The following is a 113,524-nucleotide window of genomic DNA, read 5'->3' as shown; positions in this document are numbered from 1 at the left end:
AGGTGGAGTTCAAGGACGGCAAGCTGGAGCAGAAGGCCGGCACCGAGCGGGTCATCCCGGCCCAGCTCGTCACCCTGGCCATGGGCTTCACCGGCACCGACCAGGCCAACGGCCTCGTCCAGCAGTTCGGCCTGGAGCTCGACGCCCGCGGCAACATCGCGCGCGACGAGGACTACGCGACCAACATCGGCGGCGTCTACGTCGCCGGTGACGCCGGCCGCGGCCAGTCCCTCATCGTCTGGGCCATCGCCGAGGGCCGCTCCGCGGCGCGCGGCGTGGACCGGTTCCTGACCGGGACCAGCGCTCTGCACGCCCCGATCCGCCCGACGGACCGTTCTCTGACGGTCTGATCCACGGCACACAGACGTCCCGTACAACGGCGTACGGAACTGAACGCGGCGCCCGCCCCCGTCCCCGACCGGACAAGGGAGGGCGCCGTGGCGCGTCCTCGTGCGCACCGGCCGGGAACGGCCGGGCCGGCCGGCTCCGGCGCGGACACCGCCGCCAGGGAGCCCCTGCACCCGCCGGCCCCCCGACCCCCCGGCCCCCGCCCCCTGTTCGCCCGTTCGCGCCGGAGTGGGATCTCTCACCACGGGGCGACGGTCGCAGGACGCGGACCCGGGTCACGGACCGGCGAGTTCGCCGTCAGGCTCCCGTCAGGGCGGCCGTCCGTACGGCGACCACCGCGGCCAGCAGCACGACCAGGACCACCCCGCCCGCCAGCTGCGTCGCGGACGTCCGCAGCCTGGCCGGGGCGTAGGCCAGCCCGTACGTCACCAGGCCGCCGGTCAGCAGGCCGCCCAGGTGCCCCTCCCACGAGGTGAACGCGGCGGAGATCACCATCCACAGCAGGAAACCGGCCATGAAGCGGTTGACCGCCCGCATGTCCCGGCCCAGACGCCGGCTGATCACGTAGAACGACGCCGCCAGACCGAAGATCGCACCGGACGCGCCGACCGCCGTCGTCTCCGGCGAGACCAGGTACACCAGCACCGAACCGCCCACCGCGGACAGCAGGTACAGCGCGAGATACCGGGCCCGGCCGAGCTGACCCTCCACGACCCGGCCCAGATTCCACAGCGCGAGCATGTTGAAGACCAGGTGCATCACACCGAACGACGCGTCGGGAGGCAGATGGAGGAAGGCCCCCGTCAGCAGCCGGTACCACTCACCGTCCGCCACCCCCGTCAGCTCGAAGCCGGGGTAGGTCTCCCCCTTGTAGTAGTACTGGCCGCCCGACGGATCGACCAGCACGGCCCCGAGCATCCCGAACCGGTCCACCGTCTCCGACCGGACCACCTCGACGACGTACGCGGCGATGTTCAGCACCATCAGCACGTACGTCACGACCGGCGTCGCGGCGCTCGGCACCGCGCCGCCGAACAGCGACCGGGCCTGACGGACCGAACGCTGCCCCTCCTTCACGCACTCCACGCAGTGGTGCCCGACCGACGCCTCACGCATGCAGTCAGGGCAGATGTAGCGGTCGCAACGCGTACAGCGCACATACGTCTCGTACGACGGGTGGCGATAACACGTGGTGGCGGCCTCCATGGCCGGCTCCTTCATTCGTGGACGGCGATACGTGGACGGGAGGAGGGGCCGCCGGGGCGGCGGCGCTCAAGATAGCGAACGCCGGTGAAGAGCGGCGCACCTGGGTGCGCCCGGGTGCCCTACGCTCGGAACCGCCGTAACCGCCAGGGCAGAAGCCCGTGCCCGATCGGAGACCCACATGACAGGCTCGCCCGGCGCCGCAGGTCCGGCCATCGGTCCGCGGAAGGTGCGGGAACGGGCACCGGCGCTCGCCGGCCACTACGAGAGCGCCCGGGTGTCCCTGGAGAAGCACGGGATGAGCGGCGGACGGGCCGCCGTCTACCTGGTGCTCGACCACTCCGGTTCGATGAGGGACTACTACAAGGACGGCAGCGTCCAGGCCCTCGCCGACCGGGTGCTCGGGCTCTCGGCCCATCTGGACGACGACGGACGGGTTCCCGTCGTCTTCTTCTCCACGGACATCGACGCCGTCACCGACATATCCCTCGACAACCACCACGGCCGCATCGACACCATCGTGGCCGGCCTCGGACACATGGGAAAGACCAGCTACCACCTGGCCATGGACGCCGTCATCGACCACTACCTCGACAGCGGCTCGACCGCGCCCGCCCTCGTCGTCTTCCAGACCGACGGCGGCCCGATCAGCAAGCACGCGGCGGAACGCTATCTCTGCAAGGCGGCGAAACTGCCGCTGTTCTGGCAGTTCATCGGCTTCGGCAACAAGCGGAGTTCGCAGTTCGATTTCCTGCGGAAGCTCGACGAACTCGCGGTCCCGGCCAGGCGCCCCGTCGACAACGCGGGCTTCTTCCACGCCGGGCCCGACCCCCGCACCCTCCCGGACGCCGAGCTGTACGACCGGCTCGTCGCCGAATTCCCGCACTGGCTGGCGGCGGCCCGCGCCCAGGGGTTCGTCAGGTGACACCGCCGCACGGCGATCGCGACAAGGAGGCGTCCGATCCGGTGAAGCCCGAAGAACCACGACAGAGGATGTCCTGATCACCGGGTTCGATGGCACCCATGACATCGAGCGTGACACCCAGTTCGTGGCAGGACTTCCGCACGGCGGAGCCGGCCTTCGCCGCCACCGTGCAGCAACGGTTCCAGCAGTACAGGCATCACGTCCTCGCGACCCTGCGCGTGGACGGCTCGCCCCGGGTCACCGGCCTGGAGGTGAACTTCCGGATGGACACGCTGTGGTTCGGCATGATGCCGAACTCGCGCAAGGCGCTCGATCTGCGGCGCGACCCGCGCTTCGCCATCCAGGCCAACCCGGGGCCGGACGCGGAGATGGCCGACGGGGACATCCGCGTCTCCGGACGGGCGGTGGAGATCACCGACGACGCGGTGCGGGCCCGCTTCGTCGAGGAGGTGACCCCACCGGAGCCCTTCCTCCTCTTCCGCGCCGACCCCACGGAGGTGGTCCGCACCGGGATCGACGATGAGGACATCGTCGTCCAGCTCTGGCGCCCCGGCCACCCGCTGCGCACCCTGCGCAGGAAGGGCGACGAAAGCCCGGTCCGCGAGTCGTGACGCCCGTTCGGCGTAACCCCTGCCGTGGAAGCCCGCTGCCCGCGGTGCGTGGTCCGGATGGCCGCCGCTACGGCAATCAGGTGAACCGGCCGCTCGTACGAGCGTGCCCGGTTCCCGCCGAACCGCCCCGGCCGGTCGGCGGAGTGCGAGGTTCCGCCACCCGGTGAAGGTCCGGAGCCCTTGGGGGGACGGGGCAGGAAGCATCCGCGAACGATTCCGGAACAGGTCGTGAACAGACCCCGCGACCGTGCTGGTCAGCGGATCTTCCGACGCGCCGGGGCGGAGTGATCTGCCGTTCGCCGACAGAACGTGCTACGGTTGCCGAGTTGCAGTTTTGGTACCCATGAACTTTATGTGCGCCTGACGGGAACCCTCCTCAGGCGCTTTATTGTTTTCCGGCTTTCTCCGGGTGGGGCTCAATGCGGCGACTTGGAATTCGTAAAGTGCGGATTTCCGGCACTGCACCTCTTTTAGGAGAATGACATGGCTACTGGAACCGTGAAGTGGTTCAACTCGGAAAAGGGCTTCGGCTTCATCGAGCAGGACGGCGGCGGCGCCGACGTCTTCGCCCACTACTCGAACATCGCCACCCAGGGCTTCCGTGAGCTCCAGGAGGGCCAGAAGGTCTCCTTCGACGTCACGCAGGGCCAGAAGGGCCCGCAGGCGGAGAACATCGTCCCGGCCTAATTGCCGGACGCGTACCTCGCGACCGGGGCCCGCACCGTGAAGGTGCGGGCCCCGGTTTGTGCTGTTTCCGACTCCTCCTTTCCCGGTTCGGCTCCGCCGACGGGACATCTGCAATGTGCTTGCATCCTGGGGCGCACATCAAGCAGTCCACAGCAGTCGGCAGTAACCCCAGGAATCCCCCAGGAGGGCAATTCCGTATGACCCGCTCCGAACGCCAGGACCGACCGACCCGTAACCGCCCGATAAAGGGGCGCGGAACGGACCGGGCACAGACGAACACCCGAGGATCCGGCAAGGCGCCGGCCCGCCGCAGGACCGCACCCGCCCAGGGCGGCGAGTTCGCCCTGCCGGAGACCCTGACCCCCGCGCTGCCCGCCGTCGACGCGTTCGCCGACCTGGACATGCCCGCCGCGCTGCTGAAGACCCTCGCCGCACAGGGCGTGACCGACCCCTTCCCCATCCAGGGCGCCACCCTGCCGAACTCGCTGGCCGGCCGGGACATCCTCGGCCGTGGCCGCACCGGCTCGGGCAAGACCCTCGCCTTCGGCCTGGCCCTGCTCGCCCGCACCGCGGGACGCCGCTCCGAGCCGCACGCCCCGCTGGCCCTCGTCCTCGTCCCCACCCGCGAGCTCGCCCAGCAGGTCACCGACGCCCTGACCCCGTACGCCACCTCCGTGAACCTGCGCGTCGCCACCGTCGTCGGCGGCATGTCGATCAGCAGGCAGTCCGGAGCGCTGCGCCGCGGCGCCGAGGTGCTCGTCGCCACGCCGGGCCGGCTCAAGGACCTCATCGAGCGCGGCGACTGCCGTCTCGACCAGGTGTCGATCACCGTCCTCGACGAAGCCGACCAGATGGCCGACATGGGCTTCATGCCGCAGGTCGTCGCACTGCTCAAGCAGGTCGAAGCGGACGGGCAGCGGATGCTCTTCTCCGCGACCCTCGACAAGAACATCGACCGGCTGGTCAAGATGTTCCTCACCGATCCGGTCGTGCACTCGGTCGACCCGTCGGCCGGTGCCGTCACCACCATGGAGCACCATGTGCTGCACGTGGCGGACGAGACCGACAAGAAGGCCGTCGCCACCCGCATCGCCGCCCGTGACGGCCGGGTGATCATGTTCGTGGACACCAAGCGTGCCGCCGACCGTTTCGCCAAGCGGCTCCTCGCCAGTGGCGTACGGGCCGCGGCGCTGCACGGCGGCCGGTCCCAGCCGCAGCGCAACCGGACGCTGGACCAGTTCAAGAACGGTCAGGTCACCGCGCTCGTGGCGACGAACGTGGCAGCCCGAGGCATCCACATCGACGACCTGGACCTGGTCGTCAACGTGGACCCGCCGACCGACCACAAGGACTACCTCCACCGTGGCGGACGCACCGCGCGCGCCGGGGAGTCCGGCAGCGTCGTCACGCTCGTGCTGCCGGAGGAGAAGCGCGAGATGACCCGGCTGATGCAGGACGCGGGCATCGCGCCGCGCACCACCCGGATCAAGTCCAGCGACGAGGAGCTCAGCAAGATCACGGGGGCCCGCGAGCCGTCCGGCGTCGCGATCGTCATCGAGGTGCCGCAGCCGACGCAGCCCAAGCCGCGTACGCGCGGCGGGAGTCAGGGCTCCGGCTCGGCGGCCGGCGGGGCCTTCCGCGCGGGCAGCCGGGGCCGTGGGCGACGCGGTGGAGCCGGTGCGAACACGGGCGCCGCACAGGGCGGCACCGGCGGTGCGGCCCGTGGCGGATCCGGCGGCGGCGCGGCCCGCAGTGCCGGCGGCGCGGGCGGATCCGCCCGAGGTGCCGGCGCCGGCCGGGCCGGCGGTACCGGGCGCGGCAGCGCACCCGGCCGTGGCCGCCGGGCAGCGTGACCACAGGGTGCGGTGACCGGCTCCCGCCGGTCACCGCACCCATTTCTTTCATTCCCCGGGCGCACCCGCGTACCGGTCGAGCGCCCGCGCCGCCGCGTCGGCCACCGCCGGGTCCGGAGACCCGGTCAGCTCCCGCAGCAGCGGAACCGCACGCGCGGCGAACGGCTTGTCGCCGGTACGGAATCCGAGCCGCGCCAGCACATCCACACCGAACGCCTGCCGCAGCGGATCCTCGCCCGCCGTCCACGCGGACGCCGCCTGGAACGTCTCCTCGTCGCCGCGCAGCCACAGTGTCCCGACCGTCACCAGCCAGTTGTCCAGACCGGGGCCCCCGCCCCGCAGCGCCCGGGCGGCCAGCTCCTCGAACGGGGCCCGCAGACCCAGCTCGTTCTCCAGGAGCGTCGCGATCGCACCGTGCCCCGTCTGCAGGTCCTGGGACGCGAACGGCTCCCCGCCCCGCAGTAGTTCGACCGTGACGGTCACCCCACCGTCCACCGGTGCCCGGCGCACCGCACTCTCGTGGCCCCCGTCCCCGTACGCGCGCCGCAGCCCGTCACGCAGCTCCTGCTCCACGTCCACCGTGAGCATGCGCCTGGCCTCGTCCAGCGCGGGGGAGAGGCCACGGGCGCCGTGCCGGAGCAGCGCCCGCACAGTCTGCACCGATCCCCGCCGGGCCGCGACCACCAGCGGCACCTCGCCCTGCGGGCCGGGAAGACCCGGGTCCGCGCCGTGGGCGAGGAGGGCCTCCGCGACCCGCGCATGACCGAGGCCCGCCGCCCAGCGCAGCGCGGTGAAGCCGAACGCCTCACTCAGGTCCGGATCGGCCCCGGCGGACAGGAGCGCCCCGACGACCTCCGCCTGGCCGGCGCACGCCGCCCCGCACAGCGGAAGATCACCGGCCTCCGGGCCGCTCGCCCGGTTCGGGTCCGCGCCCGCGGCCAGGAGCAGCCGGACCGTGCCGGGCAGGTCCTGCACGGACGCCAGGTACAGCGCGGTCGTCCCCTCCTCGTCGCTCGACTCGGCGGAAGCGCCCGCACGGAGCGCCCGTACGACGGCGTCCTCGTCGTCGTACAACGCCTCGAAGAGGCTGCTCGCACCCCCCGCCGGACCGTTCGTCATACACCGACCCTACGACCTGCCCGGTACGGGCCGGTTCCTCAGGTGTCGCATTCCAGGACGGTGCGGCACAGGCCGCACCGGGCCCGCGTCCGGCCCCGGACCGGGACCCGGACGCGCTGGTGGCAGGTGGGGCAGGCGAAGGAGACCCGGAGCCCGTCCGCCCCGCTCTCGAAGGAGTACGGAACGGACGGGTCGGGTGCGAGGCCCGGGTGGTCCCCGGCGTAACGGCGGTCCTTGGCGTAACGGCGCCTGCCCGCCCACCCCGCCGTCGTCAGCGGCGGCCGCTGAAGGTCACGCAGCGCCTCGGCCCGGCCCTTGGTGTACGCCGTGTACGCCTGGGGGCTGGTGAACCACACGGACGGGTCCTCACCGAAGACCATCGCGCGCTTGGCGAGGACGTATCCGAATTCCTCGGGCGTGAGATAGCCGAGTTTCTGGCTGGAGACCGCGTCCTGACGGAAGGCGTCCAGCAGGAGCCAGCCCGTACCGAGATAGGCCGTCACGGTGTCCGTGAGGATCTCGTTGTCGCGGGTGCCGGGGAGCTCCAGGCCCAGCCGGTGCAGCAGCACATGGGTGATCTCGTGCGCCAGCGCGGCTCCGATGTCCCTGCGGTGCGTACGGAAACGGTCGTTGAGTTCGATGAAGTACTCCGGCCCTGCGGTGAGTTCGACGCTCGCGGCGTGGTCCATCGGCCGGAAGCCGACGACGATCCGGGCCTGCGGCAGACGCAGGTGCTCCACCAGGGCGCCGGCCACCCGCTGGGCGCCCGGATACAGCTCGTCCACGTCGGAGAAGGCGGCGTCGGCCGGGGTGAGGCTCGTGGAGTAGGCGCGCACACCGTCGGGGGAGAGCCTCCGGTAGAGCGCGGTGATCGCGGACCGGACCGCGTCGAGGTGCGGGAACCCGTGGACGACCGGGCCGCCGTTGCTGCCGTCGCTCACGTCGGGACCCCCATCGATGACGTTCAACGGACCTTCACTTTAGAGGTCGCGCGGCTAGGTGGGGCGGCGTCGCGTGCCGATGGGCCGGCGGTGTTGTCGTCACTCGACGACGCTCCGCGTCGCTTCCCTCCTCCGCCGTGCCGGACTTGCCCCTCGCCCCGCTCCTTCCTCCACCCCACCTGTCCGCGCGGCCTCTGAGGCCGGTCCGGGCGGAACCGGCCCATCGGGCAGTAGTTGATCTTGGCTGAAAACCCTGCCTTGTGGCAGCGGTGATCGCATCCCGATAATCGGATCGCTCTTGTCGGGGGCATGTCTAAAAATTGTTCGGTTCTGTGCCCCTGACCAGGACACGCATGCCCGCACGCCTGCAGCAACACCCACCCCGGCCCCCACCCGAAAGCAGGCTCAAGCCGTGAAGCAGCTTCTGCGCACCCTCAAGAGATGCTCCGTCATAGCCGCCGTGGCCCTCGCCACCCTCAGCCTCCAGCCGTCGAACGCCTCCGCCGCCCCCGCACCCGTCGTCGGCGGAACCCGCGCCGCCCAGGGCGAGTTCCCCTTCATGGTCCGGCTCTCCATGGGCTGCGGCGGCGCCCTCTACAGCCCGACCGTCGTGCTCACCGCAGCCCACTGCGTCAGCGGATCCGGCAACAACACCTCCATCACCGCCACCGCCGGAGTCGTCGACCTCCAGTCGTCCTCCGCCGTCAAGGTCCGCTCCACCAAGGTCCTCCAGGCACCCGGCTACAACGGCGTCGGCAAGGACTGGGCACTGATCAAGCTCGCCCAGCCCATCAACCAGCCCACCCTGAAGATCGCCACCACCACCGCCTACGACACCGGCACCTTCACCATCGCCGGCTGGGGCGCCGCCACCGAGGGCGGCGGCCAGCAGCGCTACCTCCTCAAGGCCAGCGTCCCCTTCGTCTCCGACGCCACCTGCCAGCAGGCCTACGGCAGCGACCTCGTGGCCAGCCAGGAAATCTGCGCCGGCTACGTCAGCACCGGCGGCGTGGACACCTGCCAGGGCGACTCCGGCGGCCCCATGTTCCGCAAGGACAACGCCGGAGCCTGGATCCAGGTCGGCATCGTCAGCTGGGGCCAGGGCTGCGCACAGCCCGGCTACCCCGGCGTGTACACCCAGGTCTCGACGTTCGCCTCCGCCATCGCCTCGGCGGCCGCGACCCTCTGACCCGGATCACCCCAGCTCCTCCCCGGGGGCACCCGTCCTGACGGGTGCCCCCGGACCCAGCTCCACGAACGGCTCCCCGGCCTCCTCCAGCTCCAGCACCCACACCTCGTTGACACCCTCACGGAGCACCGGCCCCGGGACGTACAGCACCCGCCCGGGCCCCACCGACCAGTAACGACCCAGGCAGAAACCGTTCACCCAGACGAACCCCCGTGCCCAGCCCGGGAGCTCCAGCCCCGCGTGACCGGTCCCCGATACGTCGGACACCTCGAAGAAGCCCCGGAACAGACCCGTACGCCCCACGCCCCCGGCATCCCCGAACCGCACCCCGGCCACCGCCCCCGGCTCGTCGAACGCATCCAGACGCAGCGCCCGCGCCCGCACCCCGTGCAGGAACTGCCGCTCGTGCAGCACCCCGCCCGTGATGCCCTTCGACTCACCCAGCCGCGGCCCGTAATTGACCCGGCCCAGCGACTCCACCCACAACTCCACCTCGGCCGGACCCGCCACCGGCTCCGCCAACGTGTGCTCCTCCTCCGTCAGCACCCCCGCCCGCACCCCGTCGACGTACACCACCGCCCGGTCCCGCAACCCCGCGACCCGCAACGGATACGCCTGCCGCGGCCCCGGCACACCCACCCGGTAACGCACCAGACCACGATCCACACCCAGCTCCTCGAACGTCGGCGGAACTCCCCACTCCGCCGTCTCCGGATCGCCCAGCACCTCCAGCACATCCGGCAACGCCGCACCCTGCGTCAACTCCACCCGCACCGGGCGCAACCCCACCGGCTCCGCGGGCAACGCAGGCAGCGGCCCCTGCCCGTACTCCTCCAGCACCTCCCGCATCGCCCAGAACTTCTCCGTGGGCCGCCCGTACTCATCGATCGGCGCGTCGTAGTCGTACGACGTCACCGTCGGCACCAGCCCCTGATCCTGCAACGGGCCGGAACGGTTCGCCCCCGACCACCCGGCGAAACTCGTCCCCCCATGAGCCATGTACACATTCACCGAAGCCCCGCACTCCAGGATCTCCCGCAACGCCCGCGCCGTCTCCGCCGGATCACGCACCACAGGCTCGGCACCCCACTGCCCGAACCAGCCGCACCAGAACTCCATACACATCAACGGCCCCCTCGGCCGATGACGCCGCAGCACCCCGAACGCCTCCCGCGCCCCCGAACCGAAATTCGCCGTGGCGAGCAGACCCGGCACCGAACCACCCGACAGCATGTGGTCCTCCGGCCCGTCCGACGTGAACAGCGGAACCGTCACCCCACACTGCCGCAACAACCCCGCCAACCACTCCAGATGCACCCGGTCCGAGCCATAACTCCCGTACTCGTTCTCCGCCTGCACCATGATCACCGGACCACCCCGGGTGATCTGCCGGCCCACCACCTGCGGCAACAACTCCCCGAACCAGCGCTCCACCGCCTCCCCGTACCCCACGTCCCGGGTCCGCACCCGCCGGCCGAACCGCCCCGTCACCCACGCGGGCAGACCCCCGTTCTCCCACTCGGCACAGATGTACGGACCCGGACGCACGATCGCCCGAAGCCCCGCCCCGTCCACCGCGTCCAGGAACCGGCCCAACGCACCCACATCCCGGAACACACCCGGCCGCGGCTCATGAAGATTCCACGGCACATACGTCTCCACACAGGTCAGCCCCATCGCCCGCATCATCGACAGACGGTGCCCCCACTGCGCCTCATGCACCCGGAAGTAGTGCAACGCCCCCGACAGCAACCGCACCGGCTCCCCGTCGAGCAGAAAGTGATCGTCCCCCACGCTGAAATCAGTCATCGCGCTCGTACGCTCCTGTGTGCGAGATCCATAACGGCCCCACAGCATCGCGTCCCGACACCCCACCGGTCCACGCCCCCACCCGCCGGAGGCGACAGAAGACAGCCCGCCCCCGCCGTCACCCACCCCACACCCGGTGCGTCTAAGCTCGCTGACCATGACCACGAGCGACACCGACGAGTACGTCACCGCCGAACTGAACCGGCTGCGCGGGAGCATCGACAACATCGATGCCGCAGTCGTCCACATGCTCGCCGAGCGTTTCAAAGCCACCCAGCAGGTAGGCCACCTCAAGGCCGAACACCACCTGCCCCCCGCCGACCCCGCCCGCGAAGCCCGCCAGATCGCCAGACTGCGGCAGCTCGCAGAGAGCGCCAGACTCGACCCCGCCTTCGCCGAGAAGCTCCTCAACTTCATCGTCGCCGAGGTCATCCGCCACCACGAACGCATCGCCGAGGAAACCGCAACACCCGACGCCTGACCCCACGGCGGGCCCGACGCCCCGGCCTGGGCCCCCGCAACACACCCGCACACCCCCGCCGGCCGACCCCCACCGCCCGCCGTCAGCCCTGCGAGAACCCACTGCACAGCCCCGGACCCGTACGGCAGCATGGGCGCCATGTCCGTACTGACGCGCAACGAAGCGCAGACCCGCGCCCAGCTCCTCGACGTACACCGGTACACGGTCGACCTCGACCTCACCACAGGCCAGGAGACCTTCGACTCCAGAACCGCCATCCGGTTCACCGCCCACACGGCCGGAGACACCTTCGTCGAGATCAAGCCGGAAACCCTGCGCTCCCTCAGCCTCGACGGACAACCGCTGGACCCCGAACGCCTCGACGGCAACCGCTACCCCCTGGACCGCCTCACCACCGGCCCCCACGAACTCACCGTCGACGCCACCATGCGCTACTCCCGCACCGGCGAAGGCATGCACCGCTTCACCGACCCCGCCGACGGCGAAACCTACGTCTACACCCAGCTCTTCATGAACGACGTCCAGCGCGTCTTCGCCGCCTTCGACCAGCCCGACCTCAAATCCGTATTCGACCTCACCGTCACCGCACCCACCGGCTGGACCGTCCTCGGCAACGGCACCACCACCCAGGCCACCGAAGGCCGCTGGACCATCACCCCCACCCCACCCATCTCCACCTACCTCGTCGCCGTCGCAGCAGGCCCCTGGCACTCCGTCACCACACACCACGCCGGCCTCCCCTTCGGCATCCACTGCCGACGCTCCCTCGCCCCCCACCTCGACACCGACGCCGACGAGATCCTCGACATCACCCGCGCCTGCTACGACCGCTACCACGACAAATTCGACGAACCCTACCCCTTCGACTCCTACGACCAGGCGTTCGTCCCCGAATTCAACGCCGGCGCCATGGAGAACCCCGGACTCGTCACCTTCCGCGACGAATACATCTACCGCTCCGCCGTCACCGACACCGAACGCCAGACCCGCGCCATGGTCATCGCCCACGAAATGGCCCACATGTGGTTCGGCGACCTCGTCACCCTCACCTGGTGGGACGACATCTGGCTCAACGAGTCCTTCGCCGAATACATGGGCTACCAGACCCTCACCGAAGCCACCCTCCCCCAAGCTCCCAACTCCGATCGAGCAGGGCAGACCCCATTCCCCGACACCTGGGTCGAATTCGGCGTCTCCCGAAAGGGCTGGGGCTACGACGCCGACCAGCGCCCCACCACCCACCCCGTCGCCCCCGACCCCGACGCCGTCCCCGACACCGCCTCCGCCCTCCTCAACTTCGACGGCATCTCCTACGCCAAAGGCGCCTCCGCACTACGCCAACTCGTCGCCTGGCTCGGCGAGAAGGACTTCCTCGCCGGCATCAACACCCACTTCGCCCGGCACAAATTCGCCAACGCCACCCTCGCCGACTTCATCGACAACCTCACCACCGCCACCGACCGCGACGTCCACACCTGGGCCGCCTCCTGGCTCCGCACCACCGGCATCGACACCCTCACCGCCCACGTCGAAAACACCGGCAACAGCTGGAACCTCACCGTCGACCACGCCGGCAACCGCCCCCACCGCATCACCGTCGGCGCCTACGACCACAGCCTCGACACCCAGACCGGCACCGAACAACTCACCCTGCGCCGCCGCTTCGACCTCGACATCCCCCAGGACAACGCCCCCACCACCCAGCCCGGCCGGCGCCCCGACCTCGTCGTCCTCAACGACAACGACCTCACCTACGCCAAAATCCGCCTCGACCCCGACTCCTGGAACACCGCCCTCACCCACCTCTCCGGCATCCCCGACCCCCTCACCCGCGCCCTCCTCTGGAACACCACCCGCGACATGGTCCGCGACGGCGAACTCCACCCCACCGTCCACCTCACCGCCGCCCGCACCCACCTCCCGCACGAAACCGACCCCGCCCTCGTCCAAGGCGTCCTCGCCTTCGCCGCCACCCACATCGCCGACCGCTACCTCCCGCCCCAGGACAGGCCCACCGCCCTCACCACCCTCACCTCCCTCTGCCGCGACCTCCTCCGCCGCACCGAAGGACTCACCGCCAAGGACTGGGAACAAGGTTCCGGCACCACCACACCCGGCAACCCCGCCCCCGGCCTCCGCCTCACCGCCGTACGCCACTTCATCGACGCCGCCACCCAACCCGACACCATCCAGGACTGGCTCCGCGAAGGCACCGTCCCCGGCGGACCCGAACTCGACCCCGAACTCCGCTGGCGCATCCTCACCCGCCTCGCCGTCCTCGGCGCCACCGACGAGACCGCCATCGCCCACGAACTCGACAAGGACCCCAGCGCCACCGGCCAGGAAGGCGCCACCCGCTGCCGCGCCGCCCTCCCCACCCCCGAAACCAAAGCAGCCGCCTGGCACGCCATGTTCACCGACGACACCCTGTCCAACTACCTCTTCACCGCCACCGCCCAAGGCTTCTGGCAGCCCGAACAGAGCGAACTCCTCCACCCCTACACCGCCCGCTACTACCCCGACGCCATCGCCCTCGCCGCACGCCGCGGCCCCGCCATCGCCGAAGCCGCCGGACGCCACGCCTTCCCCGCCCACGCCATCGACCCCGACAGCCTCCACCTCGGCGAACAAGCCCTCCACAACCCCGCACTCACCCCCGCCCTGCGCCGCAAACTCACCGACCAGCTCGACGACCTCCGCCGCGCCCTCGCCGTACGCAACGCCCACTGACCAGCACCCACCACCCACCGCCACCGTGCCCGGCCCCTCACGAAGGGAGCCGGGCACAGCCGTACGAACAACGAACGCTTATACCAGCCCCGCAGCCCCCAACACCCCCACACCGAACCGCAGTACCCCTTTCGAGTTCAGATCGTTGGGCTCTGCGGCCGCCCCCTCCGCACCCCGGACAAGCTGGCACCACCACCCATGCCCACCCGAAGGACCACCCCCCCATGCCCACCCCACCACCCCTCGCCGGAGGCACCGCAGGCCCCACCCACCTGCGCCCCCTCATCGACACCGTCCTCGCCGCACTCCACGACGGCGCCACCCGCCGCAACGGCCCCCTCCCCGCCGGCGGCCCCGACACCGTCACCGAAAAACTCCACCACACCACCGGCCCCCTCATCCCCGACCACGGCACCGGCGCCCACCACGCCCTCCGCACCCTCGTCACCGCACTCACCGAAGGCGCCGCCGACCCCGCACACCCCCACTGCGCCGCCCACCTCCACACCCCACCCCTCGCCCTCGCCGCAGCAGCAGACCTCGCCGCATCAGCCCTCAACCCCTCCATGGACTCCTGGGACCAAGCCCCAGCCGCCTCCGCCCTCGAAACCGCCCTCACCACCGCCCTCGCCGCCGAGATCTACCCCCAGACCCCCCACCCCGACGCCCTCGTCACCACCGGCGGCACCGAAGCCAACCAACTCGCCCTCCTCCTCGCCCGCGAACGCCACGGCCCCGTACAAACCATCTGCGCCGCCAACGCCCACCACAGCATCACCCGCGCCGCCTGGCTCCTCGGCCTCCCCCAACCCGTCGTCATCCCCGCCCCCACCGGCGTCATGAACCCCACCGCACTCCACGACGCCCTCACCCACCACCAAGGCCCCCTCCTCGTCACCGCCACCGCAGGCACCACCGACACCGGCCAGATCGACCCCCTCACCGACATCGCCGACCTCACCACCACCCACGGCGCCGAACTCCACATCGACGCCGCCTACGGCGGCCCCCTCCTCTTCAGCCCCACCCACCGCCACGCCCTCCGCAGCCTCCACCGCGCCCACAGCGTCACCCTCGACCTGCACAAACTCGGCTGGCAACCCGCCTCCGCCGGCATCCTCGCCGTACCCCACCACCACGACCTCCACCCCCTCCACCACCACGCCCCCTACCTCAACGCCGACGACGACACCGACGCAGGCCTCCCCGACCTCCTCGGCCGCTCCCTCCGCACCACCCGCCGACCCGACGCCCTCAAAATCGCCGTCACCCTCCAAGCACTCGGCCGCGACGGACTCGCCGACCTCATCGACCGCACCATCGCCACCGCCCACCACCTCGCCGACCTCATCGAACGAAACCCCACCCTCGAGCTCTACGACCGCCCCACCATCAGCACCGTCCTCTTCCGCCCTACCCACACCGACGACACCACCGTCGCCACCATCCGCCGCACCCTCCTCAACCAAGGACACGCCGTACTCGGCCGCGCCCGAACCGACAACCGCCTCTGGCTCAAAGCCACCCTCCTCAACCCCCACACCACCCCCGACGACCTCCAGCAGCTCCTCACCCTCGTCACCCACACCCACACCCGCACCACCACGGAAGGCAGCACCCCCCGATGACCGACCGGACCACCCCCGAAGGCCACCGGACCCACGACCTCATCGGCATCGGCCTCGGCCCCTTCAACCTCTCCCTCGCCGCCCTCACCCACGGCATCCCCACCACCCCCGGCAACACCCCCCTCACCACCGCCTTCTACGAACAACGCCCCGCCTTCCACTGGCACCCCGGCCTCCTCATCGAAGGCGCCACCCTCCAAGTCCCCTTCCTCGCCGACCTCACCACCCTCGCCGACCCCACCAGCCCCTGGACCTTCCTCAACTACCTCCGCACCCGCGACCGCCTCTACCCCTTCTACTTCGCCGAGCAATTCCACATCCACCGCGCCGAATACGACGCCTACTGCCGCTGGGTCAGCGAACAACTCCCCACCATCCACTTCAACCACCAGGTCGACGCCGTCCACTGGAACGCCGACCACTCCCACTTCGAAGTCGACTACACCCAACTCGACCCCGACGGCGAAGCCGAAGCCCGCGGCCGCACCCACACCCGCCACATCGCCCTCGGCGTCGGCACCGCACCCTTCATCCCCGAACCCCTACGCCCCCTCGCCGAAGCCCCCGACATCCCCGTCATCCACTCCGCCGACTACCTCCACCACCGCGAAGAACTCCTCCGAGCCGACCACATCACCGTCATCGGCTCCGGCCAGTCAGGCGCCGAAATCTTCCTCGACCTCCTCCGCGCCCGCCCCCGAGGCATCGAAAAAATCCACTGGCTCGCCCGCACCCAGGCCTTCGCACCCATGGAGTACTCAAAACTCGGCCTCGAACACTTCACCCCCGACTACACCCAGTACTTCCACGCACTCCCCGAACACGTACGCGACACCCTCGTCCCCCAACAATGGCAACTCCACAAAGGCATCGACACCGACACCATCGCCGCCATCCACGACGAGCTCTACCGACGCACCCTCCACGGAGGCTGGCCCGACGCCACCCTCACCCCCGGCGTCAGCGTCCGCACCGCAGGCCGCCTCTCCGGCAGCGGCACCCGCATCGAACTCCACCTCGAACACACCCAACAAGCCACCCGAAGCCGCCTCACCACCGACGCCGTCGTCCTCGCCACCGGCTACCGCGAACGCCCCCTCGACACCCTCCTCACCGGCATCGCCCCCCACATCCGCCGCGACACCCAAGGACGCCCCCGCATCCACACCGACTTCCGCCTCGACCTCGACCCCGCCCTCACCGGCAACATCTACGTACAGAACGCCGAACGACACACCCACGGAGTCGGCGCACCCGACCTCGGACTCGCCGCCTGGCGCAGCGCCACCATCCTCAACAACGTCACCGGCACCACCCCCTACCCCCTCCCACAGCGCACCGCCTTCACCACCTTCGGCCTCACCCCCCACACCGCCCCCGCCACCCCGGCCACCCCCATTCCCGGACAAGGCACCCCACCCACCCCCCTCACCCAGGACCACTGACCACTGACCACTGACCACCGACCACTGACCACGCAAAAGGCGGCCGCCCTCCCGAAAGAGAACGGCCGCCACCCCACCACCTGCCACAACCCGCTCAGAACACCCGCTCAGAACACCCGCTCAGAACACCCGCTCAGAACACCGGCTCAGAACACCGGCACACCATCCCGCGTCAGACGCCAGCCCACCGAAGCGAACTCCGCCGGATCCACCGACCCCCTCGCCTGAACCCACCCGATGATCGTGTTCCGAATCTCATCCGAATTCGCCCACAACTGCTTCGCACCCGGCACATGCGGAAAATTACCGCCACCACTCGCCCGATAATTGTTCACCGCAAACACGAACTGCGCCGCCGGATCCACCGACGCACCATCGAACGACAACCCCACGATCCGCGAACCAACCGGCTGTGCGATATCGACGTCATACGTCACACCCGACACCACATCATAGTTGTAATCCGGAATACCCCCCGCATTCGTCAACTCCGACGTATCCACCGGCACACCCGCAGCCGTCCGCACGTAATACGCCGCCGAGAACTCAAGATAATCCTTCAACTGCGCACCCGTCAGGAGCCGCGCCTCCAACGTGTTCTCGAACGGATACAACCCCGCCGCATCCTTGATCGTCACCTCACCCGCAGGAATCCCCGCCGTACGCGAGAAACACGCCGCCTGCGACAGCACCGGCAACGCCGCATACTCCCCACCGGCCAACGCCGCCTTCACCGTCTCCGCCTGCACCAGATTGATCAGATCGATGACCGGCTCGTCCTTCCACGGAGCATCCGCCGTCGACATCGCCGCCACCGACGTACCGATCACCTGATTGACATACGCCACCACCTTCTCGTGCTCAGCCCCGAGCAACGACGTGATCCGCGAATCCTCCTCCACCGTGTTCGAGTTCAGCACCGAAGCACCAACCTTCTCGACCACCCAGCGACCCTTCCCCCACACCAGATCGAAGTCGAACAGCGTCAACCGCTGCCCCCACTTCAACGGCTCCGAAAGAACAACCCGCTTCCCCGTCTCCTTGTTCGTCACGAAATACTCAGGAATCTCCGAGTGCGCGTGACCCACCAGAATCGCATCGATCCCCGGCACCTGCTCCGCCACCAGACCCGCCGCATTCTCGACGTACGGCAACTGATCCCCGTACGACGACGTACCCGACGAACCCGAATGCGCCGAAACAATCACCACATCCGCACCCAGCGAACGAAGCTTCGGCACCCACTTCGCCGCCTGCTCCTCAAGACCCGGGAACACCATCTTCCCGCCCACATTCGCCTTGTCCCAGATCGCGATACCAGGATTCGTCAACCCCAGCACCGCCACCCGCACATCACGACCGAACGGCGTACGCACCCGCTTGATCACATACGGGGCGAACGCCGGCCGGAGCGTCTTCGCGTCCAGCGCATTCGCACCCAGCAGCGGAAAATCACACTGCTCCTCGAACTTCCGCAGAACCGGAATGCCGTAATTGAACTCGTGATTCCCGAGCGCCGCGGCGTCATAACCGATCTTGTTCATCGCCTGCGCCATCGGATGCACCGGACCACGCTTCGCGGTGATCGGGTCGACCTTCGCGTAGTAGTACGACAACTGGGTGCCCTGGATCGTGTCACCCGCATCGATCAGCAGCGTGTTCCGGCGGCCCCGGTCCTCACGGATCTGATCCACCAGCGTCGAGATCTTCGCCAGACCGACGTCGTTGTGCGCCTTGTCGTCGAACTCCTGATCAGTGAAGTAGTCCCAATTGAAGACATTGCCGTGCAGATCCGTCGTCCCCATCACCGTGAACGAGTACCGCTTCGACGGACGCCCATGGCCCCGCGCCTCCGGCTCCGAGGCAGCCGCAGGCCCCGCACCGACCCCACCCGCCAGCGCCACACCCGCACCGGCGACAGCCGAACGGCCCAGAAACGTCCTACGGTTCAACGGCATCCTTGACTCCTCGTTCGAGCGAACAACGCGCGTAGATTCTGGCCCAGCCACCCCCACCCGCAACACCCCGCACAGGTTTCGATCTGGTGACCGACAATCACCGCACAGCCCACCTGCGCGGCCGGCGCACGCTCATCGGAGCACCCCTCCGCACAATTCAACAGTCAGCAACAACCCTTCACTCAAAGGCCGTTGAGCAGTCATGCGCAGACAAATACCTACCCGCAGGTAAGGTCTAGGCTCGAACCATGCGCCGAGCGAAAATCGTTTGTACTCTGGGACCCGCAACCGACACATACGACCAGATCAAGGCACTCGTCGAAGCGGGAATGGACATCGCCCGCTTCAACCTCAGCCACGGCACCTACGCCGAACACGAAGAGCGCTACCACCGCGTACGCAAAGCATCCGAAGAAACCGGCCGCAGCGTAGGAATCCTCGCCGACCTTCAAGGCCCGAAGATCCGCCTCGGCCGCTTCGCCGAAGGCCCCGTACTCCTTGAACGCGGCGACGACTTCACCATCACCGTCGAACCCATGGAAGGCGACCGCACCACCTGCGGCACCACCTACGACGGCCTCGCCGCCGACGTCACCGCAGGCGAACGCATCCTCATCGACGACGGCCGCGTCACCCTCGAAGTCACCGCAGTCGACGGACCCCGCGTCCACACCACCGTCATCGAAGGCGGCATGGTCTCCGACCACAAGGGACTCAACCTCCCCGGCGTCGCCGTCTCCGTCCCCGCACTCTCCGAGAAGGACATCGAAGACCTCCGCTGGGCCCTGCGCACCGGCGCCGACGTCATCGCCCTCTCCTTCGTACGCACCGGACGCGACATCGACGACGTCCACCGCATCATGGACGAGGAGGACCGCCGCCTCCCCGTCATCGCCAAGGTCGAGAAGCCTCAGGCCGTCGACAACATCGACGACATCGTCGCCGCCTTCGACGGCATCATGGTCGCCCGCGGCGACCTCGGCGTCGAAATGCCCCTGGAGCAGGTCCCGATCGTCCAGAAGCGCGCGATCAAGCTCGCCAAGCGCAACGCCAAGCCGGTCATCGTCGCCACCCAGATGCTCGACTCGATGATCGACAACTCCCGGCCCACCCGCGCCGAAGCCTCCGACGTCGCCAACGCCGTCATCGACGGCACGGACGCGGTGATGCTCTCCGGCGAGACCAGCGTCGGCAAGTACCCCGTCGAGACGGTCCGCACGATGGCCCGCATCGTCGAGGCGGCCGAGGAGGACATCCTCGCCAAAGGGCTCCCGCCCCTCACCGACCGCAACAAGCCCCGCACCCGGGGCGGCGCGGTCGCCCGCGCGGCAGCCGAGATGGGCGACTTCCTCGGCGCGAAGTTCCTGGTGGCCTTCACCCAGAGCGGCGACACGGTCAAGCGCCTCTCCCGCTACCGCTCCCCGATCCCGCTCCTCGCCTTCACCCCGGACAAGGCCACCCGCGCGCAGCTGAACCTGACGTGGGGTGTGGAGACGTTCCTGGGGCCGCACGTGGAGTCGACGGACGCGATGGTGGCGCAGGTGGACGAGGAACTGCTGCGGATCGGCCGCTGCCAGAAGGGCGACATCGTGGTCATCACGGCCGGCTCCCCGCCCGGAGTCGCCGGCTCCACGAACCTGGTGCGCGTGCACCACATCGGCGAGGACGACAGCCCGAAGTAGGTAACGGTCGTCAGTACTTCGGCCCGACGTGAGCGTCCATGAGTGCCACGGACGCCCGTCGGGCTACGGAGATGTTGTACTTCCTGCCTGCACGGGTGCAGTGCGTCCACTCGATGCCGAGACTGTCCAGAGTGTCGGTGTAGAGCTGCCGGATGTCGTCGGAGACGTTCGTGAACCAGTACCGCGGGTACTCGTACCGTTTGCGGATGCCGCCGACCATGCGGGTCGTCCAATTCATGCTCCGGCAACCGTCGGAGTGGACGAGTCCGCGGACGAATTCCCATGGGTGCGCGTCGACGATCTCCTGTTGCCAGACTTGGAGGACGATCGGACGTTCGTGCTTCTTACCCGGGCCATGCTGAGGGAAGACGCATGTCCAGTGCTTGCCGTAGGACTTCACTTCGACGCAGCCGCCTTTATGGCGTCGCCCGGTACGTGGCATGGTCATCACCCTGCGCATTGCCGACTCCGCCTCATCGACCAGCCCGGGCCAGGTCTCGTCACAGAAGATCGACAAGTGGTGCTGCTTGGGCTTCGAAGTGATGTGGCCGTCGCCCAGATAGAGGCCGAGAAGGTACGCGTAGGCGACGCGGTCAACGTCCCGGCCGGTGCAGACCGGGCAGTCTGCGGGCTGCGCGTACGGCACGCCACGTCTTTTACGGTCCTCGTGCAGCCACCAGCCGATCGTTCCACGAGGCACGCTGAGGAGTTCTGCGGCCGCTCGATTGGTGATCCCGCTCCGCAAGAGCGTGAGCGCTTCGTCACGTAACGATGGATTGTGCTGTTCCATGCGACGGAGTCTCGTGCGACGTCCGTCCGTCTGTGTCAGATTCGAAGGCGCGTTCACTGGCAAGAATGAAGATCGCCAATTGGCTGATCAACCTTGGAAAAGAAGGAGAAGTGCCCCGAGTCGGATTCGAACCGACGCTGTATGGGTTTTGAATCCATCGCCTCTGCCGCTGGGCTACCGGGGCTCCTTCGAAACGAAGGACTCGGAAGACCCTCCGTGCCTCAAACATACCGTAACTAGGTAGGCTCTTGGGAGCTGCACCCCTGTCTTGACCAAGGAGCCCCGTGACCACCCCCGAGTCGCCCCAGCCCGTAGACGCCGCCGACGACGACAAGTCGCACGTCCCGCCGCTGACGACCCGCGTCGTCATCGCCGAGGACGAGGCGCTCATCCGCCTCGACCTCAAAGAGATGCTGGAGGAAGAGGGCTACTCGGTCGTCGGCGAGGCCGGGGACGGGCAGCGGGCCGTCGAGCTGGCTCGGGAGCACCGCCCGGATCTCGTGATCCTCGATGTGAAGATGCCGGTGCTCGACGGTATCTCCGCCGCCGAGAAGATCACCGAGGAGTCCATCGCCCCGGTCCTGATGCTGACGGCGTTCTCGCAGCGGGATCTGGTCGAGCGGGCGAGGGACGCCGGGGCGATGGCGTACCTCGTGAAGCCATTCAGTAAGAGCGACGTGGTCCCGGCCATCGAGATGGCCGTGTCCCGGTTCGCGGAGCTGAAGGCGTTGGAAGACGAGATCGCGGATCTTTCGCAGCGGCTGGAGACCCGGAAGCTGGTGGACCGGGCGAAGAGCATTCTGCAGACGGACTACGGGTTGTCCGAGCCGGCGGCGTTCCGCTGGATCCAGAAGACGTCGATGGATCGCCGGATGTCGATGCAGCAGCTGGCGGAGGCGTTGATCGAGGACGCCGAGGAGAAGAAGAAGGCGGCCGAGTAGCCGGTACGGACGTACGAGAAGGGCCCGCCCCGGGGGGGCGGGCCCTTCTCGTTGTGTGGGGTGCTCAGTCCTCGCCGAGGTAGGCCTTGCGGACCGACTCGTCGTGGAGCAGGTCGGCGCCGGTGCCGGAGAGGACGACCTTGCCGACCTCCATGACGTGGCCCTGGTCCGCGAGGGAGAGGGCTGCCTGGGCGTTCTGCTCGACGAGCAGGATCGTGGTGCCCGACGCCTTGAGTTCGACGATGGTCTCCATGATCTTCTGCATCATGATCGGCGAGAGGCCCATGGAGGGTTCGTCGAGCATGAGCAGCTTGGGCTGGGACATGAGTGCGCGTCCCATGGCGAGCATTTGCTGCTCGCCTCCGGAGAGGGTTCCGGCGGCCTGCTTCCGGCGTTCCCCGAGGATGGGGAAGAGGTCGTAGGCGCGCTGGACGTCCTTCTCGATGCCTGCCTTGTCGGTGCGGAGGAAGGCGCCGAGCTGGAGGTTCTCCGCGATGGTGAGGCGGGGGAAGATGTGGCGTCCCTCGGGGGAGTGGGCGAGGCCCAGTGCCACGATCTTGTGGGCGGGGATGCCGGTGAGGGGCTTCCCGTCGAAGAGGATTCGGCCGCCGGAGGGCTTGAGGAGGCCGGAGAGGGTGCGCAGGGTGGTGGTCTTGCCCGCACCGTTGGTGCCGATGAGGGTGACGACCTGGCCGGCTTCGACGCTGAAGGAGATTCCCTTGACGGCTTCGATCTTGCCGTAGGCGACCCTGAGGTCTTCGACCTCGAGCAGTGCGGTCACTGGCCTTCCCCTTCTGTGCTGGTGGTGCGCTTCGCCTTGTCCGCCCCAGGGGTTTCGGCCTCGGCGGGTGCGGGAATGTCCGCCTTCTCGGGGGAGTCCCCTTCGAAGGGGGTGCCGAGGTAGGCGGCGACGACGCGTTCGTCGCCCTGGACGACGGCGGGTGTGCCTTCGACGAGCTTCTCGCCCTGGACGAGGCAGGCGACGCGGTCGCAGAGGTTGAAGATGAAGCGCATGTCGTGCTCGATGACGAGGACGGCGATGCCCATGTCGCGGATGGCGAAGATGAGTTCTTCGGTGACGCGGGTTTCCTGCGGGTTCATGCCGGCGGTGGGCTCGTCCAGGAGGAGGAGGCCGGGGTCGCTGGCGAGGGCGCGCGCGATCTCCAGCTTGCGCTGGTCTCCGTAGGGGAGGTTGCGTGCGAGGTGGTCGGCCTTGTCCTGCAGGCCGATGAACTCGAGGAGTTCCATGGCGCGTGCGTGGGAGGCGGCTTCGGCCCTCTTGAACCCGGGGCCGCGCAGGAGTGCGGACCAGAGGCCTTCCTTGGTCCTGGTGTGGCGTCCGACGAGGACGTTTTCCAGGACGGTCATGTTGGCGAAGAGCCGGATGTTCTGGAAGGTTCGGGCGATGCCCGCCTGGGTGACGAGGTGGGGCTTGGGCGGGAGGACGGTGCCCTTGTAGCGGACCTTGCCCTCGGTGGGGACGTAGAGGCCGGTGAGGCAGTTGAAGAAGGTGGTCTTGCCCGCGCCGTTGGGGCCGATGAGGCCGACGATCTCGCCGGCGTTGACCTTGAGGTCGACGTCGCGTACGGCGGTGAGGCCGCCGAAGCGCATGGTGACGCCGCTCGCGTCCAGGACCGGCGTGGTGGTTTCGGTGGTGGTCGTCATGTTGTTCACGCCCCCGCCTTCACGGTGCCGACGCCGGATTCGGGCAGGGTGCCCTCGGGTGTGTCGAGTTGGTCGGTCTCGTGGTATTCGAGCTGGGCCCGCCGGTTGGCGATGAGGCCTTCGGGGCGGAAGCGCATCAGCAGGATGAGTGCGAGGCCGAAGCCGAGGAGCTGGTAGTCCTGGAGGAACTGCAGCTTCGCGGGGATCATGTAGAGGAGTGTGGCGCCGATCAGGGGTCCGCTGATCGTTCCCATGCCGCCGAGGATGACGGCGGCGAGGAGGAAGGCGGAGTTGGGCGGGACGGGGCCGGCGAAGACGTACATCTCGGGGACGACGGTGCTCTGGACGTGGGCCTGGACGGTGCCGGCGAGTCCGGCGAGGGTGGCGCCGAGTGCGAAGGCGATGAGTTTGACGCGGAAGCCGTTGATGCCCATGGCGGTGGCGGCGGTCTCGTCCTCGCGGATGGCGACCCAGGCGCGGCCGATGCGGGAGCTGCCTGCGCGGCTGAAGACGAGGACCACGAGGATCATCGCGAGCAGCATGAGCAGGTAGTAGTTGGCGTATCCGCCGAGTTCGATGCCGAGGACGGTGTGGGATTCGCCGAAGTCGTATCCGAAGAAGACGAGGTCGGGGATGTTGGGTACGCCGTTGGGGCCGTTGGTGATCTGGGGGCCGGATACGCCGTCGAGGTTGCCGACGGTGATGCGGAAGATTTCGCCGAATCCGAGGGTGACGATGGCGAGGTAGTCGCCGCGGAGGCGGAGGGTGGGTGCTCCGATGACGACGCCGAAGATGAGGGAGACGGCTGCGCCGGTGAGGACGGAGGCCCAGAAGGGGAATTGGACGTCGAAGGCGGATGCGGTGGTGCCTGAGACGAGGGCGGCGGTGTAGGCGCCGACGCCGAGGAAGGCGACGTATCCGAGGTCGAGGAGTCCGGCGAGGCCGACGACGATGTTCAGTCCGAGTGCGACGGTCGCGAAGATGAGGATGTTGACCGCGATGAGGGTGAACTGGTCGGTGCTCTGGGTGAAGGGGAATGCTGCGGCGGCGACGAATGCGGCGGCCACGGCGATGGAGCGGTGTGTGGTGGTGAGTGCCGAGAGCCGGGCCATGATGCCGGATTTGAACAGGGCGGTGACGGCGAAGCCGGCGGTGATCATGTAGCCGGTGAAGAGTTCGGCGTATTCGGTGTCGATGCCGTAGGTGACGACGAGGAGGCCGGTGCCGAAGGCGGCGACGATGATGAGGATTTCGGCCCAGGAGGGGAGTTCCTTGGGTCGGGTGGCCTTGCGGGTGTCGTCGGGGAGGAGGAATGCGGCGAGGGGGATGGCGGAGGTGACTGCTGCGACGAAGCCGCCGGGTTCCAGGTTGACGACGCCGCCGAGTTCGACGGCGATGGCGATGACGGTGAACCAGGTGGTGCCGAAGGCGCCGAGGGCCAGGAACTGGAGGGCTTTGGTGGTGCCGGTGGGTGCGAGCCAGCGGAGGCCGCGGATGTTGAGGGCGGCGAGTGCGTACAGGAGTACGAGGGCGCCTGCGACGAGGGTGAGGACCTGGAGGCCGCCGGGGTAGCCGTAGACGGTGAGGTCGCCGGGGAATTCGTCGGTGTAGGTCCAGGACAGGAAGGTGCTGGCGATGGTGGCGGTGCCGCCGAGGGCGGTGGCCCATCGCAGGGTGGTGGTGCGGGAGCCGGTGGTGGCCGGGGTGGCGGCCGCGGTTTTGGTGGTGTCGGTTGTCATGGCTCTCACGCCCGATCCGCGACGCGCTCGCCGAGCAGGCCTTGTGGCCTGACGAGGAGGACGACGATGAGAAGTACGAATGCCCAGACGTTGGCCCAGGCGCCGCCGCCGAGCTGTTGCATGCCGGGTATCTCTTCGATGTAGGCGATGGAGAGGGCTTCGGCGAGGCCGAGGACGACTCCGCCGACCATGGCGCCGTAGATGTTGCCGATGCCGCCGAGTACTGCGGCGGTGAAGGCTTTGAGTCCGAGGAGGAAGCCCATCTCGAAGTTGATCTGGCCCTTGTCGAGTCCGTAGGCGACGGCTGCGACGGCGGCGAACGCGGCTCCGATGGCGAAGGCCATCACGATGATGCGGTCGGTGTTGATGCCCATGAGCTTGGCTGTGTCGGGGTCCTGTGCGGTGGCCTGCATGGCGCGGCCGCTGCGGCTCTTGGCGACGAACATGCCGAGGGCGAGCATGCAGAGGGGGGCGAGGACGAGGATGAAGGCGTCGGCGCGCTGGAGGTAGAGGTTGTCGAAGATCTTGAACGACTCGCCCTGGAACTCCGGGAAGCTGCGCGGTTTCTTCGCGTCGGGGTAGAAGCCCCAGACAAGCTGCTGGAGGACGATCGAGAGGCCGATCGCGGTGATGAGCGGGGCAAGGCGGGGTGCGCCGCGCAGGGGGCGGTAGGCGAAGCGTTCTGCCGCTGTGGCTACGGCGACGGAGGCGATGGCGCCCCCGATGATCATGAGGGGTATGACCACCATGAGCGAGGTTCCGCTGGGCAGTGCCAGGTAGGTGGTGAGGGCGCCGAAGCCCCCGATCATGAAGATCTCGCCGTGGGCGAAATTGATGAGCTGGACGATGCCGTACACCATGGTGTACCCGATGGCTATGAGGCCATAGAGCGCGCCGAGTGCGAGGCCGTTGGCCAGCTGTTGCGGCAGTTCGTTCACCGCAGTGCCTCCGATGAGCTTGTCGGATATGACACCGCGCGAGGGCGCTGTGTGCGCCCTCGCGCGGTCAGGAGCGTGTGCTGTGGGTGTGCTGGGTGGTCAGTCTTCGAACGTGGCGCTCTTGACGTCCTTCCAGGCACCCTTCTGGACTTCGTAGACGGTGAGCTGCTTGTTGGTGGTGTCGCCGAACTCGTCGAAGGAGACCTTGCCGGTCACGCCGTCGAAGGAGACCTTGGCCATGGCCTCGGTGACCTTGGCGCGGGCGTCCTCGGGGAGCTTGCCGTCGTTCTCGGCGACGACGGCCTTGACGGCCTGGATGATGGCCCATCCGGCGTCGTAGGAGTAGCCGCCGTATGCCGCGAAGGGGTCCTTGTAGCCGCCGGCGTTGTAGTCCGCGATGAACTGCTTGGCGGTCGGGAGGGCCTCGACGGGGTAGCCGACGGAGGTGGCGAAGTCGCCGTCGTTGGCTTCACCGGAGGCGCTGATGAAGGCCGGGTCGTAGATGCCGTCGCCGCCCATGGTGGGGATCTTGGCGCCGGTCTTCTTGATCTGGTCGGAGAGGAGGCCGCCCTCGGGGTACTGGCCGCCGTAGTAGACGGAGTCGGCGCCGGAGCTCTTGACCTTGTCGGCGGTGCTGGAGAAGTCGGTCTCCTTGACGGTGACGTGGTCGGTGCCGACGACCTTGCCGCCGAGGCGCTTGAATTCCGCGGAGAAGATCGCGGCGAGGCCGGCGCCGTAGGTCTGCTTGTCGTCGACGACGTAGACCTTCTTCTTCTTGGCGTCGTTGTACAGGTACTGGGCGGCGAACTTGCCCTGGACGACGTCGGTGGCGCAGGTGCGGAAGTACGTCTTGAAGACGCGCTTGGACTCGCCCTTGCCCCAGTTGTCGCCCTGGCTGAGGGCGGGGTTGGTGTTGGCGGGGGAGATCTGGGTGAGGTCTGCCTTCTCGAAGACGCCCTGCATGGACTGGGCGACGCCGGAGTTCAGGGGGCCGACGGCTCCGAGGACTTCCGGGTTGCCGACGAGTTTGGTGGCGTTGGCCTGTCCTGAGGCGGGGACGGCCTGGTCGTCGAGGCCTTCGATCTTGAATTCGATGCCGGGGACCTCGTTGTTCTTGTTCGCGGTCTTGGCCGCGAGGTCCACGGAGTTCTTGATGCCCTGGCCGAGTGCGGAGAGGGATCCGGTCAGCGGGGCGTCGACGCCGATGACGACGGTGGTCTTGCTGCCGCTGTCGCTGTTGTCCTTGCTGTTGTCGTCGCGCGACCCGCAGGCGGTGAGGGTGAGTGCACCGGTGGTGAGCACTGTGGTGAGGATGATCAAAGAACGGTGTCGCACGAAAGGTCCTTTCCCTGGCGCGGCCTCCTCTGCATGAGGTGCCGTGACTACGCCGGGCTGTACTGGGCGGTACAGGGCCGTGCAGCAGAGGCGCCCGGCGGCGCGGTGACTGGCCGTGACTCTAAGGGCAGGTGGGGGGGTCTGGGACGGGTCCGCTGATGATGTGACTGTCTTGTTATGCCATGGGGAAGGCTTGGTGGTCACTGTGTGGACATCTACGGCTTTTCATCGGGTGCCGAAGTGACCGCATGGTGAGAACGTGCAGCTCTGCTAAGGGGCTTGGGGTGATCTTGGTGCTGTCGCGTGAATCGGGGCGCGAGGGGGTGCGGGGGAGCTCGGCCGGGTGTGGGGGGCCGGGGTGTGCGACGTTTTTCGTGTATTGCACACATGTTACGCAGTGTTACATCTGCGGAATGCGTTTAGGGCGCCACGGGGCGGCGTGGCTGTTGAAGTGGGTCATGGAGTGGGGATGCGGGGCAAGGGTGTTGACCGTGAGTGTTCGGCAACTTCCCGGAAATCACCCGGATATGGGTCTGCCCGGTCCGGAATGCGGTGCGCGTTCCGGGCCGGGCAGTGGGGTGCGGGGGTTGCGGGGTGGTCAGCCGGCGGCGGGGCCGGGTGCGTCGCGGAGCAGGCAGGTGAGGCGGGCGGTGCAGACCCGCTTGTCCTGTTCGTCGGTGATGACGATCTCGTAGGTGGCGGTGGAGCGGCCGCGGTGGACGGGGGTGGCGACGCCCGTGACGAGGCCGCTGCGGACGCCGCGGTGATGGGTGCAGTTCAGGTCGACGCCGACGGCGACCTTGGTGGTGCCGCCGTGGAGCATGCTGCCGACGGAGCCGAGGGTCTCGGCGAGGACGGCCGAGGCGCCGCCGTGGAGCAGTCCGTAGGGCTGGGTGTTGCCTTCGACGGGCATGGTGCCCACGACGCGTTCGGCGGAGGCTTCGACGACGGTGACGCCCATGCGCTCGCCGAGGTGTCCCGCGGAGAAGAGTGCCGGGAGGTCGACGCCGAGTGTCGCGTACTCGTCGATGATCTCCTGGGGGAACGTGGGTGCGGTGTGCTCGCCCATGGGGTCCGGCTCCGATCGTGTGCGGTCGTTGGTGTGCACTGTTCTTATCAGACGGCTGAGCGTGCGCTTAGGGGTGTTTCGGAAAGTGGCGCCGTGCGCCCGGAGGGCGTCGCCGGACAGGCGGGACTTTCGGAACGCGCCCTGGTAGGGGTGTGTGGGGGCTCAGGTGGTCTCGAACCGGACGACGACGGATTTGCTGGTCGGGGTGTTGCTGGTGTCCGCGGTGGCGTCGAGGGGGACGAGTACGTTCGTCTCCGGGTAGTACGCGGCGGCGCAGCCGCGGGCGGTGGGGTAGTGGACCACGCGGAAGCCGGGGGCGCGGCGTTCGACGCCGTCCTTCCACTCGCTGACGAGGTCGGTGTAGGAGCCGTCGGCGAGGCCGAGGGTGTGGGCGTCCTCGGGGTTGACCATGACGATGCGGCGGCCGCCCTTGATGCCGCGGTAGCGGTCGTCGAGGCCGTAGATGGTGGTGTTGTACTGGTCGTGGGAGCGCAGGGTCTGCAGGAGCAGCCGGCCTTCGGGGACTTCGGGGTATTCGACGGGCGCGGCGGTGAAGTTGGCCTTGCCCGTGGTGGTGGGGAAGCGGCGTTCGTCACGGGGTGCGTGGGGGAGGCTGAAGCCGCCGGGGCGTGCGACGCGGGTGTTGAAGTCCTCGAAGCCCGGGATGACGCGGGAGATGCGGTCGCGGATGGTGCCGTAGTCCTTCTCGAAGTCCTCCCAGGGGGTGGTGGAGGAGGGGCCGAGGGTGGCGCGGGCCAGGCGGGCGACGATCGCGGGTTCGGAGAGCAGGTGGGGGCTCGCGGGGGTGAGGTTGCCGCGTGAGGAGTGGACCAGGCCCATGGAGTCCTCGACGGTGACGAACTGCTTCTGTCCGGCCTGGATGTCCTTGTCGGTGCGGCCGAGGGTGGGCAGGATCAGGGCGCGGGTGCCGGTGACGGCGTGGGAGCGGTTGAGTTTGGTCGAGACGTGGACGGTGAGCCGGGCCCGGCGCATGGCTGCTTCGGTGACGGCGGTGTCGGGGGTGGCGCCGACGAAGTTGCCGCCCATGGCGAAGAAGACTTTGGCGTCGCCGTCGCGGAGAGCCTGGATGGCGCGTACGACGTCGTAGCCGTGGTGGCGTGGCGAGGTGATGCCGAATTCCTGGTCGAGGGCGTCGAGGAAGGCGGTGGAGGGTCGTTCGAAGATGCCCATGGTGCGGTCGCCCTGGACGTTGGAGTGGCCGCGGACGGGGCAGACGCCTGCGCCGGGGCGGCCGATGTTGCCGCGGAGGAGGAGGAGGTTGACCACTTCGCGGATGGTCGGCACGGAGTGTTTGTGCTGGGTGAGGCCCATGGCCCAGCAGACGATGGTGCGTTCCGACGCGAGGATCATGGTGAGCGCCTGCTCGATGGTGTCGCGGTCGAGGCCGGTGGCGGTGAGGGTCTCGTCCCAGTCGGCGGCGCGGGCGGCTTGGGCGAATTCCTCGTAGCCGTGGGTGTGTTCGGCGATGAAGGTGGTGTCGACGGCTCCGTCGGCCTCGATGATCATTTTGTTGAGGAGGCGGAAGAGTGCCTGGTCGCCGCCGAGGCGGATCTGGAGGAAGAGGTCGGTGAGGGCGGTGCCCTTGAGCATGCCGCGGGCGGTCTGGGGGTTCTTGAACCGTTCCAGGCCGGCTTCGGGCAGCGGGTTCACCGAGATGATCTTCGCTCCTGCGGTCTTGGCCTGTTCGAGGGCCGAGAGCATCCGGGGGTGGTTGGTGCCGGGGTTCTGTCCGGCGACGATGATCAGGTCGGCCTGGTGGAGGTCTTCGAGGCTGACGCTGCCCTTGCCGATCCCGATGGTTTCGGTGAGGGCGGAGCCGGACGACTCGTGGCACATGTTGGAGCAGTCGGGCAGGTTGTTGGTGCCGTACTCGCGGGCGAAGAGCTGGAGGAGGAACGCGGCCTCGTTGCTGGTGCGGCCGGAGGTGTAGAAGAGGGCCTCGTCGGGGGAGGAGAGCGCGGTCAGCTCCTCGGCGATGATCTCGAAGGCGCGGTCCCAGGTCACGGGCTCGTACCGGTCGGCGCCGTCGGGCAGGTACACGGGTTGTGTGATGCGTCCCTGCTGGCCGAGCCAGTAGCCGCTGCGGGTGGCCAGGTCGGTGACGGGGTGGGCGGCGAAGAAGTCGGGGGTGACGCGGCGCAGGGTCGCTTCCTCGGCGACGGCCTTGGCGCCGTTCTCGCAGAATTCGGCGGCGTGGCGCTTGTCGCCCTCGGGCCAGGCGCAGCCGGGGCAGTCGAAGCCGTTCTTCTGGTTGACCTTGAGGAGGGTCTGCGCGGTGCGTCGCACGCCCATCTGCTGCTGGGCGATGCGCAGGGTGTGGGCGACGGCCGGCAGTCCGGCGGCGGCGTGCTGGACCGCGTCGATCTGCGGCGCGTCCTGGACCGGGTCACCGGTCGGGGGCTTGGTGGCCATGGTGCTCCCCTTCGAGCCTACGGTCGTCTCCGAGCGCGTGGGTCGCGCGCGTCGCGTCCGTGCGTGGTGTGGCGTCCTGTCGTGTCTTCTTACGCCTTCACTGTCTTTTGATCCTGTCATGCACGCGTGGCGGGATGTCTGGCGGGAAGCGGGGGAGGTCCGGAGGGGGCCGGGGTGTGGTGTCGGGGTTTCGGGCGGTGTCCGGGGCGGGGCGGGGCCGGTGGCCGGTCCGGATTGTCAGTGGTCCGTGGCAGGATCGGGGGCGTGGCTGAGACGGCATCGAAGAAGACGGCAGACAACCGACCGCGCCTGCTCCTGATGGACGGGCACTCCCTGGCGTACCGGGCGTTCTTTGCGCTGCCCGCGGAGAATTTCACGACGGCGACGGGGCAGCCGACGAATGCCGTGTACGGCTTCATGTCGATGCTGGCGAACACGCTGCGCGACGAGGCGCCCACGCATTTCGCGGTCGCGTTCGACGTGTCCCGTAAGACGTGGCGTGCGCAGGAGTTCCCGGAGTACAAGGCGAATCGCTCGAAGACCCCCGACGAGTTCAAGGGGCAGGTCGAGCTGATCGGTGAGCTTCTGGACGCGATGCGCGCGGACCGGTTCGCGGTGGACGGTTTCGAGGCGGACGACGTCATCGCGACGCTGGCCACGCAGGCCGAGGCGGCGGGCTTCGAGGTGCTGATCGTCACGGGTGACCGGGATTCGTTCCAGCTGATCACGGAGAACGTGACGGTGCTGTACCCGACGAAGGGCGTCTCGGAGCTGACGCGTTTCACCCCGGAGAAGGTCCAGGAGAAGTACGGGCTCACGCCGAGCCAGTATCCGGACTTCGCGGCGCTGCGCGGTGACCCGTCGGACAACCTTCCGGGTATCCCTGGTGTGGGTGAGAAGACGGCGGCGAAGTGGATCAACCAGTTCGGTTCTTTCGCCGAGCTGGTCGAGCGGGCCGACGAGGTCAAGGGCAAGGCCGGCCAGAATTTCCGGGATCATCTGGACGCGGTGAAGATGAACCGTGTGCTGACCGAGATGGTCCGTGACGTGGAGCTGCCGAAGGTCCCGGCGGAGCTGGAGCGTGCTCCGTACGACCGCACGGCGGTCACCGGGGTGCTGGACGTCCTGGAGATCCGTAACCCGAGCCTGCGCGAGCGGCTGCTCGCCGTCGACCCGGGTGCGGAGGAGGCCGGTCCGCCGGAGCCGGCGGCCGGTGTCGAGCTGGACGGCGCGGTGCTGGGGCAGGGTGAGGTCGCCCCGTGGCTGGAGGCCCATGGCGGGCAGCCGCTCGGTCTGATGAGTGTCGACACCTGGTCGCTGGGCGGTGGTTCCGTCACCGAGATCGCGCTCGCGGCGGCCGACGGGGCCGCGGCCTGGCTGGATCCGGCCGAGCTCGACGAGGCCGACGAGCGGGCGTTCGCGGCCTGGCTCGCGGACGCCGGGCGGCCCAAGGTCCTGCACAACGCCAAGAACGCCCTGCGGGTCTTCCCCGAGCAGGGCTGGCAGCTCGACGGCGTCACCATGGACACCGCGCTCGCCGCGTACCTCGTCAAGCCGGGCCGGCGTTCCTTCGCCCTGGATGCCTTGGCGGTGGAGTATCTCGGCCGTGAGCTGGCCCCGGCCGCCGCGTCCGACGGGCAGTTGGCTTTCGGCGCCGACGACCGTGCGGAGGCCGACGCCCTGATGGCGCAGGCCCGTGCGGTGCTGGACCTCGGGGACGCGTTCACTGCGCGTCTGAAGGAGGTCGGGGCCACCGGGCTGCTGCACGACATGGAGCTGCCCACCTCGATCATGCTGGCCCGTCTGGAGCGGCACGGCATCGCTGCCGACCGGGCTCATCTGGAGGGCATGGAGCAGCAGTTCGCCGGTGCGGTGCAGCAGGCGGTGAAGGAGGCGCACGCCTCGGTGGGCCGTGAGTTCAACCTCGGTTCGCCCAAGCAGCTCCAGGAAGTGCTCTTCGGTGAGCTGGCCCTGCCGAAGACGAAGAAGACGAAGACGGGTTACACCACCGACGCGGACGCGCTGGCCTGGCTGGCGGCGCAGACCGAGCACGAGCTGCCGGTCATCATGCTGCGCCACCGGGAGCAGGCGAAGCTGCGGGTCACGGTCGAGGGGCTGATCAAGACGATCGGTGCGGACGGCCGTATCCACACCACGTTCAACCAGACGGTCGCGGCGACGGGCCGGCTCTCCTCCACCGAACCCAATCTGCAGAACATCCCCGTCCGTACGGACGAGGGGCGGGCGATCCGCCGGGGCTTCGTCGTCGGTGAGGGCTTCGAGACGCTGATGACGGCCGACTACAGTCAGATCGAGCTGCGGGTGATGGCCCACCTCTCCGAGGACGCCGGTCTGATCGAGGCGTTCACCTCGGGGGAGGACCTGCACACGACGGTCGCCTCGCAGGTGTTCGGCGTCGAGAAGCAGGCCGTCGACGCGGAGATGCGCCGCAAGATCAAGGCGATGTCGTACGGGCTGGCCTACGGGCTGTCCGCGTTCGGCCTGTCCCAGCAGCTGAACATCGACGCCGGCGAGGCGCGCGGGCTGATGGACACCTACTTCCTGCGGTTCGGCGGGGTGCGTGAGTATCTGCACCGGGTCGTGGAGGAAGCCAGGTCCACGGGGTACACGGAGACGGTCTTCGGCCGGCGCCGCTACCTCCCGGATCTGAACAGCGACAACCGTCAGCGGCGCGAGACGGCCGAGCGGATGGCGCTCAACGCCCCGATCCAGGGGACGGCCGCCGACATCGTGAAGGTCGCGATGCTGCATGTGGACCGGGCGTTGACGGAGGCGAAGCTGACGTCACGGATGCTGCTCCAGGTCCATGACGAAATCGTTCTGGAGATCGCGAAGGGCGAGCGGGAGCAGGTCGAGGAGATCCTGCGCCGGGAGATGCCCACGGCGGTCGAACTCCGTGCCCCGCTGGATGTGTCGGTCGGTGTCGGCACGGACTGGGAGACGGCCGCGCACTGAGCTCTCCCGTTTCAGGGGTGGCGCTCAGCCGGCGTCCTGACCGGCCGGGCGGGTCCGTGCGGTGTCCGTGCGGGGCCCGTCCGGCGGCCGGGGCCCGGACGAGTTCCGCAGCAGCCGCATCCACGCCCCGTGGAGCACCAGGCCGGCCGCCAGTCCCGCCCCGGCGCCGAAGCACGCGGTCGGGATGATGCCGAGGGGCGTGTCGACGCGCCCGAAGTGGGCGTACCGGCGGGTACACCGGTGGAGGGCGCGCAGCAGGACGGGCAGCATGAGAAACGCGCCGGCCCACCGGTGTTCGGGACCGAACTCCATGGCCCCGGGGGCGACCGTGTCCGCGTAGTAGCTCATATCGGTTGCGAACCGGCCCGGCCGCGAGCGCGGAGGTCGCGAGAGGTCCACGGCCGGACCCGGACCTGTGGATCCCTGGGATCACCGCTACGGCATGGCTGAGGGTGAGGGGCGTGGCGGCATGTATGTGTGAGCCCATGTCACCGCCCGGAATGTCCTGGTGACTTGACGGCGGGGAAGCTGAGAAATCGGTAAGAACCGGTCGGGGACCAGTGTTCGGGCGGCGGGAGTTGTCGTAGGGTCGCCTGTGTCCTCGCGCGGGGAGCGCGGGCAGCCGTCGACGGGGAGGGACCAGATCGTATGGCAGCGCAATTCGGCCGCAGACTGCGCAGGGGGGCCACCACCACCGCGGTGGCGGCAGCTGCCGTAGCGGCCCTCTCCGCCTCCCAGGCTCCCGCCGCACCGCACCCCGACAGCGCCACGGGCGACCAGTCGGCGGCTGGCGCGACACCGCCCGGCGACAGTGCGGCCACCGGCAACTCGCCGTACTACACGGACCTTCCGCCGCTCACCACGCCCGGCAAGCCCGGTGCGTCCGTTGATCTGCCGGTGACCGGCAGTGCGGAGGCGGGCATACCCGCCTCCGTCCTGGCCGCCTACAAGAAGGCCGAGCAGGAGCTCGCGAGCACCGACGCCGCGTGCCGTCTGCCGTGGCAACTGCTCGCCGCGATCGGCAAGGTCGAGTCCGGGCAGGCCCGCGGCGGCAAGGTCGACGCGAACGGCACCACCTTCTCCCCGATCCTCGGCCCGGCGCTCAACGGCCAGGGCTTCGCCCTCATCAAGGACACCGACGGCGGGGCGTACGACGGGGACTCGACCCACGACCGTGCGGTGGGGCCGATGCAGTTCATCCCGTCCACCTGGGCCACCTGGGGCCAGGACGGCAACGGTGACGGACGCAAGGATCCCAACAACATCCACGACGCGGCGCTGGCCGCCGGCCGTTACCTCTGCGCCGGCCCCCGCGACCTGTCGCTCGCCACGGACCTCGACCGGGCCGTGTTGAGCTACAACCACTCGACGGAGTACCTGCGCACGGTGCGCTCCTGGTTCGACTACTACAAGCGCGGCACCCACGAGGTCCCGGACGGCACGGGCGTCCTCCCGGTGGACACGAGCGGCAGCCGCTCCTCCTCCCCGTCCCCCACACCGACACCCACACCGACGCCGACGCCCCCTGCCGCGTCCGCCCCCCCGGGCGGCGGTACGACCCCGAGCCCCGACCCGGAGCAGACGAAGCCCGGCGGTGGCAGCACCCCGAGCCCCGATCCCACGCCTCCTCCCACGACGAAGCCGCCGACCACCCCGCCCACCCCGCCGGCGGCCTTCGGCAGTCTCGAGAACGCGGGCACCGGCATCCTCACCGCCACGGCCGGCGAGGCGTTCGCCGAGCGCGTCAAGGTGCGGGCGCGGACCACGCTCGGCGCCCCGCTCGCCAAGGCTCCGGTCACCTTCACCGTGGTCGGTGACACGGACGCCCGCTTCACCGGCGGGAAGCGCACCGTGACCCTGACCACCGGGTCCGACGGCACCGTCGCCGCTCCCGTGCTGACGGCCGGCGAGCAGACGGGCGCCTTCAAGGTGACGGCCCTCGCCGGCACCACCAAGCCGCGCACTCTCACCTTCACCGCGAGCGTCACCGCCCGGGTGGCGGACACCATCGTCCGGACCGGCGACAAGGCTCTGACGGCCGCCGCCGGCGCCGAGTTCGCCGACCGGATCGAGGTCAAGGCGGCGTACAAGGGCACGGGGGTGGCGGACACCGCCGTCACCGCCACGATGATCACCGATGCGGAGATGCCCGTCGCGAACGACAAGGGTCCGTACTTCCAGGGTGCGGACGGCAACCCCGTCCGCACCCTGGACCTGACGACCGGCGCCGACGGGCTCCTGGTGCTCCCGGAGATCTACGCCGACGACACGGCGGGCACCTACCTGCTGCGGCTGACCATCGCGAGCGGCGCCACGCTGACCATCGAGCTGGAGGTCGAGGCACCCGCGGCCTGAGCCGCACGGGACCGGGGGCGGACGGGCTTCGGGGCCGGCCGCTCCCCGGTCGCGGCGCAGCCGTCCGTCCACCGGTATCCGCCGGTCCAGGAGGCCCGGGAGGTCCGGGGTCCCGGGGTCCGGGGGCTGCTAGGGGTGCATGCCGATCTTTCCCACGTGACCCCGGGACCACATCACGCGCCTCCGGCCCGGCAGCGCCGGGCCGCCGCCCCCTCGGGATGTGTCGACAGGCCCTACCCCCGGCGCAGCCGAGCCGAGGTGAAGCGGGTCGCCACCGTCGTCGTCGGGTCCTCGGGCCACGGGTGCTTCGGGTAGCGGCCGCGCAGTTCCGCCCGTACGCCCCTGTACCCCTCCCGCCAGAACGACGCCAGGTCCGCCGTCACCGCCGCCGGGCGCCCGGCGGGGGACAGCAGATGGACCAGGACGGGCACCCCGGCCACCCTGGGTGTCTCGCTCAGCCCGAAGAGCTCCTGGAGCTTCACCGCGAGCACCGGCTGCTCGCCGCCGTACTCCACCCGGATCCTGGACCCGCTCGGCACCTCGATCCGCTCCGGGGCGAGCTCGTCCAGCCGGGCGGCGTCGCCCGTCGCCCACGGAAGCAGCCGCCGCAGCGCCTGCCCCGCGTCGATCCGCGCCAGATCCGAGCGCCGCCCGGCCCGCGACAGCTCGGGCTCCAGCCATTCGCCGGCGCGTGCCAGCAGCGCGTCGTCCGACACGTCGGGCCACGGCGGCCCCAGGACCCGGTGCAGAAACGCGAGCCGCAACCGCAGCTGCTCGCTGTCCCGGGTCCACCGCAGCAGTCCTGGCCCCTCGCGGCGCAGCCCCTCGAGCAGAGCGTCGCGTACCGGTTCCGGGGCCGGCCGGCGCAGTGCGCGTACCGACAGCTCGACGGCCCCGAGGCGTTCCACGGAACGCGCGACCACGTCGCCGTCCGCCCAGCGGACCTCCTCACCGGAGAACCGCAGGTGCCCGGCGGCCAGCCGTGCGGTGCCCTCGTCGACGACGGCCGCCAGCCGCACCCTCGCGGACGCGGCATGGGAGGGCCGGTCGGCGACCGCGACGGCGATCCACGGTGCGCTGCGCAGGCGTGAGCCGTCCCGCAGTTCCGCGCCCGTGCCCGACACCATGAGGAACGCCCCCTCGCCCCGGGCTCGCGCCACCCGTTCCGGGAACGCCAGTGCCGCCACCAGCCCCACGGCGGCGTCGTCCGGGCCGGCGCCGGAGTCCCCGGAGGAGCCGGACTTCGAGGAGCCGAGGGACTGCGAGAGCCGCCGCACCTCCTGCCGCCAGCGTGCCGCGTAACCGTCCCCGCCGCGCCGTGCCGTACGCAGCGCGTGCGCCAGGTCGTCGCCGTAATCCCGTGGCGGCTCCTCGCTGAGCAGCGCGACCACTTCCGCGGCCCGGCGCCCGCCGACCTCGCCCGCGCCGTCCAGGAGGGCACGGGCCAGCCGGGGGTGCAGGCCGAGCCGGGACATCCGTACGCCCCGGCTCGTCGCGCGTCCCGTGGCGTCGACCGCTCCGACCGCCGTCAGTACCTCCCGTGCCGCACCCATGGCGCCGACGGGCGGCGGGTCCAGGAGTGCCAGCCCGGAGGCGTCCGGATCGCCCCAGCACGCCGCCTGCAGCGCGAACGCCGCGAGGTCGGCCACCTTGATCTCGGGGGAGGGGAACGCGGCGAGGCGACCGTTCTCGGCCTGCTCCCAGCAGCGGTACACCGCGCCCGGGGCCTCGCGCCCCGCGCGGCCCGCGCGCTGGCGCCCCGCTGCCCGGGACGCCCGTACGGTCGTCAGGGCGCCCAGCCCGCGCGCATGGTCGGTACGCGGTTCCCTGGCGAGGCCGGAATCCACCACGACCCGCACTCCGGGCACCGTCAGGGACGACTCCGCCACGGACGTCGCCAGCACCACCCGGCGCCCGCCCGACGGCCCGGCCAGCACAGCGTCCTGCACGGCCGCCGGAGCGCGCCCGTGCACCTGGAGCACCTCGGCGTCCACACCCGCGAGCTGTCCGGCCACCCGGCCGATCTCCCCGACTCCGGGCAGGAAGCACAGGACGTCACCGTCCCGCTCGGCGAGCGCCCGTCGCACCACCGAGGCCACATGTGTCAGCAGGGCCGGATCCACCCTCATCCCGTGCGGCGGCCGTACGGGACCGGCCGGTGGCGCCCACACCACCTCGACCGGATGGGACACACCCCGTGCCTCGACGACGGGGGCGTCGCCCAGCAGCCGCGCCCAGCCCGCGGCGTCCGTCGTCGCCGACGCCGCGACCAGACGCAGATCGGGCCTGATCGTCCCGCGTACATCGAGGAGGAACGCCGCGGCCGTGTCCGCGTCCAGATGGCGCTCGTGGCACTCGTCGATGATCACCACGTCGACCCCGGTCAGCTCCTGGTCACGCTGCAGCCGCTGCAGCAGCACCCCGGTGGTCACGACCTCCACCACCGTGTTTGGCCCCACCGCCCGCTCGCCGCGCACCGTGAACCCGACCCGTTCGCCGGTCCGCTCGCCGAGCAGCCACGCCATCCGCCGCGCGGCGGCCCGGGCGGCGATCCGGCGGGGCTCGGCGACCAGTACGCGGCGCGCCGGGCCGCCGCCGGTCAGCCCGGCGAGCACCAGGGGCACGAGGGTCGTCTTGCCGGTCCCGGGCGGCGCGCAGAGCACCGCGGCCCCCCGCTCGTCGAGCGCCCGTTCGAGGGCGGGCACGGCGGTGCGTACGGGCAACTGGTCCAGGGCGTCGGTGCGGATCACGCCCCCAGTGTCGTACGCCGGTCCCTCACGAGGAGCGGTGGTCCCGCTCGCAGACGAAGATCGCGGTCCCGGGGATCAGGTGGCCGCGCAGCGGGGACCAGCCGCCCCACTCCTGGTCGTTCCAGGCCGGCCACTCCGGCTCCACGAGATCGACCAGCCGGAAGCCGCCCGCGACCACGTCCCGCACCCGGTCGCCCAGCGTCCTGTGGTGTTCCACGTACACCGCGTCGCCGTGCTCGTCCTGTTCCACGTACGGCACGCGGTCGAAGTAGGAGGCGGCGACGGAGAGCCCCTCGGGCCCCGGCTCGTCGGGGAACGCCCAGCGGATCGGGTGGGTCACCGAGAAGACCCAGCGGCCCCCGGGCCGCAGTACCCGGTGCACCTCGCGGAACACCTGGACGGGGTCGGCGACGAAGGGCACCGCGCCGTAGGCGGAGCAGGCCAGGTCGAAGGAGCCGTCCCGGAAGGGGAGCCGTCCGGCGTCGGCTTCCACGAGGGGGACGCCGCCGCCGATGCGCAGCGCGTGCTGGAGCTGGCGGTGGGAGAGGTCCAGGGCCACCGGGTGGGCGCCCCGGGCGGCGAGCCAGCGCGAGCACTGGGCGGCGCCGGCCCCGATCTCCAGGACGTGCAGCCCCTTCAGGTCCGCGGCCGGGCCCAGCAGGGAGGCCTCGGCCTCGTCCAGCCCCTCCGGGCCCCAGACGAAGCGGTCGTCCCCGAGGAACGCCCCGTGGTCGCTCTGGTACTCGTCGGCGTTCCGGTCCCACCAGCCGCGGCTCGCCCGGCTGCTCTCCGCCTCACCGGCTGTCCGCCGGGTCGCTTCGGGTTCGGACTCGTAGATCTCTTGGCTCATCGTGCCCGTCGTTGTAGTTTGCCTTCACCCGCCTCGCGCGGGTGCCTCCACGGGCCGTGCGGGTGAGTGCGCCCGTGTGTGCGACACACCGCTGTGGCCGATGTGGCCTCGGCGAACGTGAGTTGTGCCGGGATTGGGGTGTGGTGCCCCGGGTGTGCGCCTTCGCGCATTGACCCTGTCCGGCTGCCCCCGTATGCTACAAGTTGCGCTGCGAGCCTGCGCGCTTCAGACCTAGCAGGCCGCGCTCGCGTCTGTTGCATGTCCCCTCGGTTGTCGAGGCCCCTTCTGGATCATTCGGGTGGGTGCTTCCCAGGCTGTTCCGGCGTCTGCAGAGGCGATACGGGCTTTCGGCGTAGCAGTACCTACGACTCACTGTCCGTACCGGAGCCCTTACCCACATGACGAGCAGCACCGAGACCACCGCCACCACTCCGCAGGTTGCGGTCAACGACATCGGCGACGCGGACGCGTTCCTCGCGGCGATCGACGAGACGATCAAGTACTTCAACGACGGCGACATCGTTGACGGTGTCATCGTCAAGGTTGACCGCGACGAGGTCCTCCTCGACATCGGTTACAAGACCGAAGGTGTCATCCCGAGCCGCGAGCTCTCGATCAAGCACGACGTCGACCCGAACGAGGTCGTCAAGGTCGGCGACGAGATCGAGGCCCTGGTCCTCCAGAAGGAGGACAAGGAAGGCCGCCTGATCCTCTCGAAGAAGCGCGCTCAGTACGAGCGCGCCTGGGGCACCATCGAGAAGATCAAGGAAGAAGACGGCATCGTCACCGGTACCGTCATCGAGGTCGTCAAGGGTGGTCTCATCCTCGACATCGGCCTCCGTGGCTTCCTCCCGGCGTCGCTCGTCGAGATGCGTCGTGTCCGCGACCTCCAGCCCTACGTGGGCAAGGAGCTCGAGGCCAAGATCATCGAGCTGGACAAGAACCGCAACAACGTGGTCCTGTCCCGCCGTGCCTGGCTCGAGCAGACGCAGTCCGAGGTCCGCCAGACGTTCCTCACGACCCTGCAGAAGGGTCAGGTCCGCTCCGGCGTCGTCTCCTCGATCGTCAACTTCGGTGCCTTCGTGGACCTGGGCGGCGTCGACGGTCTCGTGCACGTCTCCGAGCTGTCCTGGAAGCACATCGACCACCCCTCCGAGGTTGTCGAGGTCGGCCAGGAAGTCACCGTCGAGGTCCTCGACGTCGACATGGACCGTGAGCGCGTCTCGCTGTCGCTCAAGGCGACGCAGGAAGACCCGTGGCAGCAGTTCGCCCGTACGCACCAGATCGGGCAGGTCGTTCCCGGTAAGGTCACCAAGCTCGTTCCGTTCGGTGCGTTCGTGCGCGTCGACGAGGGCATCGAGGGTCTGGTCCACATCTCCGAGCTGGCCGAGCGCCACGTGGAGATCCCGGAGCAGGTCGTCCAGGTCAACGACGAGATCTTCGTCAAGGTCATCGACATCGACCTCGAGCGCCGTCGCATCAGCCTCTCGCTGAAGCAGGCCAACGAGGCCTTCGGTGGCGACCCGGCCTCGGTCGAGTTCGACCCGACGCTGTACGGCATGGCCGCGTCGTACGACGACCAGGGCAACTACATCTACCCCGAGGGCTTCGACCCCGAGACCAACGACTGGCTCGAGGGCTTCGAGGCTCAGCGCGAGGTCTGGGAGACCCAGTACGCCGAGGCGCAGCAGCGCTTCGAGCAGCACCAGGCCCAGGTCATCAAGTCCCGCGAGGCCGACGAGGCTGCCGCTGCCGAGGGCGCTGCTGCCCCGGCCGGCGCTGCCCCGGCTGCCTCCGGCGGCAGCGGTGGCGGCGGTGGCGGCGGTTCGTACTCCTCGGAGTCCGCGGACAACGCCGGCGCCCTGGCGTCGGACGAGGCCCTGGCTGCCCTGCGCGAGAAGCTGGCCGGCGGTCAGAGCTGACGCTCTGACCCCAGCCGCTCATCGGCTGCAGTAGCTGTAGAGCTGTAGGTGAGGCCCGTCCCCTTCGGGGGGCGGGCCTCACTCGTGTCCGGGCGCGGGTTCTCAGGGCGTCACGGCGATGTTCGTCAGCCCCTTGCCGCCGGTGACCGTGTTGTCGGCGTACACGGTGGTACGGCAGCTCGTGCTCCGGTTGGTGACGTGGACGGCGAGCTGGGTGCCGCCGGTGGCACCGGTCAGGTCCGAGGCGTTGTCACGGAAGACGGTGCCGCAGCCCCAGCCGTTCTGCGGGGAGTGCGTCTCGTAACCACTGTTCGTGGTGCGGACGCCCTTGTTGTCCTCGACCAGCACCTCGTTGCCCTTCACGTCGACCCAGGAGTCGTCGTAGTTGGCGCCGGTCAGCCCGCCGCCGTCGAAGGTGTTGCCGATGATCTGGACGCCGTCGCTCCGGTCGGTGAGGTCGCCCGCCGATCCCACATGGACTCCCTCGCCCATGCCCCGGCCGTCGTGGCCGGTGTCATGGATCCGGGAGTTCCGCAGGACGCCGTCCCGGCTGGACGTGCGGAAGTGGACGCCCTCCCGCGCAGCGTATGAGCTGGGCAGGGCGGGGCGCGGCTGTACGGTGCTGGAGGCCCGAGGCCGCACCGGCGGGAGCACCTTCACCGTCCGGGGCGGCGATACGACCACCGGCACCTACGGCAACGAGCGGGCCGTCCGCTTCGGCGACGGCCGGCACATGAACGCCCGGCCCGGACGGATCCCGCAGTGGATGGTCACCCTCGACTACTGCCGTGAACTCGGCGTCCCCGTCGAGGTGTTCCAGTCACACCGACGCCTGGCAGCACGGGGCGTTCACTCCGCGCGGAAGGCTGTGACGGCGCTGCGCATCCGGCTCCTCGCACGACCGCGAGGGAAAGGGCCCGGGCGGGAATGCCGTGGCCCGGCGGGGTGTTCTTGTCCAGGAACACGAGGAGGAGCGGTAACCGTGCCTGAACCGCAGAGTTTGTACGAATGGGAGCCGAAGGGCCTGGCCGTCGTCGACATGGCGCTCGCCCAGGAGTCGGCCGGCCTGGTCATGCTCTACCACTTCGACGGGTACATCGACGCGGGTGAGACCGGCGAGCAGATCGTCGACGGCCTGATCGAGACGCTGCCGCACCAGACCGTGGCCCGCTTCGACCACGACCGGCTCGTCGACTACCGGGCGCGCCGCCCGCTGCTGACCTTCAGGCGTGACCGGTACACGGCGTTCGAGGCGCCCACCCTTGAGGTGAAGGTCGTCCAGGACGCCACGGGCGCCCCCTTCCTCCTCCTCTCCGGACCGGAGCCCGACGTCGAGTGGGAGAGGTTCGCCGCCGCCGTGGAACAGATCGTGGAGAGGCTCGGTGTCCGCCTCGCGGTCAGCTTCCACGGCATCCCGATGGGCGTCCCGCACACCCGCCCGGTCGGCCTCACCCCGCACGGCAACCGCACGGACCTGATGCCCGGGCACCGCAGCCCCTTCGACGAGGCGCAGGTCCCCGGTTCCGCCGAGGCACTCGTGGAGTACCGGCTGATGGAGGCCGGGCACGACGCCCTCGGCGTCGCCGCCCATGTGCCGCACTACGTCGCCAGGTCCTCCTACCCGGACGCCGCGCTCACCGCCCTGGAGGCGATCACCGCGGCGACCGGGCTGGTCCTGCCGAGCGTCGCGCACACCCTGCGCACCGAGGCGCACCGCACCCAGACGGAGATCGACCGGCAGGTCGGCCAGGGTGACGAGGAGCTCGTCTCGCTGGTCGAGGGGCTGGAGCACCAGTACGACGCGCTCGCGGGGTCCGAGACCCGGGGCAACCTGGTCGCGGAGCCGGTCGACCTGCCGTCGGCGGACGAGATCGGCCTCGAATTCGAACGCTTCCTCGCGGAACGTGAAGGCGATTCCTGAGGTGGTCTCCGTCCGGCGCCCGGCGTGATCCGAACGAGAGGTCCTGAGGGCTGTCCCGCCAGGGACTGCGGGACAGCCCTCAGACTAGGCTCGTCCCATGCTGAAAGTGGGCCTGACCGGCGGGATCGGCGCCGGCAAGAGCGAAGTGTCACGGCTGCTCGCACGCTACGGAGCCGTACTGATCGACGCCGACCGGATCGCCCGCGAGGTCGTCGAGCCCGGAACTCCCGGGCTCACGGCCGTCGTCGAGGCGTTCGGTCCCGGAATCCTCACGTCCGACGGCTCCCTGGACCGGCCGGCGCTCGGCTCGATCGTCTTCGCCGACCCCGAACGCCTGGCCACGCTCAACGCCATCGTCCACCCGCTCGTCCGGACACGTTCCGCGGAGCTGGAGCGGGCGGCCGGGCCCGGCGCGGTCGTCGTCCACGACGTTCCGCTGCTCACGGAGAACGGCCTCGCCCCGCTCTACGACCTGGTCGTGGTCGTCGACGCGAAGCCCGGGACGCAGCTCGACCGGCTCGTACGGCTGCGCGGCATGACGGAGCCCGACGCCCGCGCCCGGATGGCGGCGCAGGCCACGCGCGAGGAGCGGCTGGCCGTCGCCGATCTCGTCGTCGACAACGACGGACCCCTGGAGGACCTGGAACCCCAGGTCCGCACGCTCTGGTCGGATCTCACCGCTCGTGCGGCCACCGGCTGACCCGGCGTCCGGCCGGAATACGGGTGCCCGGACGGATGTTGCAGAGCGGAAGGCTAAGGGAAGGATGACGACCGTGCCCGAGAGGAACCCGGAAACGCATGTCATCGATTTCCGCGCGGCGGAGCAACTGCTCGCCGCCCGGGATCCGCGGGGTGCGGTCAAGCTGCTCGACTCGGTGATAGCCGCCCACCCGGAGAACACGGCGGCCCGGCTGCTGCGTGCCCGGGCCTTCTTCGCCGCCGCCCAACTGCGCCCGGCCGAGCTCGAATTCGAGCTGGTCCTGGAGCGTGAGCCGGACAACGCCTTCGCTCACTTCGCCCTGGCCCGCACCTTCCAGCGTGCCGGCCGGCCCGAACAGGCCACCCGGCACTTCCGGCTGGCCGCCGCGCTCGACCCGAACCCGGAGTACCTGCGGGCCGCCCGCTTCGACGACCGCCCCTGACGGCACCCGGCCGCGCGGCTGCCCGCTCGGGAGGGCTCAGCGGCGGTAGCGGCCCCGCCCGCCCCGGTCGGGTTCGTACGGCGGGATGTCCCGGCCCGGCTGGTAGTGCGGCCCCTGTCGCAGGCGGTGGACCACGACGCACAGGTCCGTGACCGTGATCACCAGCAGCACCCCGCAGGCCGCCGCCCAGCCGGCGCGTCCGGTCGCCACGAAGGCCACCAGGCCGAACAAGGCCCAGACCATGCCCCACAGACTCAGCCAGAGCCGCATCCGCAGCGGGCTGCGTGCGGTGGACGGTTCATTTCCGGTACGCATCACCATCGCCTCTTCTCCAGCATGACCCAGCGGTACGGCGTACGGAAACCGGCGGGCGGACGAGGGGGAGCGGGCTGTGGCCACGACGCGAGTTCCTCTCCCTGGACGGCCCGCGCCGTGCCCACGGCGAGCGGGGCGTACACGGTCCCGTCGATGTCGTCGGCCGGATCACTGACGGCGTAGGGTGCCGGCCCGGCCCAGGCCCAAGCAGCCCTGGAAGAAGGCGGATCGGGGGCCCGCGGGACGATGAGTTCCGGAGCCCGGCGCCGTCTACCTCTCTGAAAAGCGCCGGAAAGCGTGGCGGCAGCAGCCGCACCCCGTGCCGGCGCACGTCATCCACGAGCCCCAACGAGGAGACCGCCATGTCCGGAACCTTCACCCCTGCTTCGCTCACCGCGCCGAACGCCCCCGCCGCGCCGCGCGGACGCGTGGCCTCCGCCGCCCTGACCGGGGCCCGCGTCGTCCTCGCGCTGTTCCTCGGCTTCAGCGCGGTGGCCAAGCTCGTCCCCCACGCGTCAGCCGTCGAGTCGTTCGACCGGATGGGCTGGGGCAGCGGCGCGATGTACGTCATCGGCGGCATGGAACTGGCGGGTGCGGTGGCCCTGCTGATCCCGCTGCTCGCGGGGGTGGCGGCCATCGCCCTTGTCGGACTGCTGGCCGGCGCGTCCGTCGTCCAGCTGACGCTGCTCGACCCCCCGAACGCGGTCATGCCCGCCCTGCTCGTCGTTCTGGTCGTCCTCATCGCCCGGGACCGGCGGGAGCGGACGGCCCAGCTGTTCGCACTGCTCCACGGGCGTGGGCGTGCGCCCCACGCCGGTCAGTGAACGAATCTGTAGCTGCGCCAGGGCAGGGCGCTCTGGGCGTTGGTGTCGGAGAACGTGGTGGCCACGTAGGCCGTCCCACGCCCGGAGCAGTCGCGGGTGGTGTAGAGGATCATGTCGACCAGGGTCCGGTTCTCGACCTTCTCCGCGCCGGCGGGCTCCATCGTGTGGCATCCCTTCACCGACGGGCTGTGCACGGTGACGACCTCGTCCCGTCCGGTGGTGTAGGAGACCGGTCCCACCGCCGTACGCCCGAGGCCTGAACAGCCCGTGGCGACCAGGGCGAGCAGGGCGGCACCGGCGGCGATGCCGGTACGTCGGCGGAGAACGCTGGGGGGCGCGGTGACGGACATGGGCGGGTCCTCGTCTGCTCGTCCGGCTCATCGGTACGTCACAGGGACGTGCTGGCGCTGGCCAGCCTGCCCGGTCCCCCGGGCACCGGCACCCGGTGCGCGGCCGGCCGGGGCCACCGGCACCCGGCCGGAGGTTCATGAGTGCATGAATCGGGCATATCGTGGTAATAGGGCATGATGTGCGGGTGCGGGAACGTACCCCCGGAGTCAGGGGGCCGTGATGGTCCAGGAGCTGTTGATCGCATTGGTGGCAGTGCTCTCGGGTGGCCTGCTGTACGCCATGGCCGCGGCCCGGGTGGTCAAACAGTACGAGCGAGGCGTGGTGCTCCGGCTGGGCAGGCTCCACGACGCGGTGCGGTCACCGGGCTTCACCATGATCGTCCCGGGCATCGACCGGCTCCGTAAGGTGAATATGCAGATCGTGACGATGCCGGTCCCCGCCCAGGACGGGATCACCCGGGACAACGTCACCGTGCGGGTGGACGCCGTCATCTACTTCAAGGTGGTGGATCCGGCGAGCGCCGTGATCCAGGTGGAGGACTACCGCTTCGCGGTCTCCCAGATGGCGCAGACCTCCCTCCGGTCGATCATCGGAAAGAGCGACCTGGACGATCTGCTGTCCAACCGCGAGAAGCTGAACCAAGGACTGGAACTGATGATCGACAGCCCGTCCGTGGGCTGGGGTGTGCAGATCGACCGGGTCGAGATCAAGGACGTCTCGCTGCCGGAGACGATGAAGCGGTCCATGGCCCGGCAGGCCGAGGCCGACCGTGAGCGGCGTGCCAGGGTCATCAACGCCGACGCGGAGCTGCAGGCGTCGAAGAAGCTCGCCCAGGCCGCGCAGCAGATGTCCACCCAGCCGGCGGCGCTGCAACTGCGGCTGCTGCAGACGGTGGTCGCGGTCGCGGCCGAGAAGAACTCCACGCTGGTCCTCCCCTTCCCGGTGGAGCTGCTCCGCTTCCTGGAGCGCGCGCAGCAGGGGCCGCAGCCGCCCGTCGCGGCGGGGCAGCCGCAGGACACGCCGCACGAGCAGCCGGATTCCGGCCGTCCGGCGGGCTCGTCCGCCGTGGATCCGCCGGCTCCGGCCGTGCCCCTCGTGGAGCCTTCGGTCACGGAGCAGACCTTCACGGACCAGCCGCTGCCCGACGCGCCGCTCGGGGGTCCCGATCCGGAGGCGGACGGGGTGCCGGAGTTCGATCCGGAACGGCCGTCCGACCAGCCCCGTCGCACATCCTTCACCCGTCACTGAGGCGCCTGTCCGCCCGCTCCACCTGTGGAAACACGGCCGGGGCGGGCGCTGTCACACCCCCCGCCTAGACTCGCGAAGACAGGAGAAGTGCAACAGGACCGAGGCAGGAGGGGGCGATGGACATGACGTGGCAGACGCGGGACGTCATCGCCGACCGGCTGTTGCGGTGCGCCGCGGTCTTCCTCCCGGGAGCGCTGCCCCGGGACGGCCGGATCGCCTTCTGGGACCCCGAAGGGACCGTCGGCCTCACAGGCCCCGGCGCGAGCTCCGCAGCGGTGTTCCCCGCCGCCGGAGCTTCCCGCTCCGACGCGGGCTTCCCGGGCGCCGGGCAGGCGTACACCCTCACCGAGCTCACGGTCGTCGGCCGGCACGACACGGACGGTGCCCGCGCCCGCACCGTGCCCGCCGTGGTGCTTCCCGTCGCGGACGCGGTGCCCCTTCTCGCGCACGCCAGGCACCGCGCCGTGGCCCACCCCGCCACCCGCGCGTGGGGAGCCGCGGCCCTGCACGCCCTGACCCTCGTGGCGCGCGGCAGGCTGCTGCCCGGACTGACGGCCGGTGACCACGACGCCTGGCGGGCCGGGCCGCGCGACGCGGAGGACATCGCCCATCTGAGGGCCGTCGCCGCCTCGATGCCGCCCGAGGGACACGCCGTCCCGCTGGACGGCACCACCCTGCGTGTCCCCGAAGCCCGCGCGCTGCTCAGCGCGTTCCTCGACGCCGTCGCCGACACCCTGCCCAGGACGCCCGCCGCAGGCCACGCCATGGGAGCGCCGTTCGCCGCCCACGAGGCTCAGCACCTGCCGGACGCCCGGGCCTGGGCCGTCGAGGTGGCCGCCGGACTCGACGCGGGGGTGCGGATCTCGCTCCGGCTCGACCTCTCGGCGTACGACCTCTTCGACTCCTCCGGTGCCGCCGGGGAAGCGGCCGGGGACGGGGACTCGCCCGGCATTCCGGCCGCCACGCGCCATGCCGCCGCGGCCGTCACCCAGGTGCACAGCCTGGCCGACCCGACGTACGTCACCGACGCGGCCACACTGTGGAGCGGCGGGGTGGGCGAGCCCTTCGGGCCGAGGGCCCGGATCGACGCCGTGCTCGCGCTGCGCCGTGCCGCCCGCGTCTGGCCGCCGCTGGAGCGGCTGCTGGACCAGCCCGTCCCCGATGTGCTCGCCGTCACCGAGGACGAGCTCTACGAGCTGATCGGCGCGGCCGGAGCACGGCTCGCCGCGGCAGGGGTGGCGGTCCACTGGCCCCGGGAGCTCGCCCGCTCGCTCACCGCGGCAGCCGTCGTCCGGCCCGCGCCGGGGTCGGCCACCGACGGCACCTCCTTCTTCGACGCCGAGCAGCTCTTCGCGTTCAACTGGCAGCTCTCCCTGGGCGACGACCGGCTCACCGAGGCGGAGATGGACACCCTGGCCGAGGCCCACCGGCCGGTGGTGCGGCTGCGTGACCAGTGGGTCGTCGTGGATCCCGCCCTCGTCCGCAAGGCACGCAAGCGCGAGCTCGGTCTCCTGGACCCGGTGGACGCGCTCGCCGTCGCCCTCACCGGCAGCGCCAAGGTCGACGGCGAACAGGTCGAAGCCGTGCCGGCCGGAGCCCTCGGCGTGCTCCGCGCGCGCCTCCTGGACGAGGACGCCACCCTCCCCGCGCCGCCCGGTCTCGACGCCACCCTCCGCGACTACCAACTCCGCGGCCTGGCCTGGCTGGACCGTATGACCTCGCTCGGCCTCGGCGGCTGTCTCGCCGACGACATGGGCCTGGGCAAGACGATCACCGTCATCGCGCTCCATCTGCACCGCGCCCACGCGGCCCCGACCCTGGTGGTCTGTCCCGCCTCCCTCCTCGGCAACTGGCACCGCGAGATCAACCGCTTCGCACCCGGTGTCCCCGTGCGCCGCTTCCACGGCACCGACCGCACGCTGGGCGGCTCCGACGGCGGCTTCGTCCTCACGACCTACGGCACGATGCGCTCCGGCGCGGAGCAGCTCGCCGGGCACACCTGGGGACTGGTCGTCGCCGACGAGGCACAGCACGTCAAGAATCCGCACTCCTCGACGGCCAGGGCGCTGCGCACCATTCCCGCCCCGGCCCGCGTCGCGCTGACCGGCACCCCCGTCGAGAACAACCTCTCCGAGCTGTGGGCTCTGCTCGACTGGACGACGCCCGGCCTGCTCGGCCCGCTCAAGGCGTTCCGCGCCCGGCACGCCAGGATCGTCGAGAACACCGGCACCGCCGCCGGCCTGGGCAACGAGGACGCGGTGGAGCGGCTCTCCCGCCTGGTCCGCCCCTTCCTGCTGCGCCGCAAGAAGTCCGACCCGGGCATCGCGCCCGAGCTGCCGCCCAAGACCGAGACCGACCACCCCGTCTTCCTCACCCGGGAGCAGGCCACGCTCTACGAGGCGGCCGTCCGCGAGACGATGGCGTTCATCGAGCAGTCGGAGGGCATCGCCCGGCGTGGACTGATCATGAAGCTGCTGGGCTCGCTCAAGCAGATCTGCAACCACCCCGCGCAGTATCTGAAGGAGGAGCCGACCCGGCTCACGGGACGCTCCGGCAAGCTCGCCCTGCTCGACGAGCTCCTCGACACGATCCTGTCCGAGGACGCCTCCGTCCTGATCTTCACCCAGTACGTGTCGATGGCCCGGCTCCTCTCCGCCCACCTCGCCTCCCGCGCCATCCCCTCCCAGCTGCTGCACGGCGGTACGCCGGTGCCCGAGCGGGAGCGGATGGTGGACGGCTTCCAGTCCGGCGAGGTCCCCGTCTTCCTGCTCTCCCTCAAGGCGGCGGGCACCGGACTCAATCTCACCCGGGCCGCCCATGTCATCCATTACGACCGCTGGTGGAACCCGGCGGTGGAGGAGCAGGCCACCGACCGTGCGTACCGCATCGGCCAGACCCAGCCCGTGCAGGTGCACCGGCTGATCGCCGAGGGCACCGTCGAGGACCGGATCAGCGAACTCCTGGAGTCCAAGAGAGCCCTCGCCGACGCGGTGCTCGGGTCCGGCGAGGCCGCCCTGACGGAGCTGAGCGACCGTGACCTGGCCGACCTCGTCTCGCTCCGGAGGACGTCATGAGTCCCGGTGGGAGCCCCGCGGCCCGCCCCGGCCCCGACGATCTGCGGCGCACCTTCGAAGCGGTACCCGCCCGTGCCTCCGACGCCGAGGGGCCCTTCGCGGCCAGCTGGTGGGGCCGTGCCTGGGTGGACGCCCTGGAAACCCTGTCGATGGACGAGGGGCGCCTCGCCCGCGGGCGTACGTACGCCGACGGCGGACATGTCGCCGCGATCACCGTCACCCCCGGCCGGGTCATCGCCTACGTCCACGGCAGCCGCCCCCGCCCCTACCGCGCGGAGTTGCGCCTGCGCACGTTCTCGGCGTCCGACTGGGACACGTTCCTGGACGCCGTCGCCGCCCGGCCGGGGCATCTGTCCGCGCTCCTCGACAAGGAGATGCCGCACTCCCTGGTCGACACGGCGGGTGAGACCGGCATACGACTGCTGCCCGCCGCAGGCGATCTGGACCCCGACTGCTCCTGCCCGGACCGGAGCTGGCCCTGCAAGCACGTGGCGGCGCTGTGCTTCCAGACGGCACGGCTCCTGGACAGCGACCCGTTCGTCCTCCTGCTGATGCGTGGCCGGGGCGAGCGTGAACTCCTCGACGAGCTGGGCCGCCGCAACGCCGAGCACTCCGCGCGCGAGCGCCCCGAGACCCCCGCGATGCCCTCGGTCGCGGCCGTGGAGGCCCTGGCCGACCGCTTCCTGCCGCCGCTGCCGGCGCCCCTGCCCGTGCCGCCGTACCCCGGCGAGCCGCCGTCCTACCCCGAGCTGCCCGGCGCACGCGATCCGCTGGGCCTCGACCACCTCGCCACGGACGCCGCGGCGCGCGCCCATGCGCTGCTCACCACCGGGGACGACCCGCTCGCCGGGCTCAGCACCTGGCAGGACGCCGTGCGCATCGCCGCGTCCCGCCCCACGGCCGGGCTCACCGCCACGACCCGGGCGCTCTACCGCGAGCTGGCCTTCGCCACCGGCCGCAGCACCACGGACCTGGCCCGGGCCGTCGCCGCCTGGCGACAGGGAGGGGCGGAGGGACTGGAGGTGCTGGAAACCCCATGGGACCCGCCGGCCGGTCCGTTCGACCGGGCGAGGCCGGCCCTCGCGGCGGCCGACTTCCCGCGCTTCCAGCCCTGGCGCAACCACCTGACCAACGCCGGGGGCACCCTCCAGCTCCGCTTCGGTCACGACAGCCGCTGGTACGGCTACGAATCCGACCCGGGCGAGGACGACTGGTGGCCCCGGGCCACGCCGGACCCCGACCCGGTCGCCGCCCTCACGGCGCTGCGGGGCTGACGCACCGCGGGCCGGACCGTCAGCTCTGCAGGAACACCAGCAGCGCGATGATCAGGACCGCGCACAGCGGGAGCATCACCCGACGCGCCTTACGGAAGGACTCGTTCTCCTGATCCGCCCGTCCTCGGGAGGCATCGTGGGAATCGGCCAGATGCTCCCAGGCCATGGCGTCGGTCCGCCGCGTGGTGAGCAGCGACGGGGACCAGCCGCAGTGCGCGCAGACCAGGAAATCGCGGTACGGGTCGTACCGGAAGTCACGCTCGACGTTGACCGTGAACACCTGGTCGCCGGGACCGATGGCGGTGAAGTGGCGTATGGCCGCACCCATGTCGATTGCTCCCCTGATCGTGCTCGTCGTGACCCCGGCCCATGACCCCGGAACAGTAGCGAACGCCGGGACCATCGACCACCGTGAAGGTGAGCCGCTACGCGTCCGTCGCCGGAGCGGCGGGAAGGGAGACCCCGCGGCCGGCGAAGAAGCGCTCGAAGACCGGCAGAGGAAGGTCCGCCGCGCGAGTCGTGGCCGTCGTCCCCGACGGGTTGTGGAAGTGGACGCCGGCCCCGTCCGCCGTTCGGGAGGTCAGCAGCACCAGATGGCCGCCGCGCCCCGGGGCGGGTCGTTCCGGGTGCCGGATTCCGTAGTGCACCGAGGCCATCACCCTTCGGCCCTCGTCCAGCAGGTCCAGGACGCCGGCAGGGGAGAGGTGCCGGTGGACGACCGCGTCGAGACCGTGTACCTCGGAGGCGTACCGGGCGAAGGGGGCGTAGACCAGTCCCCTGATCACCCCGTCGGCGTCCTCCGTGTACGCGTCGTACGTCAACGCCCCGTCCCGCAGGGCGAACAGGGGCGGCGCCCCGGTGCCGAGCGCCATGCGCAGGCAGGTCATACCGCACAGATGACCTGCCCAGCGCGCGTACTCGGCGGATGACGCCGCGCCGGAGTCCGCCCAGCGGGGGTCTGCGGCGGGATCGAGCCCGCCCTCCACGATCGCCTCCACCAGACCGGGCGAGGCGAACTGTGTGTGGACGGGGGTGCGGCAGACCCGGCAGGTCACTGGCGGTATCCGTTCAGGAAGCGGCCGATGCGGCTGATGGCGGCGTCCAGGTCGTCGGCGTGCGGAAGGGTGAGGATGCGGAAGTGGTCCGGGCGCGGCCAGTTGAAGCCGGTGCCCTGCACCACCTGGATCTTCTCCTGCAGCAGCAGATCCAGGACGAAGCGTTCGTCGTCGACGATGGGGTGGACCTTCGGGTCGATGCGCGGGAAGGCGTACAGCGCGCCCTTCGGCTTCACGCACGACACCCCGGGGATCTCGTTCAGCCGTTCCCAGGCCCGGTCGCGCTGCTCGTGGAGCCTGCCGCCCGGGGCGACCAGGTCCCGGATCGACTGCCGGCCTCCGAGCGCAGCCTGGATCGCGTACTGGGCGGGGGCGTTGGGGCACAGCCGCATGGAGGCGAGCATGGTGAGCCCTTCCAGATAGCTGCGGGCGTGCTGCTGCGGGCCCGACACCACCATCCAGCCCGAGCGGAATCCCGCGACACGGTACGTCTTGGACAGCCCGCTGAAGGTGAGACAGAGCAGGTCGGGCGCCAGTACCGCCACGCTGTGGTGCTCGGCGTCGTCGTAGAGGATCTGGTCGTAGATCTCGTCGGCGAACACCATCAGCCCGTGCCTGCGCGCCAGGTCGAGCATGCCGTCGAGGACTTCCCGGGAGTAGACGGCGCCCGTCGGGTTGTTCGGGTTGATGATCACCATGGCCCGGGTGCGGTCGGTGATCTTCGCGGCCATGTCGGCGAGATCGGGGTTCCAGTCCGCGCCCTCGTCGCAGGTGTAGTGCACGGCCTTCCCGCCCGCGAGCGTGGTGACGGCGGTCCACAGCGGATAGTCGGGGCTCGGGATGAGGATCTCGTCGCCGTCCTCCAGGAGGCCCTGCACGGCCATCGAGATCAGCTCGGAGACCCCGTTGCCGAGGAAGATGTCGTCCACGTCGACATCGGCCAGCCCCATCGCCTGATAGCGCTGCGCGACGGCGCGGCGCGCGGACAGGATGCCGCGCGAGTCGGTGTAGCCGTGTGCCTGGGGGAGCATCCGGATCATGTCCTGGACGATCTCCTCCGGTGCCTCGAAACCGAAGAGCGCCGGATTGCCCGTGTTGAGACGGAGCACGCTGTGGCCTGCCTCCTCCAGGGCGTTGGCCTGCTCGATGACCGGGCCCCGGATCTCGTAACAGACCTCGTTGAGCTTGCTGGACTGCCGGAACTCCATGCGGTGCCTCCCCGACCTGATTGCGTTACTTGGTTTTACCAAGCTTGGGCTTGGAAAGTCCAACAACATGTCTAGACTGCGTCGCATGCCACGTCAGCAGCAGCCCGCACGCCCCGCCCGCCGTCGGAGCTACGACCAGTTCTGCGCCACCGCCCGTGCCCTCGACTCCGTCGGCGACCGGTGGACCCTGCTGATCGTCCGTGAACTGCTCGCCGGGCCCCGCCGTTACACGGATCTGCACGCCGATCTGCCCGGAGTCAGCACGGATGTGCTGGCCTCCCGGCTCAGGGACATGGAACAGGGCGGCCTGGCGGTGCGCCGCCGCCTGCCGCCCCCCGCCGCCGCCGCGGTCTACGAATTGACCGAGCACGGCCGCGGACTGCTCCCGGTCCTCACCGCCCTCGCCCGGTGGGGTGCGCCCGCGCTCGGCGAGCGCCGCCCCACGGACGCGGTCAGGGCCCACTGGTTCGCCCTGCCGCTGCTGCGGGCCCTGGACGGCCTCACCCGCGGCGGAGTCCTCGAAGTGCGGCTCGACGAGGGCGAGTTCCACATCCGTACCGGTTGGGAAGCGGCGAGCGGCGAGGCCTACGGATTCGGCCCCGCCGACCACCCGGACGCGTGCCTCGTGCTGGACGCGGAGGCCGTCCTGGCGCTCGGGCGCGGCGAGTGCACCCTCGCGGAGATGGTCGAGCAGGGGCGGGCGGAGGTGCTCGGCGAAGGTCCGCTCGCCGAGGAACTCCGCGGCGGTCACTGTCTGCGCGCCTGACGCCTTCCACTCAACTCGTCGGTAGCGTGGTCGCGTTCACGCGGCGGAAGCTGAGGAGTCGTTCATGAGGTCCGACGGTGTGGTCGGTGCGAGGGCAGGGAAGAGCCCGGACAGGCAGGGGGCGCTGCGCAAGGCCCTGCTCGTGAGTCTCTGTGTGGCCGCGCTGTGCCTCGTGCCGGCGGCGGCCGTCGCCACGCCGGGCAGCGGGGTGAGCGGCACCGTCGTCGCCGAGGGCACCTCCGAGGGGCCGCTCAGGATCGAGCCTCCGGAGGGCCGCGCGGATGTGACCTTCCGGGAGATCACCGTGCAGCCCGGCGGCTCCACCGGCTGGCACACCCACAAGGGGCAGCTGATCGCCGTGGTCAAGTCCGGGACGCTCACCCGGACCCTCCACGACTGCTCGGTCGAGGTGACCCCCGCGGGGACGTCCTTCATCGAACCGTCCGGGGCCGGCCACCGGCACATCGGGCGCAACCTCGGGACCCAACCCGTCGTGCTGTGGGTGACGTACCTGCTTCCCGAGGGCAGCGAACTCTCGGACGACGCCGACGCGGTGGACTGCCCGGCTGCGGGATGAGGCGCGGCGGGGGCGTCCGCCCGACGGCGGTCGCCCTTCCGTGTACGCCCCGAGCCGTCCGTCAGACGGCGGCCGTCTCCCCGTACGCTCCGAAACCGGAGACGACGAGCCCGTCCCGAAAGATCAGCACCTCGTACACCCGGCCACCGATCTGGTTGCGGTAGTCGATCACCAGCGCGTCGACGCCCGCACGCCCGTCCATCACCTGGAACTCCAGGTCGGGGATCTTCTCCAGCCCGGTGGCCCAGTACGCGCGCAGCGTCGCCTTGCCGTGCAGGGTCCCGGCCGGAGCGCCCGTCAGCCGGGCGATCATCGGGGAGCTGAAGGTCACCTCCTCGTGGTAATGGGCGAGGATGCGGTCCAGGTCGTGGGAGTTCCAGTCGTCCTGCCACCGGGCCGCGAACCGGCGGGCGTATGCGAGATCCATACCGGGCATCACGCGACAGGGCGATGATGGGCACGTGCGATTCGAACCGATCACCTGGCAACGGCTCTCCGAAGCCCTCGCCGAGCGCGCCGACGGACTGGAACCGGCCGACGGCGGACCCTGGCTGAAGGTGGGCATCGACGGCGCTCCGGCCGCCCGGCCCGAAGAGCCCGCCGCACACCTCGCCGAAGCGCTGCGGGCTCGTGGGCGCCCGGTGCTCACCGTCTCCACGGGCGGCTTCCTGCGCCCGGCGAGTCTGCGCTACGAATACGGCAAGCAGGACCCGGACTCGTACGCCGACGGCTGGTTCGACACCGGAGCGCTGTGGCGGGAAGTGTTCCGGCCGCTGGAGCCAGGTGGCAGCGGACGGGTGCTGCCCGACCTCTGGGACCCCGTGACGGACCGGGCCACCCGCAGCGCGTACCGGGTGCTGCCCGAGGGAGGGGTACTGATCCTGCACGGACCTCTGCTCCTCGGCCACTGGTTCCCGTTCGACCTCGGGATCCACCTCAGTCTCTCGCCGGGAGCGCTCCGGCGGCGCACCGGGGAGAGCGAGCGCTGGACCCTGCCCGCCTTCGCGCGGTACGAGGACGAGGCCGCTCCGGCCGCACGTGCGGACGCGGTCGTACGGGCCGACGATCCGCACCACCCCGCCTGGACGGGGCTCAGCGGCCGGGGCCTGCCGTCCGGGACGCCGAGCGGACCGCGGGACGGTGCCGACGAGGCGTAGTCCGGACCGCCCCGGCCACCGGAGCATTGCGCGGTCGATCTTGGAGGGGCAACATGTCCTGCCGACGGGGTGCCGATGCCGGTACGGGCGGTCGGTGACCGGGCGGGGGAGGGACAGACCATGATCAGACTGACGGACGAGCCCATGACCTGGGTGGCGACCGGGGACAGCATCACCCAGGCGGTTCTGCACACCCACGGAGCTCGCGGCTGGGTCGAGCACGTGCACGAGCGGATCCGGTGGCAGCTGGGCCGCCTCACCGATGTCGTGGTCAACACGGGGGTCTCCGCGTGGGGCGCGGCCGACGTACTCGGGGAACACCACCGTCTCATCGGCCGGTTCGAGCCCGACGTGCTGTCCGTGTCCCTCGGCACCAACGACTGCCTCGCCGGGGAGGGCGGACTGCCCGAGTTCCACGACGCGCTGCGCCGGATCGTCACCGGGGCGGGGTCGCGGACACAGGTCGTCCTGCACACGCCCGCCCTGGTCAGCTTCTCGGGCAGGGAGCGGCGCGCGGCACTGCCCGCGTACTGCCAGGCCGTACGGGAGGTCGCGAAGGAGACGGATGCGCTGCTCGTCGACCACGAGGCCCACTGGCTGGCGCACCACGGCGAGGCCGACCCGATTCCATGGCTCGACGAACCGGCCCACCCGAACGCCGCCGGCCACCTGCGCATGGCCGATCACACCCTACGAGCGATGGGCCTGGGGGAACTGGACCCCCTGTAGGAAGTTCCTCGCGGGAAGGGGCTCCGGTGAGAACAGCGGCTGCGGAAGTATCCCCTCGAGTGCCAGCAGCTGCCGCTTCGTCTCCAGCCCGCCGCCGAACCCGCCGAGCCCTCCGTCGCTCTCCACCACCCGGTGGCACGGAACCACCACGGGCAGCGGGTTGGAGCCCATGGCCGCCCCCACGGCCTGGGCGGCGCCCGGCCGGCCGACCCGGCTCGCCAGATCCCCGTAGCCCACGACCGTCCCGTAGGGCACGCCGGAGGCGAGCTCGCGGAGCACCTCGCGGTGGAAGCCGGAGCTCAGCGACCAGTCCAGCGCGAGTGAGAACTCCCGCAGCTCTCCGGCGAAATACGCCACGAGCTGACGCACCGGCTCGGCCAGCAGCGCCGAGTCCGGGGCCTCCACGGGCTCCGCGCCCAGCCGGGTCCGCACCTGTCCGAGCGCCTTGTCCCGGACCGCGGGGTGCGCGTGGAAGACCACCGTCACCAGGCCCACGCGGGTCGCGGCGAGCAGGAGAGGGCCGATGTCGCTCGGCACGACGGACCACTCCACGACCTGCTCGTTGCTCTCCATGCGACCCACCGTACGACCGGCCACTGACATCGGTACTCGTACGACGCCCGCCCGTCCGGCCGTTCAGCGGGTGGCGTCCCTGACGGTGTCGGGGTTGTTGGTGATGATGCCGTCCACACCGAAGCCGGCCACCTCCGCCGCCTTCGCCGCGTCGTTCACGGTCCAGGTGTTCACCCGGAGCGGTTTGCCGTGGACGCCCTTCAGCTTCTGCACCGCGGCGACGTAGTCGGCGCTGATCGTCGTGTACGACGGATTGATCTGGTCGGTGAACGCCGCGTACGACGGAAGATCGGCCACCGCGGGGGTGCCCAGGAAGCCCGTGACGACGTCAGGACGCTGGGCGTGGACAGTTTTCACACTCTCTGCACCGAAGCTCTGGATGATCAGTTTGCTCTTGACGTGACCTCGGTCGAGCCACCCCTCCTCGCGCAGGACGCGCAGGGTCTCCTTCTCGATCCCCGGGTAGGTCTCCGGGCTCTTGATCTCCAGGAGCAGCTTCTGGCGATTGCTCTCGACACGGTGCAGGTACTGCGTGAGCGTCGGCACCCGGGCCCCGTCGAAGCCGGCGCCGAACCAACTGCCCGCGTCCAGCTTCGCGATCTCCGCCGCGGTGAAGTCCTTGACCGCCCAGGGCGCACGGTCGGGGAAGACCTGCTCGGCGTCGGTGGTCCGGCTCAGGGTGGTGTCGTGCACGACGACCAGCACGCCGTCCTTGGTGAGCTGCACGTCGTTCTCCACCCACGCGATGCCCAGGTCATCGGCCGCGTCCACAGCCGCCAGGGTGTTCTCCGGGGCGTAGGCGGACGCTCCCCGGTGGGCGTAGACGACCGGGCTGTCCTGGGCGGCCGAGGCCTGTGCCGGGGTGGCGGGCAGCAGGACGCAGGCGCCGAGCAGGGCGGCGGCGGCGCCTGAGGCGGTTGCTGTACGTACGGACACGTGTACTCCTCGCGTCGGGATGCGGACAGGCAGAGACTCCCATCCGAGACCCAACGGACGGGAGGGCGATGATGGCCGTGTTGTGAACGGAATGTTGGGTGCCGGATCTTCGGAGGGCTCGGAGGCGGATAAAATGCCGTCCTTATGTTTGCTTGCCGGGCCTTGCCCTTTAGGGTCACCCCCGAACCCGGGCACACCGCGAAGGGCGTACCAGCATGCAGGGCACAGTTGACGGATTCACCTACGGCCTCGTGACCCCCGTCACGGCGTTCCTCATGGCATGCCTCGGTGCTGCTCTCGGTCTTCGCTGCACCGCTCGGTCCCTGCGCACCCGAGGTGCCTCCAGAGCCGGCTGGCTGGCCCTCGGCGCGACGTCCATCGGATCCGGCATCTGGACGATGCACTTCATCGCGATGCTGGGCTTCACCGTCCGGGAAGCGCCGGTGAGCTACGACAGGCCCCTCACCTTCGCCAGCCTCGCCGTGGCGGTCGTGATGGTCGGGATCGGCATCTTCCTCGTCGGCTACCGCGGCGCCACCCGCATGGCACTGGTCACCGGCGGAACGATCACCGGCCTCGGCGTCGCCTCCATGCACTACCTCGGCATGGCCGGAATGAACGTCGAGGGACTGTTCCAGTACGACACACTCACCGTCGCGTTCTCCGTGGTCATCGCCGTGGTGGCAGCGACCGCCTCACTGTGGGCGGCCGTCTCCGTCCGCGGCTTCCTCCCCAGCCTCGGAGCCAGCGTGGTCATGGGCGTGGCCGTGAGCGGGATGCACTACACGGGAATGGCCGCGCTCGAGGTGCACCTGCACCCGGACGCCGTACCGGTACCGCCCGGTGAGTCCCCCACTTCGCTGCTGCTGCCGATGATGATCGGCCCGGGCTGTTTCCTGCTGCTCGCCGCAGTGATCGTGATGATCGACCCGCTCGTGGTGACCGGTGCGTCCGGAGGTGCCGGCCGGCTGCCCGGTCACCCTTCCGGGCACGGTGGCCCGGTGGCCTCGATCCCCGCCCAGCGCCGCTACCCCCCGCCCTACGAGTCCGTCTCACGCAGGGAGTACCGGCAGCCGCGGAACCGCTGATCCTCCGCCGTTGTCAGTGGGGGGTCGTACGGTGGTTGCATGCGGCCAGTCTCGAAGATCGAACGTTCGGTGGCGCCTTTCGAGGTCGTCAGTCCCTACCAGCCCAGCGGTGACCAGCCGGCGGCCATCGCCGAGCTGGACCGTCGCGTCCGCGCAGGTGAGAAGGACGTCGTCCTGCTCGGCGCGACCGGCACGGGCAAGTCGGCGACGACCGCCTGGATGATCGAGAAGCTGCAGCGCCCCACCCTGGTGATGGCGCCGAACAAGACGCTCGCCGCCCAGCTGGCCAACGAGTTCCGAGAGCTCCTCCCGAACAACGCCGTGGAGTACTTCGTCTCGTACTACGACTACTACCAGCCCGAGGCGTACGTCCCGCAGTCGGACACCTACATCGAGAAGGACTCCTCGATCAACGAGGAGGTCGAGCGGCTGCGGCACTCCGCCACGAATTCACTGCTCACCCGGCGTGACGTCGTCGTGGTCGCCTCCGTCTCCTGCATCTACGGCCTGGGCACCCCGCAGGAGTACGTGGACCGGATGGTCCAGCTCAAGGTCGGCGACGAGATCGACCGTGACCAGCTGCTGCGCCGCTTCGTCGAGATCCAGTACACCCGCAACGACCTCGCGTTCACCCGCGGCACCTTCCGGGTGCGCGGCGACACGATCGAGATCTTCCCGGTGTACGAGGAGCTCGCCGTCCGCATCGAGATGTTCGGCGACGAGATCGAGGCGCTCTCGACCCTCCACCCGCTCACCGGAGAGGTCATCAGCGAGGACACCGCACTCCACGTCTTCCCCGCCAGCCACTACGTGGCGGGCCCCGAGCGCATGGAGAAGGCGGTCGGCGGCATCGAGCGGGAGCTGGAGCAGCGCCTCGCCGAGCTGGAGAAGCAGGGCAGGATGCTGGAGGCCCAGCGGCTGCGGATGCGCACCACCTACGACATCGAGATGCTCCGCCAGATCGGCACCTGCTCCGGCGTCGAGAACTACTCGATGCACTTCGACGACCGCTCTCCCGGCACCGCCCCCAACACCCTCCTCGACTACTTCCCCGAGGACTTCCTCCTCGTCCTGGACGAGTCGCACGTCACCGTGCCGCAGATCGGCGCGATGTACGAGGGCGACGCCTCCCGCAAGCGGACCCTCGTCGACCACGGCTTCAGGCTGCCGTCCGCCCTGGACAACCGCCCGCTGAAGTGGGAGGAGTTCCTCGGCCGTATCAATCAGACGGTCTACCTCTCCGCCACACCCGGGAAGTACGAGATGTCCCGGGGCGACGGCTTCGTCGAGCAGATCATCAGGCCCACCGGGCTCGTCGACCCGGAGGTCGTCGTCAAGCCCACCGAGGGCCAGATCGACGACCTGGTCCACGAGATCCGCAAGCGGACCGAGAAGGACGAGCGCGTCCTGGTCACCACCCTCACCAAGAAGATGTCCGAGGACCTCACGGACTACTTCCTCGAGCTGGGCATCCAGGTCCGCTATCTCCACAGCGACGTCGACACGCTGCGCCGCATCGAACTGCTGCGCGAGCTGCGCTCCGGTGAGTACGACGTCCTGGTCGGCATCAACCTCCTGCGCGAGGGGCTCGACCTGCCCGAGGTGTCACTGGTGGCCATCCTCGACGCGGACAAGCAGGGCTTCCTGCGCTCCGGCACGTCGCTGATCCAGACCATCGGACGTGCCGCCCGTAACGTCTCGGGGCAGGTCCACATGTACGCCGACAAGATCACCCCGGCCATGGCGCAGGCCATCGACGAGACCAACCGCCGCCGCGAGAAGCAGATCGCCTACAACACCGAGCGCGGGGTGGACCCGCAGCCCCTCCGTAAGAAGATCAACGACATCGTCGCGTCCATCGCCCGCGAGGAGGTCGACACCGAGCAGCTGCTCGGCACCGGCTACCGGCAGGCGAAGGACACCAAGGCCCCCGTTCCCTCGCTGGGAGGCAAGGCCGCCGCGGGGAGCAAGGCGAAGAAGGGCGGCGCGGTGGTCACCGACCGGCCCGCCGCGGAGCTCGCGGGGATCATCGAGGAGATGACGGACCGCATGCGGGCCGCCGCGGCCGACCTGCAGTTCGAGGTGGCCGCGCGCCTGCGTGACGAGGTGGGGGAGCTGAAGAAGGAGCTGCGCCAGATGAGGGAGGCGGGACTGGCCTGATCGCGTGGGGCCCGCAGTGTTGCAGGACCGACACAAAAACGGCCCATCACTCCTTCTCGCCTGCAGGGACTGCGTAGGGTGCGGGGAAACCGCACACCGACGGGTGCGGGGCAATGCGGAGAGGGGACAGCGCGTGACGGTCAACATGACCAAGGGCCAGGCCATCAGCCTGCAGAAGAGCGACGGGGGGACCCTGACCGCGGTACGGATGGGGCTCGGCTGGCAAGCCGCCCCGCGGCGCGGGCTGTTCGGCTCGCGCACCCGGGAGATCGACCTGGACGCCTCGGCGGTTCTCTTCGCCGACAAGCAGCCCGTGGACGTCGTGTTCTTCCGCCACCTCGTCAGTGACGACGGCTCGGTCAAGCACACCGGTGACAACCTGGTCGGCGGCGCCGGCTCGGGCGGCGACGACGAGGCGATCCTGGTCGACCTGCAGCGGATCCCGGTCCACATCGACCAGATCGTCTTCACGGTGAACTCGTTCACCGGACAGACGTTCCAGGAGGTGCAGAACGCCTTCTGCCGCATCGTCGACGAGACCAACGGCCAGGAGCTCGCCCGCTACACGCTGGACGGCGGCGGCCAGTACACGGCGCAGATCATGGCGAAGGTGCACCGCGCGGGCAGCGGATGGCAGATGACCGCCCTCGGCAACCCCGCCAACGGCCGGACCTTCCAGGACCTGATGCCGTCGATCCTGCCGCACCTGTAGGCGCGGCAGGGGCACGGGCGACACCTGGGCCACAGAGCCGTACGAGCAGCTCCCGGAGGCACGTGCCGCCGGGAGCTGCGCCCATGGGCAGGGCACCACACCGAACGTCGAGGGGACAGGGCATTGACGGCCGAGCTGGTCCGGGGGCAGAACCACACCTTGCCCCAGACCCGTCTGGAGATCAGGGTGTCGGCGGGCTCACCCGTCGTGGCCGGGGCCACGCTGGGGGATGAGCGGGGCACGGTCCGCGGCGCCGAGTGGATCGCCCACCCCGCCTCGCACCGGGTTCCAGGGCTGGAGGTGTCCAGGCAGGCGGCGGCCGACCACCGGCTGGCCGTGGACCTGGACGCCCTGCCCGACGAGGTGCACCGCGTCACCGTCCTCCTCGCCCTGCCGATGGGCCCCGGGCAGCCGGGCAGGTTCGGTGCGGTCGCCGCGCCCTTCGTCGCCGTCACCGGACTCGACGGCGCCGAGATCGCCACGTTCACGCTCACCGGCCTGGACACCGAATCCGCTGTGTCGGCGCTCGAGCTCTACCGGCGCCATGGCGTCTGGAAGGTCCGCGCTGTCGGCCAGGGCTACGCCGCCGGGCTCGCCGAGATGCTCGCCGACCAGGGCGTGGCAGGAGCGGCGGAGCTGGCCGCCTCCATCCAGGAGGCCGTCGCCTCCGGACTGGCCCGCTCCGTGACGCCGCCGCCCCGCACTCCCGGCGGCGAGCGGGTGGGCCACTCCGCAGGCCCCACGGCTTCCGCAGGCCCCACGGCTTCCGCAGGCCCCTCGGCTTCCGCAGGCCCCACGCCCTCCGCAGGAAACGGCAGGCCGCCCGCCTCGGCGCAGGTCCCCGAGCCGGTGCAGCCACCTGAGCCGCCGACCGCCCCGACGCCCCCGCGCACGGACACTCCTGGCGGCCCGGTCAGCTACGCGCACCCGCGGCGTCAGGCCTCGGCCCCGCCCCCGCCGCCCCCGACGGCTCCGCCGGCCGCGCCGGGACAGCCCGCGCAGCCCGTCGCCGGTGACGCCGCCGGCTGGTCCATGGACGAGCGCCTCTACAACCAGATCTGGGGCATGTTCGAGGACCTGGCCCGCGCCGTCGCCGCCTACCGCAGCGCGGCCGACTTCGCCGAGTCCCGGATGGACCAGGAACTCGACCGGACCCTGACGGACCCGCGCAGCCGCATCGGCGGTGCGGGTGATCGTGCCCGGGAGGAAGCCCGGGCCAAGCGCGACGAACTCACCGGCCGGGCACGCGAGGCGCTCGAGCGTGATCTCGCCCAGCTCGCCGCCGAGTCCGCCGTCGTCGAACCGGCCCTCCCCGCCGCGTACGCGGGCTGGGGCAACCCCGTCTGGCACGGCTACCGCGTCCCGATGGAGATGCCGATGGCCCTGCGCATCGGCGACATCCATCTGCCCGAGGGCACCGGACTGCGCATCCCGCTCCTGGTGCGGCTCCCGCTGGAGCGCGGGATCTGGGTCGACAGCGGACGTACCGCCTCCGAGGCGGCCGCGGCGACGGACGGGGACCAGGTGCGGAGGCAGGCCATGGAGACGGCGGTCGCGCTGGCCGCGCGACTGCTCGCCGTCCACCCGGCGGACGAGTTCTCCGTGCACGTCATCGACCCGGCCGGTTCCGCGGCCGGTCCGCTCTCACCCGTGGTCGGTTCCGGCGTGCTCGCCGGGCCGCCCGCCGTCGGGGCGCACGGCGTGTCCTCGGTCCTCGCCCACCTCACCCGGCGCGTCGACCTGGTGCAGATGGCGGTCAGGGCCGGCGCCGCGGACGCGCTGCCCCCGGACCTCGACACGGGGGAGCACCTGCTGATCGTCAACGACTTCCCGCACGGCTTCGACGACAAGGCCGTCACCCAGCTGCGCTACCTGGCCGACGAGGGCCCCGCGGTGGGCGTGCACCTGCTGATGGTGGCCGACCGTGAGGACGCCCGCGCCTACGGACCGGTGCTCGACCCACTGTGGCGGTCCCTGTTGCGGATCACCCCCGTGGCCGACGACCACCTCGCCGACCCCTGGGTGGGCCACGCGTGGACGTACGAGCCGCTGAGGGTGCCCCAAGGCAGCCGTGTCCTGGAGCAGGTCCTCGCCCGGGTGGCCGCGGCCCGGCGCGCTGGTTACCGCTGAACCGTATGACGCGAAGTCAGATGTGCCTGCAAGGGCCCTGAGCTGGCATTTTGGTCACGTCTTGGAGGGGACTTTACTGTTTCTTGGTGTTTCATGTACTGTTCTTCATGCGGAGGGGAGTACTCCCGATCGCGGCGTTCCCGTCAGTACGGACTGTGACCGGTCCCGGGGCGTCGGCCCGGCGCGCAGCCCGCGTGACCTGGGTGGAAGAGACCTCCGGCAGCGACGACGCTGATCTATAGCCGTAGCGAACTGCCGGAGGCGCAGTGGACGTTTCATGGACTCTTTGGACGCTGACCATTCTTGGTCTCGTCGCCCTCATCTCCGTCGACTTCTTCATCGGGCGCAAGCCTCATGATGTGTCGACCAAGGAAGCCGGGATCTGGACCATCGTCTGGATCGCGCTGGCCGCGCTCTTCGGGCTCGGTCTGCTGGTCTTCGGTGAAAGCCAGGCCTCGGGCGAATTCTTCGCCGGCTTCATCACCGAGAAGTCGCTCAGTGTCGACAATCTCTTCGTCTTCGTCCTGATCATGGCGAAGTTCTCGGTGCCCTCCCACCTCCAGCAGCGGGTGCTGCTCATCGGTGTGCTGATCGCCCTGGTGCTGCGTGCGATCTTCATCGCAGCCGGTGCCGCGGTCATCGCCAACTTCTCGTGGGTCTTCTACATCTTCGGCGCGTTCCTGATCTACACCGCCTGGAAGCTGATCCAGGAGGCGCGAGCCGACGAGGACGAAGAGGACTGGGAGGAGAACCGTCTCCTGAAGTCGGTCGAGCACCGCTTCGGTGTCGCCGACAGGTACCACGGAACCAAGCTCTTCATCCAGAAGAACGGCAAGCGCGTCCTGACCCCGCTCATGGTGGTCATGCTCGCCATCGGCACCACCGATGTGCTGTTCGCGCTGGACTCCATCCCGGCGATCTTCGGCCTGACCCAGGACCCGTACATCGTCTTCACCGCCAACGCCTTCGCCCTGATGGGTCTGCGTCAGCTGTACTTCCTCATCGGCGGTCTGCTGAAGAAGCTGGTCCACCTCAGCTACGGGCTCTCGGTGATCCTCGGGTTCATCGGCGTCAAGCTGGTGCTGCACGCTCTGCACGAGTCCGGGGTGCACGTCCCGGAGATCTCCATCCCGTTCTCCCTCTCCGTCATCTGCGGCGTCCTGGTGATCACCACGATCACCAGCCTGATCGCCAACAAGAAGAAGGCGGCGCAGGAGGCCGAGGAGAAGGACGACAGCGAGAACGTCGGCGTCGAGAAGTAACGCCGGACGGACACACCGACGGCCGGGGCCCCGTGAGGGGCACCCGGCCGTCGGGCGTTCACCGGTTCACCAGCCGCGCTCGCGCCACTCCGGCAGGTGCGGCCGCTCGGCGCCGAGCGTGGTGTCGTGACCGTGGCCCGGGTAGACCCACGTCTCGTCCGGCAGCCGGTCGAAGAGCTTGGTCTCCACATCGTGGAGCAGGCTCGCGAACGCCTCCGGGTCCTTGCGCGTGTTGCCCAGCCCGCCGGGGAAGAGGCAGTCCCCGGTGAACAGGTGCGGGGCCCCGTGCGGGTCGTCGTAGACCAGGGCGATGGACCCAGGGGTGTGGCCGGTCAGATGGCGGGCGGTCAGTGAGACCTGGCCCACCCGGACCGTGCCGCCGTCCTCGACGAGCTCATCGGTCGGGACCGGGATGCCCTCGGCGTCGTACCTCCCGGCGTACGTCCTCGCTCCGGTGGCTGCCACCACCTCGCCGAGCGCCTGCCAGTGGTCACCGTGCCGGTGCGTGGTGACGACGGACGCGATGCCGTCCTCGCCGACCAGCCGCAGCAGGGTCCCGGCCTCGTCGGCCGCGTCGATCAGGAGCTGCTCGCCGGTGGCCCGGCAGCGCAGCAGGTACGCGTTGTTGTTCATCGGGCCGACGGCGACCTTGGAGATCATCAGATCCGTCAGCTCGTGCACATCCGCAGCTCCGCCGACCTTGACCGTTCCGCTGTACGTCATGGGACGCAGCCTATAGCGGGGGCAGCGCGGGAAGGCTGCCGCCTTCGACGCTGAGCGCGGAGCCGTCACGGCGTCCGCAGAGCCAGCCGAGGATGTCGGGGGCCGTGCCCCGGACGGTGACCGGAGCACCCTCGGCCCCGCCGCCCGTGGTCCACAGCCGGCCGTCCTCGGTGACCGCCGTCGTGGGGACGACCTCCCGGTGCCCGGCGAACCGCTCGGCCAGGAAGTCGTTCTCCCGGAGCACGAACTCCTCCGGCAGATCCTCCAGCTCGTATCCCACCCCCAGGTCCACGTGGTGCAGCTCGACCTCGGCCCAGCGGCGGAAGGGGACCCGGGACGCCGAGTCCGTCACTCCGTTGCGCATCGTGATCGTGCGTGACCAGTCGGCCGGCGCCTCCGCCGCCGCCAGGAAGGCCGCTCCGCTCCCACGCAGGTCGGCGAGGTGTTCGGCCAGGGCGCGAGGCGCGTCCCGTTCGATCTCGGCGTCCCGGGTTTCGCTGTTCGCGTACATCGGGCGCCCTTGGAGAACATTTACGAGGGCGTCGGCGTTACGTGACAGGTGGGCGAGAACATGGCCGCGGCTCCAGCCCGGCAGACGCGACGGCTCGGCAACAGCGACGTCGTCCATCGTGCCCGTCGCACCGAGCAGTCGATCGGTCGCTTCACGTACCGCATCCAGGTCACGCGCATGATCAGTCATGAGCCGAGCGTAGACCCCACCACTCATTCGGGTGATGGAGTCTTCGGACGTCCGTAAATCGAATGCGCGTGCTATACGCTCGGAGTCGAAAGCTTCGTACACCGCTGAAGCGCCCCCCATACCCTGGGACAGGGGCTCAGTTCCCCCACTTCTCTCCAGAAAGGTGCGGACCGGCGTGGCCGACCGTCTCATCGTCCGTGGCGCGCGCGAGCACAACCTGAAGAACGTCTCGCTCGATCTCCCCCGTGACTCCCTCATCGTCTTCACCGGGCTCTCCGGATCGGGCAAGTCCTCACTCGCGTTCGACACGATCTTCGCCGAGGGCCAGCGGCGCTACGTGGAGTCACTCTCCTCGTACGCCCGGCAGTTCCTCGGCCAGATGGACAAGCCGGACGTGGACTTCATCGAAGGCCTCTCGCCCGCCGTCTCCATCGACCAGAAGTCGACCTCGCGCAACCCGCGCTCGACGGTCGGCACCATCACCGAGGTCTACGACTACCTCAGGCTGCTCTTCGCCAGGATCGGCAAGCCGCACTGCCCCGAGTGCGCCAGGCCCATCGCGCGCCAGTCGCCGCAGGCCATCGTCGACAAGGTGCTCGGTCTGCCCGAGGGCAGCCGCTTCCAGGTCCTTTCGCCGCTGGTGCGCGAGCGCAAGGGCGAGTTCGTCGACCTCTTCGCCGATCTCCAGACCAAGGGGTACAGCAGGGCCCGCGTGGACGGCGAGACGATCCAGCTGTCCGAGCCGCCCACGCTGAAGAAGCAGGAGAAGCACACCATCGAGGTGGTCATCGACCGCCTCACGGTGAAGGACAGTGCCAAGCGCCGGCTGACCGACTCCGTCGAGACGGCGCTGGGCCTCTCCGGCGGCATGGTCGTGCTCGACTTCGTCGACCTCGAGGCGGACGACCCCGAGCGTGAGCGGATGTACTCCGAGCACCTCTACTGTCCGTACGACGACCTCTCCTTCGAGGAACTGGAGCCCCGCTCCTTCTCCTTCAACTCCCCCTTCGGCGCCTGCCCCGACTGCACGGGCATCGGCACGCGGATGGAGGTCGACCCGGAGCTGATCGTCCCGGACGAGGACAAGTCCCTCGACGAGGGCGCGATCCACCCCTGGTCGCACGGCCACACCAAGGAGTACTTCGGGCGCCAGATCACCGCGCTGGCCGAAGCCCTCGGATTCCGCACGGACATCCCCTGGGCCGGACTGCCGCAGCGTGCCAAGAAGGCTCTGCTCCACGGCCACAAGATCCAGACCGAGGTGCGCTACCGCAACAGGTACGGACGCGAGCGCGCCTACACCACCCCCCGCTTCGAGGGTGCGGTCCAGTACGTCAAGCGGCGGCACTCCGAGGCCGAGAGCGACTCCAGCAGGGAGCGCTTCGAGGGCTACATGCGTGAGGTGGCCTGCCCGACCTGTGAGGGAACCCGGCTCAAGCCGCTGGTCCTGGCGGTGACGGTGATGGAGAAGTCCATCGCCGAGGTCGCCGCGATGTCGATCAGCGAGTGCGCCGAGTTCCTCGGCCGCCTCAAGCTGAACGCCCGCGACAAGAAGATCGCCGAGCGGGTGCTCAAGGAGGTCAACGAGCGGCTGAAGTTCCTCGTCGACGTCGGCCTCGACTACCTCTCGCTGAACCGTGCCGCCGGCACCCTGTCCGGCGGCGAGGCCCAGCGCATCCGGCTCGCCACCCAGATCGGCTCCGGTCTCGTCGGCGTGCTGTACGTGCTGGACGAGCCGTCCATCGGCCTCCACCAGCGTGACAACCACCGGCTGATCGAGACCCTGGTCCGGCTCCGGGACATGGGCAACACGCTCATCGTCGTCGAACACGACGAGGACACCATCAAGGTCGCCGACTGGGTCGTCGACATCGGCCCCGGTGCGGGTGAGCACGGCGGCAAGGTCGTCCACTCCGGCTCGCTCAAGGAGCTGCTGGCCAACAAGGAGTCGATCACCGGTCAGTACCTCTCGGGCAGCAGGGTGATCGAGATGCCGGACGTCCGGCGTCCCGTCGACCCGCAGCGCCTGCTCACGGTGCACGGCGCCCGGGAGAACAACCTCCAGGACATCGACGTCTCGTTCCCGCTCGGCGTGCTCACCGCCGTCACCGGTGTCTCCGGTTCGGGTAAGTCGACCCTGGTCAACGACATCCTCTACACCCACCTGGCACGCGAGCTCAACGGCGCCAAGTCGGTCCCCGGGCGGCACACCCGGGTCGACGGTGACGACCTCGTCGACAAGGTCGTCCACGTCGACCAGTCGCCGATCGGCCGTACACCCCGGTCCAACCCGGCCACGTACACCGGAGTCTTCGACCATGTCCGCAGGCTGTTCGCCGAGACGATGGAGGCGAAGGTGCGCGGCTATCTGCCGGGCCGCTTCTCCTTCAACGTCAAGGGCGGCCGCTGCGAGAACTGCTCAGGCGACGGCACGATCAAGATCGAGATGAACTTCCTGCCCGACGTGTACGTCCCGTGCGAGGTCTGCCACGGTGCGCGCTACAACCGCGAGACGCTGGAGGTCCACTACAAGGGCAAGTCCATCGCCGAGGTGCTGGACATGCCGATCGAGGAGGGCCTGGAGTTCTTCGAGGCCGTCCCGACGATCGCCCGCCACCTCCGCACGCTCAACGAGGTGGGCCTCGGGTACGTCAGGCTCGGCCAGTCCGCGCCGACGCTCTCCGGCGGTGAGGCGCAGCGGGTGAAGCTGGCGAGCGAGCTGCAGAAGCGCTCCACCGGCCGCACGGTCTACGTCCTGGACGAGCCGACGACCGGTCTGCACTTCGAGGACATCAGCAAGCTCATCGCGGTGCTGTCGGGCCTGGTCGACAAGGGCAACACGGTGATCGTCATCGAGCACAACCTCGATGTGATCAAGACCGCCGACTGGGTCGTCGACATGGGCCCCGAGGGTGGTAACGGCGGCGGTCTGGTCGTCGCCGAGGGCACTCCGGAGCAGATCGCCTCGGTGCCGGCCAGCCACACCGGGAAGTTCCTCCAGGGGATCCTGGGCGCGGACCGGATCGGTGAGACCGCGATGCCCGCGGCCCGCAAGGCCCGTAAGGCGCCCGCGAAGAAGGCCGTCGCCGCGAAGGCGACCACGGCCCGCAGGACGGCCACGGCCAGGACGGCCGGCAAGGCGGCGGAGCAGCCCCCGGCCAAGAAGGCCGCCCGCGCGCGGAAGGCCTGACCACCGCCCGGCCGGGGCGGCGCCCCGCACAAGGACGCCGCCCCGGCCGGACGGGCCTTTCCGTCCCCGCCGGCTCATCCGTCCGACCGGGCACTCCCCGGGGCCGGTCGAAGGGCCGGCGTTCTCCGTCGGTATCGTCGGGTCTGTCGCCATGCCATCAGATGCGGCCCGTGCCCGGAGTCCCTGGTACCCGGCGCCCCGGACGGTGACGGTGGCTCTCTGTCCCCCCGACCTGTGGAGACCGCATGTCCGGCCTGCCCGCCGCCCGCCGTACCGTACTGAAGGGCGCCGCTCTCGCCGGTGCCGCCGGGCTGGGAGCGGCCGCCTGTTCGACCGAGTCGAAGCTCGGCCATGCGCAGACGCCCACGCCCACCGCACCCGTGGAGCTCGGTGCCGCGGACGAGGTCCCGGTCGGCGGGGCGAAGCTCTACCGGGAGCAGCGGGTCGTCGTGAGCTGCCCGGCCGCCGGTGAGTACAAGGCCTTCAGCGCGCAGTGCACCCACGCGGGCTGCCTGCTGGACAAGGTCGAGGGCAACGAGGGCAACTGCCCCTGCCACGGCAGCCGCTTCGACATGACCACGGGCAAGGCGCTGAAGGGCCCTGCCACCGTGCCGCTGCCCTCGGTCCCGCTGAAGCTCGAGGGCGGGAAGCTCGTCGCGGGCCCCGGAGCCTGACCGGCGGGCAAGCCCCTTGCGCAGGCCCTCGTGGCCACGGACATGCCGCCCTGTCACTGCCCGCCAGTAGGGTGTGAGACATGGCAGACCCCTCCAGCTACCGACCCAGGCCGGGACAGATCCCCGACTCCCCGGGGGTCTACAAATTCCGCGACGAGCACCGCCGGGTGATCTACGTCGGGAAGGCCAAGAACCTGCGTCAGCGCCTGGCCAACTACTTCCAGGACCTGGCCGGTCTGCACCCGCGTACCCGCACGATGGTCACCACGGCCGCCTCCGTGGAATGGACCGTGGTCTCCACCGAGGTCGAGGCACTTCAGCTGGAGTACTCCTGGATCAAGGAGTTCGACCCCCGGTTCAACGTCAAGTACCGCGACGACAAGAGCTACCCGTACCTCGCGGTCACGCTCAACGAGGAGTTCCCGCGTGTCCAGGTGATGCGCGGCGCCAAGAAGAAGGGCGTGCGTTACTTCGGTCCGTACGGGCACGCCTGGGCGATCCGCGAGACCGTCGACCTGATGCTCCGGGTCTTCCCCGTCCGTACCTGCTCCGCAGGTGTCTTCAAGAACGCCGAGCGGACCGGCCGGCCCTGCCTCCTCGGCTACATCGGCAAGTGCTCCGCCCCGTGCGTCGGACGGGTCACCCCCGAGGAGCACCGGGATCTGGCCGACGAATTCTGCGACTTCATGGCAGGCCGCACCGGGACCTACATCCGCCGCCTCGAGAAGGACATGATGCAGGCGGCCGAGGAGATGGAGTACGAGCGCGCGGCGCGGCTGCGCGACGACGCGGGGGCGCTGAAGCGGGCCATGGAGAAGAGCGCAGTCGTCCTCGCCGACGCCACCGACGCCGACCTGATCGCCGTGGCCGAGGACGAGCTCGAGGCGGCGGTGCAGATCTTCCACGTCCGCGGTGGCCGGGTGCGGGGCCAGCGGGGCTGGGTGACCGACAAGGTGGAGGCCGTCGACACGGCGGGCCTGGTGGAGCACGCGCTCCAGCAGCTGTACGGGGAGGAGTCGGGCGACTCCGTCCCCAAGGAGGTACTGGTCCCGGCGCTCCCCGAGGACCCCGACGCCGTGTCCCAGTGGCTCGCGGGCCGCAGGGGGTCCCAGGTCAGCCTGCGCATCCCGCAGCGGGGCGACAAGAAGGACCTGATGGGCACGGTCCAGCGCAACGCCCAGCAGGCGCTGGGGCTGCACAAGACCAAGCGCGCCTCCGACCTCACGACGCGCTCCCGCGCCCTGGAGGAGATCGCCGAGGCGCTCGGTCTCGACACCGCTCCGCTGCGCGTCGAATGCTTCGACATCTCGCACCTCCAGGGTGATGACGTGGTCGCGTCCATGGTGGTGTTCGAGGACGGGCTCGCACGCAAGAGCGAGTACCGCCGCTTCCAGATCAAGGGCTTCGAGGGACAGGACGACGTCCGGTCGATGCACGAGGTCATCGGCCGCCGCTTCAAGCGCTACCTCCAGGAGAAGGAGCGGACGGGGGAGTGGGAGGAGACCCCGGCACCCACAGGCCCCGTCCCCGCACCCGCGGAGGCCGTGGCTCCCGGTGGACCCGTGCCCGGTGGACCCGTGCCCGGTGAACCCGCGGCGCCGGACCTCACAGCCCCTGCCGCGCAGGACCCCGCTCCCGGCCGTGAGGAGCCCCGCGAGGAGCCCCAGGAGCCCCGCGAGGACGACGGCCGTCCCAAGCGCTTCGCCTACCCGCCGCAGCTCGTCGTGGTCGACGGAGGGCAGCCCCAGGTCGCCGCCGCCAAGCGTGCCCTGGACGAGCTGGGCATCGACGACATCGCCGTCTGCGGTCTCGCCAAGCGCCTCGAAGAGGTCTGGCTGCCCGATGACGACGACCCGGTGGTCCTGCCCCGCTCCAGCGAGGGCCTTTACCTCCTCCAGCGCATCCGGGACGAGGCCCACCGCTTCGCCATCACCTACCAGCGGGCCAAGCGGGCCAAGCGCATCCGCAGCAGCCCCCTGGACGACGTCCCGGGCCTCGGCGAGACCCGGAAGCAGGCGCTGATCAAGCATTTCGGCTCCGTCAAGAAGCTGAGGCAGGCGACAATCGAAGAGATCTGCGAGGTTCCGGGGATAGGGCGCAGGACCGCGGAATCGGTGGCCGTCGCCTTCGCCGCGGCCGCCCCGGCCGCACCCGCCGTGAACACGGCCACTGGAGAGATCATCGAAGAGGACGACGGGGGCAGAAGGACATGACCGAGCACACGCAGGAACACCAGGACGACAGCGGCCGAGCAGACGGAGCAGCAGACGTGAGTACGGGAAGCACCACGGAGAAGGCCGAGGCCACCACGCCCGCCATCCCCGAGCTGGTGATCATCTCCGGAATGTCGGGCGCGGGGCGCAGCACCGCCGCCAAGTGTCTGGAGGACCTCGGCTGGTTCGTCGTCGACAACCTGCCGCCCGCTCTGATCCCCACGATGGTGGAGCTCGGTGCCCGGTCCCAGGGCAACGTCGCCCGCATCGCCGTCGTCGTCGACGTACGGGGCCGGCGCTTCTTCGACAACCTCCGGGAGTCCCTCGCGGACCTGGCGGCCAAGCACGTCACCCGGCGGATCGTCTTCCTGGAGTCCTCCGACGACGCCCTCGTACGCCGTTTCGAATCGGTCCGCCGCCCGCACCCGCTCCAGGGCGACGGCCGTATCGTCGACGGCATCGCGGCCGAGCGTGACCTGCTGCGCGAGCTGCGGGGCGACGCCGACCTGGTCATCGACACCTCCAGCCTCAACGTGCACGAACTGCGGGCCAAGATGGACGCCCAGTTCGCCGGTGACGAGGAGCCGGAGCTCCGGGCGACGGTCATGTCCTTCGGCTTCAAGTACGGGCTGCCGGTCGACGCCGACCTCGTCGTGGACTGCCGCTTCCTGCCCAATCCGCACTGGGTTCCCGAGCTCCGTCCGTTCACCGGGCTCAACGAGGAGGTGTCCGACTACGTCTTCAACCAGCCGGGCGCCAAGGAGTTCCTCAACCAGTACACGGAGCTGCTGCAGCTCATCGCCGCCGGGTACCGCCGTGAGGGCAAGCGGTACGTGACCATCGCCGTCGGGTGCACGGGCGGTAAGCACCGCTCCGTCGCGATGTCGGAGAAGCTGGCCGCGCGGCTGGCCACCGAAGGGGTCGAAACCGTCCTCGTCCACCGGGACATGGGGCGAGAGTGACCAGTCGCAATCTGCGTCTGCGGCGGTTGAGCAGGGCCACGGCCGCGCTCTCCGGCCGCAACCGCGGCACACCCAAGGTCGTGGCCCTCGGCGGCGGCATGGGCCTGTCGGCGTCGCTCACGGCGCTGCGCAGGATCACCGGCGACCTCACGGCCGTGGTGACCGTCGCCGACGACGGCGGCTCCAGCGGCCGGCTCCGCGAGGAGCTCGGTGTCCTTCCGCCGGGTGACCTGCGCAAAGCGCTCGCCGCGCTCTGCGGCGACGACGAATGGGGACAGACCTGGGCCCAGGTCATCCAGCACCGCTTCGAGTCCAAGGGCGATCTGCACGAGCACGCGGTGGGCAATCTGCTCATCGTCGCCCTCTGGGAACAGCTGGGCGACCACGTCCAGGCCCTCGACCTGGTCGGCAAGCTGCTCGGGGCGCACGGCAGGGTGCTGCCGATGTCCGCAGTGCCCCTGGAGCTCCAGGCCCTCGTGCGGGGGCACGACCCGGAGCGCCCCGAGGACACGGTCACCGTGCGCGGGCAGGCGACGGTGGCGCTGACCCCGGGGGAGGTGCAGTCGGTCCACGTCGTGCCGGCCGACCCGCCGGCGGTCCCCGAGGCGGTTGCCGCCGTCCTCGACGCCGATTGGGTGGTTCTTGGCCCGGGGTCCTGGTTTTCCTCCGTGATTCCGCATCTGCTGGTGCCGGAGCTGCTCGACGCACTGGTGACGACGAAGGCCCGTAAGGTCCTCTCGCTGAACCTCGCACCACAGCCCGGTGAAACAGAAGGGTTCTCACCGCAGCGTCATTTGGAGGTTTTGGGACGACACGCCCCTAAACTCGCCATGGACGTGGTGCTGGCCGACGAGGCCGCCGTGCCCGACCGCGAGTCCCTCGCCGACGCCGCACAGCGGCTCGGAGCCGTGGTCGAGCTGGCCCCCGTGGCCTCACCCGACGGCGTTCCGATTCATGATCCGGAGCTGTTGGCCGCCGCGTACGACCGTATTTTTCGGATGCATGGAAGGATCGGCCCATGGCGATGACGCCAGCGGTGAAGGACGAAATCTCTCGGCTTCCCGTGACCCGGACCTGCTGCAGAAAGGCGGAGGTCTCGGCGATTCTTCGGTTCGCGGGTGGGCTGCACCTGGTGAGCGGCCGGATCGTGATCGAGGCCGAGCTGGACACGGGGAGCGCGGCACGCAGGCTCAAGCGGGACATCCTGGAGATCTTCGGGCACAGCTCGGAGCTGATCGTGATGGCCCCCGGCGGACTGCGCCGCGGTTCGCGTTTCGTCGTACGTGTGGTGGCGGGCGGCGACCAGCTGGCCCGCCAGACCGGGCTGGTGGACGGCCGCGGCCGTCCCATCCGCGGGCTGCCCCCGCAGGTGGTCTCGGGGGCCACCTGCGACGCGGAGGCCGCCTGGCGCGGTGCCTTCCTGGCCCACGGTTCGCTGACCGAGCCGGGCCGTTCCTCCTCGCTGGAGGTGACCTGCCCCGGCCCTGAGGCCGCCCTCGCCCTGGTGGGCGCGGCCCGCAGGCTCTCGATCGCCGCCAAGGCCCGTGAGGTGCGGGGAGTGGACCGGGTCGTCGTCCGTGACGGTGACGCGATCGGCGCCCTGCTGACCCGCCTGGGAGCCCATGACGCGGTGCTCGCCTGGGAGGAGCGCCGGATGCGGCGCGAGGTCCGCGCCACGGCCAACCGGCTCGCCAACTTCGACGACGCCAACCTCCGCCGCTCGGCCCGCGCCGCGGTCGCCGCGGGTGCCCGGGTGGGGCGCGCGCTGGAGATCCTGGGCGAGGAGGTTCCGGAGCACCTCGCGGCGGCCGGACGGCTGCGCATGGAGCACAAGCAGGCCTCCCTGGAGGAGCTGGGGGCGCTCGCCGACCCGCCGCTGACCAAGGACGCGGTCGCGGGCCGGATCAGGCGGCTGCTGGCCATGGCTGACAAGCGGGCCCAGGACCTCGGTATCCCGGGCACGGAATCGACGCTGAGCGAGGAGCTCGCCGACGGCCTCGTGGGCTGAGACCCGCAGGAGGTCACCGGCCGCCCCACAGGCGCGGCCGGGGCCGGGCAGGCCGGGTTTTCCTTCCGTGGCGGGATCCATTCCGGAATTCGGCGGAGCGTCTTTTTCGGAATGGGCTCAGACGTCACCTCGCGGGATTGATTGAGCGCCACCCCGCACGATTGAGCGGGACGGGGTTCCGCGGTTCCCTCGCCCGGCAGTCCGGGAAATATGCACCCGGCACTTTTATCGATTGAGTGCGACTCCGCCCAATTGAGCGAAGGTGTGGCGGGCGGCATTCGCGGGTGCGGGCGGCGGGGAGGGGTGTCAGGGCTGAGCCCGCGTCAGCGGCCGCCGTTGGTGACTGCCGGTGACAGTGGGCGAGCCGAAGCCGGCGTCCACCGGGTCCCCACAAGGGGGCCGGGTCGGCCGGAGGTTGACGCTCGGTGGTCATGCGGTGCGCGGTGGTCGTCCTCGCCGGTCCGTCCGGCCGGATTTCCTTACTCCTACCGGGGAGTAAGAGGATCTCTCTTCCCGGCGTCCCTCTCGATGTCACCCCGGAGCCTTCGGAGAGGTAGGGTCGGAGGCGGTCGGGGACATCCCTATAAAACTCGCCGGCATCGAAACCGGCGTTCCTAACGAGGAGATCGGTTCGTGACGATCCGCGTAGGCATCAACGGCTTTGGCCGCATCGGTCGTAACTACTTCCGCGCGCTGCTGGAGCAGGGTGCGGACATCGAGATCGTGGCTGTCAACGACCTGGGTGACACTGCGACCACGGCTCACCTGCTGAAGTACGACACCATTCTGGGTCGTCTCAAGGCAGAGGTCAGCCACACCGCCGACACCATCACCGTCGACGGGCACACCATCAAGGTGCTCTCCGAGCGCAACCCGGCGGACATCCCCTGGGGTGAGCTGGGCGTCGACATCGTCATCGAGTCGACCGGCATCTTCACCAAGAAGGCCGACGCCGCGAAGCACATCGCCGGTGGCGCCAAGAAGGTCCTCATCTCGGCTCCGGCCAAGGACGAGGACATCACCATCGTGATGGGCGTCAACCAGGACAAGTACGACGCGGCCAACCACCACGTCATCTCCAACGCCTCCTGCACCACCAACTGTGTGGCGCCGATGGCCAAGGTTCTCGACGAGAACTTCGGCATCGTCAAGGGCCTGATGACGACGGTCCACGCGTACACGAACGACCAGCGCATCCTGGACTTCCCGCACTCGGACCTGCGTCGCGCCCGCGCCGCCGCCGAGAACATCATCCCGACCACGACGGGCGCCGCCAAGGCGACCGCCCTGGTCCTCCCGCAGCTCAAGGGCAAGCTCGACGGCATCGCGATGCGTGTCCCGGTCCCGACCGGTTCCGCCACCGACCTCGTCGTGACCCTGCAGCGCGAGGTCACCAAGGACGAGGTCAACGCCGCCTTCAAGAAGGCTTCCGACGACGGCGACCTCAAGGGCTTCCTGACCTACACCGAGGACCCGATCGTCTCCTCGGACATCGTCGGCGACCCGTCGTCCTGCACCTTCGACTCCTCCCTGACCATGGTCCAGGAGGGCAACTCGGTGAAGATCCTCGGCTGGTACGACAACGAGTGGGGTTACTCCAACCGCCTCGTCGACCTGACCGTCTTCGTCGGCGGCCAGCTCTGATCCTAGGATCGGCAGGCATCCAGGTGTGATGTGAGGGGCTCGGACGGCGCAATGCGGCGCCGTTCGAGCCCCCTTGCATGCTCATCAGTCCTTCCAAGGAGTATGGGAACAGATGAAGACGATCGACGAACTTCTCGCCGAAGGGGTCGCGGGCAAGCGGGTATTCGTCCGCGCCGACCTCAACGTGCCGCTGGACGGCACCACGATCACCGACGACGGTCGCATCCGCGCCGTCCGGCCGACGGTCGCCGAGCTCGCCGCAGCCGGTGCGCGGGTCATCGTCGCCTCGCACCTCGGCCGCCCGAAGGGCGCCCCGGACCCGGCCTTCTCGCTGGCCCCCGCCGCCGCGCGCCTCGGTGAACTGCTCGGTGCCGAGGTCGCCTTCGCGACCGACACCGTCGGCGAGTCCGCCCGCGCCACGGTCGCCGCCCTCACCGACGGCCAGGTGGCCGTCATCGAGAACCTCCGCTTCAACGCCGGTGAGACGTCGAAGGACGACGCCGAGCGCGGCGCCTTCGCCGACCAGCTCGCCGAGCTCGCCGATGTGTACGTGGGCGACGGCTTCGGTGCCGTCCACCGCAAGCACGCCTCGGTCTTCGACCTCCCGGCCCGGCTGCCGCACGCCGCCGGCGGACTGATCGCCACCGAGGTCGGCGTCCTGAAGAAGCTCACCGAGGACGTCGCGCGCCCCTACGCCGTGGTCCTCGGCGGCGCCAAGGTCTCCGACAAGCTCGGCGTCATCGACCACCTGCTGGAGAAGGCCGACCGCATCCTGATCGGCGGCGGCATGGCGTACACCTTCCTCAAGGCCAAGGGGCACGAGGTGGGCATCTCGCTGCTCCAGGAGGACCAGGTCCCGGCCGTCCAGGGTTACCTCAAGCGGGCCGAGGAGCTCGGTGTGGAGTTCGTGCTCCCCGTCGACGTCCTCGTCGCGGGGGAGTTCCCGGACCTGAAGACCAAGGCCCCGGCCAACCCCACCACGGTCGCCGCCGACGCCATCCCGGCCGACCAGGAGGGTCTGGACATCGGGCCCGAGACCCGCACGCTGTACGCAGCGAAGCTCGCCGACGCGGCCACCGTCTTCTGGAACGGCCCGATGGGCGTCTTCGAGCACCCCGACTACGCCGAGGGCACCAAGGCGGTCGCCCAGGCCCTCGTCGACTCCCAGGCCTTCAGCGTCGTCGGCGGTGGGGACTCCGCTGCGGCCGTCCGTATCCTGGGCTTCGACGAGAACGCATTCGGCCACATCTCGACCGGTGGCGGCGCCAGCCTCGAATACCTCGAGGGCAAGACGCTTCCCGGACTCGCCGCACTGGAGGACTGACCCCTGATGAGCACCCGCACCCCGCTGATGGCGGGCAACTGGAAGATGAACCTCAACCACCTCGAGGCCATCGCACACGTCCAGAAGCTCTCCTTCGCCCTGGTCGACAAGGACTACGACGCCGTCGAGGTCGCCGTCCTGCCGCCCTTCACAGACCTGCGTTCCGTGCAGACCCTGGTCGACGGCGACAAGCTGAAGATCAAGTACGGCGCCCAGGACATCTCGGCCCAGGACTCCGGCGCCTACACCGGTGAGATCTCGGGTCCCATGCTTGCCAAGCTGAAGTGCACGTACGTGGCCGTAGGTCACAGCGAGCGCCGCCAGTACCACGGTGAGGACGACGAGGTCTGCAACGCCAAGGTGAAGGCCGCGTACAAGCACGGCCTGACCCCGATCCTCTGCGTCGGCGAGGGCCTGGACATCCGCAAGGCCGGTGACCAGGTCTCCTACACGCTCGCACAGCTCGACGGCGCGCTGAAGGACATCCCGGCCGAGCAGGCCGAGTCCGTCGTGATCGCCTACGAGCCGGTCTGGGCCATCGGAACCGGCGAGGTCGCCACCCCCGAGGACGCCCAGGAGGTCTGCGGCGCGATCCGCAGCCGGCTGGCCGAGCTGTACTCGCAGGAGCTGGCCGACGCCGTCCGCATCCAGTACGGCGGCTCGGTGAAGTCCGGCAACGTCGCGGCCATCATGGCGCAGCCCGACGTGGACGGTGCCCTGATCGGCGGCGCCGCGCTCGACGCCGACGAGTTCGTCAAGATCGTCCGGTTCCGCGACCAGTGAGTATGCGGTAGCGCGGATCCGTCGTACCCTTGCGGGGGCCGAGGGGGGTCTACCCTCTGGCCCCCGCTGTTCGTACATGCAGTCCTAGGAATTCCGGAAAGTAGGGACCAGCCGTGGTTTTGGCGTTCGAGATCGCCCTGATCGTCTTCAGCCTGCTGCTGATGCTGCTGGTGCTGATGCACAAGGGAAAGGGCGGCGGCCTTTCCGACATGTTCGGTGGTGGAATGCAGTCTTCCGTGGGTGGCTCTTCGGTTGCCGAGCGGAACCTCGACCGCATCACCGTCGTGGTCGGTCTGGGCTGGTTCGCGTGCATTGTCGTCCTCGCCCTGCTCATCAAGCTGGACAGCTGACCCGTCGTCGGCGATTCCCGGTGAGGGTGTAACTCCTTTCACTGGACGCGCGTTGGGCCTTACGTAGACTGGGGCATCTTCGAGCACCATCACGCAGGGAGTTACGACCGTGGCAAGTGGCAACGCGATCCGGGGAAGCCGGGTCGGAGCGGGGCCGATGGGGGAGGCCGAGCGAGGCGAGTCCGCGCCGCGCCTCCGCATCTCCTTCTGGTGCTCGAACGGGCACGAGACGCAGCCGAGCTTCGCCCATGACGCGCAGGTACCGGAGACCTGGGACTGCCCGCGCTGCGGCTTCCCGGCCGGACAGGACCGGGACAGCCCGCCGGCGCCACCGCGCACCGAACCGTACAAGACGCACCTGGCGTACGTGCGTGAGCGGCGCAGCGACGCGGACGGCGAGGCCATCCTCGCGGAAGCCCTCGCGAAGCTCCGCGGCGAGATCTAGACGTTGTTCACCGGCCGGCCACCCCCTGGGTGTCCGGCCGGAATCCGTAGGTCGCTCCGTAGCCCGCCGATGCCCCGCCACACCCCCCGGATCATTTAGGTTGGAGGGGCAGCGGGGAAGGTTGCAGGTACGAGAAGAAGTGGGCGATTTCCGGGATGAACGCACAAAGCCGAACCAAGCTCAACCAGACGCCCGAGTGGGCGGCTCTCGGTAAGCACCGTGAGGAGTTCGGCGACACGCATCTGCGCCGGCTGTTCGCGGACACGCCGGACCGTGGGGCCGCGTACACCCTCAGGGTCGGCGACCTCCACATCGACTACTCCAAGCACCTGGTCACCGACGAGACGCTCCGTCTGCTGCGCGCCCTCGCCGTGGCGACGGACGTCGCCGGGCTGCGGGACGCCATGTTCCGCGGCGAGAAGATCAACACCACCGAGGACCGCGCCGTCCTGCACACCGCGCTGCGCGCCCCGCGCGACGCCGTGACCGAGGTCGACGGCGAGAACGTGGTGCCGGCCGTGCACGCCGTCCTCGACCGGATGTCCGCCTTCTCCGACCGGGTCAGGGCAGGGGAGTGGACCGGTCACACCGGCAAGCCGGTCAAGAACATCGTGAACATCGGCATCGGCGGCTCCGACCTCGGACCGGCCATGGCCTACGAGGTGCTGCGCTCCTTCACGGACCGTTCGCTCACCGTCCGCTTCGTGTCGAACGTCGACGGTGCGGACCTCCACGAGGCCGTCCGTGACCTGGACCCGGCCGAGACGCTGTTCATCGTCGCGTCCAAGACCTTCACCACGATCGAGACCATCACCAACGCCACCTCCGCCCGCGACTGGCTCCTCACCGGGCTGAAGGCCGGTCAGGAAGCCGTCGCCAAGCACTTCGTGGCGCTGTCGACCAACGCGGACAAGGTCACGGACTTCGGCATCGACACGGCCAACATGTTCGAGTTCTGGGACTGGGTCGGCGGCCGCTACTCCTTCGACTCGGCGATCGGCCTCTCGCTGATGATCGCCATCGGCCCGGACCGGTTCCGCGAGATGCTCGACGGATTCCACCTCGTCGACGAGCATTTCCGCAGGGCGCCCGCCGAGGAGAACGCCCCGCTGCTGCTCGGCCTGCTGGGCGTCTGGTACGGCCAGTTCTTCGACGCGCAGTCCCACGCGGTCCTGCCGTACAGCCACTATCTGTCCAAGTTCACCGCGTACTTGCAGCAGCTGGACATGGAGTCCAACGGCAAGTCCGTGGACCGGAACGGCAATCCGGTCGAGTGGGAGACCGGACCGGTCGTCTGGGGCACCCCCGGCACCAACGGGCAGCACGCCTACTACCAGCTGATCCACCAGGGTACGAAGATCATCCCGGCCGACTTCATCGGCTTCGCGTCCCCGGTCCAGGACCTGTTGCCCGGGCTGATCGCCCAGCACGACCTGCTGATGGCCAACTTCTTCGCGCAGACCCAGGCCCTCGCCTTCGGCAAGACGCCTGACGAGGTCCGTGCGGAAGGTGTCGCGGAGGAGCTGGTGCCGCACAAGACGTTCCGCGGCAACCACCCGACCACCACGATCCTCGCCGACCGGCTCACCCCTTCGGTGCTCGGCCAGCTGATCGCGCTGTACGAGCACAAGGTCTTCGTCCAGGGCGCCGTCTGGAACATCGACTCCTTCGACCAGTGGGGCGTCGAGCTGGGCAAGGTACTCGCCAAGAGGATCGAGCCGGTCCTGACCGAGGGCACGGGCGGCGAACAGCTGGACAGCTCCACCGCCGCGCTCGTCTCGGCGTACCGCTCGCTGCGGGGCCGCTGAGCCATGACCACGGGGGAGGGGACGGTACGGCTCAGGCCGCCGCGCAACGCACCGGACCGGCGGGCGGTCGGGTGGTGGCGGACCCAGTGGCTGCTGCTGACGGCGGCCCCGGTCGCGGTCCTCGGCATCCTGGGCGCGCTCATCGAGCCCGCCAGGTTCTGGCTGCTGCTGCCTGCCGCGGTGCTCGCGGCCGGAGGCCTGCTGTGCGCCGTCCTCTTTCCCTTCTGGTGGTTCCGCACCCACCGCTGGGAGGTCACCGACGAGGCGGTCTACGTGAGTACCGGGGCCTTTCTGCGGGAGTGGCGGATCGCGCCGATGTCCCGCATCCAGACCGTGGACACCGTGCGCGGCCCCCTGGAACAGCTCTTCGGGCTGGCCACGGTCACCGTCACCACCGCGTCCGCCAAGGGCGCCGTACAGATCGAGGGGCTCACCCACGAGGTCGCCGCCGATCTCGTCGAGCGGCTGACCCGCATCACCCAGGACACCCCCGGGGACGCCACATGAGCACGGCCGCCGACAGCGGCCCCGGCTGGCGGCGGCTCCATCCCCGTACGGTCCTGGTCACCGCGCTGGTCACGGCGGGAGTGGCCGCGGGCGCGGCCGTGCCGGTCACGGTCGCGCTGTCCGGCCGTCTCGGGTACGCGACAGCCGTCGGCTGGGCCCTGGCGGGAGCCGCCCTGCTGATCGGCTGCGCGGCCGCCGGCGACTACGTACGGTGGCGGCGCACCCGGTACCGTGTCGGCGCCGAGCGCGTCGACCTGCACACCGGACTCCTCCTGGTGAAGCGCCGCTCGCTGGCCCGCGAGCGGATCCGCAGCGTCGACCTCACCGCCCATCCGCTGCTGCGGATCCTCGGGCTGGTCACGGTGCGGATCGGCACCGGGGAGCACGCGGGCGGCGACTCCACCCTCGAACTGGACCCCGTCGCCCGTGCCGAGGGCGAGCGGCTGCGCCGTGACCTCCTCGACCGCGCCGTCGCCGAGGTCGCCGGGACGCACCGCGACGGCGAACTGGCCACGCTCGACACCCGGTGGATCCGCTACGCACCCGTCTCCTTCGCCACGCCCCTGCTCGGTGGTGCTGCGGCCGGCGGTGTGATGCAGGTCAGCGAGTGGGTCGGGGCGCAGGCCGAGGTGATCCACTGGATCGCCGACCGCTTTCGGGACACCCCGCTGGTCTGGATGATCGTCGCCCTGGTCGTGGCGGCCCTGGTCGCCGGTGTGATCGGAGCACTCGGGCTGTGGATCGAGATGTGGTGGAACTACCGCCTGGAGCGCGAACAGGGCGGCACCCTGCGGGTGCGGCGCGGACTGTTCACCTCGCGCTCCCTGTCCGTCGAGGAACGGCGTCTGCGCGGGGTGGACCTGGTGGAACCCCTCGGCGCGCGGCTGGCGGGCGCCGCCCGGGTCGACGCGATCGCCACCGGCCTGAGCAGCGACGAGGAGTCGCGGAGCGCCGACCACAACACGCTGCTGCCGGCCGCGCCCCGTGCACTGGCCGACACCATCGCCGCGGAAGTGCTGCGCGAGCCGGTCACCCCGACGGGCGCCCCGCTCACCGCGCACCCCCGGGCGGCCCGTGGGCGACGGTTGCGCCGTGCCCTGGCGGTGACCCTGGCGCCCGTGCTGGTCCAGGTACTGCTGGGCGTCCTGCTGACCCCCGTACTGCTGTGGACCGCGCTCGGCTGCGCGGTGGTGTCGGTGCCCGTCGCCGTGCTGCTGGCCCTCGACGCGTACCGCTCGTTGGGGCACACACTCAGCGGCGGCTACCTGGTGACCCGCTCCGGTTCGGTCCGGCGCTCCACCGCGGCTCTGCAGCGGTCCGGGGTGATCGGCTGGTCGGTGCGGCAGTCCTTCTTCCAGCGCCGTGCCGGGCTGTTGAGCGTCACCGCCACGACGGCCGCCGGAGGCGGCGCCTACACGGCGCACGACACCGACGCGTCGGAGGGCCTCGTCTTCGCCGCCGACGCCGTCCCGGGGCTGCTGGAGCCCTTCCTGGAGCGTGGCTGAGCCGACAAGTCAGGGCCCTGTGCGCGCTGCCGTCGGCCGGAACGGAGCGAAGTGCCCCGGTCCTGCTCCACCCCGCGGCCGGTTGCCGCACGACATGGCGAACGGCCCGGCCCGCTACGAAGAGCGGGCCGGGCCGTTGTCACGCTCTCCTACGCCGACGCGGGCGGGTACAGCGCCCGCGGCAGCTTCGAGGCCGCCGCGGCGTCCAGCAGCCACAAGGTGCGGCTACGGCCGTACGCTCCCGCCGCCGGTGCCTGGATCTCCCCGGCCCCGGACAGCGCGATCTCCGCCGCCTCCGCCTTGTCCTCCCCCGCGGCCAGCAGCCACACCTCACGCGCCGCCCGGATGGCGGGCAGCGTGAGCGAGACGCGGGTGGGCGGCGGCTTGGGGGCGCCGTGCACACCGACGACGGTGCGCTCGGTCTCCCGCACCGCGGGCAGCTCCGGGAAGAGCGACGCCACATGGGTGTCCGGGCCGACGCCCAGCATCAGCACGTCGAACGTCGGAACGGGCCCGTGGTCCTCCGGGCCCGCCGCGGCGGCGAGTTCCGCCGCGTACCCCGCGGCGGCCGCGTCGGCGTCGCCGCCGTACGGCCCGTCGGACGCCGGCATCGCGTGGACCCGGGAGGGGTCCAGCTCCACCGTGTCCAGCAGGGCCTCACGGGCCTGCGTGACATTGCGCTCCGGGTCGCCCTCGGGCAGGAACCGCTCGTCGCCCCACCAGAGATCGAGCCGCGACCAGTCGATCGCGTCCCGGGCGGGCGAGGCGGCGAGAGCGGCCAGCAGGCCGTTGCCGTTCCGCCCGCCGGTGAGGACCACCGAGGCGGAACCGCGGGCGGCCTGGGCGTCCACGACCTTCGTGATCAGCCTGGCCGCCGTGGCCTGAGCCATCAGCTCCTTGTCGCGGTGCACGACGAGCTGCGGTGCGCTCACTTCGACGCCGCCTTCTTGGCCGCCGCCTTCTTCGCGGCAGGGGCGGCGGAACCCGCCGGCTCCGGCCGCTTCTGCCCCGTACCCACGGACGACGGCTCCGTGGGTCCGCCGAGGCGCTCCACGCCGAACTTCACCGTGGCCTCGTAGATGTTGTCCGGGTCCAGACGGCGCAGTTCCTCCGCGAGGAGCTCCGCGGTCTCCCGCCGCTTCAGCGCGACGGCGCGGTCCGGCTGGCCGGCCATGCTGAGCGTGGCCAGCGAGCCGTCGGGCCGGTCCAGAACGATCGCGCCGTTCTTGGTCTCCAGCCGCACGGCCGTCAGACCGGGACCGCCCGAGTGGGTGCGCTCCACCGGGACCCCGAGCCGGTCCGCGAGCCACATGGCCAGCAGTTCGCAGCTCGGGTTGTCGGACTCGCCCTCGACCGTCGCGGAGACGATCTGCGCGGGCTGCTGGTCGAGCGCCGCCGCCAGCATCGAGCGCCACGGCGTGATGCGCGTCCAGGCCAGGTCCGTGTCCCCGGGCCGGTACGTGGCCGCGCGCACCGACAGCTCGTCGAGCGGGTGCTCGGCGGAGTAGGTGTCGGTGATGCGGCGCTGGGCGAGCGCGCCCAGCGGGTCCTTGGCCGGGTCCGCAGGGGCGTCCTCGGGCCACCACACCACGACCGGGGCGTCCGGCAGCAGGAGCGGCAGGACGACCGACTGGGCGTGGTTGGCCAGCTCACCGTGCAGACGCAGCACGACGGTCTCGCCCGAGCCCGCGTCGGAACCGACCCGGATCTCGGCGTCGAGCCGTGCGTCGCGCCGGGCGCGCGGCGACTTGCTGACCCGCTTGATCACCGCGATGATCCGCGACGGGTGCTCGCGGGAGGAGTCGCTCGCCGACCGGAGCGCGTCGTAGGCGTTCTCCTCGTCGGTGACGATGACGAGGGTGAGCACCATGCCGATGGCGGGCGTGCCGATGGAGCGGCGCGCCGAGACCAGGGCTTGATTGATCTTGCTGGACGTGGTTTCCGTGAGATCGATCTTCATGGCCGGCGCCAGCTCCGTCCGTCGCGTGCGAGCATCTCGTCGGCCTCGGCCGGTCCCCACGTGCCCGCCGGGTACTGGGCGGGCTTGCCGTGCTTGTCCCAGTACTCCTCGATCGGGTCGAGGATGTTCCAGGAGAGCTCGACCTCCTGGTGGCGCGGGAAGAGGTTGGCGTCACCGAGCAGCACATCGAGGATGAGCCGCTCGTACGCCTCCGGGCTGGACTCGGTGAAGGACTCGCCGTAGGCGAAGTCCATCGTGACGTCCCGTACCTCCATGGACGTCCCCGGCACCTTCGAGCCGAACCGGACCGTGACCCCCTCGTCCGGCTGCACCCGGATGACCAGGGCGTTGCCGCCGAGCTCCTCCGTCGCACCGGACTCGAAGGGCAGGTACGGGGCGCGCTTGAAGACGACCGCGATCTCGGTGACCCGGCGGCCGAGGCGCTTGCCGGTGCGGAGATAGAACGGCACGCCCGCCCAGCGGCGGTTGTTGATCGTCAGCTTGATCGCGGCGAAGGTGTCGGTCTTCGACTTGGGGTCGATACCGTCCTCCTCCAGATAGCCGAGCGCTTCCTCGCCGCCCTGCCAGGCGTGCGCGTACTGTCCGCGCACCGTGTGCTTGCCGAGGTCCTCGGGCAGCTCCACCGCCGTGAGCACCTTCAGCTTCTCGGCGACCAGGGCCTTCGGGTGGAAGGAGCCGGGCTCCTCCATCGCCGTCAGCGCCAGCAGCTGGAGCAGGTGGTTCTGGATGACGTCACGGGCCGCGCCGATGCCGTCGTAGTAACCGGCCCGGCCGCCGATGCCGATGTCCTCGGCCATCGTGATCTGGACGTGGTCGACGTACGACCTGTTCCAGATCGGCTCGAACATCGTGTTGGCGAAGCGCAGCGCCAGGATGTTCTGGACCGTCTCCTTGCCGAGGTAGTGGTCGATACGGAAGACCTCGTTCGGCGGGAAGACGTCGTGCACGAGCTGGTTCAGCTCCTGCGCGCTCTCCAGGTCGTGACCGAACGGCTTCTCGATGACGGCCCGCCGCCAGCTGCCTTCCTTCTGGTCGGCCAGCCCGTGCTTCTTGAGCTGCTCGACGACCTTGGGGAAGAACTTCGGCGGCACGGACAGGTAGAAGGCGAAGTTGCCGCCCGTGCCCTGCGCCTTGTCGAGTTCCTCGATCGTGCCCTTGAGGGTCTCGAACGCCGCGTCGTCGTCGAAGTTGCCCTGGACGAAACGCATGCCCTGGCTGAGCTGCTGCCAGACCTCTTCGCGGAACGGGGTGCGGGAATGCTCTTTGACGGCGTCGTGGACGACCTGGGCGAAGTCCTCGTCCTCCCAGTCGCGGCGCGCGAAGCCGATGAGCGAGAAGCCCGGTGGCAGCAGGCCGCGGTTGGCCAGGTCATAGACAGCGGGCATCAGCTTTTTACGGGACAAATCGCCCGTGACGCCAAAGATCACCAGGCCCGACGGCCCCGCGATACGCGGGAGCCGTCGGTCCTGGGCGTCACGGAGCGGGTTGGCTCCGGGAACACCAGACAAGGTGGTCAGCCCTCCGAAGGAGCGAGGCGATCGAGCTCGGCCTCGGTCGAGTTGAGCAGGTCGTTCCAGGCGGCCTCGAACTTCTCGACGCCTTCGTCCTCCAGCAGCTGGACGACGTCGTCGTAGCTGACCCCGAGATTCTTGATGGCCTCGAGGTCGGCGCGGGCCTGGTCGTAGCCACCGGCGACGGTGTTGCCGGTGATGTCGCCGTGGTCGGCCACGGCCTCCAGCGTCGCCTCCGGCATGGTGTTGACCGTGTTGGGGGCGACGAGGTCGTCGACGTACAGGGTGTCCTTGAGCGACGGGTCCTTGACGCCGGTGGAAGCCCACAGCGGACGCTGCTTGTTGGCCTGCGCCTTGTCCAGGGCGGCCCAGCGGTCGCCCGCGAAGACCTCCTCGTACGCCTCGTAGGCCAGCCGGGCGTTGGCGAGGGCGGACTTGCCCTTCGCCGCCTTCGCCGCGTCGCTGCCGACCGCGTCCAGACGCTTGTCGATCTCGGTGTCCACGCGGGACACGAAGAAGGACGCCACGGAGTGGATCTTGGAGAGGTCGAGGCCCGCGGCCTTCGCCTTCTCCAGGCCCACCAGGTAGGCGTCCATGACCTCGCGGTAGCGCTCCAGCGAGAAGATCAGGGTCACGTTGACGCTGATGCCCCGCGCGATGGTCTCGGTGATCGCCGGCAGGCCGGCCTTCGTCGCCGGGATCTTGATGAGCGTGTTCGGCCGGTCCACCAGCCAGGCCAGCTGCTTGGCCTCGGCGACCGTGGCCACGGTGTTGTGGGCCAGGCGCGGGTCGACCTCGATGGAGACCCGGCCGTCCTGGCCCTGCGTCGCGTCGAAGACCGGACGCAGGATGTCGGCGGCGTCACGGACGTCCGCCGTCGTGATCATGCGGATGGCTTCCTCGACGGTGACCTTGCGGGCGGCGAGGTCGGTGAGCTGCTGCTCGTAACCGTCACCCGAGGAGATCGCCTTCTGGAAGATCGACGGGTTGGTCGTGACACCCACGACGTGGCTCTGGTCGATCAGCTCGGCCAGGTTGCCGGACGTGATCCGCTTGCGCGACAGGTCGTCCAGCCAGATCGCCACGCCCTCGTCGGAGAGGCGCCTGAGTGCGTCTGTCATGAGAATTACATCTCCTACTAATCGTGTAATCGCGTCAGCGCGCAGCGGATGCGAGAGATTCCCGGGCGGCTTCCGCCACGTGCGCGGCGGTGAAGCCGAACTCGCGGAAGAGGATCTTGGCGTCCGCCGACGCACCGAAGTGCTCCAGCGAGACGATCCGGCCGGCGTCGCCCACGTACCGGTGCCAGGTGAGGCCGATGCCGGCTTCGACGGCGACCCGGGCCTTCACGGACGGCGGCAGCACGCTGTCCTTGTACGCCTGGTCCTGCTCCTCGAACCACTCGACACACGGCATGGAGACCACACGGGTCGGCACACCGGCCGCCTGGAGCTCGTCGCGGGCCTCGACGGCCAGCTGGACCTCGGAGCCCGTCGCGATCAGAACGGCCTGCGCCTCGCCGCCTTCGGCGTCGAAGAGTACGTAGCCGCCCTTGGCCGCGTCGTCGTTCGCCGGGTAGGTGGGCACGCCCTGACGGGTCAGCGCCAGACCGTGCGGGGCGCTCTTGCCGTAGTCCTTCTTGCCGCGCTTGAGGATCTCGCGCCAGGCGATGGTCGTCTCGTTGGCGTCGGCCGGGCGGACGACGTTCAGGCCCGGGATGGCACGCAGCGAGGCGATGTGCTCCACCGGCTGGTGGGTCGGGCCGTCCTCGCCGAGACCGATCGAGTCGTGCGTCCAGACGTACGTCACCGGGAGGTGCATCAGCGCGGACAGGCGGACGGCGTTGCGCATGTAGTCGGAGAACACCAGGAAGGTGCCGCCGTAGATGCGGGTGTTGCCGTGCAGCGCGATGCCGTTCATGGCCGCGGCCATGGCGTGCTCGCGGATGCCGAAGTGGATCGTCCGGCCGTACGGGTCGGCCTCGGGAAGCGGGTTGCCCACCGGGAGGAACGACGACGTCTTGTCGATCGTGGTGTTGTTCGAGCCGGCCAGGTCGGCGGAGCCGCCCCACAGCTCGGGGATGACACCGCCGAGCGCCTGCAGGACCTTGCCGGAGGCGGCACGGGTGGCGACCCCGTGACCGGCCTCGAAGACCGGGAGCTCGTCCTCCCAGCCCGCGGGCAGCTCGCCGGCGGCGATGCGGTCGAAGTCGGCGGCGCGCTCCGGGTTGGCGGTGCGCCACGCGGCGAAGCTCTTGTCCCACTCGGCCTTGGCCTCACGGCCGCGGTCCAGCGCCTCACGGGTGTGCGCGATGACCTCGTCGGAGACCTCGAAGGTCTTCTCCGGGTCGAAGCCGAGCACCCGCTTGGTGGCCGCGATCTCGTCGTCGCCGAGCGCCGAGCCGTGCGCGGCCTCGGTGTTCTGGGCGTTCGGGGCGGGCCAGGCGATGATCGAACGGGCCGCGATGAACGACGGGCGCTCCGTCTCGGCCTTGGCGGCCTGCAGCGCGCGGTAGAGACCCTCGGGGTCCAGGTCACCGCTGGGCAGCTGGTCCACACGCTGGACGTGCCAGCCGTAGGACTCGTAGCGCTTCAGGGTGTCCTCGGAGACCGCGGTCTCGGTGTCGCCCTCGATCGAGATGTGGTTGTCGTCCCACAGCAGCACCAGGTTGCCGAGCTTCTGGTGGCCGGCGAGCGAGGACGCCTCCGCCGAGATGCCCTCCTGGAGGCAGCCGTCACCGGCGACGACCCAGATGGTGTGGTCGAACGGGGAGGTGCCGGGGGCCGCCTGCGGGTCGAAGAGACCGCGCTCGTAGCGGGAGGCCATCGCCATGCCCACGGCGTTGGCGACACCCTGGCCGAGGGGGCCGGTCGTCGTCTCGACACCGGTGGTGTGGCCGTACTCCGGGTGGCCCGGGGTCTTGGAACCCCAGGTGCGGAAGGCCTTGAGGTCGTCCAGCTCCAGGCCGTACCCGGCGAGGTAGAGCTGGATGTACAACGTCAGGCTGGAGTGGCCCGCGGACAGTACGAACCGGTCGCGCCCGGTCCAGTCCGCGTCCGCCGGGTCGTGACGCATCACCTTCTGGAAGAGGGTGTACGCGGCAGGAGCCAGGCTCATCGCCGTACCCGGGTGGCCGTTTCCGACTTTCTGTACGGCGTCCGCGGCGAGGACGCGGACGGTGTCCACGGCCCGCTGGTCCAATTCGGTCCACTGAAGGTCTGTGGTGGTCGGCTTGGTGCTCACCCTGAGTCAGGGCTCCTCTCCACTGTTCGTAAACCGGTGACTGGTTACCGCACCGGGCATTGTCGAGCCTACCCCCGTCACAAGGCGGTACTTCTGCCCTTTCCACAGTGCGGGCGACCTGCGGAGTTCGCCTCCCGTATGAGCGCCTCCGTTCACTTCTGCGCCACCCCAACACGACCCCACCCCCGCGAAGAGCGGCGTATGCCCAACGTCTACAGTGGTCTGGTTCGCGCAAGTCTTTACCGGGCCGCCTTCACGCCCGGAGCTTGCTGGGATTTCTCTGTCAGGGGTGTGCGTGACGGCCGTCGAGTCCCGACCCGCAGGGGTCGCCTTGACTCCGAGCCCAGCGGGCCAACGCCCGTTCGGGGCCCGCATCAAGGCATTCGTGGCTCTTACCAAGCCGCGCATCATCGAGCTGCTGCTGATCACCACCGTTCCGGTGATGTTCCTCGCCGCTCAGGGCGTGCCTGATCTGTTGCTCGTAGTCACCACCACCGTCGGCGGATATCTCTCCGCGGGCGGTGCCAATGCGCTCAACATGTATATCGACCGCGACATCGACGCGCTCATGGACCGTACGTCGCAGAGGCCGCTGGTCACCGGCATGGTGAGCCCGCGTGAGTGCCTGGCCTTCGGAATCGCCCTCGCGGTGATTTCCACGGTCTGGTTCGGACTCCTCGTCAACTGGCTCTCGGCGGCGCTCGCACTCGGCGCACTTCTGTTCTATGTCGTCGTCTACACGATGCTGTTGAAGCGCCGGACCTCGCAGAACATCGTCTGGGGCGGAATCGCCGGCTGCATGCCCGTACTCATCGGCTGGTCCGCCGTGACCAATTCGATGTCCTGGGCCGCGGTGATTCTTTTCGCCGTCATCTTCTTCTGGACGCCGCCGCACTACTGGCCGCTGTCGATGAAGGTGAAGGAGGACTACGCCCGGGTCGGCGTCCCGATGCTTCCGGTCGTCGCCTCCAACCAGGTGGTGGCCCGCCAGATCGTCGTCTACAGCTGGGTCATGGTCGCCGTCTCGCTGCTGCTCACCCCGTTGGGCTACACCGGCTGGTTCTACACCGCGGTGGCGCTGCTGACCGGTGGTTTCTGGCTCTGGGAGGCGCACGGCCTGCAGAACCGGGCGAAGGCGGGCGTGACCGGCGGCAAGCTCAAGGAGATGCGGCTGTTCCACTGGTCCATCACCTATGTCTCGCTCCTCTTCGTCGCCGTAGCGGTGGACCCGTTCCTGAGGTAGTCCCGCACGCACCGAAGCTCCGCCGACGGGCGGGGGACGTGGCCGATGCCACGCCCCCCGCCCGTCGCCAGTTGATCTACCCGTCGGTAGCATCCTGTCCATGGCAGAGACGGCAGAGCCCCAGACCCAGCAGACGGACGACAGCAAGCACGCGGCCCGCGCCGAGCGCAGGGCCGCGAAGCTCGCCAAGCAGATCGGTGCCTTCGCCAAGGAGCACGGCGGCGCCGAGGGGCAGCTCGCCTACCTCGGCCAGACGGGTACCCGCATCGTGCTGGTCGGTGAGGACGGCGGCTGGGGCGACCTGGTCGCCCCCTCCCACGCCGTCGCGGAGAGCGCCACGCGGAAGGCCGGCATCACGGTCCACGAGAACTTCGACGGCGAATTCGCGGCGAAGGTCCGCACCGGTCCGTACGAGTGGTCCCGGATGGCCGGGATCCAGGTCGGCGGCCCGTCCAACGACAAGGCCTAAGGCTTCCCGGGCTCGGGTTCGGGCCCGGCCTCGGGCTTCGGCTCGGCCGGCCCGGACGCCGGGCCGAAGTCCGCTCCCTGGTCGCGGGCCCACGCCTCCCAGCCGTCCGCGTCGGTGGGGGAGGTGTAGTCGTCCGGGGAGTCGGTGTCCTTCTTCCGCACGAGGACGCGTGTGCAGCCGGAGCAGTGCCGGATGTCCGCGCCGGACCGGTCGTTGCCGGCGGCCGGATGCGCGCGCTCGGCGAACACCGCCGCCTTCTCGCGGGCCTCGTGCCTGCCACGGATCCGTCGGCGTGCCAGGAGCACCAGGACGGGGACGAGCAGGATTTCGAGTCCGGCCAGCTTCCAGGAGAAGTCGGCCACCAGCAGCAACACCGCGGCCACCGGTATGAGCAGTGGCCCGGCCGTCGGAACCGCGGCGAGCTCACCGCGGCGCAGCGGCTGGGCGCGGTCCTGGAAGGCCCCTACGGGGAAGGCCTTCTCGTAGAAGCAGTTCATGCGGTGTTCCCCGGAGCACATGCCCATTGCCCCACCCTTCGCCGACGGACGCTCGGTCGGAGACCGGGACCATGGTGGAGGGGCGGGGCGGAGCCGGTCCAGAGGCACGGAGCGCTATGGCCGAAACGCCGGGCGAATCGTACCGGGGAGGCGCTCTTGCTCAGTGCGCGGCGGCGTGCTCCGGCTGCTCTCCGGCCGTCGGCGCGGGAACACCGACATCGGCCGCCGGGCGCTCCCGCAGCGACAGCAGCAGGCGCAGCACCGCGATCCACAGCAGGGCCGAGCCGAACATGTGGAGGCCGACCAGGATCTCCGGTACGTCGTTGAAGTACTGCACGTATCCGATGACGCCCTGCGCCACCAGCACGATCAGCAGGTCACGGGCGCGAGCCCGGGTGTCGGCGGGGGCGTCGACGACGCGCAGGGCGAACCACATCGCGATGGCCAGGGCGCAGACGACCCAGGCGGCGATGGCGTGGATGTGTGCGGCCGCGCTCCAGTCCCACGGCATGCGCGGTACGTCGCTGCTGTCACCGGCGTGCTTGCCGGAGCCGGTCACGGTGGTGCCGAGCACGATCAGGACCACCGTGGTGCCGACGACGGCCCAGGACAGCTGCCGCACCGGCCGCGGGGCCCGTGGGCGCCGCGCGCCGTCGCCCTCGCCGATCCGCACCCAGGTGATCACGGCCACCGTGAGCAGGCAGTTGGCGAGCAGGAAGTGCCCGGCCACCGACCACGGGTTGAGGCCGGCCCAGACAGTGATGCCGCCGATGACGGCGTTCCCCATCACCAGCCAGAACTGCGACCACGCCAGGCGGGTGAGACCGCGCCGGCGGGGCTTCAGGGCGCGTGCCGCGATGATCGCCCAGCCGACCGCGGCCGACAGGACGTAGGTGAGCATCCGGTTGCCGAATTCGATGGCGCCGTGCAGGCCCTGCTCCGGCGTGGCGAAGAGGCTGTCGTCGGTGCACTTGGGCCAGGTGTCGCAGCCCAGACCGGAACCGGTCAGCCGTACCGCGCCGCCGGTGACGATGATGAAGACGCTCATCATCACCGCGGAGAGTGCGGCGCGCTTGGCCGTCTTCGCCGACGGAGTCCAGCGCTTGGCGATGTAGGAGATGGGGGTTTCCACGCGCACCATCGTAGGCAACGGCTTGTGCATGTTTTCACGAGGGGTCGGCCGTTCCCGGATGACCCGGGACATCAGCGGTGGGCCGGTCCGCTCACCCGGTCCGCCTCACCCGGTCCGCTCACTCCCAGCGGAAGAACCTCGCCGCCGCTCCCAGTCCCAGCACCGCCCAGACCGCCAGGATCGCCGCGTCGCCCCAGGGCATCGCCGCGCCGTGCTGCAGGACGTCCCTGAGCCCGTCGGAGAGCGCCGAGATCGGAAGCAGGCCCAGCACCGACTGTGCCGCGTCGGGGAACTTGTCCAGCGGCACGATGACCCCGCCGCCGACCAGCAGCAGCAGGAAGACCAGGTTGGCCGCTGCCAGCGTCGCCTCTGCCTTCAGCGTCCCGGCCATCAGAAGCCCGAGCCCGGAGAAGGCGACGGTGCCCAGCGCCAGGAGCAGCAGCACGGCGAACGGATTGCCCGCGGGCGACCAGCCGAGGGCGAAGGCGATCACCGTCAGCAGGACGATCTGCAGTACCTCCGTGACCAGGACCGAGAGGGTCTTCGCCGTCATCAGGCCCCAGCGGGGCAGTGGCGAGGCGCCCAGCCGCTTGAGCACCCCGTAGCGGCGTTCGAAACCGGTCGCGATGGCCTGGCCCGTGAAGGCCGTGGACATCACCGCGAGCGCCAGGACGCCGGGCGCCAGGAAGTCGACCGGTTCACCCGCGCCGGTGTCGACGATGTCGACCGCGCTGAACAGCACGAGCAGCAGCGTCGGGATGACCACCGTCAGCAGCAGCTGTTCGCCGTTGCGCAGGAGCATCCGCGTCTCCAGCGCGGCCTGCGCGGCGATCATGCGGGGCAGTGGGGCGGCGCCGGGGCGCGGGGTGTACGTACCGGCGCTCATGCGCGCAGCTCCTTGCCGGTCAGTTCCAGGAAGACGTCCTCGAGGGTGTGCCGCTCCACCGCGATGCCGTCCGGCATCACGCCGTGCTGGGCGCACCAGGAGGTGACGGTGGCGAGCAGCTCCGGGTCGATCCGCCCGGTGATGCGGTACGTGCCGGTGGCGAGCTCGGCCGCCTCGCTGCCGTCGGGCAGCGCCTTCAGCAGCGAGCCGAGGTCCAGACCGGGGCGGCCGGTGAAGCGCAGGGTGTTCTCGGCGCCGCCACGGCAGAGCTGCTCGGGGCTGCCCTGGGCGATGACCCGGCCCGCGTCGATGACGGCGACGTCGTCGGCGAGCGCCTCGGCCTCGTCCATGAAGTGGGTGGTGAGGACGACCGACACCCCGTCGGTGCGCAGCTCGCGGATCAGGTCCCAGGTGGAGCGGCGGGCCTGCGGGTCGAGGCCGGCCGTCGGCTCGTCCAGGAAGACCAGCTCGGGGCGGCCGACGACGGCCATGGCCAGCGCCAGGCGCTGCTGCTGGCCGCCGGAGAGCCGGCGGTAGGTGGTCCGGCCGCAGCTGCCGAGTCCGAGGCGCTCGACGAGCGCGTCGACGTCCAGCGGATGGGCGTGCAGCTTCGCCATGTGGCGCAGCATCTCGTCGGCGCGGGCGCCCGAGTAGACGCCGCCGGACTGCAGCATCACGCCGATACGGGGCCGGAGCGCCGCGGCATCGGCGACCGGGTCGAGGCCGAGGACCCGTACGGTCCCCTCGTCCGGCCGGCGGTATCCCTCGCAGGTTTCGACGGTGGTGGTCTTCCCGGCGCCGTTGGGGCCGAGGACCGCGGTCACCGCGCCCGCCGCGACCTCCAGATCGAGGCCGTTGACCGCCGTTTTGGTGCCGTACCGCTTGACGAGGCCCTTGGCCTGTACGACGGGCTCACTGCTCATGGCGGGCAAGTCTAGGCTGGCCGGTCAGGGGTCCGGCGCGCCGGGTTGCCCGAGCTCCCACGAGCATTCCGGTGGCCCGGCCGCCGGCCGGCCCCCGAGGGCGTCACCTGCGACGGCCTGCACCGATCGTTTGTTTCCGCAGGTCAACTTAGGTTCACCTAAGTGACGAAGGGCACCGCAGTCGGCTGGGAGGTGGGTTGTCACGCCCCGAAGAATTACGCAACAATGGCGTTGTGAAATACGTTGGCGAGGCTCCTCAGGAGGAACTCGCGACCGGTGAGCGCTCGACGCGCAACCGCGTCGCGCGCTCCATCCTGGACCACGGCCCGTCCACCGCCGCCGATCTGGCGAAGCGCGTCGGGCTGACCCAGGCCGCGGTGCGCCGTCACCTGGACGCCCTCGTCTCCGACGATGTGGTCGAGCCCCGCGAACAGCGGGTCTACGGAGCGCGGACCCGCGGCCGTCCGGCCAAGGTCTTCGCCCTCACCGACTGCGGCAGGGACGCGTTCGACCAGTCCTACGACAAGCTCGCCGCCGACGCGCTGCGCTGGATCGCCGACACGGCGGGGGACGAGGCGCTCGTCGCTTTCGCCCGCGCCAGGATGGCCGCCCAGTCCGAGGCGTACCGCGCCGTGATCGAGGCCGCGGGCCCCGAAGCGCGCACCGAGGCCTTGGCCAAGGCCTTGTCCGCCGACGGGTACGCTGCTACGGCGCGTAGCGCGCCGGGTCCCCAGCAGGGCGAGCAGCTCTGTCAGCACCACTGCCCGGTCGCGCACGTAGCCGAGCAGTTCCCGCAGCTGTGCGAGGCGGAGACGGAATTCTTCTCCAGTCTGCTCGGGACCCATGTGCAGCGTCTCGCCACACTCGCCCACGGCGACGGTGTGTGCACGACGTTCGTTCCGCGCGGCAGCCCCGCAGCACCACAGGCTTCACAGACCACCCATTCAGTATCTGCAAGTACGGCCGGGAGGAACCCCGCATGACGCTCCCTACGGAGACTGCCCACCCTGAGCTCGAGGGTCTGGGTACGTACGAATTCGGCTGGGCCGACTCCGACGCGGCAGGCGCGGCGGCGAAGCGCGGCCTGTCCGAAGCTGTCGTCCGCGACATCTCGGAGAAGAAGAACGAGCCGGAGTGGATGCTCAAGCTCCGGCTCAAGGGCCTGAAGCTGTTCGGCAAGAAGCCCATGCCGAACTGGGGCTCCGACCTGTCGGGCATCGACTTCGACAACATCAAGTACTTCGTGCGGTCCACGGAGAAGCAGGCGGAGTCCTGGGAGGACCTGCCCGAGGACATCAAGAACACGTACGACAAGCTGGGCATCCCGGAGGCGGAGAAGCAGCGCCTGGTCGCCGGTGTCGCCGCGCAGTACGAGTCCGAGGTGGTCTACCACCAGATCAACGAGGAGCTCGAGGCGCAGGGTGTCATCTTCATGGACACCGACACCGCGCTCAAGGAGCACCCGGAGCTGTTCAAGGAGTACTTCGGCACCGTCATCCCCGTCGGTGACAACAAGTTCGCCTCGCTGAACTCCGCCGTGTGGTCCGGTGGCTCCTTCATCTACGTGCCGAAGGGCGTGCACGTCGAGATCCCGCTCCAGGCCTACTTCCGTATCAACACGGAGAACATGGGCCAGTTCGAGCGGACGCTGATCATCGTCGACGAGGACGCCTACGTCCACTACGTCGAGGGCTGCACCGCGCCGATCTACTCCTCGGACTCGCTGCACTCCGCGGTCGTCGAGATCATCGTGAAGAAGGGCGGCCGCTGCCGCTACACGACCATCCAGAACTGGTCGAACAACGTCTACAACCTGGTCACCAAGCGTGCCGTGGCGTACGAGGGCGCGACCATGGAGTGGGTCGACGGCAACATCGGCTCCAAGGTCACCATGAAGTACCCGGCCGTCTACCTGATGGGTGAGCACGCCAAGGGCGAGACCCTGTCCATCGCCTTCGCGGGCGAGGGCCAGCACCAGGACGCCGGCGCCAAGATGGTCCACATGGCACCGAACACCTCCTCCAACATCGTCTCGAAGTCGGTGGCGCGAGGCGGTGGCCGCACCTCCTACCGCGGTCTCATCGAGATCGGCGAGGGTGCGCCGGGCGCCAAGTCCAACGTGCTGTGCGACGCGCTGCTCGTGGACACCATCTCCCGCTCGGACACCTACCCGTACGTCGACGTCCGCGAGGACGACGTGTCGATGGGTCACGAGGCGACCGTCTCCAAGGTCTCCGAGGACCAGCTCTTCTACCTGATGAGCCGCGGCATGACGGAGTTCGAGGCCATGGCGATGATCGTGCGCGGCTTCGTCGAGCCGATCGCCAAGGAGCTGCCCATGGAGTACGCCCTGGAGCTCAACCGGCTGATCGAGCTGCAGATGGAGGGTTCGGTCGGCTGATACGCCCGCCGACCGCGTCCCAAGAGTTCTTGACTGAGAAAGCGAGCACTACGACAGCCATGGCTGAGGCTCAGAACATCCCGGCCGGTTCGACGACCGCCGGTTCCATCGCGGTGGCCGCCGAGTCCACCGTCGCCACGCGCATGAGCGCGCCCCCGTCCTTCGACGTCGCGGACTTCCCGGTCCCGCACGGCCGCGAGGAGGAGTGGCGGTTCACGCCGCTGGAGCGGCTGCGCGGGCTGCACGACGGCACCGCCGTCGCGACCGGTGGCGGTGTCAAGGTCGTGATCGAGGCGCCCTCCGGCGTCACGGTCGAGACCGTCGGCCGCGACGACGCGCGGCTCGGCAGGGCGGGCACCCCGGTGGACCGTGTCGCCGCCCAGGCGTACTCGTCCTTCGAGCAGGCCTCGGTCGTCACGGTCGCCAAGGAGGCCGTGCTCACCGAGCCGGTCCGGATCGCGGTGCACGGCGAGGGCGGTGTGGCCTACGGCCACCAGGTCATCGAGCTGGGCGCCTTCGCCGAGGCCGTCGTCGTCATCGACCACACCGGTGACGCGGTGCTCGCCGCCAACGTCGACTACGTCCTGGGCGACGGTGCGAAGCTCACCGTCGTCTCCGTCCAGGACTGGGACGAGAAGGCCGTCCACGTCGGTCAGCACAACGCGCTGATCGGACGGGACGCCTCCTTCAAGTCCATCGTCGTCACCTTCGGCGGCGACGTGGTCCGCCTCCACCCGCGGGTCGCCTACGCGGCCACCGGCGGCGAGGCGGAGCTCTTCGGTCTGTACTTCACCGACAAGGGCCAGCACCAGGAGCACCGTCTCCTGGTCGACCACAACGCCCCGCACTGCAAGTCCAACGTGGCCTACAAGGGCGCGCTGCAGGGCGAGGGCGCACACGCCGTCTGGATCGGCGACGTCCTCATCCAGGCGGCCGCCGAGGGCACCGACACCTACGAGATGAACCGCAACCTGGTTCTCACCGACGGTGCCCGGGTCGACTCCGTACCGAACCTGGAGATCGAGACCGGCGAGATCGTCGGCGCCGGCCACGCCTCGGCGACCGGCCGCTTCGACGACGAGCAGCTGTTCTACCTGCAGTCCCGCGGTATCCCGGCCGAGGAGGCCCGCCGACTCGTCGTGCGCGGCTTCTTCGCCGAGCTGGTCCAGCAGATCGGTCTGCCGGACGTCGAAGCCCGTCTCCTCGACAAGATCGAGACCGAGCTGAAGGCGTCGGTCTGAGATGGCCTTCGTCAAAGCCTGTGCGCTGAGCGAGCTGGAGGACGACACCCCCAAGAGGGTGGAGCTCGACGGCACGCCGGTGTCCCTCGTCCGCACCGAGGGCGAGGTGTTCGCGATCAACGACATCTGCTCGCACGCGAACGTCTCGCTGTCGGAGGGCGAGGTGGAGGACTGCGCGATCGAGTGCTGGCTGCACGGATCGAGCTTCGACCTCCGCACCGGCAAGCCGTCCGGTCTTCCCGCGACGCGCCCCGTCCCCGTATACCCCGTAAAGATCGAAGGGGACGATGTGCTCGTCTCCGTCACCCAGGAGTCCTGAGTCACCCATGGCAACGCTTGAAATCCGCGACCTGCACGTCTCCGTCGAGGCCGACAACGCCACGAAGGAGATCCTCAAGGGCGTCGACCTGACCGTGAAGCAGGGCGAGACCCACGCCATCATGGGCCCGAACGGGTCCGGCAAGTCCACCCTCGCGTACTCGCTCGCGGGTCACCCCAAGTACACGATCACGAGTGGCACGGTGACCCTGGACGGCGAGGACGTCCTGGAGATGTCCGTCGACGAGCGGGCCCGCGCCGGCCTGTTCCTCGCCATGCAGTACCCGGTCGAGATCCCCGGTGTCTCGGTCTCCAACTTCCTGCGCACCTCCGCCACCGCCGTCCGCGGCGAGGCCCCCAAGCTGCGGACGTGGGTGAAGGAGGTCAAGGAGGCGATGGCCGAGCTCCAGATGGACCCCGCCTTCGCCGAGCGCAACGTCAACGAGGGCTTCTCCGGCGGTGAGAAGAAGCGCCACGAGATCCTCCAGCTGGAGCTCCTCAAGCCGAAGATCGCGATCCTCGACGAGACCGACTCCGGCCTGGACGTCGACGCGCTGAAGACCGTCTCCGAAGGCGTCAACCGGGTGCGTGAGAGCGGCGAGGTCGGCACCCTGCTGATCACGCACTACACGCGCATCCTCAAGTACATCAAGCCCGACTACGTGCATGTCTTCGCCAACGGCCGGATCGCCGCCTCCGGTGGCGCCGAGCTCGCGGACACGCTGGAGAACGAGGGCTACGAGGCCTACACGAAGGGTGGCCCCGTGAGCGGAGCGAACTCAGGAGGTACGGTCGCGTGACTGACGCCCGACAGGGGCTCTCCGGCCTCCTCGACACCGAGGCGATCCGCAAGGACTTCCCGATCCTGGACCGCACGGTCCACGACGGCAAGAAGATCGTTTACCTGGACAGCGCTGCGACCTCGCAGAAGCCGCGCCAGGTCCTCGACGCGCTCAACGAGTACTACGAGCGGCACAACGCCAACGTCCACCGCGGTGTGTACACGATCGCCGAGGAGGCCACCGCGCTGTACGAGGGCGCTCGCGACAAGGTCGCGGCCTTCATCAACGCACCCAGCCGCAACGAGGTGATCTTCACCAAGAACGCCTCGGAGTCGCTCAACCTCGTCGCCAACATGCTCGGCTGGGCCGACGAGCCCTACCGGGTCGACAGCGACACCGAGATCGTCACCACGGAGATGGAGCACCACTCCAACATCGTGCCGTGGCAGCTGCTCTCGCAGCGCACCGGCGCGAAGCTGAAGTGGTTCGGCATCACGGACGACGGCCGGCTGGACCTGTCGAACATCGACGAGATCATCACCGAGAAGACGAAGATCGTCTCCTTCACGCTGGTCTCCAACATCATGGGCACGATCAACCCGGTGGAGAAGATCATCCGCCGTGCCCAGCAGGTCGGCGCGCTGGTCTGCATCGACGCCTCGCAGGCGGCCCCGCACATGGTGCTCGACGTGCAGGCGCTGCAGGCCGACTTCGTGGCCTTCACCGGCCACAAGATGGTCGGTCCGACGGGCATCGGCGTGCTCTGGGGACGGCAGGAACTCCTGGAGGACCTGCCGCCGTTCCTCGGTGGCGGCGAGATGATCGAGACCGTGTCGATGCACTCGTCGACGTACGCGCCCGCGCCGCACAAGTTCGAGGCCGGTACACCCCCGATCGCGCAGGCCGTCGGCCTCGGCGCGGCCGTGGACTACCTCTCGGCCATCGGCATGGAGAACATCCACCGCCATGAGCAGGCGATCACCGAGTACGCGGTGAAGCGTCTCCTGGAGGTCCCCGACCTCCGGATCATCGGTCCGGCCACGGCCGAGGACCGCGGCGCGACGATCTCCTTCACGCTCGGCGACATCCACCCCCACGACGTGGGCCAGGTACTCGACGAGCTGGGTATCGCCGTCCGGGTCGGACACCACTGCGCACGGCCGGTCTGCCTGCGGTACGGAATTCCTGCGACGACGCGAGCGTCGTTCTATCTGTACTCCACGCCCGCCGAGGTCGACGCCCTGGTGGACGGTCTGGAACACGTGCGGAACTTTTTCGGTTAAGGGCGAGGGTTGACTGGTGAAGCTTGATTCCATGTACCAGGAAGTGATCCTGGACCACTACAAGCACCCCCACGGGCGTGGCCTGCGGGACGGCGACGCCGAGGTGCATCACGTCAACCCGACGTGCGGCGACGAGATCACGCTCCGCGTGAGGTACGACGGCGAGACCATCGCCGACGTCAGTTACGAGGGCCAGGGCTGCTCCATCAGCCAGGCCAGCGCTTCCGTGCTCAACGAGCTGCTGGTCGGCAAGCGGCTCGGCGAGGGGCAGAAGATCCAGGAGACCTTCCTGGAACTGATGCAGTCCAAGGGTCAGCTGGAGCCGGACGACGCGATGGAGGAGGTGCTGGAGGACGCCGTCGCGTTCGCCGGTGTCTCCAAGTACCCGGCCCGGGTCAAGTGCGCGCTGCTCAGCTGGATGGCGTGGAAGGACGCGACGGCGCAGGCGCTGTCCGAAGGGAAGACGGCATGAGCGAGAACGAGACTCTTACGACCAAGCCGGCCTCCGAGGAGGAGGTCCGCGAGGCTCTGTACGACGTGGTCGACCCCGAGCTGGGCATCGACGTCGTCAACCTCGGCCTGATCTACGGCATCCACATCGACGACGCCAACATCGCCACCCTCGACATGACCCTGACGTCCGCGGCCTGTCCGCTGACCGATGTCATCGAGGACCAGGCGAAGTCCGCGACGGACGGCATCGTCAACGAGTTGCGGATCAACTGGGTCTGGATGCCGCCGTGGGGCCCGGACAAGATCACCGACGATGGTCGCGAGCAGCTTCGCGCACTCGGCTTCAACGTCTGATTCCAGTCGTCGTCCGTTGTGACGGCGAACGGCCATGCCTGCCAGTATCCCTGGCAGGCATGGCCGTTCGCTTTTACCACCTCGCCGTCGATGCCCACGATCTGCCGTCGCCGGCCCGCTTCTGGTGCGGGGTGCTCGACTGGCAGGTGCTGTGCGAGGCCGAGGCCGAGGCCGAGGACGAGATCGTCATCGGCGCGGACGCGTTCGCGATGCCGGGCATGTGCTTCCTCCCCGTACCGGAGGAGAGGACCCGGGTGCCCCCCCGGCCTCGGCGAGGGAGTCGAGCTGCGCGTGGAGGGACTGCCGGGCGGTCGAGGCGCGGGCGTATCCGAGGCGGACGTGCCCGACCGGTTCGGCGCCGGCGCCTACGGGGCGGGGCAGCTCGGTCCAGGCCGAACCCGGCTTATGTACGGCGGGGGTCGGCACACTGAGCGCCTTGGCGAGTTGGGGTACGAGGCGGAAGCGGGCGGTGTGGTACTGGATCGCCACCTTGCCCTTGCCGGTGCGGCATGGGGAGCCCGCCGGGGCGGCGCAGGTGGACCGTCGGGCAGCCCCTCTGAAATCCCTCCACCGTCCACGGAGGATGTCAGGCTGCGAACACTTGGGAGTCGTCGGCGAACGCCTTGAACTCCAGGGCGTTGCCGGCAGGGTCGAGCAGGAACATCGTCCACTGCTCGCCGGCCTCGCCCGCGAAGCGCACGTAGGGCTCGATGACGAAGTCGGTGTCCGCGGCGCGCAGCCGTTCGGCGAGCCGGTGGAAGGCGTCGACGGTCAGGATCAGCCCGAAGTGCGGTACGGGGACGTCGTGGCCGTCAACCGGGTTGTGCGTCCGTTCGGCGCGGGCCGGGGCGAGGTGGGTGACGAACTGGTGGCCGTGCAGGTTCCAGTCCACCCAGGTGTCTGCGCTGCGGCCTTGCTCCAGGCCGAGGGTCTCGCCGTAGAAGCGGCGGGCAGCGTCCAGGTCGTCGACCGGGACGGCGAGGTGGAAGCGGGGAATGGGGGAGGCAGGACCGGACATGGGTGGGGTTCCTTCCGTGCGGCGTGGAGTGCCTGGCGCTTACCAGTTCTGACGGGTGGGGGAAACGATCAGGTCGTTGACGGTGACGTCGGCGGGCTGGTCGAGGGCGTAGACGACGGCGTCGGCAATGGCCTCGGGGCTGATGGCGATGGTGTTGAGCTCCTGGGCGGCCTTGCGTCCGGCGGGGTCGGTGACCTTGTCGGCCCAGCCGGTGTCGATGACGCCTGGGCTGATCGTGGACGCCTTGATGCCCTCGCGGACGCCGAGTTCCCTGCGCATGGACTCGGTCATGGCCTGCACGAAGAACTTCGTCGCGCTGTAGACACCGGCGCCGTCGCCGACCTGGTGTCCGGCTACCGAGTCCATGTTGAGGATGTGGCCGGACTTCTGGCGGAGCATCACGGGCAGGACGGCGTGGACGCCGTTGAGGTAGCCGCGGATGTTCACGTCGAGCATCCGGTTCCAGTCGTCGAGCGCGCGGTCCTTCCAGTACGAGAAGAGCATCAGTCCGGCGTTGTTGACGAGGACGTCGATACGCCCGTACGTGTCGACGGCGAAGTCGGCCAGCGCCTGCATGTCCGCGGCGTCGGTGACGTCGGTGAGCCGGGCGGCGGCGGTGCCGCCGGCCTTCTCGATGTCGGCGACCAGATGGTCGAGGTCTTCCTGGCCGCGGGCGGCGGCGACGATCCTGGCGCCGCGGACGGCGAGGGCCTTGGCGCTGACGGCGCCGATGCCGGAGGAGGCGCCGGTGATGACGACGACCTTGTCCTGCAGGTGGTTCATGGGGATCTCCCGGTGCGGTGGTTCGGCGCGCCTCCCCTGGTGAGGGCGGCGCGGCGGAGGCTGTGGCGGTACGGGGAGGTCAGTGCTTGCGGCGCTTGACGGCGTAGGCGTACTGGTCCGGCCAGGTCGGCTCGGCGTCGAGCGTGAGTGCGGCGTGCTGGGCCCAGTAGGGGTTGCGGAGCAGTTCGCGGCCGAGGAAGACGGCGTCGGCCTGCCCGCTGGTGAGGATGTCCTGCGCCTGCTGTGGCTCGGTGATGATGCCGACGGCGGCGGTGGGGATGCCGGTGGACTGGCGGGCCTGGGTGGCGAAGCGGACCTGGTAGCTGGGTCCGGCGACGATCTTGGCGTCGCGGACCATGCCGCCGGTGGACACGTCGAGCAGGTCGACGCCGCGGGCCTGGAGTTCCTTGGCGAGGCGGACGGTGTCGTCCCCGGTCCAGCCCTCGCGGGTGTCCTCGGGGTTCTCGGTCAGCCAGTCGGTGGCCGAGGTGCGGAAGAACACCGGCAGGTCCTCGGGCCATACGGCGCGGACGGCGTCGACGACCTCCAGGGCGAAGCGGATGCGGTTCTCGAAGCTGCCGCCGTAGGCGTCGGTGCGGTGGTTGGAGGCGGGGGAGAGGAAGGAGTTGATCAGGTAGCCGTGGGCGCCGTGCACCTCGGCGACCTGGAATCCGGCGGCCAGCGCGCGCCGCGCGGAGTCCGCGAAGTCGCGTACGAGCTGCTGGATCTCCTCCACGGTCAGCTCGTGCGGGACAGCGAGTCCGTCGTAGGCGATCGCGCTGGGGGCGACGGGCTGCCAGCCGCCCTCGGACTCGCTCAGGTAGCGGTCGGACAGCCAGGGCTTGTCCACCGACGCCTTGCGGCCGGCGTGCGCGAGCTGGATGGCCGGGACGGCACCGTGGGCCTTGATGGCCTCGGTGATGCGGGTGAACGCTTCCTGCTGGCGGTCGTTCCACAGGCCGAGGTCCCAGGGGCTGATGCGCCCGTCGGGCCGGACGCCGGTGGCCTCGGCCATGACCAGGCCCGCACCGCCGGCGGCGCGCGAGGCCAGGTGGGTGAGGTGGAAGTCGGTCGGCGCACCGGTGTCCGGGCCCTCGGGGGCGGCGGAGTACATGCACATCGGGGACATCCAGACCCGGTTGGGTATCGACAGGGATCGCAGGGTGAGGGGGGCGAACAGGGAACTCATGGGGGTGGTGCTTCCTTCGTGATCGGTGTCGTCGGACGGGGCGGCTGCCGTCCGGTGTCAGGCGAGGAGGGTATGGAGGCCTGCGAGGGCGGGGGCGTAGGCCGCTTCGAGGACCGTGGCGGCTTCCTGGGCGGTGGTGCCCTGGGCCGGGTCGAAGGTGGCGTGCCAGCTGAGGAAGGCGCCGCCGGTGTCGGCGACGGGCTGGACGTGCAGCGTCGAGCGGTAGCCGCGGACCGGCAGCGGTGCCTCGACGATCTCGTAACTCAGCTTCCGGCCGGCCTCGTCCAGGCCCACGAGCCGTTCCCGGTACATGCTGCCGTCCACCCCGGTGAGAAGGCGGACCGCACCAGGGGTGAGCCCGTTGCCGCCCCCGGTGATCTCGCTCGCCCGGATGGCCGGGTGCCAGTCGGGCAGGCCGTTGAACTGCCGGACGACCGCCCATGTCTCGTCCGCGGAGCTGGTGAAGACGGAGCTCCAGTACGCCTGCGCCATCAGGCGGGCAGACGGGTGTCGAGGACGAAGTTGGTCTCGATGAGCTGGCCGGGGAAGAACAGCGAGGCCACGCCGATGGTGCTGCTGGTGGGGCGGTGGTCGCCGAAGTAGGCCAGGTTGGCGGCCGCCATCGCGTTGTTGTACTTCGGCAGGTCCACGACGTACTGGGTCTCGGAGACGACCTGGTTGCGGGTGGCGCCGTAGTGGGCGAGGACCTTCTCGAAGTTGGCGAAGACCTGCGCGGTCTGGGCCTCGAAGTCGTCCGCGTAGAGGAAGTTGCCCGTGTCGTCGTGGGAGAGCTGGCCCGAGACATAGATCGTGTGCTCGACCTTGATGGCCTGGGCGAAGCCGAACTCGTGCTCGCCCGAGACGCCGTGGCTGTAGGAGTCGATGGCAGTCATGGTGGTTGTCCTTCTCTGGTGTGGATGCGGGGGTGGGTGGGGCGCCGGGCTCAGGAAGCCAGGCGGGCGACCGCGTCCGCGACGGGGGTGTCGCCGGAGGTCAGCTCGACGACGACGCGGCTGAGGGCGGGCTCGTGCAGAGCCGCGTCGATGAACGCGGCGACATCGTCGCGGTGCACGTCGCCGTACTCGACGGCAGGCCCGGCGGTGACCCGGCCGCTGCCGGGGGTGTCCAGCAGGGTCCCGGGACGGACGATCAGCCAGTCGAGATCGGTGCGCGCCAGGTACACGTCGGCGCTCTTCTTGACCTTGATGTAGTGCTCGAAGCCCTCACCGGCCTCGCCGCCGCGCAGCGCATCGGGGAAGACCGAAACCAGGACGAACCGTGTCACCCCGGCGAGCGCGGCTGCGTCGGCTGCCTTCTCCAGGCCTTTGCCGTCGATGAGGGTGGTCTTGTCCATGCCGGTTCCATGGGCGCCGGCCGAGAACACCACTGCGTCGTGCCCCGCGAGCTTGCCCGCGAGTTCTTCCACGGAGGCGGCGATCAGGTCGCCGGTCACCGGCGTCGCACCGGTCGCACGGAGCGTGTCGGCCTGGGCCGGGCTGCGGTGCATGCCGGTCACCTTGTCGCCGCGCTCGGAGAGCAGGCCGGCGAGCCTCCTGCCGACACTTCCGGCGGCACCGATCTGGAACACCTTCATGGATCGCCTCTTTTCTGGCCGGATGGCCGGTCGCTCAACTTGTCGCAATGTTGACATTGCGCCAACATGAGGAATGTTAACATTAAGCCATGGAGAAGACGCACGTCATAGACGCGGTGGCCCCCGCCCGCCGTCGCGGACTGGCCGACGAAGTCGCCGACCGGATCCGGGAGGCGATCTTCAGCGGCGCATACGCCCCCGGGGCACCGCTGCGCGAGGTCGAACTCTCCGGCGTCCTGCAAGTCAGCAGAGGTCCGGTGCGTGAGGCTCTGCGCGTACTGGAGCGCGAGGGACTCGTGCACTGCGCCTGGCACCGCGGCACCGTCGTCACCACGCTGTCCGCCGAGGATGTCGCCGAGCTCGACAGTCTGCGCGGCGCGCTGGAGGACCTCGCCGTCCATCAGGCCATCACGCACGCCTCCGAGGAGGACCTCGTCGCCATCGAGAAGGCGGCCGGCCTGATGGAGCACACGACGGACCCGCACGACATGGTCCGCCTGGACATCGCCTTCCACGACGCCGTCTTCGCCGCCACCGGCCACCAGCGCCTCGCCGCGGCCTGGGAGTCCATCCGCTGCCAGGTCCACCTGTTCCTGCTGACCCGCATCGGCCTCAGCACCGAGGGCTACCTCGGCTGCATCCCCCAGGAGCACCACGCACTGGCCGCCGCCCTGCGCGCCCGCGACCCCCAGGCCGCCCTCCCCCTCTTCGCCGCCCACCGCCGCCACGCGGTGGACGTCGTCACAGGTACGCCCAACCCGGCCTGAGGACCGGTCCATCACATCCGGGTGCTACTCAGCGTTTACAGAAGTTGGCACCAGCCGGAACCTCGGCTGCAATCCAATCGACGGCACAAGAGGGAGGGGCAAGAGCACGGCTCGGGGAAGAGTCTGGAACATACTCGGCCATAGAGCGAGTTCAGCGCATGTCGGCCGCACTCGTCCCGCACAAGGGCACCGAACATCACTACCAATACGACCCCGGCAAGGCGCTGGCCTACACAGCAGCGACGCTCGCATGGGTTGGAGATCCCGCAGCGGAAGACTACGCACGGCAGGTAATCGCGCGACTTGCTCCCGCTGGCGATGTGGAGAAATGGCCGCGCCGAGTGGCGTCAGCGAATATCGATTTGGCGTTGGATTTGCTAGGCGGTGACCGGCTGGATGAGGCGTGCAACGCAGCGCAGCGGGCTATATTGTCCGGTCGCATCGTCCCATCGAATCATTGGCGTGCACTTGAAGTGGTCAACGCGGTAGAAGCCCGACAGCTTCCGGAGGCGACGGATCTTCGCGAGGCCTACCAGGGTTTAAAAGCGCTGCCGGGGGGCGGATAGGTTGTCGGAATAAGAAAGGCCCCACGCTTGCTGCCCTTGAATGGGCGGCAAGCGCGGGGCTTACTGATCGTTTCAGAATGAGGTTCGTGGGCGTCGCAAGCAGATGATGCTGCAGGCGAGTGGGAGCAGGCCAAGGTGGAGGTCGGCGCGTATCTCGTAGCGGATGCGCAGGCGTTTGAACTGGTGGAGCCGGGCGAAGGTCCGTTCCACGACCGAGCAGGTCTTGCCCAGTCCCGATCCGTGCGGGACGCCTCGGCGGGCGATCTTGGGTGTGATGCCGCGGGCTCGGAGGATGCGGCGGTACTTGTCGTAGTCGTAGCCGCGGTCGGCGAAGAGCCGGCCTGGCCGGTGCCGCGGTCGTCCGCGAAGTCCTCGGATGCGGGGGATCGCGTCCAGTAGGGGTGTCAACTGGGTGACGTCGTGCCTGTTTTCGCCGGTCAGGGTGACGGCGAGAGGGGTGCCGTGCCGGTCGACGATCAGGTGGCGTTCGCTGCCCGGCCGTGCGCGGTCGACCGGCGAAGGCCCGGTGTGAGCCCCCCTTTGAGGGCTCGAACGTGTGAGCCGTCGATCGCAGCGTCGTCCATGTCCAGCAGTCCTGCCTTGCGCAGCTCGGCAGGAGCACTTTGTGCAGGCGGGACCACACCCCGGCCTCGGTCCAGTCCCGCAACCGCCGCCACGCTGTCACGCCGCTGCACCCGGTCTGCTCGGCGGGTACATCTCTCCAGCTCACGTTCTTACGCAGTACCTAAAACGATGCCTCGCAGGGCCGCGCGGTCGTCCGCCGGCAGGCGTCCGGGATGCCGATGACGGCGCGGCGGCCGGGGCGGCAGCAGCGGAGCGATACGTTCCCACAGATCATCAGGCACAAGATCATCCGGCACCTGGATCACTCTGCCGCCACCGGATCCGATCGCCAAGCCCTCACACCGAACTCATCCCGAAACAATCAGCTTCACAGAGTTGGAGGCGGCCCGTACGGTCGTTCGACCCGAATTACCAAACGGACCGTACGGACAACTTCTGCACTCCACCCGCGCAGGGCGATTCGTTACGAATGTCGGACGAGGTTCGCGCGCAGCGCCTTTTCGAGGTTCAGCTCCACCTCGCGCGTGTGAACCCCGGCCGCGAGCGCTGCCCGGGCAAGCTCTCCAGACGCGGGAGTGAACGTTTCGCCGAGCAGGCGGTTTTCCGCGCGCAGTGCGTCCTCAAGCGTGCCGTCGGCCGCGTCGATTGCTTCGATAGCCGCGGCGCGGACACCGTCGGGCAGAGACGCGATGGCCAGTGCGACCCACTCAACATATTCATCCAGTTCTGCGGCGGGCAGAGCTCGGTTCACCCAACCCCACCGCTCGGCAGTCGCCGCGTCGACGAGCCCGCCTGTCAGCACGATCTCGAGAGCGCGAGCGCGACCCACGAGGCGGGGCAGGTGGGCAGTTGCACCGGCTCCAGGCACGATGCCGATCAGTGCCTCGAACTGGCCGAACGCCGCAGTCTCGAGGGCCGCGAATCGCAGATCCAGGCTGGAGACCAGCTCGGCTCCACCGCCACGGGCGAGTCCCGCGACCTTGGCGATGGTGGTCTGAGGCAGACGCCGCCAGCGTTCATGAAGCCGCATCATCGGGCCCGTCCCGACAAGCGTCTCCTCCGCGACCGGGAGGGCGGCGTAGGTCGCGGGGTCCTCCACGAATGACAGGTCGCCGTGCGCCAGGAAGAACTCCGGATTAGCGCTCTGGACCACGATGACGTGCAGGTCGGGATCATTCTCGGCCGATGCAGCGACGGCGTCCAGGTCGAGCATGAGCTGCGCCGTCATCAGGTTGACGGGCGGAACGTCAATTGAGACCCATAGCACTCCGTCCTGGCGCTTGAGATTGAGGCTGGGCAGGGACTGTTCGGTCATGAGATTCCCTTGGGTCGCCGGTATCTCTGGTATACCTGGTACATGGCAGGTACTTCAAAGAAACCTGGTATCCGCGAAGATCGGGCCGGTCACGAGACCATCGTTGGCCCGCAGCGCGAGCTCCTGGATCAGCTGCTGGACAAGTGGGGTCATCTGCTGCTGGCCGCGTTGTGCCGGCAGCCGCGACGCTTCAACGAGCTCAAGAGAGAGCTCGATGGGGTCACTCAAAAATCGCTGACGCAGGCACTGCGACGGTTGGAACGCAACGGCCTCGTCGAGCGCCGGGTACTGATGCAACGCCCCGTTGCTGTGGAGTACCGGATCACACCGCTGGGCCGCACGCTTGAGGAGCCCTTCTCGATCCTGCGCTCCTGGACCGCCGACCACCTCCCCGAAGTCGAACGACACAGGGAGGCATTTGACAAAGGCGCGGACACCCTTCACTGATTTTTTCGGGATGAGTTCGGTGTGAGGGCTTGGCGATCGGATCCGGTGGCGGCAGAGTGGTCCAGGTGTCGGATGATCTTGTGCCTGATGATCTGTGGGAACGTGTCGCGCCGCTGCTCCCTCCTCGTCCGCCGCGGCGTCGGCGGTATCCGGGCCGCCTGCCAATGGATGACCGTGCGGCTCTGCGCGGGATCGTCTACGTCTTGCGCACGGATGTGACCTGGGCGGATGTGCCGACCGAGACGATCGGCTGTAGCGGGGTGACGTGCTGGCGGCGCCTGCGGGACTGGACCGAGGTCGGCGTCTGGCCCCGCCTGCACGAAATCCTCCTCGCGGAACTCCGCAGAGCCGGCCTGCTGGACATGGGGGACGCCGCGGTCGACGCCTCGCACGTCCGGGCCCTCGAAGGGGGGTGCCCCTATCTGTTTCGTCAACCCTGGCGGGGCTGGTTCGTCGGGGTTCGTGTTGGTTTCCGGGAACGTGCCGCGAAGTGGGATGTTCCCGGCGGATCGGGTGTGGTGCGGGCAGCCCGGTGGCCGGCGCGACGGGGTGGTCGTGCCGGTGACGGGTGCGGTGGACCGGAAAAGGTAGGGGTGGCGTGGTTGTCAGGCGGCGAGGTCGAGGGCGCGAGGTTCGTAGAGGGTGCCGTTGCGGATCATCGCGTGGATGACGTTCACGCGTTGCCGGGCCAGGCGGAGGATGGCCTGGGTGTGGGTTTTGCCGCGTGCGCGTTGGCGGTCGTAGTAGATCCGGGAGGACGGGTCGCTCTTGCAGCCGATCGCGGCGAACGCAGCCTGGAACAAGGCGCGTTTGAGGAGACGGTTGCCGCGGTG

At 69.8% G+C, this 113,524-nt stretch carries 99 protein-coding genes, 1 tRNA gene and 6 pseudogenes (1 of these 106 cut by a window edge); 60 read left to right on the top strand and 46 right to left on the bottom strand.

All coding sequences use genetic code 11. From position 1 onward, the window contains the following. A protein-coding gene (locus ACFYQ5_RS27555; RefSeq protein ID WP_389201374.1) for a glutamate synthase subunit beta crosses the window boundary here: on the top strand, positions 1-350 show its 3' end. It extends 1,111 nt beyond the left edge of the window; the window shows 350 of its 1,461 coding nt (coding positions 1,112-1,461); its start codon lies off the left edge, out of view; the stop codon is at positions 348-350. 295 nt (positions 351-645) lie between these two features. On the opposite strand, the gene ACFYQ5_RS27550 is transcribed toward ACFYQ5_RS27555, so the two are convergent. Beyond that, positions 646-1,554, bottom strand: a complete 909-nt coding sequence (locus ACFYQ5_RS27550) for a rhomboid family intramembrane serine protease (protein WP_389201373.1) — start codon at positions 1,552-1,554, stop codon at positions 646-648. 178 nt (positions 1,555-1,732) lie between these two features. On the opposite strand from ACFYQ5_RS27550, the gene ACFYQ5_RS27545 reads away from it, so the two are divergent. The 4 genes from ACFYQ5_RS27545 (at position 1,733) to ACFYQ5_RS27530 (ending at position 5,627) form a co-directional block, all read left to right on the top strand. After that, a complete protein-coding gene (locus ACFYQ5_RS27545) occupies positions 1,733-2,476 on the top strand; it encodes a vWA domain-containing protein (protein WP_389201372.1) in 744 nt (247 codons plus the stop codon). Positions 2,477-2,565: 89 nt separating this feature from the next. After that, on the top strand, positions 2,566-3,087 hold the full coding sequence (locus tag ACFYQ5_RS27540) for a pyridoxamine 5'-phosphate oxidase family protein (RefSeq protein ID WP_389201370.1): 522 nt from the start codon (positions 2,566-2,568) through the stop codon (positions 3,085-3,087). A gap of 483 nt (positions 3,088-3,570) precedes the next feature. Next, positions 3,571-3,774, top strand: a complete 204-nt coding sequence (locus tag ACFYQ5_RS27535; protein ID WP_015607926.1) for a cold-shock protein — start codon at positions 3,571-3,573, stop codon at positions 3,772-3,774. Between the two features lie 197 nt (positions 3,775-3,971). Beyond that, complete coding sequence (locus ACFYQ5_RS27530) at positions 3,972-5,627, top strand: DEAD/DEAH box helicase (RefSeq protein WP_389201369.1); 1,656 nt, start codon at positions 3,972-3,974, stop codon at positions 5,625-5,627. A 48-nt stretch (positions 5,628-5,675) separates the two neighbouring features. Here the strand turns inward: ACFYQ5_RS27530 and ACFYQ5_RS27525 are convergent, their stop codons facing one another. Continuing rightward, positions 5,676-6,746, bottom strand: coding sequence for an ankyrin repeat domain-containing protein (locus tag ACFYQ5_RS27525; RefSeq protein WP_389201367.1), 1,071 nt, complete (start codon positions 6,744-6,746; stop codon positions 5,676-5,678). Between the two features lie 38 nt (positions 6,747-6,784). Further along, on the bottom strand, positions 6,785-7,687 hold the full coding sequence (locus tag ACFYQ5_RS27520) for a hypothetical protein (protein ID WP_389201365.1): 903 nt from the start codon (positions 7,685-7,687) through the stop codon (positions 6,785-6,787). A gap of 412 nt (positions 7,688-8,099) precedes the next feature. On the opposite strand from ACFYQ5_RS27520, the gene ACFYQ5_RS27515 reads away from it, so the two are divergent. Further along, entirely contained in the window at positions 8,100-8,876 is a 777-nt protein-coding gene (locus ACFYQ5_RS27515) for a S1 family peptidase (protein ID WP_389201364.1), read from the top strand. Between the two features lie 6 nt (positions 8,877-8,882). Here the strand turns inward: ACFYQ5_RS27515 and ACFYQ5_RS27510 are convergent, their stop codons facing one another. Next, positions 8,883-10,685, bottom strand: coding sequence for a beta-galactosidase family protein (locus ACFYQ5_RS27510; protein WP_389201362.1), 1,803 nt, complete (start codon positions 10,683-10,685; stop codon positions 8,883-8,885). Positions 10,686-10,842: 157 nt separating this feature from the next. Here ACFYQ5_RS27510 and ACFYQ5_RS27505 point away from each other — a divergent pair, with 157 nt between their 5' ends. From ACFYQ5_RS27505 to ACFYQ5_RS27490, 4 genes are all read left to right on the top strand, one after another. Then, entirely contained in the window at positions 10,843-11,166 is a 324-nt protein-coding gene (locus tag ACFYQ5_RS27505) for a chorismate mutase (RefSeq protein ID WP_389201361.1), read from the top strand. A 138-nt stretch (positions 11,167-11,304) separates the two neighbouring features. Next, positions 11,305-13,896: an aminopeptidase N gene (gene pepN / locus ACFYQ5_RS27500; protein ID WP_389201359.1), complete on the top strand. Its 2,592-nt coding sequence runs from the start codon at positions 11,305-11,307 to the stop codon at positions 13,894-13,896. A gap of 224 nt (positions 13,897-14,120) precedes the next feature. Continuing rightward, on the top strand, positions 14,121-15,524 hold the full coding sequence (locus ACFYQ5_RS27495; RefSeq protein WP_389201357.1) for a pyridoxal phosphate-dependent decarboxylase family protein: 1,404 nt from the start codon (positions 14,121-14,123) through the stop codon (positions 15,522-15,524). Next, the gene (locus ACFYQ5_RS27490; RefSeq protein ID WP_389201355.1) at positions 15,521-16,969 is read left to right on the top strand and encodes a lysine N(6)-hydroxylase/L-ornithine N(5)-oxygenase family protein; all 1,449 of its coding nucleotides are present in this window, start codon (positions 15,521-15,523) and stop codon (positions 16,967-16,969) included. Before ACFYQ5_RS27495 ends, ACFYQ5_RS27490 begins: the two co-directional genes overlap by 4 nt. 146 nt (positions 16,970-17,115) lie before the next feature. Here the strand turns inward: ACFYQ5_RS27490 and ACFYQ5_RS27485 are convergent, their stop codons facing one another. After that, entirely contained in the window at positions 17,116-18,927 is a 1,812-nt protein-coding gene (locus ACFYQ5_RS27485; RefSeq protein WP_389201353.1) for a bifunctional metallophosphatase/5'-nucleotidase, read from the bottom strand. A gap of 248 nt (positions 18,928-19,175) precedes the next feature. On the opposite strand from ACFYQ5_RS27485, the gene pyk reads away from it, so the two are divergent. Continuing rightward, entirely contained in the window at positions 19,176-20,609 is a 1,434-nt protein-coding gene (gene pyk, locus ACFYQ5_RS27480; protein WP_389201352.1) for a pyruvate kinase, read from the top strand. Between the two features lie 10 nt (positions 20,610-20,619). Here the strand turns inward: pyk and ACFYQ5_RS27475 are convergent, their stop codons facing one another. After that, positions 20,620-21,399: a helix-turn-helix domain-containing protein gene (locus ACFYQ5_RS27475; RefSeq protein ID WP_389201349.1), complete on the bottom strand. Its 780-nt coding sequence runs from the start codon at positions 21,397-21,399 to the stop codon at positions 20,620-20,622. A 111-nt stretch (positions 21,400-21,510) separates the two neighbouring features. Continuing rightward, positions 21,511-21,583: transfer RNA gene (locus tag ACFYQ5_RS27470), tRNA-Leu, on the bottom strand. 100 nt (positions 21,584-21,683) lie between these two features. On the opposite strand from ACFYQ5_RS27470, the gene ACFYQ5_RS27465 reads away from it, so the two are divergent. Next, entirely contained in the window at positions 21,684-22,340 is a 657-nt protein-coding gene (locus tag ACFYQ5_RS27465) for a response regulator (protein WP_359466249.1), read from the top strand. A 64-nt stretch (positions 22,341-22,404) separates the two neighbouring features. Here the strand turns inward: ACFYQ5_RS27465 and ACFYQ5_RS27460 are convergent, their stop codons facing one another. The 7 genes from ACFYQ5_RS27460 to ACFYQ5_RS27430 all read right to left on the bottom strand — a co-directional run bounded on the left by ACFYQ5_RS27460 (position 22,405) and on the right by ACFYQ5_RS27430 (position 31,519). Continuing rightward, positions 22,405-23,121 (bottom strand): ABC transporter ATP-binding protein, encoded by a 717-nt coding sequence (locus ACFYQ5_RS27460; protein ID WP_389201346.1) that lies wholly within the window; start codon positions 23,119-23,121, stop codon positions 22,405-22,407. Continuing rightward, entirely contained in the window at positions 23,118-24,005 is an 888-nt protein-coding gene (locus ACFYQ5_RS27455) for an ABC transporter ATP-binding protein (RefSeq protein ID WP_389201466.1), read from the bottom strand. The genes ACFYQ5_RS27460 and ACFYQ5_RS27455 overlap by 4 nt, the downstream gene beginning before the upstream one ends. Before the next feature lie 5 nt (positions 24,006-24,010). Beyond that, complete coding sequence (locus ACFYQ5_RS27450; RefSeq protein ID WP_389201464.1) at positions 24,011-25,744, bottom strand: branched-chain amino acid ABC transporter permease; 1,734 nt, start codon at positions 25,742-25,744, stop codon at positions 24,011-24,013. Positions 25,745-25,749: 5 nt separating this feature from the next. Then, entirely contained in the window at positions 25,750-26,682 is a 933-nt protein-coding gene (locus ACFYQ5_RS27445; protein WP_389201344.1) for a branched-chain amino acid ABC transporter permease, read from the bottom strand. A gap of 99 nt (positions 26,683-26,781) precedes the next feature. Further along, positions 26,782-28,017: a branched-chain amino acid ABC transporter substrate-binding protein gene (locus ACFYQ5_RS27440; RefSeq protein WP_389201342.1), complete on the bottom strand. Its 1,236-nt coding sequence runs from the start codon at positions 28,015-28,017 to the stop codon at positions 26,782-26,784. A 598-nt stretch (positions 28,018-28,615) separates the two neighbouring features. Further along, the gene (locus ACFYQ5_RS27435; RefSeq protein ID WP_389201340.1) at positions 28,616-29,086 is read right to left on the bottom strand and encodes a PaaI family thioesterase; all 471 of its coding nucleotides are present in this window, start codon (positions 29,084-29,086) and stop codon (positions 28,616-28,618) included. A gap of 162 nt (positions 29,087-29,248) precedes the next feature. Beyond that, entirely contained in the window at positions 29,249-31,519 is a 2,271-nt protein-coding gene (locus ACFYQ5_RS27430) for an FdhF/YdeP family oxidoreductase (protein WP_389201338.1), read from the bottom strand. Positions 31,520-31,783: 264 nt separating this feature from the next. On the opposite strand from ACFYQ5_RS27430, the gene polA reads away from it, so the two are divergent. Further along, positions 31,784-34,495, top strand: coding sequence for a DNA polymerase I (polA, locus tag ACFYQ5_RS27425; protein ID WP_389201336.1), 2,712 nt, complete (start codon positions 31,784-31,786; stop codon positions 34,493-34,495). A gap of 24 nt (positions 34,496-34,519) precedes the next feature. Here polA and ACFYQ5_RS27420 read toward each other — a convergent pair whose 3' ends face one another. After that, the gene (locus ACFYQ5_RS27420; RefSeq protein WP_389201334.1) at positions 34,520-34,843 is read right to left on the bottom strand and encodes a hypothetical protein; all 324 of its coding nucleotides are present in this window, start codon (positions 34,841-34,843) and stop codon (positions 34,520-34,522) included. Positions 34,844-35,143: 300 nt separating this feature from the next. Between ACFYQ5_RS27420 and ACFYQ5_RS27415 the strand changes: the two genes are divergently transcribed. Further along, positions 35,144-36,850 carry a lytic transglycosylase domain-containing protein gene (locus ACFYQ5_RS27415; protein ID WP_389201333.1) on the top strand — a complete coding sequence of 569 codons (1,707 nt, stop codon included), beginning with the start codon at positions 35,144-35,146 and terminating at the stop codon, positions 36,848-36,850. Positions 36,851-37,083: 233 nt separating this feature from the next. Here ACFYQ5_RS27415 and hrpB read toward each other — a convergent pair whose 3' ends face one another. Further along, a complete protein-coding gene (gene hrpB, locus ACFYQ5_RS27410) occupies positions 37,084-39,600 on the bottom strand; it encodes an ATP-dependent helicase HrpB (RefSeq protein WP_389201331.1) in 2,517 nt (838 codons plus the stop codon). A 25-nt stretch (positions 39,601-39,625) separates the two neighbouring features. Then, a complete protein-coding gene (locus ACFYQ5_RS27405) occupies positions 39,626-40,450 on the bottom strand; it encodes a class I SAM-dependent methyltransferase (protein WP_389201329.1) in 825 nt (274 codons plus the stop codon). Between the two features lie 398 nt (positions 40,451-40,848). Between ACFYQ5_RS27405 and rpsA the strand changes: the two genes are divergently transcribed. Next, positions 40,849-42,372 (top strand): 30S ribosomal protein S1, encoded by a 1,524-nt coding sequence (gene rpsA, locus ACFYQ5_RS27400; RefSeq protein WP_389201327.1) that lies wholly within the window; start codon positions 40,849-40,851, stop codon positions 42,370-42,372. Between the two features lie 102 nt (positions 42,373-42,474). Here the strand turns inward: rpsA and ACFYQ5_RS27395 are convergent. Then, positions 42,475-42,948: pseudogene (locus ACFYQ5_RS27395) on the bottom strand (sheath polysaccharide-degrading enzyme); the annotation flags it as partial. Positions 42,949-43,354: 406 nt separating this feature from the next. Here ACFYQ5_RS27395 and ACFYQ5_RS27390 point away from each other — a divergent pair. The 3 genes from ACFYQ5_RS27390 (at position 43,355) to ACFYQ5_RS27380 (ending at position 45,435) form a co-directional block, all read left to right on the top strand. Beyond that, positions 43,355-44,293, top strand: a complete 939-nt coding sequence (locus ACFYQ5_RS27390) for a PAC2 family protein (RefSeq protein ID WP_389201325.1) — start codon at positions 43,355-43,357, stop codon at positions 44,291-44,293. A gap of 97 nt (positions 44,294-44,390) precedes the next feature. Next, positions 44,391-44,993 (top strand): dephospho-CoA kinase, encoded by a 603-nt coding sequence (coaE, locus tag ACFYQ5_RS27385; RefSeq protein ID WP_389201323.1) that lies wholly within the window; start codon positions 44,391-44,393, stop codon positions 44,991-44,993. Between the two features lie 73 nt (positions 44,994-45,066). Then, complete coding sequence (locus ACFYQ5_RS27380; RefSeq protein WP_145802325.1) at positions 45,067-45,435, top strand: tetratricopeptide repeat protein; 369 nt, start codon at positions 45,067-45,069, stop codon at positions 45,433-45,435. Between the two features lie 36 nt (positions 45,436-45,471). Here ACFYQ5_RS27380 and ACFYQ5_RS27375 read toward each other — a convergent pair whose 3' ends face one another. Beyond that, on the bottom strand, positions 45,472-45,750 hold the full coding sequence (locus ACFYQ5_RS27375) for a DUF6343 family protein (RefSeq protein WP_389201322.1): 279 nt from the start codon (positions 45,748-45,750) through the stop codon (positions 45,472-45,474). Positions 45,751-46,112: 362 nt separating this feature from the next. On the opposite strand from ACFYQ5_RS27375, the gene ACFYQ5_RS27370 reads away from it, so the two are divergent. Further along, positions 46,113-46,574, top strand: a complete 462-nt coding sequence (locus ACFYQ5_RS27370) for a DoxX family protein (RefSeq protein ID WP_389201320.1) — start codon at positions 46,113-46,115, stop codon at positions 46,572-46,574. Here the strand turns inward: ACFYQ5_RS27370 and ACFYQ5_RS27365 are convergent. Beyond that, positions 46,568-46,924 carry a hypothetical protein gene (locus tag ACFYQ5_RS27365; RefSeq protein ID WP_389201319.1) on the bottom strand — a complete coding sequence of 119 codons (357 nt, stop codon included), beginning with the start codon at positions 46,922-46,924 and terminating at the stop codon, positions 46,568-46,570. The two genes, ACFYQ5_RS27370 and ACFYQ5_RS27365, sit on opposite strands and share 7 nt — an antisense overlap. A gap of 220 nt (positions 46,925-47,144) precedes the next feature. On the opposite strand from ACFYQ5_RS27365, the gene ACFYQ5_RS27360 reads away from it, so the two are divergent. From ACFYQ5_RS27360 to ACFYQ5_RS27350, 3 genes are all read left to right on the top strand, one after another. Next, positions 47,145-48,173, top strand: a complete 1,029-nt coding sequence (locus ACFYQ5_RS27360) for an SPFH domain-containing protein (protein WP_389201317.1) — start codon at positions 47,145-47,147, stop codon at positions 48,171-48,173. A 122-nt stretch (positions 48,174-48,295) separates the two neighbouring features. Then, positions 48,296-51,247 (top strand): SNF2-related protein, encoded by a 2,952-nt coding sequence (locus tag ACFYQ5_RS27355; RefSeq protein ID WP_389201314.1) that lies wholly within the window; start codon positions 48,296-48,298, stop codon positions 51,245-51,247. Next, a complete protein-coding gene (locus ACFYQ5_RS27350; RefSeq protein WP_389201312.1) occupies positions 51,244-52,521 on the top strand; it encodes an SWIM zinc finger family protein in 1,278 nt (425 codons plus the stop codon). Before ACFYQ5_RS27355 ends, ACFYQ5_RS27350 begins: the two co-directional genes overlap by 4 nt. 19 nt (positions 52,522-52,540) lie before the next feature. On the opposite strand, the gene ACFYQ5_RS27345 is transcribed toward ACFYQ5_RS27350, so the two are convergent. From ACFYQ5_RS27345 to ACFYQ5_RS27335, 3 genes are all read right to left on the bottom strand, one after another. Beyond that, positions 52,541-52,849 carry a hypothetical protein gene (locus ACFYQ5_RS27345; protein WP_389201310.1) on the bottom strand — a complete coding sequence of 103 codons (309 nt, stop codon included), beginning with the start codon at positions 52,847-52,849 and terminating at the stop codon, positions 52,541-52,543. A 97-nt stretch (positions 52,850-52,946) separates the two neighbouring features. Further along, entirely contained in the window at positions 52,947-53,576 is a 630-nt protein-coding gene (locus ACFYQ5_RS27340) for a peptidase (RefSeq protein WP_389201308.1), read from the bottom strand. Beyond that, the gene (locus ACFYQ5_RS27335) at positions 53,573-54,784 is read right to left on the bottom strand and encodes a pyridoxal phosphate-dependent aminotransferase (protein ID WP_389201306.1); all 1,212 of its coding nucleotides are present in this window, start codon (positions 54,782-54,784) and stop codon (positions 53,573-53,575) included. The genes ACFYQ5_RS27340 and ACFYQ5_RS27335 overlap by 4 nt, the downstream gene beginning before the upstream one ends. Before the next feature lie 85 nt (positions 54,785-54,869). On the opposite strand from ACFYQ5_RS27335, the gene ACFYQ5_RS27330 reads away from it, so the two are divergent. Together ACFYQ5_RS27330 and ACFYQ5_RS27325 are read left to right on the top strand one after the other, a co-directional pair. Further along, positions 54,870-55,550, top strand: a complete 681-nt coding sequence (locus ACFYQ5_RS27330; RefSeq protein ID WP_389201304.1) for a winged helix-turn-helix transcriptional regulator — start codon at positions 54,870-54,872, stop codon at positions 55,548-55,550. A gap of 64 nt (positions 55,551-55,614) precedes the next feature. Further along, positions 55,615-56,127: a cupin domain-containing protein gene (locus tag ACFYQ5_RS27325; protein WP_389201303.1), complete on the top strand. Its 513-nt coding sequence runs from the start codon at positions 55,615-55,617 to the stop codon at positions 56,125-56,127. Between the two features lie 61 nt (positions 56,128-56,188). Here the strand turns inward: ACFYQ5_RS27325 and ACFYQ5_RS27320 are convergent, their stop codons facing one another. Next, a complete protein-coding gene (locus ACFYQ5_RS27320; RefSeq protein ID WP_389201301.1) occupies positions 56,189-56,554 on the bottom strand; it encodes a nuclear transport factor 2 family protein in 366 nt (121 codons plus the stop codon). 34 nt (positions 56,555-56,588) lie between these two features. Here ACFYQ5_RS27320 and ACFYQ5_RS27315 point away from each other — a divergent pair, with 34 nt between their 5' ends. Together ACFYQ5_RS27315 and ACFYQ5_RS27310 are read left to right on the top strand one after the other, a co-directional pair. Beyond that, positions 56,589-57,284, top strand: coding sequence for a uridine kinase (locus ACFYQ5_RS27315; protein ID WP_389201299.1), 696 nt, complete (start codon positions 56,589-56,591; stop codon positions 57,282-57,284). 120 nt (positions 57,285-57,404) lie between these two features. Beyond that, the gene (locus tag ACFYQ5_RS27310; protein ID WP_389201298.1) at positions 57,405-58,013 is read left to right on the top strand and encodes an SGNH/GDSL hydrolase family protein; all 609 of its coding nucleotides are present in this window, start codon (positions 57,405-57,407) and stop codon (positions 58,011-58,013) included. Positions 58,014-58,043: 30 nt separating this feature from the next. On the opposite strand, the pseudogene ACFYQ5_RS27305 reads toward ACFYQ5_RS27310, so the two are convergent. Further along, positions 58,044-58,586, bottom strand: a pseudogene (locus ACFYQ5_RS27305) (methylated-DNA--[protein]-cysteine S-methyltransferase); the annotation flags it as partial. A 63-nt stretch (positions 58,587-58,649) separates the two neighbouring features. Further along, positions 58,650-59,522: a glycerophosphodiester phosphodiesterase gene (locus ACFYQ5_RS27300; RefSeq protein ID WP_389201297.1), complete on the bottom strand. Its 873-nt coding sequence runs from the start codon at positions 59,520-59,522 to the stop codon at positions 58,650-58,652. Positions 59,523-59,737: 215 nt separating this feature from the next. Here ACFYQ5_RS27300 and ACFYQ5_RS27295 point away from each other — a divergent pair, with 215 nt between their 5' ends. From ACFYQ5_RS27295 to ACFYQ5_RS27275, 5 genes are all read left to right on the top strand, one after another. Then, a complete protein-coding gene (locus ACFYQ5_RS27295; RefSeq protein WP_389201295.1) occupies positions 59,738-60,610 on the top strand; it encodes an MHYT domain-containing protein in 873 nt (290 codons plus the stop codon). Between the two features lie 39 nt (positions 60,611-60,649). Continuing rightward, on the top strand, positions 60,650-62,770 hold the full coding sequence (gene uvrB, locus ACFYQ5_RS27290) for an excinuclease ABC subunit UvrB (protein WP_389201292.1): 2,121 nt from the start codon (positions 60,650-60,652) through the stop codon (positions 62,768-62,770). Positions 62,771-62,903: 133 nt separating this feature from the next. Continuing rightward, positions 62,904-63,482: a TerD family protein gene (locus tag ACFYQ5_RS27285; RefSeq protein WP_033303139.1), complete on the top strand. Its 579-nt coding sequence runs from the start codon at positions 62,904-62,906 to the stop codon at positions 63,480-63,482. Between the two features lie 123 nt (positions 63,483-63,605). Then, positions 63,606-65,612, top strand: coding sequence for a TerD family protein (locus ACFYQ5_RS27280; RefSeq protein ID WP_389201291.1), 2,007 nt, complete (start codon positions 63,606-63,608; stop codon positions 65,610-65,612). A 266-nt stretch (positions 65,613-65,878) separates the two neighbouring features. Beyond that, positions 65,879-66,874, top strand: a complete 996-nt coding sequence (locus ACFYQ5_RS27275) for a TerC family protein (protein WP_389201288.1) — start codon at positions 65,879-65,881, stop codon at positions 66,872-66,874. Between the two features lie 66 nt (positions 66,875-66,940). Here the strand turns inward: ACFYQ5_RS27275 and ACFYQ5_RS27270 are convergent, their stop codons facing one another. Next, a complete protein-coding gene (locus tag ACFYQ5_RS27270) occupies positions 66,941-67,597 on the bottom strand; it encodes an MBL fold metallo-hydrolase (protein ID WP_389201287.1) in 657 nt (218 codons plus the stop codon). Positions 67,598-67,607: 10 nt separating this feature from the next. Next, a complete protein-coding gene (locus ACFYQ5_RS27265) occupies positions 67,608-68,297 on the bottom strand; it encodes a maleylpyruvate isomerase family mycothiol-dependent enzyme (protein ID WP_389201285.1) in 690 nt (229 codons plus the stop codon). 175 nt (positions 68,298-68,472) lie between these two features. On the opposite strand from ACFYQ5_RS27265, the gene uvrA reads away from it, so the two are divergent. From uvrA to ACFYQ5_RS27195, 14 genes are all read left to right on the top strand, one after another. Further along, complete coding sequence (gene uvrA, locus ACFYQ5_RS27260; RefSeq protein ID WP_389201283.1) at positions 68,473-71,487, top strand: excinuclease ABC subunit UvrA; 3,015 nt, start codon at positions 68,473-68,475, stop codon at positions 71,485-71,487. A gap of 245 nt (positions 71,488-71,732) precedes the next feature. Continuing rightward, positions 71,733-72,161, top strand: a complete 429-nt coding sequence (locus ACFYQ5_RS27255) for a Rieske (2Fe-2S) protein (RefSeq protein WP_389201282.1) — start codon at positions 71,733-71,735, stop codon at positions 72,159-72,161. Positions 72,162-72,241: 80 nt separating this feature from the next. Beyond that, positions 72,242-74,374, top strand: a complete 2,133-nt coding sequence (uvrC, locus tag ACFYQ5_RS27250) for an excinuclease ABC subunit UvrC (RefSeq protein WP_389201281.1) — start codon at positions 72,242-72,244, stop codon at positions 74,372-74,374. Then, positions 74,371-75,336 (top strand): RNase adapter RapZ, encoded by a 966-nt coding sequence (gene rapZ / locus ACFYQ5_RS27245; RefSeq protein ID WP_389201279.1) that lies wholly within the window; start codon positions 74,371-74,373, stop codon positions 75,334-75,336. The genes uvrC and rapZ overlap by 4 nt, the downstream gene beginning before the upstream one ends. Then, entirely contained in the window at positions 75,333-76,364 is a 1,032-nt protein-coding gene (yvcK, locus tag ACFYQ5_RS27240) for a uridine diphosphate-N-acetylglucosamine-binding protein YvcK (RefSeq protein WP_389201277.1), read from the top strand. Before rapZ ends, yvcK begins: the two co-directional genes overlap by 4 nt. Further along, the gene (whiA, locus tag ACFYQ5_RS27235) at positions 76,355-77,344 is read left to right on the top strand and encodes a DNA-binding protein WhiA (protein WP_104789934.1); all 990 of its coding nucleotides are present in this window, start codon (positions 76,355-76,357) and stop codon (positions 77,342-77,344) included. Before yvcK ends, whiA begins: the two co-directional genes overlap by 10 nt. Before the next feature lie 633 nt (positions 77,345-77,977). Beyond that, complete coding sequence (gene gap, locus ACFYQ5_RS27230; protein ID WP_329227566.1) at positions 77,978-78,988, top strand: type I glyceraldehyde-3-phosphate dehydrogenase; 1,011 nt, start codon at positions 77,978-77,980, stop codon at positions 78,986-78,988. Between the two features lie 112 nt (positions 78,989-79,100). Next, the gene (locus ACFYQ5_RS27225) at positions 79,101-80,312 is read left to right on the top strand and encodes a phosphoglycerate kinase (protein WP_389201276.1); all 1,212 of its coding nucleotides are present in this window, start codon (positions 79,101-79,103) and stop codon (positions 80,310-80,312) included. Between the two features lie 6 nt (positions 80,313-80,318). Next, complete coding sequence (tpiA, locus tag ACFYQ5_RS27220) at positions 80,319-81,095, top strand: triose-phosphate isomerase (RefSeq protein WP_389201274.1); 777 nt, start codon at positions 80,319-80,321, stop codon at positions 81,093-81,095. Between the two features lie 113 nt (positions 81,096-81,208). Then, positions 81,209-81,445: a preprotein translocase subunit SecG gene (gene secG / locus ACFYQ5_RS27215; RefSeq protein WP_031094498.1), complete on the top strand. Its 237-nt coding sequence runs from the start codon at positions 81,209-81,211 to the stop codon at positions 81,443-81,445. Between the two features lie 109 nt (positions 81,446-81,554). After that, positions 81,555-81,890 (top strand): RNA polymerase-binding protein RbpA, encoded by a 336-nt coding sequence (locus ACFYQ5_RS27210; RefSeq protein ID WP_078598194.1) that lies wholly within the window; start codon positions 81,555-81,557, stop codon positions 81,888-81,890. Positions 81,891-82,045: 155 nt separating this feature from the next. After that, complete coding sequence (pgi, locus tag ACFYQ5_RS27205) at positions 82,046-83,698, top strand: glucose-6-phosphate isomerase (protein ID WP_389201273.1); 1,653 nt, start codon at positions 82,046-82,048, stop codon at positions 83,696-83,698. Positions 83,699-83,701: 3 nt separating this feature from the next. Next, on the top strand, positions 83,702-84,205 hold the full coding sequence (locus ACFYQ5_RS27200; RefSeq protein ID WP_389201272.1) for a PH domain-containing protein: 504 nt from the start codon (positions 83,702-83,704) through the stop codon (positions 84,203-84,205). Then, the gene (locus ACFYQ5_RS27195) at positions 84,202-85,710 is read left to right on the top strand and encodes a PH domain-containing protein (RefSeq protein WP_389201270.1); all 1,509 of its coding nucleotides are present in this window, start codon (positions 84,202-84,204) and stop codon (positions 85,708-85,710) included. Before ACFYQ5_RS27200 ends, ACFYQ5_RS27195 begins: the two co-directional genes overlap by 4 nt. Positions 85,711-85,859: 149 nt before the next feature. On the opposite strand, the gene pgl is transcribed toward ACFYQ5_RS27195, so the two are convergent. Genes pgl through tkt form a run of 5 tightly spaced genes read right to left on the bottom strand, consistent with a single transcriptional unit; the run spans position 85,860 to position 92,445 of the window. Continuing rightward, positions 85,860-86,642: a 6-phosphogluconolactonase gene (gene pgl / locus ACFYQ5_RS27190; RefSeq protein ID WP_389201268.1), complete on the bottom strand. Its 783-nt coding sequence runs from the start codon at positions 86,640-86,642 to the stop codon at positions 85,860-85,862. Further along, on the bottom strand, positions 86,639-87,670 hold the full coding sequence (gene opcA, locus ACFYQ5_RS27185; RefSeq protein WP_389201266.1) for a glucose-6-phosphate dehydrogenase assembly protein OpcA: 1,032 nt from the start codon (positions 87,668-87,670) through the stop codon (positions 86,639-86,641). The genes pgl and opcA overlap by 4 nt, the downstream gene beginning before the upstream one ends. After that, complete coding sequence (gene zwf / locus ACFYQ5_RS27180) at positions 87,667-89,199, bottom strand: glucose-6-phosphate dehydrogenase (RefSeq protein WP_389201263.1); 1,533 nt, start codon at positions 89,197-89,199, stop codon at positions 87,667-87,669. Before zwf ends, opcA begins: the two co-directional genes overlap by 4 nt. A 5-nt stretch (positions 89,200-89,204) precedes the next feature. Then, the gene (gene tal, locus ACFYQ5_RS27175; RefSeq protein ID WP_389201261.1) at positions 89,205-90,323 is read right to left on the bottom strand and encodes a transaldolase; all 1,119 of its coding nucleotides are present in this window, start codon (positions 90,321-90,323) and stop codon (positions 89,205-89,207) included. Positions 90,324-90,357: 34 nt separating this feature from the next. Then, complete coding sequence (gene tkt / locus ACFYQ5_RS27170) at positions 90,358-92,445, bottom strand: transketolase (protein WP_389201259.1); 2,088 nt, start codon at positions 92,443-92,445, stop codon at positions 90,358-90,360. Between the two features lie 289 nt (positions 92,446-92,734). On the opposite strand from tkt, the gene ACFYQ5_RS27165 reads away from it, so the two are divergent. After that, positions 92,735-93,688: a heme o synthase gene (locus tag ACFYQ5_RS27165; protein ID WP_389201258.1), complete on the top strand. Its 954-nt coding sequence runs from the start codon at positions 92,735-92,737 to the stop codon at positions 93,686-93,688. Between the two features lie 100 nt (positions 93,689-93,788). After that, positions 93,789-94,157, top strand: a complete 369-nt coding sequence (locus ACFYQ5_RS27160; protein WP_389201256.1) for a hypothetical protein — start codon at positions 93,789-93,791, stop codon at positions 94,155-94,157. On the opposite strand, the gene ACFYQ5_RS27155 is transcribed toward ACFYQ5_RS27160, so the two are convergent. From ACFYQ5_RS27155 to ACFYQ5_RS27140, 4 genes are all read right to left on the bottom strand, one after another. Next, positions 94,154-94,654 carry a hypothetical protein gene (locus ACFYQ5_RS27155; RefSeq protein WP_389201255.1) on the bottom strand — a complete coding sequence of 167 codons (501 nt, stop codon included), beginning with the start codon at positions 94,652-94,654 and terminating at the stop codon, positions 94,154-94,156. The genes ACFYQ5_RS27160 and ACFYQ5_RS27155 overlap by 4 nt on opposite strands. A gap of 160 nt (positions 94,655-94,814) precedes the next feature. Next, positions 94,815-95,795: a heme A synthase gene (locus ACFYQ5_RS27150; protein WP_389201253.1), complete on the bottom strand. Its 981-nt coding sequence runs from the start codon at positions 95,793-95,795 to the stop codon at positions 94,815-94,817. A gap of 109 nt (positions 95,796-95,904) precedes the next feature. Next, entirely contained in the window at positions 95,905-96,672 is a 768-nt protein-coding gene (locus ACFYQ5_RS27145) for an ABC transporter permease (RefSeq protein WP_389201251.1), read from the bottom strand. Then, the gene (locus ACFYQ5_RS27140) at positions 96,669-97,595 is read right to left on the bottom strand and encodes an ABC transporter ATP-binding protein (protein ID WP_389201249.1); all 927 of its coding nucleotides are present in this window, start codon (positions 97,593-97,595) and stop codon (positions 96,669-96,671) included. The genes ACFYQ5_RS27145 and ACFYQ5_RS27140 overlap by 4 nt, the downstream gene beginning before the upstream one ends. Before the next feature lie 233 nt (positions 97,596-97,828). Here ACFYQ5_RS27140 and ACFYQ5_RS27135 point away from each other — a divergent pair, with 233 nt between their 5' ends. The 9 genes and pseudogenes from ACFYQ5_RS27135 to ACFYQ5_RS27095 form a co-directional block, all read left to right on the top strand. Next, the gene (locus ACFYQ5_RS27135; protein WP_389201247.1) at positions 97,829-98,578 is read left to right on the top strand and encodes a helix-turn-helix transcriptional regulator; all 750 of its coding nucleotides are present in this window, start codon (positions 97,829-97,831) and stop codon (positions 98,576-98,578) included. After that, the gene (gene sufB / locus ACFYQ5_RS27130) at positions 98,575-99,996 is read left to right on the top strand and encodes a Fe-S cluster assembly protein SufB (RefSeq protein WP_033303094.1); all 1,422 of its coding nucleotides are present in this window, start codon (positions 98,575-98,577) and stop codon (positions 99,994-99,996) included. Before ACFYQ5_RS27135 ends, sufB begins: the two co-directional genes overlap by 4 nt. A gap of 59 nt (positions 99,997-100,055) precedes the next feature. Further along, positions 100,056-101,237, top strand: a complete 1,182-nt coding sequence (sufD, locus tag ACFYQ5_RS27125; RefSeq protein WP_389201246.1) for a Fe-S cluster assembly protein SufD — start codon at positions 100,056-100,058, stop codon at positions 101,235-101,237. Position 101,238: 1 nt separating this feature from the next. Beyond that, entirely contained in the window at positions 101,239-101,556 is a 318-nt protein-coding gene (locus ACFYQ5_RS27120; protein WP_205019480.1) for a bifunctional 3-phenylpropionate/cinnamic acid dioxygenase ferredoxin subunit, read from the top strand. Positions 101,557-101,563: 7 nt separating this feature from the next. After that, positions 101,564-102,355, top strand: a complete 792-nt coding sequence (gene sufC, locus ACFYQ5_RS27115; RefSeq protein WP_250289936.1) for a Fe-S cluster assembly ATPase SufC — start codon at positions 101,564-101,566, stop codon at positions 102,353-102,355. After that, positions 102,352-103,620, top strand: coding sequence for a cysteine desulfurase (locus tag ACFYQ5_RS27110; RefSeq protein ID WP_384611488.1), 1,269 nt, complete (start codon positions 102,352-102,354; stop codon positions 103,618-103,620). The genes sufC and ACFYQ5_RS27110 overlap by 4 nt, the downstream gene beginning before the upstream one ends. 16 nt (positions 103,621-103,636) lie before the next feature. Further along, positions 103,637-104,092, top strand: coding sequence for a Fe-S cluster assembly sulfur transfer protein SufU (sufU, locus tag ACFYQ5_RS27105; RefSeq protein ID WP_389201243.1), 456 nt, complete (start codon positions 103,637-103,639; stop codon positions 104,090-104,092). Next, positions 104,089-104,427 (top strand): metal-sulfur cluster assembly factor, encoded by a 339-nt coding sequence (locus ACFYQ5_RS27100; protein ID WP_014156915.1) that lies wholly within the window; start codon positions 104,089-104,091, stop codon positions 104,425-104,427. The genes sufU and ACFYQ5_RS27100 overlap by 4 nt, the downstream gene beginning before the upstream one ends. A 59-nt stretch (positions 104,428-104,486) precedes the next feature. After that, a pseudogene (locus tag ACFYQ5_RS27095) lies at positions 104,487-104,678 on the top strand (VOC family protein); the annotation flags it as partial. Between the two features lie 335 nt (positions 104,679-105,013). Here the strand turns inward: ACFYQ5_RS27095 and ACFYQ5_RS27090 are convergent. The 6 genes from ACFYQ5_RS27090 to ACFYQ5_RS27065 form a co-directional block, all read right to left on the bottom strand. Further along, a complete protein-coding gene (locus tag ACFYQ5_RS27090) occupies positions 105,014-105,445 on the bottom strand; it encodes a VOC family protein (RefSeq protein WP_389201241.1) in 432 nt (143 codons plus the stop codon). A 39-nt stretch (positions 105,446-105,484) separates the two neighbouring features. Next, positions 105,485-106,228 (bottom strand): SDR family oxidoreductase, encoded by a 744-nt coding sequence (locus tag ACFYQ5_RS27085; protein WP_389201240.1) that lies wholly within the window; start codon positions 106,226-106,228, stop codon positions 105,485-105,487. Between the two features lie 79 nt (positions 106,229-106,307). Continuing rightward, positions 106,308-107,417 carry an NADH:flavin oxidoreductase/NADH oxidase gene (locus tag ACFYQ5_RS27080; protein WP_389201238.1) on the bottom strand — a complete coding sequence of 370 codons (1,110 nt, stop codon included), beginning with the start codon at positions 107,415-107,417 and terminating at the stop codon, positions 106,308-106,310. Between the two features lie 57 nt (positions 107,418-107,474). Continuing rightward, positions 107,475-107,909, bottom strand: coding sequence for an SRPBCC family protein (locus tag ACFYQ5_RS27075; RefSeq protein ID WP_389201237.1), 435 nt, complete (start codon positions 107,907-107,909; stop codon positions 107,475-107,477). After that, positions 107,909-108,310: a RidA family protein gene (locus ACFYQ5_RS27070; protein WP_389201235.1), complete on the bottom strand. Its 402-nt coding sequence runs from the start codon at positions 108,308-108,310 to the stop codon at positions 107,909-107,911. Before ACFYQ5_RS27070 ends, ACFYQ5_RS27075 begins: the two co-directional genes overlap by 1 nt. 50 nt (positions 108,311-108,360) lie before the next feature. Continuing rightward, positions 108,361-109,011, bottom strand: coding sequence for an NAD(P)H-binding protein (locus tag ACFYQ5_RS27065; protein ID WP_389201233.1), 651 nt, complete (start codon positions 109,009-109,011; stop codon positions 108,361-108,363). Between the two features lie 116 nt (positions 109,012-109,127). On the opposite strand from ACFYQ5_RS27065, the gene ACFYQ5_RS27060 reads away from it, so the two are divergent. Together ACFYQ5_RS27060 and ACFYQ5_RS27055 are read left to right on the top strand one after the other, a co-directional pair. Then, the gene (locus ACFYQ5_RS27060) at positions 109,128-109,778 is read left to right on the top strand and encodes a GntR family transcriptional regulator (protein ID WP_389201462.1); all 651 of its coding nucleotides are present in this window, start codon (positions 109,128-109,130) and stop codon (positions 109,776-109,778) included. 158 nt (positions 109,779-109,936) lie between these two features. Continuing rightward, positions 109,937-110,344 (top strand): hypothetical protein, encoded by a 408-nt coding sequence (locus ACFYQ5_RS27055; protein ID WP_389201231.1) that lies wholly within the window; start codon positions 109,937-109,939, stop codon positions 110,342-110,344. Positions 110,345-110,416: 72 nt separating this feature from the next. On the opposite strand, the pseudogene ACFYQ5_RS27050 reads toward ACFYQ5_RS27055, so the two are convergent. Further along, positions 110,417-111,225 (bottom strand): annotated as a pseudogene (locus tag ACFYQ5_RS27050) (IS5 family transposase). 167 nt (positions 111,226-111,392) lie between these two features. Next, positions 111,393-112,244: an enoyl-CoA hydratase/isomerase family protein gene (locus tag ACFYQ5_RS27045; RefSeq protein ID WP_389201229.1), complete on the bottom strand. Its 852-nt coding sequence runs from the start codon at positions 112,242-112,244 to the stop codon at positions 111,393-111,395. Positions 112,245-112,286: 42 nt separating this feature from the next. Between ACFYQ5_RS27045 and ACFYQ5_RS27040 the strand changes: the two genes are divergently transcribed. Both ACFYQ5_RS27040 and ACFYQ5_RS27035 read left to right on the top strand, forming a co-directional pair. After that, positions 112,287-112,691, top strand: a complete 405-nt coding sequence (locus tag ACFYQ5_RS27040) for a helix-turn-helix domain-containing protein (protein WP_081014204.1) — start codon at positions 112,287-112,289, stop codon at positions 112,689-112,691. 65 nt (positions 112,692-112,756) lie between these two features. Beyond that, positions 112,757-113,104 (top strand): annotated as a pseudogene (locus ACFYQ5_RS27035) (transposase); the annotation flags it as partial. Positions 113,105-113,296: 192 nt separating this feature from the next. On the opposite strand, the pseudogene ACFYQ5_RS27030 reads toward ACFYQ5_RS27035, so the two are convergent. Continuing rightward, positions 113,297-113,524 (bottom strand): annotated as a pseudogene (locus ACFYQ5_RS27030) (IS110 family transposase); the annotation flags it as partial.

This window comes from Streptomyces sp. NPDC005794, assembly GCF_042871445.1.
GTDB lineage: Bacteria > Actinomycetota > Actinomycetes > Streptomycetales > Streptomycetaceae > Streptomyces.
Note: the sequence above shows the minus strand (reverse complement) of the source record. Positions and strands in the feature narration are given on the sequence as shown.

Bases quoted from the DNA above. Each gene is read 5' to 3' on its own strand.
- ACFYQ5_RS27550 (WP_389201373.1), bottom strand. From the start codon at position 1,554: ATGGAGGCCGCCACCACGTGTTATCGCCACCCGTCGTACGAGACGTAT.
- ACFYQ5_RS27545 (WP_389201372.1), top strand. From the start codon at position 1,733: ATGACAGGCTCGCCCGGCGCCGCAGGTCCGGCCATCGGTCCGCGGAAG.
- ACFYQ5_RS27540 (WP_389201370.1), top strand. From the start codon at position 2,566: ATGGCACCCATGACATCGAGCGTGACACCCAGTTCGTGGCAGGACTTC.
- ACFYQ5_RS27535 (WP_015607926.1), top strand. From the start codon at position 3,571: ATGGCTACTGGAACCGTGAAGTGGTTCAACTCGGAAAAGGGCTTCGGC.
- ACFYQ5_RS27530 (WP_389201369.1), top strand. From the start codon at position 3,972: ATGACCCGCTCCGAACGCCAGGACCGACCGACCCGTAACCGCCCGATA.
- ACFYQ5_RS27525 (WP_389201367.1), bottom strand. From the start codon at position 6,746: ATGACGAACGGTCCGGCGGGGGGTGCGAGCAGCCTCTTCGAGGCGTTG.
- ACFYQ5_RS27510 (WP_389201362.1), bottom strand. From the start codon at position 10,685: ATGACTGATTTCAGCGTGGGGGACGATCACTTTCTGCTCGACGGGGAG.
- ACFYQ5_RS27505 (WP_389201361.1), top strand. From the start codon at position 10,843: ATGACCACGAGCGACACCGACGAGTACGTCACCGCCGAACTGAACCGG.
- pepN (WP_389201359.1), top strand. From the start codon at position 11,305: ATGTCCGTACTGACGCGCAACGAAGCGCAGACCCGCGCCCAGCTCCTC.
- ACFYQ5_RS27495 (WP_389201357.1), top strand. From the start codon at position 14,121: ATGCCCACCCCACCACCCCTCGCCGGAGGCACCGCAGGCCCCACCCAC.
- ACFYQ5_RS27490 (WP_389201355.1), top strand. From the start codon at position 15,521: ATGACCGACCGGACCACCCCCGAAGGCCACCGGACCCACGACCTCATC.
- ACFYQ5_RS27485 (WP_389201353.1), bottom strand. From the start codon at position 18,927: ATGCCGTTGAACCGTAGGACGTTTCTGGGCCGTTCGGCTGTCGCCGGT.
- pyk (WP_389201352.1), top strand. From the start codon at position 19,176: ATGCGCCGAGCGAAAATCGTTTGTACTCTGGGACCCGCAACCGACACA.
- ACFYQ5_RS27475 (WP_389201349.1), bottom strand. From the start codon at position 21,399: ATGGAACAGCACAATCCATCGTTACGTGACGAAGCGCTCACGCTCTTG.
- ACFYQ5_RS27455 (WP_389201466.1), bottom strand. From the start codon at position 24,005: ATGACGACCACCACCGAAACCACCACGCCGGTCCTGGACGCGAGCGGC.
- ACFYQ5_RS27450 (WP_389201464.1), bottom strand. From the start codon at position 25,744: ATGACAACCGACACCACCAAAACCGCGGCCGCCACCCCGGCCACCACC.
- ACFYQ5_RS27435 (WP_389201340.1), bottom strand. From the start codon at position 29,086: ATGGGCGAGCACACCGCACCCACGTTCCCCCAGGAGATCATCGACGAG.
- ACFYQ5_RS27430 (WP_389201338.1), bottom strand. From the start codon at position 31,519: ATGGCCACCAAGCCCCCGACCGGTGACCCGGTCCAGGACGCGCCGCAG.
- ACFYQ5_RS27420 (WP_389201334.1), bottom strand. From the start codon at position 34,843: ATGAGCTACTACGCGGACACGGTCGCCCCCGGGGCCATGGAGTTCGGT.
- ACFYQ5_RS27415 (WP_389201333.1), top strand. From the start codon at position 35,144: ATGGCAGCGCAATTCGGCCGCAGACTGCGCAGGGGGGCCACCACCACC.
- ACFYQ5_RS27405 (WP_389201329.1), bottom strand. From the start codon at position 40,450: ATGAGCCAAGAGATCTACGAGTCCGAACCCGAAGCGACCCGGCGGACA.
- rpsA (WP_389201327.1), top strand. From the start codon at position 40,849: ATGACGAGCAGCACCGAGACCACCGCCACCACTCCGCAGGTTGCGGTC.
- coaE (WP_389201323.1), top strand. From the start codon at position 44,391: ATGCTGAAAGTGGGCCTGACCGGCGGGATCGGCGCCGGCAAGAGCGAA.
- ACFYQ5_RS27375 (WP_389201322.1), bottom strand. From the start codon at position 45,750: ATGCGTACCGGAAATGAACCGTCCACCGCACGCAGCCCGCTGCGGATG.
- ACFYQ5_RS27370 (WP_389201320.1), top strand. From the start codon at position 46,113: ATGTCCGGAACCTTCACCCCTGCTTCGCTCACCGCGCCGAACGCCCCC.
- ACFYQ5_RS27365 (WP_389201319.1), bottom strand. From the start codon at position 46,924: ATGTCCGTCACCGCGCCCCCCAGCGTTCTCCGCCGACGTACCGGCATC.
- ACFYQ5_RS27360 (WP_389201317.1), top strand. From the start codon at position 47,145: ATGGTCCAGGAGCTGTTGATCGCATTGGTGGCAGTGCTCTCGGGTGGC.
- ACFYQ5_RS27355 (WP_389201314.1), top strand. From the start codon at position 48,296: ATGACGTGGCAGACGCGGGACGTCATCGCCGACCGGCTGTTGCGGTGC.
- ACFYQ5_RS27350 (WP_389201312.1), top strand. From the start codon at position 51,244: ATGAGTCCCGGTGGGAGCCCCGCGGCCCGCCCCGGCCCCGACGATCTG.
- ACFYQ5_RS27345 (WP_389201310.1), bottom strand. From the start codon at position 52,849: ATGGGTGCGGCCATACGCCACTTCACCGCCATCGGTCCCGGCGACCAG.
- ACFYQ5_RS27335 (WP_389201306.1), bottom strand. From the start codon at position 54,784: ATGGAGTTCCGGCAGTCCAGCAAGCTCAACGAGGTCTGTTACGAGATC.
- ACFYQ5_RS27330 (WP_389201304.1), top strand. From the start codon at position 54,870: ATGCCACGTCAGCAGCAGCCCGCACGCCCCGCCCGCCGTCGGAGCTAC.
- ACFYQ5_RS27325 (WP_389201303.1), top strand. From the start codon at position 55,615: ATGAGGTCCGACGGTGTGGTCGGTGCGAGGGCAGGGAAGAGCCCGGAC.
- ACFYQ5_RS27320 (WP_389201301.1), bottom strand. From the start codon at position 56,554: ATGGATCTCGCATACGCCCGCCGGTTCGCGGCCCGGTGGCAGGACGAC.
- ACFYQ5_RS27310 (WP_389201298.1), top strand. From the start codon at position 57,405: ATGATCAGACTGACGGACGAGCCCATGACCTGGGTGGCGACCGGGGAC.
- ACFYQ5_RS27295 (WP_389201295.1), top strand. From the start codon at position 59,738: ATGCAGGGCACAGTTGACGGATTCACCTACGGCCTCGTGACCCCCGTC.
- uvrB (WP_389201292.1), top strand. From the start codon at position 60,650: ATGCGGCCAGTCTCGAAGATCGAACGTTCGGTGGCGCCTTTCGAGGTC.
- ACFYQ5_RS27270 (WP_389201287.1), bottom strand. From the start codon at position 67,597: ATGACGTACAGCGGAACGGTCAAGGTCGGCGGAGCTGCGGATGTGCAC.
- ACFYQ5_RS27265 (WP_389201285.1), bottom strand. From the start codon at position 68,297: ATGACTGATCATGCGCGTGACCTGGATGCGGTACGTGAAGCGACCGAT.
- ACFYQ5_RS27255 (WP_389201282.1), top strand. From the start codon at position 71,733: ATGTCCGGCCTGCCCGCCGCCCGCCGTACCGTACTGAAGGGCGCCGCT.
- uvrC (WP_389201281.1), top strand. From the start codon at position 72,242: ATGGCAGACCCCTCCAGCTACCGACCCAGGCCGGGACAGATCCCCGAC.
- rapZ (WP_389201279.1), top strand. From the start codon at position 74,371: ATGACCGAGCACACGCAGGAACACCAGGACGACAGCGGCCGAGCAGAC.
- whiA (WP_104789934.1), top strand. From the start codon at position 76,355: ATGGCGATGACGCCAGCGGTGAAGGACGAAATCTCTCGGCTTCCCGTG.
- ACFYQ5_RS27225 (WP_389201276.1), top strand. From the start codon at position 79,101: ATGAAGACGATCGACGAACTTCTCGCCGAAGGGGTCGCGGGCAAGCGG.
- tpiA (WP_389201274.1), top strand. From the start codon at position 80,319: ATGAGCACCCGCACCCCGCTGATGGCGGGCAACTGGAAGATGAACCTC.
- pgi (WP_389201273.1), top strand. From the start codon at position 82,046: ATGAACGCACAAAGCCGAACCAAGCTCAACCAGACGCCCGAGTGGGCG.
- ACFYQ5_RS27200 (WP_389201272.1), top strand. From the start codon at position 83,702: ATGACCACGGGGGAGGGGACGGTACGGCTCAGGCCGCCGCGCAACGCA.
- ACFYQ5_RS27195 (WP_389201270.1), top strand. From the start codon at position 84,202: ATGAGCACGGCCGCCGACAGCGGCCCCGGCTGGCGGCGGCTCCATCCC.
- opcA (WP_389201266.1), bottom strand. From the start codon at position 87,670: ATGAAGATCGATCTCACGGAAACCACGTCCAGCAAGATCAATCAAGCC.
- tal (WP_389201261.1), bottom strand. From the start codon at position 90,323: ATGACAGACGCACTCAGGCGCCTCTCCGACGAGGGCGTGGCGATCTGG.
- ACFYQ5_RS27160 (WP_389201256.1), top strand. From the start codon at position 93,789: ATGGCAGAGACGGCAGAGCCCCAGACCCAGCAGACGGACGACAGCAAG.
- ACFYQ5_RS27155 (WP_389201255.1), bottom strand. From the start codon at position 94,654: ATGAACTGCTTCTACGAGAAGGCCTTCCCCGTAGGGGCCTTCCAGGAC.
- ACFYQ5_RS27150 (WP_389201253.1), bottom strand. From the start codon at position 95,795: ATGGTGCGCGTGGAAACCCCCATCTCCTACATCGCCAAGCGCTGGACT.
- ACFYQ5_RS27145 (WP_389201251.1), bottom strand. From the start codon at position 96,672: ATGAGCGCCGGTACGTACACCCCGCGCCCCGGCGCCGCCCCACTGCCC.
- ACFYQ5_RS27140 (WP_389201249.1), bottom strand. From the start codon at position 97,595: ATGAGCAGTGAGCCCGTCGTACAGGCCAAGGGCCTCGTCAAGCGGTAC.
- sufB (WP_033303094.1), top strand. From the start codon at position 98,575: ATGACGCTCCCTACGGAGACTGCCCACCCTGAGCTCGAGGGTCTGGGT.
- sufD (WP_389201246.1), top strand. From the start codon at position 100,056: ATGGCTGAGGCTCAGAACATCCCGGCCGGTTCGACGACCGCCGGTTCC.
- ACFYQ5_RS27120 (WP_205019480.1), top strand. From the start codon at position 101,239: ATGGCCTTCGTCAAAGCCTGTGCGCTGAGCGAGCTGGAGGACGACACC.
- sufC (WP_250289936.1), top strand. From the start codon at position 101,564: ATGGCAACGCTTGAAATCCGCGACCTGCACGTCTCCGTCGAGGCCGAC.
- ACFYQ5_RS27100 (WP_014156915.1), top strand. From the start codon at position 104,089: ATGAGCGAGAACGAGACTCTTACGACCAAGCCGGCCTCCGAGGAGGAG.
- ACFYQ5_RS27090 (WP_389201241.1), bottom strand. From the start codon at position 105,445: ATGTCCGGTCCTGCCTCCCCCATTCCCCGCTTCCACCTCGCCGTCCCG.
- ACFYQ5_RS27085 (WP_389201240.1), bottom strand. From the start codon at position 106,228: ATGAACCACCTGCAGGACAAGGTCGTCGTCATCACCGGCGCCTCCTCC.
- ACFYQ5_RS27080 (WP_389201238.1), bottom strand. From the start codon at position 107,417: ATGAGTTCCCTGTTCGCCCCCCTCACCCTGCGATCCCTGTCGATACCC.
- ACFYQ5_RS27075 (WP_389201237.1), bottom strand. From the start codon at position 107,909: ATGGCGCAGGCGTACTGGAGCTCCGTCTTCACCAGCTCCGCGGACGAG.
- ACFYQ5_RS27070 (WP_389201235.1), bottom strand. From the start codon at position 108,310: ATGACTGCCATCGACTCCTACAGCCACGGCGTCTCGGGCGAGCACGAG.
- ACFYQ5_RS27065 (WP_389201233.1), bottom strand. From the start codon at position 109,011: ATGAAGGTGTTCCAGATCGGTGCCGCCGGAAGTGTCGGCAGGAGGCTC.
- ACFYQ5_RS27055 (WP_389201231.1), top strand. From the start codon at position 109,937: ATGTCGGCCGCACTCGTCCCGCACAAGGGCACCGAACATCACTACCAA.
- ACFYQ5_RS27045 (WP_389201229.1), bottom strand. From the start codon at position 112,244: ATGACCGAACAGTCCCTGCCCAGCCTCAATCTCAAGCGCCAGGACGGA.
- ACFYQ5_RS27040 (WP_081014204.1), top strand. From the start codon at position 112,287: ATGGCAGGTACTTCAAAGAAACCTGGTATCCGCGAAGATCGGGCCGGT.